This window comes from Candidatus Bathyarchaeota archaeon A05DMB-5, assembly GCA_019685655.1.
GTDB lineage: Archaea > Thermoproteota > Bathyarchaeia > Bathyarchaeales > Bathycorpusculaceae > DSLH01.
In genome coordinates this window covers 397,294-490,348 of record JABFQP010000001.1, presented here as the reverse complement: position 1 = coordinate 490,348, position 93,055 = coordinate 397,294, and the positions used below count along the sequence as shown (strand labels likewise).

107 protein-coding genes and 1 tRNA gene (1 of these 108 cut by a window edge) are annotated in these 93,055 nt (G+C 41.5%); 70 read left to right on the top strand and 38 right to left on the bottom strand.

Annotation, left to right across the window (positions count from 1 at the left end; translation table 11 throughout):
- The first annotated feature begins 7 nt into the window (after nucleotides 1–7).
- Nucleotides 8–116, top strand: a tRNA-Met gene (locus tag HM003_02810).
- A 138-nt stretch (nucleotides 117–254) separates the two neighbouring features.
- Here the strand turns inward: HM003_02810 and HM003_02805 are convergent.
- Entirely contained in the window at nucleotides 255–1,415 is a 1,161-nt protein-coding gene (locus HM003_02805) for a hypothetical protein (GenBank protein ID MBX5328273.1), read from the bottom strand.
- A gap of 101 nt (nucleotides 1,416–1,516) precedes the next feature.
- Here HM003_02805 and HM003_02800 point away from each other — a divergent pair, with 101 nt between their 5' ends.
- Nucleotides 1,517–1,783, top strand: coding sequence for a DUF131 domain-containing protein (locus tag HM003_02800; GenBank protein MBX5328272.1), 267 nt, complete (start codon nucleotides 1,517–1,519; stop codon nucleotides 1,781–1,783).
- Between the two features lie 6 nt (nucleotides 1,784–1,789).
- Complete coding sequence (locus HM003_02795; protein ID MBX5328271.1) at nucleotides 1,790–2,074, top strand: DUF131 domain-containing protein; 285 nt, start codon at nucleotides 1,790–1,792, stop codon at nucleotides 2,072–2,074.
- A gap of 165 nt (nucleotides 2,075–2,239) precedes the next feature.
- On the opposite strand, the gene HM003_02790 is transcribed toward HM003_02795, so the two are convergent.
- The 4 genes from HM003_02790 to HM003_02775 are packed head-to-tail and all read right to left on the bottom strand — an operon-like array spanning nucleotide 2,240 to nucleotide 5,009.
- On the bottom strand, nucleotides 2,240–2,650 hold the full coding sequence (locus HM003_02790) for a hypothetical protein (GenBank protein ID MBX5328270.1): 411 nt from the start codon (nucleotides 2,648–2,650) through the stop codon (nucleotides 2,240–2,242).
- Between the two features lie 22 nt (nucleotides 2,651–2,672).
- Entirely contained in the window at nucleotides 2,673–3,269 is a 597-nt protein-coding gene (locus HM003_02785; protein MBX5328269.1) for an Hsp20/alpha crystallin family protein, read from the bottom strand.
- Nucleotides 3,270–3,327: 58 nt separating this feature from the next.
- On the bottom strand, nucleotides 3,328–4,173 hold the full coding sequence (locus HM003_02780; protein MBX5328268.1) for a metallophosphoesterase: 846 nt from the start codon (nucleotides 4,171–4,173) through the stop codon (nucleotides 3,328–3,330).
- A complete protein-coding gene (locus HM003_02775) occupies nucleotides 4,170–5,009 on the bottom strand; it encodes a fructose 1,6-bisphosphatase (protein MBX5328267.1) in 840 nt (279 codons plus the stop codon). The genes HM003_02780 and HM003_02775 overlap by 4 nt, the downstream gene beginning before the upstream one ends.
- A gap of 202 nt (nucleotides 5,010–5,211) precedes the next feature.
- On the opposite strand from HM003_02775, the gene HM003_02770 reads away from it, so the two are divergent.
- Nucleotides 5,212–5,400: a hypothetical protein gene (locus HM003_02770; protein ID MBX5328266.1), complete on the top strand. Its 189-nt coding sequence runs from the start codon at nucleotides 5,212–5,214 to the stop codon at nucleotides 5,398–5,400.
- Here HM003_02770 and HM003_02765 read toward each other — a convergent pair.
- From HM003_02765 to HM003_02740, 6 genes are all read right to left on the bottom strand, one after another.
- Nucleotides 5,390–5,677, bottom strand: coding sequence for a hypothetical protein (locus HM003_02765; GenBank protein MBX5328265.1), 288 nt, complete (start codon nucleotides 5,675–5,677; stop codon nucleotides 5,390–5,392). The genes HM003_02770 and HM003_02765 overlap by 11 nt on opposite strands.
- Before the next feature lie 150 nt (nucleotides 5,678–5,827).
- Nucleotides 5,828–6,223, bottom strand: a complete 396-nt coding sequence (locus HM003_02760; GenBank protein MBX5328264.1) for a hypothetical protein — start codon at nucleotides 6,221–6,223, stop codon at nucleotides 5,828–5,830.
- 15 nt (nucleotides 6,224–6,238) lie between these two features.
- Complete coding sequence (locus HM003_02755; GenBank protein ID MBX5328263.1) at nucleotides 6,239–7,060, bottom strand: hypothetical protein; 822 nt, start codon at nucleotides 7,058–7,060, stop codon at nucleotides 6,239–6,241.
- A gap of 21 nt (nucleotides 7,061–7,081) precedes the next feature.
- Nucleotides 7,082–7,507 (bottom strand): hypothetical protein, encoded by a 426-nt coding sequence (locus HM003_02750; GenBank protein MBX5328262.1) that lies wholly within the window; start codon nucleotides 7,505–7,507, stop codon nucleotides 7,082–7,084.
- 91 nt (nucleotides 7,508–7,598) lie between these two features.
- On the bottom strand, nucleotides 7,599–8,042 hold the full coding sequence (locus HM003_02745; GenBank protein ID MBX5328261.1) for a hypothetical protein: 444 nt from the start codon (nucleotides 8,040–8,042) through the stop codon (nucleotides 7,599–7,601).
- A gap of 198 nt (nucleotides 8,043–8,240) precedes the next feature.
- Nucleotides 8,241–8,576 carry a hypothetical protein gene (locus tag HM003_02740; GenBank protein MBX5328260.1) on the bottom strand — a complete coding sequence of 112 codons (336 nt, stop codon included), beginning with the start codon at nucleotides 8,574–8,576 and terminating at the stop codon, nucleotides 8,241–8,243.
- A gap of 295 nt (nucleotides 8,577–8,871) precedes the next feature.
- On the opposite strand from HM003_02740, the gene HM003_02735 reads away from it, so the two are divergent.
- Complete coding sequence (locus HM003_02735; protein ID MBX5328259.1) at nucleotides 8,872–9,756, top strand: GNAT family N-acetyltransferase; 885 nt, start codon at nucleotides 8,872–8,874, stop codon at nucleotides 9,754–9,756.
- 8 nt (nucleotides 9,757–9,764) lie between these two features.
- On the opposite strand, the gene HM003_02730 is transcribed toward HM003_02735, so the two are convergent.
- Complete coding sequence (locus HM003_02730; GenBank protein ID MBX5328258.1) at nucleotides 9,765–10,106, bottom strand: hypothetical protein; 342 nt, start codon at nucleotides 10,104–10,106, stop codon at nucleotides 9,765–9,767.
- A 193-nt stretch (nucleotides 10,107–10,299) separates the two neighbouring features.
- Here HM003_02730 and HM003_02725 point away from each other — a divergent pair, with 193 nt between their 5' ends.
- From HM003_02725 to HM003_02645, 17 genes are all read left to right on the top strand, one after another.
- Complete coding sequence (locus HM003_02725; protein MBX5328257.1) at nucleotides 10,300–10,776, top strand: 30S ribosomal protein S13; 477 nt, start codon at nucleotides 10,300–10,302, stop codon at nucleotides 10,774–10,776.
- A gap of 1 nt (nucleotide 10,777) precedes the next feature.
- Nucleotides 10,778–11,341: a 30S ribosomal protein S4 gene (locus HM003_02720; GenBank protein MBX5328256.1), complete on the top strand. Its 564-nt coding sequence runs from the start codon at nucleotides 10,778–10,780 to the stop codon at nucleotides 11,339–11,341.
- On the top strand, nucleotides 11,338–11,742 hold the full coding sequence (locus HM003_02715) for a 30S ribosomal protein S11 (GenBank protein ID MBX5328255.1): 405 nt from the start codon (nucleotides 11,338–11,340) through the stop codon (nucleotides 11,740–11,742). The genes HM003_02720 and HM003_02715 overlap by 4 nt, the downstream gene beginning before the upstream one ends.
- Nucleotides 11,743–11,846: 104 nt before the next feature.
- Nucleotides 11,847–12,671 (top strand): DNA-directed RNA polymerase subunit D, encoded by an 825-nt coding sequence (locus HM003_02710; protein MBX5328254.1) that lies wholly within the window; start codon nucleotides 11,847–11,849, stop codon nucleotides 12,669–12,671.
- Entirely contained in the window at nucleotides 12,658–13,020 is a 363-nt protein-coding gene (locus HM003_02705) for a 50S ribosomal protein L18e (protein MBX5328253.1), read from the top strand. The genes HM003_02710 and HM003_02705 overlap by 14 nt, the downstream gene beginning before the upstream one ends.
- A gap of 4 nt (nucleotides 13,021–13,024) precedes the next feature.
- Nucleotides 13,025–13,465, top strand: a complete 441-nt coding sequence (rplM, locus tag HM003_02700; protein MBX5328252.1) for a 50S ribosomal protein L13 — start codon at nucleotides 13,025–13,027, stop codon at nucleotides 13,463–13,465.
- A 2-nt stretch (nucleotides 13,466–13,467) separates the two neighbouring features.
- Nucleotides 13,468–13,878, top strand: coding sequence for a 30S ribosomal protein S9 (locus HM003_02695; protein MBX5328251.1), 411 nt, complete (start codon nucleotides 13,468–13,470; stop codon nucleotides 13,876–13,878).
- Nucleotides 13,879–13,892: 14 nt separating this feature from the next.
- The gene (locus HM003_02690) at nucleotides 13,893–14,123 is read left to right on the top strand and encodes a DNA-directed RNA polymerase subunit N (protein ID MBX5328250.1); all 231 of its coding nucleotides are present in this window, start codon (nucleotides 13,893–13,895) and stop codon (nucleotides 14,121–14,123) included.
- Nucleotides 14,124–14,152: 29 nt separating this feature from the next.
- On the top strand, nucleotides 14,153–15,406 hold the full coding sequence (gene eno / locus HM003_02685) for a phosphopyruvate hydratase (GenBank protein MBX5328249.1): 1,254 nt from the start codon (nucleotides 14,153–14,155) through the stop codon (nucleotides 15,404–15,406).
- Nucleotides 15,407–15,418: 12 nt separating this feature from the next.
- On the top strand, nucleotides 15,419–16,111 hold the full coding sequence (locus HM003_02680) for a 30S ribosomal protein S2 (GenBank protein ID MBX5328248.1): 693 nt from the start codon (nucleotides 15,419–15,421) through the stop codon (nucleotides 16,109–16,111).
- A 5-nt stretch (nucleotides 16,112–16,116) separates the two neighbouring features.
- Nucleotides 16,117–16,968 (top strand): AmmeMemoRadiSam system protein B, encoded by an 852-nt coding sequence (gene amrB, locus HM003_02675; protein MBX5328247.1) that lies wholly within the window; start codon nucleotides 16,117–16,119, stop codon nucleotides 16,966–16,968.
- A 9-nt stretch (nucleotides 16,969–16,977) separates the two neighbouring features.
- Nucleotides 16,978–17,961, top strand: a complete 984-nt coding sequence (mvk, locus tag HM003_02670) for a mevalonate kinase (protein ID MBX5328246.1) — start codon at nucleotides 16,978–16,980, stop codon at nucleotides 17,959–17,961.
- A complete protein-coding gene (locus HM003_02665) occupies nucleotides 17,948–18,748 on the top strand; it encodes an isopentenyl phosphate kinase family protein (GenBank protein MBX5328245.1) in 801 nt (266 codons plus the stop codon). Before mvk ends, HM003_02665 begins: the two co-directional genes overlap by 14 nt.
- Before the next feature lie 2 nt (nucleotides 18,749–18,750).
- Nucleotides 18,751–19,854, top strand: coding sequence for a type 2 isopentenyl-diphosphate Delta-isomerase (locus HM003_02660; protein MBX5328244.1), 1,104 nt, complete (start codon nucleotides 18,751–18,753; stop codon nucleotides 19,852–19,854).
- A 5-nt stretch (nucleotides 19,855–19,859) separates the two neighbouring features.
- A complete protein-coding gene (locus HM003_02655; protein ID MBX5328243.1) occupies nucleotides 19,860–20,930 on the top strand; it encodes a polyprenyl synthetase family protein in 1,071 nt (356 codons plus the stop codon).
- 46 nt (nucleotides 20,931–20,976) lie between these two features.
- Nucleotides 20,977–22,707, top strand: a complete 1,731-nt coding sequence (locus tag HM003_02650; protein MBX5328242.1) for a glutamate--tRNA ligase — start codon at nucleotides 20,977–20,979, stop codon at nucleotides 22,705–22,707.
- A gap of 17 nt (nucleotides 22,708–22,724) precedes the next feature.
- Nucleotides 22,725–23,030, top strand: coding sequence for a signal recognition particle protein Srp19 (locus HM003_02645; protein MBX5328241.1), 306 nt, complete (start codon nucleotides 22,725–22,727; stop codon nucleotides 23,028–23,030).
- Nucleotides 23,031–23,039: 9 nt separating this feature from the next.
- Here the strand turns inward: HM003_02645 and HM003_02640 are convergent, their stop codons facing one another.
- The 7 genes from HM003_02640 to HM003_02610 form a co-directional block, all read right to left on the bottom strand.
- Nucleotides 23,040–23,438, bottom strand: coding sequence for a 30S ribosomal protein S8e (locus HM003_02640; GenBank protein MBX5328240.1), 399 nt, complete (start codon nucleotides 23,436–23,438; stop codon nucleotides 23,040–23,042).
- A gap of 70 nt (nucleotides 23,439–23,508) precedes the next feature.
- Nucleotides 23,509–24,108 (bottom strand): SMC-Scp complex subunit ScpB, encoded by a 600-nt coding sequence (scpB, locus tag HM003_02635; protein MBX5328239.1) that lies wholly within the window; start codon nucleotides 24,106–24,108, stop codon nucleotides 23,509–23,511.
- Nucleotides 24,080–24,781 carry a hypothetical protein gene (locus tag HM003_02630; protein ID MBX5328238.1) on the bottom strand — a complete coding sequence of 234 codons (702 nt, stop codon included), beginning with the start codon at nucleotides 24,779–24,781 and terminating at the stop codon, nucleotides 24,080–24,082. The genes scpB and HM003_02630 overlap by 29 nt, the downstream gene beginning before the upstream one ends.
- A complete protein-coding gene (smc, locus tag HM003_02625) occupies nucleotides 24,781–28,332 on the bottom strand; it encodes a chromosome segregation protein SMC (GenBank protein ID MBX5328237.1) in 3,552 nt (1,183 codons plus the stop codon). The genes HM003_02630 and smc overlap by 1 nt, the downstream gene beginning before the upstream one ends.
- 120 nt (nucleotides 28,333–28,452) lie before the next feature.
- The gene (locus tag HM003_02620) at nucleotides 28,453–28,971 is read right to left on the bottom strand and encodes a DUF2096 family protein (protein ID MBX5328236.1); all 519 of its coding nucleotides are present in this window, start codon (nucleotides 28,969–28,971) and stop codon (nucleotides 28,453–28,455) included.
- Nucleotides 28,972–29,031: 60 nt separating this feature from the next.
- On the bottom strand, nucleotides 29,032–29,904 hold the full coding sequence (locus HM003_02615) for a cation transporter (GenBank protein ID MBX5328235.1): 873 nt from the start codon (nucleotides 29,902–29,904) through the stop codon (nucleotides 29,032–29,034).
- A gap of 15 nt (nucleotides 29,905–29,919) precedes the next feature.
- Nucleotides 29,920–30,462, bottom strand: coding sequence for a hypothetical protein (locus tag HM003_02610; GenBank protein MBX5328234.1), 543 nt, complete (start codon nucleotides 30,460–30,462; stop codon nucleotides 29,920–29,922).
- 81 nt (nucleotides 30,463–30,543) lie between these two features.
- Here HM003_02610 and HM003_02605 point away from each other — a divergent pair, with 81 nt between their 5' ends.
- The gene (locus HM003_02605; GenBank protein MBX5328233.1) at nucleotides 30,544–30,891 is read left to right on the top strand and encodes a DUF488 domain-containing protein; all 348 of its coding nucleotides are present in this window, start codon (nucleotides 30,544–30,546) and stop codon (nucleotides 30,889–30,891) included.
- Between the two features lie 29 nt (nucleotides 30,892–30,920).
- On the opposite strand, the gene HM003_02600 is transcribed toward HM003_02605, so the two are convergent.
- On the bottom strand, nucleotides 30,921–31,745 hold the full coding sequence (locus HM003_02600; GenBank protein MBX5328232.1) for a ferrous iron transporter: 825 nt from the start codon (nucleotides 31,743–31,745) through the stop codon (nucleotides 30,921–30,923).
- A complete protein-coding gene (locus HM003_02595) occupies nucleotides 31,746–32,144 on the bottom strand; it encodes a helix-turn-helix domain-containing protein (GenBank protein ID MBX5328231.1) in 399 nt (132 codons plus the stop codon).
- A gap of 83 nt (nucleotides 32,145–32,227) precedes the next feature.
- On the opposite strand from HM003_02595, the gene HM003_02590 reads away from it, so the two are divergent.
- From HM003_02590 to HM003_02490, 21 genes are all read left to right on the top strand, one after another.
- Nucleotides 32,228–33,415 carry an FprA family A-type flavoprotein gene (locus tag HM003_02590; protein MBX5328230.1) on the top strand — a complete coding sequence of 396 codons (1,188 nt, stop codon included), beginning with the start codon at nucleotides 32,228–32,230 and terminating at the stop codon, nucleotides 33,413–33,415.
- Nucleotides 33,415–34,641, top strand: a complete 1,227-nt coding sequence (locus tag HM003_02585) for a DUF438 domain-containing protein (protein MBX5328229.1) — start codon at nucleotides 33,415–33,417, stop codon at nucleotides 34,639–34,641. The genes HM003_02590 and HM003_02585 overlap by 1 nt, the downstream gene beginning before the upstream one ends.
- Nucleotides 34,642–34,827: 186 nt before the next feature.
- The gene (locus HM003_02580) at nucleotides 34,828–35,556 is read left to right on the top strand and encodes an archaeal proteasome endopeptidase complex subunit alpha (protein ID MBX5328228.1); all 729 of its coding nucleotides are present in this window, start codon (nucleotides 34,828–34,830) and stop codon (nucleotides 35,554–35,556) included.
- Nucleotides 35,557–35,563: 7 nt separating this feature from the next.
- Entirely contained in the window at nucleotides 35,564–36,253 is a 690-nt protein-coding gene (locus HM003_02575) for a ribosome assembly factor SBDS (GenBank protein ID MBX5328227.1), read from the top strand.
- Between the two features lie 31 nt (nucleotides 36,254–36,284).
- Complete coding sequence (locus HM003_02570; GenBank protein ID MBX5328226.1) at nucleotides 36,285–37,004, top strand: S1 RNA-binding domain-containing protein; 720 nt, start codon at nucleotides 36,285–36,287, stop codon at nucleotides 37,002–37,004.
- Nucleotides 36,988–37,725, top strand: coding sequence for an exosome complex exonuclease Rrp41 (locus HM003_02565; protein MBX5328225.1), 738 nt, complete (start codon nucleotides 36,988–36,990; stop codon nucleotides 37,723–37,725). The genes HM003_02570 and HM003_02565 overlap by 17 nt, the downstream gene beginning before the upstream one ends.
- Nucleotides 37,725–38,516 (top strand): exosome complex protein Rrp42, encoded by a 792-nt coding sequence (locus tag HM003_02560; protein MBX5328224.1) that lies wholly within the window; start codon nucleotides 37,725–37,727, stop codon nucleotides 38,514–38,516. The genes HM003_02565 and HM003_02560 overlap by 1 nt, the downstream gene beginning before the upstream one ends.
- A gap of 5 nt (nucleotides 38,517–38,521) precedes the next feature.
- Nucleotides 38,522–38,824: a 50S ribosomal protein L37ae gene (locus HM003_02555; GenBank protein ID MBX5328223.1), complete on the top strand. Its 303-nt coding sequence runs from the start codon at nucleotides 38,522–38,524 to the stop codon at nucleotides 38,822–38,824.
- Nucleotides 38,825–38,832: 8 nt separating this feature from the next.
- Entirely contained in the window at nucleotides 38,833–39,087 is a 255-nt protein-coding gene (locus tag HM003_02550) for a hypothetical protein (GenBank protein MBX5328222.1), read from the top strand.
- A 251-nt stretch (nucleotides 39,088–39,338) separates the two neighbouring features.
- On the top strand, nucleotides 39,339–39,698 hold the full coding sequence (locus HM003_02545; GenBank protein MBX5328221.1) for a prefoldin subunit beta: 360 nt from the start codon (nucleotides 39,339–39,341) through the stop codon (nucleotides 39,696–39,698).
- Nucleotides 39,699–39,723: 25 nt separating this feature from the next.
- Nucleotides 39,724–40,026 (top strand): DUF3194 domain-containing protein, encoded by a 303-nt coding sequence (locus HM003_02540; protein MBX5328220.1) that lies wholly within the window; start codon nucleotides 39,724–39,726, stop codon nucleotides 40,024–40,026.
- Nucleotides 40,008–41,000 (top strand): hypothetical protein, encoded by a 993-nt coding sequence (locus HM003_02535; protein ID MBX5328219.1) that lies wholly within the window; start codon nucleotides 40,008–40,010, stop codon nucleotides 40,998–41,000. Before HM003_02540 ends, HM003_02535 begins: the two co-directional genes overlap by 19 nt.
- 63 nt (nucleotides 41,001–41,063) lie before the next feature.
- Entirely contained in the window at nucleotides 41,064–41,915 is an 852-nt protein-coding gene (locus tag HM003_02530) for an ATP-binding cassette domain-containing protein (GenBank protein ID MBX5328218.1), read from the top strand.
- Nucleotides 41,912–42,736 carry an ABC transporter ATP-binding protein gene (locus HM003_02525; GenBank protein MBX5328217.1) on the top strand — a complete coding sequence of 275 codons (825 nt, stop codon included), beginning with the start codon at nucleotides 41,912–41,914 and terminating at the stop codon, nucleotides 42,734–42,736. The genes HM003_02530 and HM003_02525 overlap by 4 nt, the downstream gene beginning before the upstream one ends.
- Nucleotides 42,733–43,521, top strand: a complete 789-nt coding sequence (locus HM003_02520) for an energy-coupling factor transporter transmembrane protein EcfT (protein ID MBX5328216.1) — start codon at nucleotides 42,733–42,735, stop codon at nucleotides 43,519–43,521. The genes HM003_02525 and HM003_02520 overlap by 4 nt, the downstream gene beginning before the upstream one ends.
- A gap of 125 nt (nucleotides 43,522–43,646) precedes the next feature.
- Complete coding sequence (hxlB, locus tag HM003_02515) at nucleotides 43,647–44,177, top strand: 6-phospho-3-hexuloisomerase (GenBank protein MBX5328215.1); 531 nt, start codon at nucleotides 43,647–43,649, stop codon at nucleotides 44,175–44,177.
- 270 nt (nucleotides 44,178–44,447) lie between these two features.
- Complete coding sequence (locus tag HM003_02510; GenBank protein MBX5328214.1) at nucleotides 44,448–46,010, top strand: type II/IV secretion system ATPase subunit; 1,563 nt, start codon at nucleotides 44,448–44,450, stop codon at nucleotides 46,008–46,010.
- Nucleotides 46,007–47,005 (top strand): hypothetical protein, encoded by a 999-nt coding sequence (locus HM003_02505; GenBank protein ID MBX5328213.1) that lies wholly within the window; start codon nucleotides 46,007–46,009, stop codon nucleotides 47,003–47,005. Before HM003_02510 ends, HM003_02505 begins: the two co-directional genes overlap by 4 nt.
- Before the next feature lie 26 nt (nucleotides 47,006–47,031).
- Nucleotides 47,032–47,826, top strand: coding sequence for a type II secretion system F family protein (locus HM003_02500; protein ID MBX5328212.1), 795 nt, complete (start codon nucleotides 47,032–47,034; stop codon nucleotides 47,824–47,826).
- Nucleotides 47,827–47,846: 20 nt separating this feature from the next.
- Entirely contained in the window at nucleotides 47,847–48,257 is a 411-nt protein-coding gene (locus tag HM003_02495; GenBank protein MBX5328211.1) for a hypothetical protein, read from the top strand.
- Nucleotides 48,229–50,061 (top strand): hypothetical protein, encoded by a 1,833-nt coding sequence (locus HM003_02490; GenBank protein ID MBX5328210.1) that lies wholly within the window; start codon nucleotides 48,229–48,231, stop codon nucleotides 50,059–50,061. The genes HM003_02495 and HM003_02490 overlap by 29 nt, the downstream gene beginning before the upstream one ends.
- A 4-nt stretch (nucleotides 50,062–50,065) precedes the next feature.
- On the opposite strand, the gene HM003_02485 is transcribed toward HM003_02490, so the two are convergent.
- On the bottom strand, nucleotides 50,066–51,046 hold the full coding sequence (locus tag HM003_02485) for a hypothetical protein (protein ID MBX5328209.1): 981 nt from the start codon (nucleotides 51,044–51,046) through the stop codon (nucleotides 50,066–50,068).
- A 562-nt stretch (nucleotides 51,047–51,608) separates the two neighbouring features.
- Between HM003_02485 and HM003_02480 the strand changes: the two genes are divergently transcribed.
- The 3 genes from HM003_02480 (at nucleotide 51,609) to HM003_02470 (ending at nucleotide 54,975) form a co-directional block, all read left to right on the top strand.
- Nucleotides 51,609–52,418 carry a hypothetical protein gene (locus tag HM003_02480; protein MBX5328208.1) on the top strand — a complete coding sequence of 270 codons (810 nt, stop codon included), beginning with the start codon at nucleotides 51,609–51,611 and terminating at the stop codon, nucleotides 52,416–52,418.
- Nucleotides 52,419–52,481: 63 nt separating this feature from the next.
- The gene (locus HM003_02475) at nucleotides 52,482–53,729 is read left to right on the top strand and encodes a molybdopterin molybdotransferase MoeA (protein ID MBX5328207.1); all 1,248 of its coding nucleotides are present in this window, start codon (nucleotides 52,482–52,484) and stop codon (nucleotides 53,727–53,729) included.
- A complete protein-coding gene (locus HM003_02470) occupies nucleotides 53,722–54,975 on the top strand; it encodes a hypothetical protein (protein ID MBX5328206.1) in 1,254 nt (417 codons plus the stop codon). Before HM003_02475 ends, HM003_02470 begins: the two co-directional genes overlap by 8 nt.
- On the opposite strand, the gene HM003_02465 is transcribed toward HM003_02470, so the two are convergent.
- A complete protein-coding gene (locus HM003_02465) occupies nucleotides 54,972–55,337 on the bottom strand; it encodes a hypothetical protein (GenBank protein ID MBX5328205.1) in 366 nt (121 codons plus the stop codon). The genes HM003_02470 and HM003_02465 overlap by 4 nt on opposite strands.
- Nucleotides 55,338–55,495: 158 nt before the next feature.
- On the opposite strand from HM003_02465, the gene speB reads away from it, so the two are divergent.
- Nucleotides 55,496–56,404, top strand: coding sequence for an agmatinase (gene speB / locus HM003_02460; GenBank protein ID MBX5328204.1), 909 nt, complete (start codon nucleotides 55,496–55,498; stop codon nucleotides 56,402–56,404).
- A 116-nt stretch (nucleotides 56,405–56,520) separates the two neighbouring features.
- Here the strand turns inward: speB and HM003_02455 are convergent, their stop codons facing one another.
- Nucleotides 56,521–57,867 (bottom strand): RsmB/NOP family class I SAM-dependent RNA methyltransferase, encoded by a 1,347-nt coding sequence (locus HM003_02455; GenBank protein ID MBX5328203.1) that lies wholly within the window; start codon nucleotides 57,865–57,867, stop codon nucleotides 56,521–56,523.
- Between the two features lie 400 nt (nucleotides 57,868–58,267).
- Between HM003_02455 and HM003_02450 the strand changes: the two genes are divergently transcribed.
- From HM003_02450 to HM003_02440, 3 genes are read left to right on the top strand one after another with little or no spacing between them, the layout of a single operon-like run.
- Nucleotides 58,268–58,762, top strand: a complete 495-nt coding sequence (locus HM003_02450; protein MBX5328202.1) for a hypothetical protein — start codon at nucleotides 58,268–58,270, stop codon at nucleotides 58,760–58,762.
- A complete protein-coding gene (locus HM003_02445; GenBank protein MBX5328201.1) occupies nucleotides 58,714–59,289 on the top strand; it encodes a hypothetical protein in 576 nt (191 codons plus the stop codon). The genes HM003_02450 and HM003_02445 overlap by 49 nt, the downstream gene beginning before the upstream one ends.
- A gap of 39 nt (nucleotides 59,290–59,328) precedes the next feature.
- A complete protein-coding gene (locus HM003_02440; protein MBX5328200.1) occupies nucleotides 59,329–62,010 on the top strand; it encodes a DNA-directed DNA polymerase I in 2,682 nt (893 codons plus the stop codon).
- Between the two features lie 14 nt (nucleotides 62,011–62,024).
- On the opposite strand, the gene HM003_02435 is transcribed toward HM003_02440, so the two are convergent.
- The 5 genes from HM003_02435 to gcvT all read right to left on the bottom strand — a co-directional run bounded on the left by HM003_02435 (nucleotide 62,025) and on the right by gcvT (nucleotide 67,671).
- Entirely contained in the window at nucleotides 62,025–62,579 is a 555-nt protein-coding gene (locus HM003_02435) for a QueT transporter family protein (GenBank protein MBX5328199.1), read from the bottom strand.
- A gap of 111 nt (nucleotides 62,580–62,690) precedes the next feature.
- Nucleotides 62,691–63,155, bottom strand: coding sequence for a hypothetical protein (locus HM003_02430; protein ID MBX5328198.1), 465 nt, complete (start codon nucleotides 63,153–63,155; stop codon nucleotides 62,691–62,693).
- Nucleotides 63,156–63,349: 194 nt separating this feature from the next.
- On the bottom strand, nucleotides 63,350–64,207 hold the full coding sequence (locus HM003_02425; GenBank protein ID MBX5328197.1) for a hypothetical protein: 858 nt from the start codon (nucleotides 64,205–64,207) through the stop codon (nucleotides 63,350–63,352).
- A 15-nt stretch (nucleotides 64,208–64,222) separates the two neighbouring features.
- Nucleotides 64,223–66,469, bottom strand: coding sequence for a hypothetical protein (locus HM003_02420; protein ID MBX5328196.1), 2,247 nt, complete (start codon nucleotides 66,467–66,469; stop codon nucleotides 64,223–64,225).
- Nucleotides 66,470–66,537: 68 nt separating this feature from the next.
- On the bottom strand, nucleotides 66,538–67,671 hold the full coding sequence (gene gcvT, locus HM003_02415) for a glycine cleavage system aminomethyltransferase GcvT (GenBank protein MBX5328195.1): 1,134 nt from the start codon (nucleotides 67,669–67,671) through the stop codon (nucleotides 66,538–66,540).
- Nucleotides 67,672–68,029: 358 nt separating this feature from the next.
- On the opposite strand from gcvT, the gene topA reads away from it, so the two are divergent.
- Genes topA through HM003_02400 form a run of 3 tightly spaced genes read left to right on the top strand, consistent with a single transcriptional unit; the run spans nucleotide 68,030 to nucleotide 70,746 of the window.
- The gene (topA, locus tag HM003_02410; protein ID MBX5328194.1) at nucleotides 68,030–70,126 is read left to right on the top strand and encodes a DNA topoisomerase I; all 2,097 of its coding nucleotides are present in this window, start codon (nucleotides 68,030–68,032) and stop codon (nucleotides 70,124–70,126) included.
- Nucleotides 70,107–70,340, top strand: a complete 234-nt coding sequence (locus tag HM003_02405) for a hypothetical protein (protein MBX5328193.1) — start codon at nucleotides 70,107–70,109, stop codon at nucleotides 70,338–70,340. Before topA ends, HM003_02405 begins: the two co-directional genes overlap by 20 nt.
- Nucleotides 70,324–70,746, top strand: coding sequence for a hypothetical protein (locus HM003_02400; protein MBX5328192.1), 423 nt, complete (start codon nucleotides 70,324–70,326; stop codon nucleotides 70,744–70,746). The genes HM003_02405 and HM003_02400 overlap by 17 nt, the downstream gene beginning before the upstream one ends.
- Nucleotides 70,747–70,749: 3 nt before the next feature.
- Here HM003_02400 and HM003_02395 read toward each other — a convergent pair whose 3' ends face one another.
- Both HM003_02395 and HM003_02390 read right to left on the bottom strand, forming a co-directional pair.
- Nucleotides 70,750–71,253 carry a CDP-2,3-bis-(O-geranylgeranyl)-sn-glycerol synthase gene (locus tag HM003_02395; GenBank protein ID MBX5328191.1) on the bottom strand — a complete coding sequence of 168 codons (504 nt, stop codon included), beginning with the start codon at nucleotides 71,251–71,253 and terminating at the stop codon, nucleotides 70,750–70,752.
- Between the two features lie 11 nt (nucleotides 71,254–71,264).
- Nucleotides 71,265–71,984, bottom strand: coding sequence for an AAA family ATPase (locus HM003_02390; protein ID MBX5328190.1), 720 nt, complete (start codon nucleotides 71,982–71,984; stop codon nucleotides 71,265–71,267).
- Between the two features lie 68 nt (nucleotides 71,985–72,052).
- On the opposite strand from HM003_02390, the gene HM003_02385 reads away from it, so the two are divergent.
- Nucleotides 72,053–72,706 (top strand): hypothetical protein, encoded by a 654-nt coding sequence (locus HM003_02385; protein MBX5328189.1) that lies wholly within the window; start codon nucleotides 72,053–72,055, stop codon nucleotides 72,704–72,706.
- Nucleotides 72,660–74,006, top strand: coding sequence for a hypothetical protein (locus HM003_02380; GenBank protein MBX5328188.1), 1,347 nt, complete (start codon nucleotides 72,660–72,662; stop codon nucleotides 74,004–74,006). Before HM003_02385 ends, HM003_02380 begins: the two co-directional genes overlap by 47 nt.
- A gap of 26 nt (nucleotides 74,007–74,032) precedes the next feature.
- Here HM003_02380 and HM003_02375 read toward each other — a convergent pair whose 3' ends face one another.
- Nucleotides 74,033–74,683 carry an endonuclease III gene (locus HM003_02375; GenBank protein MBX5328187.1) on the bottom strand — a complete coding sequence of 217 codons (651 nt, stop codon included), beginning with the start codon at nucleotides 74,681–74,683 and terminating at the stop codon, nucleotides 74,033–74,035.
- 71 nt (nucleotides 74,684–74,754) lie between these two features.
- On the opposite strand from HM003_02375, the gene HM003_02370 reads away from it, so the two are divergent.
- The 6 genes from HM003_02370 to HM003_02345 all read left to right on the top strand — a co-directional run bounded on the left by HM003_02370 (nucleotide 74,755) and on the right by HM003_02345 (nucleotide 80,287).
- Entirely contained in the window at nucleotides 74,755–75,126 is a 372-nt protein-coding gene (locus HM003_02370; protein ID MBX5328186.1) for a hypothetical protein, read from the top strand.
- Nucleotides 75,123–76,463: a UbiD family decarboxylase gene (locus HM003_02365; protein ID MBX5328185.1), complete on the top strand. Its 1,341-nt coding sequence runs from the start codon at nucleotides 75,123–75,125 to the stop codon at nucleotides 76,461–76,463. Before HM003_02370 ends, HM003_02365 begins: the two co-directional genes overlap by 4 nt.
- 67 nt (nucleotides 76,464–76,530) lie before the next feature.
- Entirely contained in the window at nucleotides 76,531–77,019 is a 489-nt protein-coding gene (locus HM003_02360; GenBank protein ID MBX5328184.1) for a CBS domain-containing protein, read from the top strand.
- A 70-nt stretch (nucleotides 77,020–77,089) separates the two neighbouring features.
- A complete protein-coding gene (locus tag HM003_02355; GenBank protein MBX5328183.1) occupies nucleotides 77,090–78,184 on the top strand; it encodes a threonylcarbamoyl-AMP synthase in 1,095 nt (364 codons plus the stop codon).
- Nucleotides 78,185–78,273: 89 nt separating this feature from the next.
- On the top strand, nucleotides 78,274–79,923 hold the full coding sequence (locus HM003_02350; GenBank protein MBX5328182.1) for a thermosome subunit: 1,650 nt from the start codon (nucleotides 78,274–78,276) through the stop codon (nucleotides 79,921–79,923).
- Nucleotides 79,924–80,077: 154 nt separating this feature from the next.
- Entirely contained in the window at nucleotides 80,078–80,287 is a 210-nt protein-coding gene (locus HM003_02345; protein MBX5328181.1) for a hypothetical protein, read from the top strand.
- A 4-nt stretch (nucleotides 80,288–80,291) separates the two neighbouring features.
- Here the strand turns inward: HM003_02345 and HM003_02340 are convergent, their stop codons facing one another.
- Both HM003_02340 and hutU read right to left on the bottom strand, forming a co-directional pair.
- Nucleotides 80,292–80,588, bottom strand: coding sequence for a hypothetical protein (locus HM003_02340; GenBank protein MBX5328180.1), 297 nt, complete (start codon nucleotides 80,586–80,588; stop codon nucleotides 80,292–80,294).
- 11 nt (nucleotides 80,589–80,599) lie between these two features.
- On the bottom strand, nucleotides 80,600–82,258 hold the full coding sequence (hutU, locus tag HM003_02335; GenBank protein MBX5328179.1) for a urocanate hydratase: 1,659 nt from the start codon (nucleotides 82,256–82,258) through the stop codon (nucleotides 80,600–80,602).
- Nucleotides 82,259–82,363: 105 nt separating this feature from the next.
- Between hutU and HM003_02330 the strand changes: the two genes are divergently transcribed.
- Nucleotides 82,364–82,603, top strand: a complete 240-nt coding sequence (locus HM003_02330; protein ID MBX5328178.1) for a hypothetical protein — start codon at nucleotides 82,364–82,366, stop codon at nucleotides 82,601–82,603.
- A 12-nt stretch (nucleotides 82,604–82,615) separates the two neighbouring features.
- Here HM003_02330 and HM003_02325 read toward each other — a convergent pair whose 3' ends face one another.
- From HM003_02325 to HM003_02315, 3 genes are all read right to left on the bottom strand, one after another.
- Nucleotides 82,616–83,959, bottom strand: coding sequence for an imidazolonepropionase (locus tag HM003_02325; protein MBX5328177.1), 1,344 nt, complete (start codon nucleotides 83,957–83,959; stop codon nucleotides 82,616–82,618).
- Nucleotides 83,928–84,848 (bottom strand): glutamate formimidoyltransferase, encoded by a 921-nt coding sequence (gene ftcD, locus HM003_02320; GenBank protein MBX5328176.1) that lies wholly within the window; start codon nucleotides 84,846–84,848, stop codon nucleotides 83,928–83,930. The genes HM003_02325 and ftcD overlap by 32 nt, the downstream gene beginning before the upstream one ends.
- 95 nt (nucleotides 84,849–84,943) lie before the next feature.
- Nucleotides 84,944–85,807, bottom strand: coding sequence for a hypothetical protein (locus HM003_02315; GenBank protein MBX5328175.1), 864 nt, complete (start codon nucleotides 85,805–85,807; stop codon nucleotides 84,944–84,946).
- A 153-nt stretch (nucleotides 85,808–85,960) separates the two neighbouring features.
- Here HM003_02315 and HM003_02310 point away from each other — a divergent pair, with 153 nt between their 5' ends.
- On the top strand, nucleotides 85,961–86,557 hold the full coding sequence (locus tag HM003_02310; GenBank protein ID MBX5328174.1) for a phosphoribosyltransferase: 597 nt from the start codon (nucleotides 85,961–85,963) through the stop codon (nucleotides 86,555–86,557).
- The gene (locus HM003_02305; protein ID MBX5328173.1) at nucleotides 86,551–87,117 is read left to right on the top strand and encodes a hypothetical protein; all 567 of its coding nucleotides are present in this window, start codon (nucleotides 86,551–86,553) and stop codon (nucleotides 87,115–87,117) included. The genes HM003_02310 and HM003_02305 overlap by 7 nt, the downstream gene beginning before the upstream one ends.
- Nucleotide 87,118: 1 nt before the next feature.
- On the opposite strand, the gene HM003_02300 is transcribed toward HM003_02305, so the two are convergent.
- Nucleotides 87,119–87,643, bottom strand: coding sequence for an RNA methyltransferase (locus tag HM003_02300; GenBank protein MBX5328172.1), 525 nt, complete (start codon nucleotides 87,641–87,643; stop codon nucleotides 87,119–87,121).
- A 265-nt stretch (nucleotides 87,644–87,908) separates the two neighbouring features.
- Here HM003_02300 and HM003_02295 point away from each other — a divergent pair, with 265 nt between their 5' ends.
- From HM003_02295 to HM003_02275, 5 genes are all read left to right on the top strand, one after another.
- On the top strand, nucleotides 87,909–88,847 hold the full coding sequence (locus HM003_02295) for an asparaginase (GenBank protein ID MBX5328171.1): 939 nt from the start codon (nucleotides 87,909–87,911) through the stop codon (nucleotides 88,845–88,847).
- A gap of 319 nt (nucleotides 88,848–89,166) precedes the next feature.
- The gene (locus tag HM003_02290; protein ID MBX5328170.1) at nucleotides 89,167–90,954 is read left to right on the top strand and encodes a ribosome biogenesis/translation initiation ATPase RLI; all 1,788 of its coding nucleotides are present in this window, start codon (nucleotides 89,167–89,169) and stop codon (nucleotides 90,952–90,954) included.
- Between the two features lie 35 nt (nucleotides 90,955–90,989).
- Nucleotides 90,990–91,394, top strand: a complete 405-nt coding sequence (locus HM003_02285; GenBank protein ID MBX5328169.1) for a cytidine deaminase — start codon at nucleotides 90,990–90,992, stop codon at nucleotides 91,392–91,394.
- A gap of 93 nt (nucleotides 91,395–91,487) precedes the next feature.
- The gene (locus tag HM003_02280; GenBank protein MBX5328168.1) at nucleotides 91,488–93,017 is read left to right on the top strand and encodes a DNA topoisomerase VI subunit B; all 1,530 of its coding nucleotides are present in this window, start codon (nucleotides 91,488–91,490) and stop codon (nucleotides 93,015–93,017) included.
- 7 nt (nucleotides 93,018–93,024) lie between these two features.
- Nucleotides 93,025–93,055, top strand: partial view of a DNA topoisomerase IV subunit A gene (locus HM003_02275; protein MBX5328167.1) — the 5' portion only. The gene runs 1,034 nt beyond the window's last position; only the first 31 of its 1,065 coding nucleotides appear in the window; it begins with the start codon at nucleotides 93,025–93,027; its stop codon lies off the right edge, out of view.

The window sequence follows — 93,055 nt, the reverse complement described above, 5'->3', positions numbered from 1 at the left end:
CACCAGAGCCGGGGTAGCCTAGCCTGGTTTGGGCGCCAGACTCATAATCTGGAGAACAAAAGGGGCAAACGCTCAATGTCCAGAGGTCGCGGGCTCGAATCCCGCCCCCGGCACCAAACCCTTCTTTCCTTGGTGAGACAAGATACGCCATTTTCTTTGCATAAGACAAGTTCAATTCGTATTTCAAGGTATATATAAGGGGGGCTAGACAGTTCAGGAAGCCTACACTAAGCGTCATGCCTCACCAAACAATCTCAACTTTCAATCGTTATTCTTGTGCTTTCTCTTGTTGACAACTCAAGCTGATTTCCAAAACCCTTTCTCACGTAAGCATTCCTTGCAACAATTTTACTGCCAACCTTAACATTGCTAAAGGTTTCTGCGTGAGCGCGCCATGCCGAGAACCATATTTTGCCAGTTTCATCCTTCAACTCAAAAACGGCGAGTTTGACAAGCTCTCCTTTGGATGTTTTCACTTCTCTCAGAATGGGTTTTGTAGCAACTTCTCCCTTAACATTAACATGGTTAAGCCCCTCTTTCAAAGCAACTATTTCCAAAAACTCCTCTTTCTGCTCAGATACTTCCACGTAAGTTCCCATGTTAACGTGAAGCTCCATTGCTCCATTTGTTGCCTTCTTAACCACAGCATTCACAACTTGCAATTGCGCGCCTTTCTTCAACATTTTTTCAAGAAATTCCGCTTTTTCATCCCAAGAAACAACCGAAATCTCACCCGTCTCATCAGTCAATGTGAAACGCATAATCTTTCCAGAACTCGAATCTTGCCGCTTAAACGTAGACGCTGAATATAATTCTTTAACCGTGCCAACAACGTTTACTCTCTTGTTCCTGTGCGCATATGCGAGTTCTCTAATTTTTGTTGAAAACATTCGAGCCGTCGGGTAATCCTTTGCCTCCACGTTGTTCGGATTAATTTCAACCTCGCCCCTCTCTCCAATATGCAGCTCAACTTGTCCACTATTATCTTCACGTGTGTAGCCATGAGAAAAACGGACCAATTGTCCCGCTTTCACCTTATCAGATTCTATAAGACTGGCTTTATCATTCCACATGACGACTCGCAAAACGCCACTCTTGTCAGCAACTATTAAACCTGCAAATTTTCCATTCTTATTACTCTTGAAAGTTTTAGGAGGAAAAACAGCAATAACCCGTCCTGTTACAACAACATTGTTCAAGCCAGGAACCAAATCTTTTATCAAAAGCGAAAATGACGAAACTTCACATTGCCTGATTTCCACACCAAGTTCTGCAGCAATCATCCGCAGCAGAGTCTCATCAGAGATTAATCCGCCTGCTTTCTTTTTCTCTTTCTCTAGTTTTTCCAGAATTTCTTTTTTAGAAACTTCCGGATGCCGCAAGAGTATCTGCTCAACTATTTTGTCAATCGTCATTCCAGATTCAATACCGCTAAAGATGAAAATGTTCAGGAGCTATAAAGTTTATTAAAAGGCTTTTATCGACTTTAAATTCTGTGTTGAAAGGAAGCTGAATAATGGTGAGTGCAGAGACGCTTTACAGTTTAGGCATTGCTTTAATATTTGTTGGCATGCTCATCGTTTTGGTCGCAATGGTTTTGCTTTTTGTTTCAAACATTAGAAAAAAGGGAAAAATTAGAGGGGGTGGAGCCATAATAATTGGACCTTTCCCGATAATTTTTGGAACAGATAAAGACTCAGTAAAAACTATTCTGTTGCTTTCGCTAGCGCTTACAATACTTCTTGTGGTAGCAGCGGTTATATTTTATTTTGTGTTAAGGTGAGAAGGCATGGCGACTACAAACGAATCAGCCGATAACCGCAAATTCATGCTTCTGCTTATTGCTGGGTTTTTCATAATCTTTCTAGGCATAATAATTCTGTTAGTTGCAACATTTCTTCACAGCGCCGGCGCGGCGAATTTTGGAACAATCATATTCATAGGACCATTTCCTATCGTTATAGGTGCTGGTCCAGAAGCGATATGGATGATTTTTGTTGCAATTGTTATTGCAGCCTTAAGTATCATAATGTTTTGGATAATGTGTAGGGAAATGAAGAAAACAGGCGCTTAAGTGTTTTTTAGCTTTGTTTATCTTCTTTTCCATAAAGGGCGTGCAAGAAAATTAGAATTAACGCTACAAACGTGGCAGTCATGAGCGTGTATTTGAGTATTTCAAAGTATGCTCCTATGTCCATGAAACTTCTTCCTTTACCCTTCATATTTTGAGTTTAAATATTTAAGGAGTTAGTTTTTTCCACTCATTCATTAATGAATCGTAAAGCTCGTCATGCTCCTCTATGGTTTCGTACCAATCCAAAATTTTAGCTAGCTTCTGCGCAATCAAATGGTAACACAAGTGAACCTCTCTGTCTAATACGCGAAAGTAAAAATCGTCGCACGTGCAAAAATCAGCTTCGGGCATTATTAAATAATCGCGTTCCTTTCCAACAACCACCCAAACCGTTCTGCCGCTAGGTTTGAAAATGTACTTTTTAACTCTGTTCTCTTTCAAAGCTTCAAAAGCTCTTGTAAAACGCGAACCAAAGATTTCATAGAGTTTTGTGAGGTTTTTGCCAGTTAATTTGCCTTCAGTTTTTGCTTCTTGACAGATGGCGTTTAGTATGTCAGTTTCTGAGTTTTCATCCATGCAAACACAGGCTATGTGGGTGTCAGTCGATGCTTATGGGCTCGCCTTTTGGTTTCTTTTCTTCTTTGGTTTTCGGCAGTGTGACTTCTAAAACTCCATTCTTGTATTCTGTTTTGGCTTCTTTCACTTTCACCTTTGCTGGTAACGCGACTTCTTTGTAGTATTTGCGCTGTGGAGTGTCAACGGATATCGTAAGTGTGCTTTCTGTGCCATGAAGCTTTATGTCTTTTTTCTCTACTCCGGGAAGCTCGACAACAACGTGGACTTCTCCGTTGGTTTCAATGATGTCTACAAGTGGCTCGCGCTCTTCTTTAACTTGTGGTCCCATGCGGCTTGGTTTAACGTTTCCGAATTCTCGAATTTCCGGTTTTCCATCTGGACCTATTTTCACGCTATAGCCATACACGAATGGTCCTAGTTCGCGAACTGTTGAGCCGTCTGGAAGTTTGCGTTCTCTAACGTAGTCTTTTGGGACGCGGGAAGTGAAAGTTTTGAATTCTTCTTCCATCATTTTTTCCATTTCATGAAACATTTTGTCGATGTCTTCAAAGAACCAGCCTCTGAAAAACGGTGAGCGTCTTCTTCTAAACCAATCTGGATAGTCTTCATCTGACGGCATATTTTTCACCTTGTTAGTGTGAATTATGCCGTTGGTATAAATTTTGTGCTAACCTACTTTAGCTTAGAATCTTGAGTTGGTTTAAAGTTCCGAGAAAAGTTCCATCGAGAAGATATGTTTCCGCGTTTTCCATGTCAACGGCTTCGGAACGAAGAACTGGACCAACGATTCTTTCAGATTCTGTTTTTCCGTAAAGTTTTCTCTCATTCAGCGGTTTGCCTCCTAAGAAATCATTAAATGAAGGCATTATGAAAAGCTGGACAGTTTTGGATTTGATCTTATAATGCTTCCACAATGTTTCTTCAGGGCTCTTTTCAATTTTTATTTTGCTTTTTTGCAACAAAACTTGAGCCAATTGAGTCTTATTACACTCCGCCTTTACCCAAACTTGTCTCGTGATTCTGAATCCTGCTGGGTCGCGAAGAGCTACAACTGGGTGAACATGCGCCATTACTAATGTTTTACACTTCAATAAAGCAGGTGATGGCCATCGGTGACCATGGAAAAAACCAATTTCATTCAACATTACTCCGGTGGCAGGCAATATTTTTATGTTCTCGGGCAATAATGGCTCCAAGTTTCCGTCGTGGTTACCACGGATTACCAGTATTTCTGGTATTTGCTTTTTTATTTCATTAAAAAAGTCGGGAATGTCATGCCACTCGCTCATTTCTGCAGTAGCAATAGTGTGTTTGACATCGCCCAAAACTAGTAGTTTTTTTGGTTGATATGCAGATATGAGGTTTTTCAGTTTTTGCATAAGCTTTGGCGTCTGTGTCGGGACATGTATCCCCTTTTCTGAGAGCGCCATTTCCCATCCTATATGCAGGTCAGCAATTACCATCGTTCGTGTTCTTTGCGTTTTTATTAACGCCGCTGGATGTGGCAATAATGGAGTTATCATTTTGCTTCCTTTTGAGGTTTTATTAAATCAATTATTGTTGCGTGGATTTTCGGATTTGCCGCTGCAATGAAGGCGACTTTCTGTTTGGGGTGAAGCTTGATGTTTAAAGGTTTTCCAGTGGGCGTTGTCATTTTTGCTCCTGCTTCTTCCATTATTAACCATGCTGCGGCCATGTCTGTTGCGCGGAGTTTTCCGCGTATGTCTATAAAGGCGTCTGTTGTGCCATCTGCAACGTAGCATATTTCTAAGGCGTTGGCTCCGAAGTGGCGTATGTGTTTTGTTTTGTGTATCAAGCCAGAAAGCTGTGGAGCTATCTTTGGCACTTTATAAGTGTTTAAGTCCACGCCTATAACCGCTTCTCCCAACGTGTAGTTTCTTGATGGCGTTATTCTTTTGTCATTGCGGTGAGCACCTTTTCCTCTTTGTGCAGTATACGTTATATCATGAAAAAGGTCTACTACAAGTGCCGTATGCACCGTGCGCAGAGTTGGTCGTGTGGAAACAGCAATTGAAGTTGCATAGAAAGGTATTCCGCGCATAAGGTTTGTTGTGCCGTCTATGGGGTCAGTGGTCACAAAATATTCGTTTGGTTTTTCTCCATACTTTTTTATGCCCGATTCTTCGCTGATCAGAGTGAAGGAGATTTCATATTCTTTAAACGTTGTGATTATGGCATTTTCTGCCGTAAGGTCTACCTGTTTTATAGGGTCTCCTCCGGCTCCTAGTCCCAAGTTTGGTTGCGGTTTGTTTAACATTTTAAGGAGTGGAGTTATCTGATTCTTTATGTTTTTTCGGCATTCAACAAGAATTTGTAGCCAATCTATTTGTTTCGTCATCTAATGCGTTTCTCCAATGGTTTATTGTGGCTGCTTTTGATAAAGCATTTGCCGAAATGAACGGTAGGCATCTTTGAAATATAATCTTCTAGAAAAAAATTCTGAAATAAAACCTCATAAGGCATTTAAACAAAAAATCTTAACCAAATAGTATCTGCTGGAGGACATATCAACGACATCGAAAATTTCGAGAATTCTTGAGATGCTCAGCGATGGAGAATGGCACCAACTGAAAGAGATACAACAAGAAGTGAACCTCAATAAAAAACAGCTGCACCAAGTAATCGCGTTTCTTAGAAAATACAGTTTCATAATAGCAGATGAAGAACATGGAAAGATAAAGCTTGAAAAGACTGTTCAGCAATTTTTATCACAAGCAGCTACTTCATGAGAGCTTTCAAGCCTTTGTATGCCTTCAAAAATTCTTTGCCCTTATCAGTTATTTTGAACAGGTCAGATTGAGGGTGACGACCTTCGTTAGCCGTGTAAATAAGCCCTTTCTTCAGTAGAAAACTCAAATAATATTTTAGCTGTTTAAAACTTAGATTGCAACGATACATAAAATAGGTTTTGCGAGTTCCATTTTGGGAAGCCTCTAGAATGTCTGCGATAATATCTAAGCGTCCTCGATGATTATTACTACGCTGTTTTCCATTTTGAACTAACAAGTTTCACCCACTCAGTCCTAGAAAGGCTGAGAAGGCCTCCCTTCCCCTACATATCTCTATTAAAAACGGAAATTTAAACGTTCTGAAAATAATAAAGATTGTTTGCAAGGTTTACGTAAAGAAAAAAATGAAAGAAAGATTTGACCTATTCTAAAGTGAGTATAGCTTTTTTACAATTGTCTCGTAGTCAGCGCCTTTTTCCATAAAAATGCTTATCTTGTTCTCATCAATGATTAAGGAAAGCACTTTGATGTCTTTTCCTTCGATGACTATGTTTTTGACTTCGCCTAGGTTGAAAAGTTCTGAAAGTTCTTTGCCAGCGTCGATGGCAGAAGATGAGAGAATGGCGTAGTCTATGATTTTGGTTGGGTCTTTAAGGTCTATTGCTGCTGAAGTAGAGTTTCTTAGGATGTAGCCTACAACTCCATCATAGGATTTGATTTCTTCAAGGCATGCGCGTATGCCGTGCGCTGATGTTGGTTCTTCAACAGCAACCGGCTCGGCTACTTCGGTGATTTCTTGAAAGCTTCTTTTTTTCTTGACCATGACATTTAGCCTCCATTACTCAACTATTGGTCTAGCCCTTACAAGCTCTCCTTTCTTTATTTCAAGGGCGAGCTGTATTTTTTCGGGCATTTGTATGATGCCTTTTCCTTCGTATTTTGAATCTTTTATTGGTTTGACTTTGCATCGTGTTGTTTTTCCGTCGATGGTTTCTATTTCAACTTCCTCGATTGTTTTGTTTTCATAGAGTTCTTCCCATTCTGAAAGTATTTTGTTGTCGATGCGCACGGTGTCGGATGGAACCAGTAAGCCGCCTAAATTCTCAACAATTAACTGGTTTACGGGAGCTTCTGGAAGCAAGGGTTCCGATTTGATTTCGGGTTTTACAATTTCTTCGGATTCTTCCAGAACGGTTTCTTCAACAAGCTCCTCTGATGTTTCTTCGGGTTCCGTGAGTGTTGGAGTTATAGGCGTTTTTTTAGTTAAGGGCGGATTGTTTTTGAGGGGGGCAGGGCTGATTTTGTCTAGTAACTTTAGAATTGTTGGAATTAAGACCCTTGTTACAGTGTTAACGTAGGTCATGTCGGCTTTTCTTGATGTAACCATGACGAAATAGAGGTTGTTCATGTGGAAAACATTTAATCTACCATTATCTCCTTCAAGGACTATGCCTTCAACATCGCCAATGGCTTCAGCCTTTTCTAATATGCTGTCAAAGGAGTCTACAACACGCACTATGGTTTTTTCAGGCGTGCCTTCGTCTCCTGCTATTATTTCGCCGTCTTCTTTAAACATGAAGGCGTTGGTTATTTCTGGGCATATGTTTCGGACTTCATCTAGCGTGTTTTTTAGGGCAAATGAATAGATTTCGTCATCCATGCATGTTCACTTCCATTTGTTTTAGGATATTTTGAAGAGTATGCGTTCTGGGACGCCGTCGTCTTCCACTACGAGATACTTTAAACCTTCAGTATCTCCCAGCTGGTCTAGCCATTTGAGTGCTTCGCGGGCTTTTTGCAGGACTAGTAGTCTTTCTTGGTGGCTGCGCACGACTTCTTCTATCACTGTCAGTTCATGGAATGGGTTGGCATCTAAAACGATGTTTAGGTTGCCTATTGTGATTTCGCCCAGGCTTTCTGTTGCAGCTTTTTTGCCTGCTAGTTTTAGTACGACTTCGCGGATTTTCTTTGATTTTTCAGCCAGAGCTCGTATGTCGTCTAGCCTGCGAAGGTATTCTCCTAGTGTGCTTTTGGTTTCAGTTATTTCTTTTTCGAGAGTGTCAGCTATTTCTTCTGCTGAAGCATATTCTTTTATTTTTACGACCATTCTGTTTTTGCACCTCCAAATTGGAAACAATAGAGGAAGTTAAGAGAGGTTTCTGTTACACCCTACCCCCAATCTCAACAAAGTTTGGAAGTTATGGTGCTGGCAGCGTGTAAGGACCGAATTCGTGGCCTTTCGATGTTGTCACGTAGAAGTTGTACTGTACTCCTCTTGTGAAATCCTTTATAATGGTGATCTGGACTTCAGTGCCTTTCGTTAGCGAGTACGGAAGTGTTGCAGCTGCTCCATCAAACCTAAGGTTGGCTATAGCTATTACGTCACTGTCAACTTTAACTTCTGCGATTGATAAGTCCGTGGCTCCGGTGTTCTTAACTTTGATTGTTATGTTTGCGATTGTTGTGCCTGATGGTGATGCCCATGTATATCCGGTGAAGGTTATTCCCTCCGTTGCCATTTGTCCTGTGGTGAGTGAGCCCATCCATGCGGCTACGGCGATAGAAACAGCGACGGTTACTGCGATGAGTATGATTGATGCGACTACGGGGCTTAGGGCTTTCTTGCTCTTCAATATTTTCATTTTTCTTTCTATCCCTCCTTTTGGGGTTAACGTGTATGTTAGGGGAGACAAGGAATTTAAATCTTACGACTTAATACACCATATTATTCATTTGTAAAACAAAACTACAAAAAACCAAAAGAAACAGTCAGCCTAACATTTAAAAAATCATCAATTAGAAAACTGTACAACAGCAATCGAATGTTATGCGTTAATGGCTTAAAGTTCCAGTTTGTCAAAAAATTCTAACAGTAACTTTGCAATTTTTTCGCCAAGCTCTGTTTTGACATAGTATTTCTTTAATGGGTCGATGCGTTCGCCTTTGGCTAAGCCTAAATCTTCAATTTCTATCATTCTGGCGCGGAATGTGCCGTCGCTGAGTGTTAAGCCGTTGTTGTGCATGAATTCTTTGGCTTCTTTCCATTTTCCACGGTTCATGTAGAGTAGGAATATGCAGTCGATGGCGTGGTCTTTTTCGAGCATGGCTTTGATTGCTGCGTATTTTGGGTTTGTTAGAATTTTTTTAATCTTCTCCTCTTCTCCACTCTTCACCATTTTTGTTCAGCCTTCTTATGGTTTCTGCTTTCTGATTATAGCTTATATCCTTTAAAAGATTTAACCTATATTACGATTTATGACTTATTATACAGCCTTATAGATTAATCATGGCGACTTATTTGCGGTTTCTAGCATATGCTGAGTAGTAAGGTGTTAAGATGCTTTTCTGTGTGCTCTTTTCGTGCCTAGCCCCCCTTATTTATAGGTTGAACTTTGCCTTGCGTGGAAAATGTTGCGTAATTGAGGGTAAACTTCATTAGGTCTTTTTCTAACGCATACAATGATGAAAAGAATGAGTGAAAAATCGCAGATTCGTGTCCGAAGAGCACGCGCTTCAGACCGTGCAGCGGTATTCAAAATTTGCGAAAAAACATGGAGTTGGGGAGATTACATACCAAAAGTTTGGGACCGATGGTTAAAGGACAAGAATAGCAGAGTGTTCGTCGCAACTATAAATGAAATTCCCGTTGGTATCACCCAGCTAAGCATTGACAAGCCACATGAAGTATGGCTTAGAGGCGCAAGAACAGACCCAAACTATAGACGGATGGGTGTAGCCACCGCCATAACCAAAAAGTGCCTAGAATACGCCAAGCGAAAAGGCGTGAAAGTGGCGAGACTCGTAACAGAAACAGACAACATAGCTGCACAAGCAGTACTACGAAAACTTGGGTTCCAGCCAATAGCAGAATTCGCTCAAATGACAACCGACAACATAGCTAAAGCCGAAAGCAAAGGCGCCAAATGGGCTGGAAAAGATGAAGCAGAAGCCATGTGGGCTTATTTGCAGACTTCAGAAATCTACCGAAGAGCCGCTGGTTTATACACGCTTGTTTATCAGTGGTTTTCGTTGGAAAAGCAAGACCTTGAACGTTTTATTACGCAACAGAAAGCAATCATACACAAAAACAGAGAAGGAAAAGTGGACGGTTTAATGTTAATCGACGACGACACAGCCCGAGAATGGCGTGAAAACTCGATACAAACATGCTATATAGACGGCGACCACGACACAGTGTTGGATATGGCAAAATTTCTTAAAAACCACTGCAACATGTTAGGCGTCAAAAAGATTTACGCGTTTACGCCCAACTGCAAGCCAGTAACTACAGCATTAGAGAAGCTTGGGTTCAAAATGCCAGATGCAATATCAATAGTTTACGAAAAGAAACTATAGATTAAGGACTAGGAAGAAACATGTCGTATGAAAGTTTCAGGTGTGTACTGCAATATTCCTCGAGCTTGATACGCAAATCCTTTAGCAACTAAAACTTTCAAAATTTTTTCTGGACACAAGCGTTGCTGTATCAAAAGTTCCAAGGCATGTGTATAATTGCGGTTAAGCTCCCTAACGGCTAACACTTGCTGTTTACTCGACAATGCATAGTCTTTACATTCGACAAGATAAGCCAAACTCATGTCAGGCTTAACTGCCAAAACATCACAATGATTTCTACGCGTAAAGACAATGTAACCCTTCTTCCGAAATGCTTCAGTAACCGTGTCTTCAAGAACAGTGCCGCTCATTGCAATCCACGCTCAATAAACCATTAATCATAGATTGTCCTATTCAAGCATTTTTCTACTTTTTTACTAACCGAATTACCATTCAACACAAGCACACCTTAAGAGACACAACCTTCAGAAATCACCAGTAAGGTTTAAATAAATTATGACTTATTTCCGTAGTTAGCTTCAAACGATAAACGGACGGCAATAAATGTCACAAGAATTTCGCCACATACTCAGAATTATAGACAAAGATGTAGACGGCACTCTAAAAGCGCCATACGCCGTATCAAAAGTTAAAGGAATAAGCCTAAGCCTCGCAAACGCAATCCTAAAAAAAGCAGGAATAAACCCAGAAAAAAGAGCCGGCTTCTTAACCGAAGCAGAAGTTGAAAAAATAGAAGAAATAATAAAAGAACCAACAAAATTTGGACTGCCAAACTGGCTCCTAAACAGAAGAAAAGACCAAGAAACAGGAAAAGACGTGCACCTAATTAGCGCAGACCTCGTCCTAAGAACCAAAATGGATATAGAACAAATGAAAGAGATAAAGTCATGGCGTGGATACCGCCATGCTTATGGACTGAAGGTGCGCGGGCAAAGAACAAAAACCACGGGCAGATCAGGAAAAGCCTTAGGAGTCAAGAAGAAAGCACTTGTGAGACCGCCATCTGAAGAAGGAAAGTAGCATGGGAGACCCGAAGAAACAAAAAAAGAAATACGAAACTCCTCGCTTTCCATGGAGAACTGACATTCTCCAAGAGGAACTCAAACTTTTAGGTCAATATGGTTTACGAAATAAGCATGAACTGTGGCGGCACAAAACGTCATTATCAAAGTTTAGAAGCATAGCTCGTTCTCTAATAGGCAAATCGCTTGAAGAGCGCAAAAAAATGGAAGAAGAACTTCTAACGCGTCTGAAGAAACTTGGAGTTCTCCATGAAACTGCAGTTTTAGATGACGTTTTAGACTTAACAATCGAAGATATTCTTGAACGAAGATTACAAACAATCGTTTTCCGTAAAGGCTTAGCCAAAACAACCCATCAAGCACGTCAACTAATAACTCACGGGCACATAACAGTAGGAAACCGAAGAGTCACCGTGCCAAGTTATCTGGTGACAAAAGAAGAAGAAAACCAAATTGTATACACACCAAAAAGTCCACTTGCAAATCCAAGTCATCCCATGCGGCAAACAATAGCCGTCGTAGCAACATCACAAACAAAAACAGAAACAGAGGAAGAAACATGAGCAGCACCAGCAAAAAAACCGAAAGATGGGCAGTAGTTCACATTTACAGCTCCTATAACAACACAATGGTGCACGTAACAGACATTTCAGGCGCAGAAACAATATCCAGAACATCCGGCGGAATGTTCGTAAAAGCAGACAGAATGGGCTCATCACCATACGCAGCCATGAGAGCAGCCACTGCCGCAGCAGAAATCGCCAAAGACAAAGGAATAACAGCAATACACATCAAAGTAAGAGCCCCAGGCGGGTCAGGTCCAAGAACACCTGGTCCGGGCGCGCAAGCAGCCATCAGAGCTTTAGCAAGAGCAGGTTTCCGCATAGGACGAATAGAAGAAGTCACGCCTATACCACACGATGGCACACGCAGACCCGGCGGCAGAAGAGGAAGAAGAGTCTAGCAAATTCACGTTTTCCATGTATTAATAGAAAAATTGAAATAATGCACCAGTATTCTATTGAACGGCACAGCAGTTATCATATTCATCACGGAGTGTTCAAATAAGTGGAAATAGAAGTGCTTGAAAAAGACGATAAAAACATGCGTCTACTCATTCGCGGAGCAGACGTGCCATTCATGAATGCTTTACGAAGAATAGTAATTGCAGAAGTCCCATCCATGGCTGTTGACGAAGTTGTAATCCTTGAAAATTCTTCCATATTACAAGACGAAACAATAGCCCACAGGATTGGACTCATACCGCTTAAGACCGACTTGGACAGCTACAACCTACCCGAAGAATGCCCCTGCAAAAGCGAATTTGGATGCAACCTCTGCAGAGTCACTTTCACATTAGATGCAGAAGCAAAAGAAGGAACAAGAACAGTTTATTCCGGCGAGTTAGTCTCAGAAAACCCCAACGTAACCCCAGTAAGTGGAAATATTCCAATAATAAAACTTGCAAAAGGACAGAAGCTAAGACTTGAGGCTTATGCAAGACTTGGAAAAGGAAAAAACCACGCAAAATGGCAACCAGTTTCCATGTGCGCATACAAGTATTATCCCAAAATAGAAATTTCCAGCAAAAATTGCGATGCTTGCGGAAAATGCGTGGAAATCTGCCCAAGAAAAGTCCTTGCCAAAACCGATGATAAAATAAAAATTCACGATTTAATGGCTTGCACCCTCTGCCAAGACTGTGTAGAGGCTTGCCCACAAAATCCTAAAGCGATAAAAGTTGGCTGGGAAGAAAACAACTTCATATTCAGCCTCGAATCCACCGGCGCACTTCCACCAGAGAAGATTGTAACAGAAGCAGTGAAAACATTGGATAAGCAACTAAATGAACTTGAGAACCAAATCAAGGTGAAAAAAGATGAAGAAAACTGAAATAACAAACCCCGAGCTTATAGCGCTTATTCGCTTTCTAAGAAAACAAAGCAGAGAAAAGAACGCGAACATATGGAAAGATATCGCCGAACGCCTACAAAAGCCCAAGAGAAAACGCATAAGCGTAAACCTCAGCCGCTTAAACAGATACACACAAAAGAACGAAGTAGTCGCAGTTCCAGGAAAGGTATTAGGCACAGGAGAAATAGACCACCCTCTAACCGTAGCAGCATTTTCTTTTTCTGCAAAAGCCGAAGAAAAAATCACAGCCGCAAAAGGCAAATGTTTATCGTTTCCCGAGATAATCGAGAAGAACCCAAAAGGCACAAACATCAAGATAATCGGGTGATAAAATGCAAACAACAAAACCAGTCACCATAATTAACGCTGAAGAACTTATTCTAGGCAGAATGGCAAGCATCATTGCAAAGCGCTTATTGAAAGGTGAAGAAATAGTAATCGTTAACGCTGAAAAAGCGGTGCTTTCTGGAAGAAAGAGAAGCAAAGTAGCGGAAGCCAAAGAATTCTTGAAAGTAGGAAGCCCAAAAATGGGTCCATTTCACCCACGAAGACCCGACAGAATAGTAAGAAGAACAGTGCGAGGAATGCTTCCACACAAACAGCCAAAAGGTAAACAAGCATACAAGCGACTCAAAGTATTCATCGGACTACCAGAAGAATTCAAAGACCAAAAAATAGAAACAATAGAAGCCGCCCAAGCCAAAAAACTAACTTGCCCATACTTTACAATAGGCGAATTCGCGAAAGAGTTAGGATGGAACCCAGGTGAATAAAAATGCCAACAAAAAAAGTTTTAGTTGTCAGCGGTAAAAGAAAAACGGCAGTAGCAAGAGCCGTTGTTAAACCAGGCATTGGAAGAATACGCATAAACAAAACTCCCATAGAAATATTTGAACCAAAAATTGCAAAAGAAAAAATTATGGAGCCACTTTTACAAGCAGGAGACAATGTTTGGAAACAATTAGACATCGACATAAAAGTTTCAGGAGGAGGCTACATGGGACAAGCAGAAGCCGCAAGAATGGCCATCTCCAACGCACTGCTAAAATGGACAAAAAGCACACACTTACGCTCACTATTTACTGAATACGACAGAACCATGATTGTTGGAGACGCAAGAAGAAAAGAACCTAAAAAATTCGGAGGCCCAGGAGCGCGGGCAAGAGACCAAAAAAGCTACAGATAAAGGAGTCAACATGAATGATTATACCAGTTAGATGTTTCACCTGCGGCAAATTAATCGGCGACAAATGGGAAGAGTTTGCACGAAGAGTAAAAGCTGGAGAAAGCGCAGGCGAAGTTTTAGACAGCTTAGGAGTAAAACGGTACTGCTGCAGACGCATGCTACTTTCACATGTAGAAATCATCGATGAAGTCCTACGATTCTACGAAGAAGCAGAAAAACGCAAAGAAGCAAGAAACTACTACTAAACAAAAGGCAAAAGGAAAAAGGGAAAAATATGTCAGCAATTATTGAAGACATAATTGCAAGAAAAGTTTTCAACAGTCGCGGAGAAGAAACAATAGAAGTTGACGTAATAACAGCCTCTGGCTTCGGAAGAGCCGCAGCACCAGCAGGAGAAAGCCGCGGAAAAGCTGAAGTAGTTTATTACCCGCAAGGCGGAGTAGACCAAGCAATAAAAAAAGTTGAAGAACTCATAGCTCCCGAACTTGTCGGGTTAAATGCAGCTTTCCAGGAAGAAATCGATAAAACACTGCATGAAATAGACAGTTCCAGAGATTTCAGAGCAATAGGCGGAAACACCGCCTTCGCAATTTCCCTCGCCAACGCTGAAGCGGCAGCAAACTCTAACGGCGCACTTCTTTTCCAATATTTAGGAGGACACATCGCTAACGAGCTGCCCTATCCGCTTGGAAACACAATAAGCGGCGGAAAACACACAAAAGGAAAAAGCCCAGACATACAAGAATTCCTAGCTCTGCCATTCGGAGCAGAAACCTTTTTCGAAGCTGCCTCGGCTAACGCTCAAATCCACAGAAGAATCGGCGCTATTTTGAAGAAGAAAGATAAACTTTTCAGCGGCGGAAGAAGCGACGAAGGCGCATGGGTTGCAAACATTGAAAATTCAGACGCATTTGAAATTTTGGCTAGAGCGTGCGAAGAAGTTGGCGAGGAAGTAGGTTTTGAATGCGGCTTTGGCGTTGATGTTGCAGCTTCCTCATTATGGAACAGTAAAGAAAAAGTTTACGTTTACGAAAGAGAAAAGAAAAAAAGAAACACGGGCGAACAACTAGAATATATTCTAGAACTAATCAGAAAGTATCATTTGGTTTATGTTGAAGACCCCTTTCACGAAGAGGACTATGAAAGTTTTACAGAGCTTACGAAGAAAGCGAAAAACTGTTTAATTTGCGGTGATGATCTTTTCGTCACAAACACTGAGAGACTAGCACGTGGAATAAAAGTACATGCTGCAAACGCAGTTATAATTAAGGTGAATCAGGTTGGCACACTCACTGACGCTTGGGAAACCGTTGAAATTGCAAAAAGAAACGGATATACCCCTGTAATGTCGCATCGTTCAGGCGACACTTGCGATTGGCACATTGCCCATTTAGCGGTGGCTTTTAAGTGTCCAGTGATAAAGACTGGAATTGTTGAAGGGGCAAGGATTGCAAAAATCAATGAGTTAATAAGGATAGAAGAGTTTTTAGGAGACAGAGCCAGGATGGCTAGTCTCCAGATACTTTGAGAGGGACACGCGTTGCCAGAAGATGAAGAAATTAAAGAAGCTGAAGAAAAAGAAAAATCGGAGGAAGAAACTGCAGCGGCGGTTCCGGAAGAGGAGCTTTTGTTACCACGAGACACATTGCTTTCTGCGGGAATTCACATTGGCACGAGAATGAAAACCGGCGACATGGAACAGTTCATTTACCGCGTTAGACCAGACGGCTTATTCGTTTTAGATGTCAAGAAAACAGACGACCGCATAAGAGTCGCTGCCAAGTTCCTAGCAAGGTTTGAACCGTCAAAAATTGCGGCTGCCGCAGCTAGGCTATATGCGCAAGAGCCTGTTAAGAAATTCTGTGAAGTAATCAAAGCCACGCCGGTGATTGGGCGTTTCATTCCGGGATTGTTGTCAAATCCATTGTATCCGAATCGTATTGAACCTGAAGTGCTTGTTGTTTCTGACCCTCGAGCTGATTTTCAAGCTGTTCGTGAGGCGTCTTCCGTTGGTATTCCCGTAGTGGCTTTATGCAGCACAGACAATGAATTTGCGGATGTGGACTTTGTTATTCCAACAAACAATAAAGGTAGAAGAGCATTAGCAGTCATTTATTGGCTTTTGGCGAGGCAAATATTACGTGAAAGAGGAGAATTGCCTCCAGACAAAGATTTACCTGTAACAATTGACGATTTTGAAGCTAAGATTTTGAAGGAAGAGGAGGAAACTTAGCAGAGATGGTGAAGATTCGGCGTCCAACTCAAGCTGGAGCCTTCTATGAAGGGAACGCCGAATCCTTGAGAAAACAAATAGAACAGTGTTTTTTGCATAAATATGGACCCGGAAAACTTCCTAAAGTGGATGGAGCTGGTCCGAGACAAATTGTTGGTTTGGTTTGTCCTCATGCAGGTTACATGTTTTCTGGTCCGGTAGCAGCTCACGCCTATTATAAGCTGGCTTTGGATGGTAAACCAGACATCGTTGTTCTTTTTGGTCCGAATCATACTGGTTATGGTAGTGCCTTAGCCGTTATGAATGATGGTGTTTGGCGCACGCCTTTAGGTGATGTTGGAGTAGATGGTGAAACAGCCAACAGTATTGTGCATGAGTCACGCATAATTGATGTCGATGATTCCGCTCACCAGTTTGAACATTCAATTGAGGTTCAGCTTCCATTTCTCCAATATCTTTATGGCTCAAACTTCAAAATTGTGCCCGTCTGCTTTTTGATGCAAGATTTGTCTTCAGCGAGAGAAGTTGGACAAGCTGTGGCTAAGGTTTTAGCTGAGAAAAACGCTGTGGTAATTGCGTCTTCAGACATGACTCATTATGAGCAGCAGGAAAAGGCGGCTAAAAATGATAGGTTGGCTCTTGAAGCCGTTGAAGCAATGGACGAAACAAAATTTTATTCAATTATAGAAGCCCACAATATTAGCGCGTGTGGATACGGTCCAATATCAGCTTTAATTACAGCAGCGAAAACTTTGGGAGCGAAAGAGGCAAAATTATTATGCTATAAGACTAGTGGAGATATAATTGGCGACTACTCAAGCGTCGTTGGGTATGCTGCCGTCTCCTTCACAAAATAGTGGTGTAGAATGGGGGTTGTTGCCTCTGCTCCCGCGAAGATAATACTCTTCGGAGAGCACTTTGTCGTCTACGGCGAGCCAGCAATAGTTTTAGCCATCGATAAAAGAGCTTACGCCGAAGCAGAACAACGTGACGACAAACGCCTTTGCCTGCATTCCGTAAACTTAAATTTAGCTGGTTATTTAGAGAATGGAAACTTCAAGATTGAGCAAGGCGACGCAAAAGAGGCAAAGTCAAAGTTTGAGCCGATTAGGTTGGCTGTGGCTAAAGTTTTAGAAAAATATGGAGAAAATGTTGGGCTAAACATCAAAATTAACTCGACGGTGCCTGTTGCTGCTGGGTTAGGTTCTTCAGCAGCCGTAGTTGCAGCTGTCACAGCTGCGGTAGGCGCCCTTTTGAATGTTAAAATGTCTAAGGAAGATGTTTTCCGAACCACTTTTGCATCTGAAAAAATTGTGCATGGCACACCATCCGGAATAGACCCGGCAATCTCAACTTTCGGCGGAACACTTCTCTTTCAAATGGACACCGGCTTTAAACCATTAGAAGTTAAAGCGGATATTCCGCTTGTTATTGGAGATACTGGAGTTGAAAGGTCTACGCGCGCTCAAGTGGAAAAAGTGCGGAGCATAAAAGAGAAGTATCCACAAATTGTAGAACCAATAATGTTGGCAGCACGTGAAATTGTCTTGAGAGCCATAGACGCCTTAAAAGAAAACGACTTAGAAACTCTTGGAGAAATGATGAACATTAACCACGCGTTGCTTTACGGCGTCGGAGTCTCAGACGAATCATTAGAATGGCTCGTGAATGCGGCACGAAAAGCCGGAGCTTTAGGTGCAAAGTTGACCGGTGCAGGTGGCGGAGGATGCATGATAGCACTAACAAAAAATGAAAATCTTGAACGTGTTTTTGAGGCTATTCAAAGGGTTGGGGGAAGACCTTTCATGGCAAGAAAAACTGACGAAGGGGTGAAGATTGAGCGAACCTAAACCGACAATTTTGAAGATAGGCGGCTCAGTAATAACCGACAAAAATGGAGAACTAGCAGCACGAACACAAGACATAGCACGTCTAACAGAGGAAATACAGAACGCGAATGTTAAAAATTTGATAATTGTTCACGGCGGCGGAAGCTTTGGACACCCAGTAGCGCAAAAATACTCCATAAACATGGGGTTCAAGGAAGAGAACCAGAAGGTTGGCTTTGCAGAAACGCATCACATGATGACTGTGCTTAACGGTTTGCTGATGGACGCATTAATCTGGCGTGGCATCCCAGCAGTAAGCATCACACCATCCTCATGCATAATCACCAAAAAGGGTAGAATCCAATGTTTCGAAAAAGCACCACTAACATCATTATTGAAAATGGGCTTTTTGCCCGTCATGTATGGCGACGCAGTTCTCGACACAGAAATGGGCTTCGCAATATTATCAGGCGACCAACTTATCTCCTATATTGCTGCAAATTTTAACGCAGAAAGAATCATAGTTGGAGTTGACGTTGACGGTTTATACGACAACGACCCCAAAATCGACAAAAACGCCAAAATTTTCACACACCTAACATTGAACGAACTTAAAAAACTTCAAGACAAACTAGGCAAATCCACAAGTTGCGACGTCACAGGAGGCATGTTCGGCAAAATAGTTGAGCTTATACCCGCCATCGAAAAAGGAATACCAATAACAATTGTAAATGCCACAAAACCAAATTATGTTTACAAAGCTCTAAAAAAAGAAAAGGTACAAGGCACACTAATAGAGAAGGAATAAATTTGACTAAGGAAACGAGAAAACGCAAAGCAGAACACATCAAAATCGCCTTAAACGAAAACGTTCAAGCCAAAAGAGCCACAACAGGCTTCGAAGATGTCTTCCTTATCCATAGGGCTCTACCAGAAATTGACAAACAAAAAATAAACTTGTCAACAACCGTTTTTGGTCACAAGTTTGCCGCGCCAATCATCGTAGGAGCCATAACAGGCGGGACCTCAGAAGCAACCAAAATCAACGCAGTTTTAGCCCAAGCCGTCGAAGAGTTAGGCTTAGGAATGGGCGTCGGAAGCCAACGTGCAGCCATAGAAGACAAAAAACTTGAACAAACATTCAAAATAACAAGAAAAAAAGCCTCAACAGCTTTTCTAATAGCAAATATAGGCGGAGTACAACTCACCCACGGATACAGCCTAAAAGAAGCCAAAAAAGCTATTGAAATGATTGATGCAGACGCCCTAGCCATACACTTAAACCCATTACAAGAAGCGGTCCAGCCAGAAGGACAAACCAATTTCAGAGGCGTAATCGAAAAAATAGGCGAAATCGCAAAAGAACTAGACAAACCGGTCATTGTTAAAGAAACGGGCGCTGGCATAGCCGCAGAAGAAGCGAAAAGGCTGGAAGCGCTAAGCGTTAAAGGTATAGACGTGAGCGGTGCTGGAGGCACAAGCTTCGCGGCAGTTGAATATTACCGAGCAAAAGGACGAAAAAACAGTTTCCAACGTAGACTAGGCGATGTTTTCTGGGATTGGGGCATCCCAACAGCCGTAAGTATTGTTGAAGTTTCCCAGTCTGTTCACATTCCAGTTATTGCTTCTGGAGGAATACGGGAAGGGTTAGATGTTGCGAAGTCATTGGCTTTAGGCGCAAGCCTTACAAGCCTCTCGCAGCCGATTCTTGAAACAGCAGTTAAGGGCTTGAAGGAAACAAAAGATGCACTTACGCTTTTGATGGAAGAATTGAGAAATTGCATGTTCCTCGTAGGTGCAGACTCCATTCATTCTCTGCAAGAAAAACCACTGATTATTGTGGGTAAAACGGCTGAATGGTTAAAACTGAGAGGATTTAATATAGAAAGTTACGCGCGGAGAGGAAGGAGCTAAAAAAATTGGACATTGAAAAGTTCCTCGAAGAAAAAGCCGCGTTGATAGACAAGGCTATTGAAAAGTATATTCCAAGAAAACTCTCTAAGGACTCGGCTGTTTTTAGGCTTAATCCGCCAAACTACGCGTACAATTTAGATGCTTTAAACAAGGCAATAGCTGAGCCCATCTGGGAGTTTCTCGACAGAGGCGGAAAACGATGGCGTCCAGCCTTGTTCTTGTTAATATGCGAAGCCTTAGGCAAAAAAACAGAAGACTTCGTTGATTTCGCCATAATCCCCGAAGTAATTCACAACGGAACATTAATGGTAGACGACATAGAAGACGCATCCGAACTCCGAAGAGGAAAACCATGCACATACAAAATCTACGGATTAGACATCGCCATAAACGCTGGAAACTCCATGTATTATCTGCCGCTTCTGCCACTAATAGAGAAAAAAACAAAAGTGCCTCCTCAAAAACTTTGCAAAGTTTACCAAATCTACGTGCAAGAAATGATAAGCCTCAGCCTCGGTCAAGCAATGGACATAGCGTGGCATAAAGGCTTAGCAAATGCCGATAAAATAGACGAGAAAGACTACTTGCAAATGTGCGCTTATAAAACCGGAACATTGGCGAGGATGGCTGCAAAAATAGCTGCTGTGTTGGCGGATGCAAACGAGGAGCTTGTTGAAAAACTTGGTTTTTTTGCTGAAAGCATAGGCATAGCATTCCAAATACAGGATGACATTTTAGACTTGACAAGCAGAGAATTTGCAAAAAAGAAAGGCGGACGCGGACAAGACATAACAGAGGGAAAAAGGTCGCTCATAGTGATTCACACATTAAAAGTCGCCAACATCAAAGACAGAAACAGACTCATCGAAATCCTCAACATGCACACTTCCAACCAGAAACTCAGAGACGAAGCTATCTCAATAATGGAAAAATACGACTCAATAAACTACGCAAAAAACCTCGCAAAAGAAATGGTTAGGAAAAGCTGGAAAAAAGTTGACAAACTCCTACCTGCTTCCGACGCAAAGGAAAAACTGAATTCCTTTGCAAAATTCTTAATTGAAAGGAAACTCTAGTTCTAAAAGAGCGTTAAAATCTTTGACACTTAAAGAGAACACTGAATTGAGGGAGACAATTCGAAAGGCTGCTTTACTAAATGCCATTAAACATGATGGCAAAGCACAAGCAGGACCAGTTATTGGAAAAATTCTAGGCGAAAAACCAGAATTGAGAGACAAAATTAAGGAATTGTCCACCGATATCAATGAAGTTATCCAAGAAGTTAACAATTTATCCTTTGCTGAGCAGAAGCGCATCGTTGAAGAGAAATGGCCGGAAGCTCTCGTGAAAGAGAAGGTAGAAGAGGAAAAGCGTCTTCCACCATTACCAAACGTTGACAAGTACGCAATGGTTGTAACGCGTTTTTCGCCGAACCCCGACTGTGTTATACATTTGGGTTCAGCAAGAGCAATAATACTATGCCACGAGTACGCACGCATGTATAAAGGCAAATTTATTCTACGCTTCGAGGATACAGACCCAAAACTGAAGCGCCCCGTTTTAGAGTTTTATGAGCGCATCAGAGAAGATTTAGTTTGGCTTGAATGCAAACCAGACGAAGAGTACATCCAAAGCGATAGGATACCCATTTACTATGAGTATGCAGAAAAACTGCTGAGAGAAGGCAACGCTTACGTCTGCACATGCCAGCCAGAAACATTTCGAAAAAAAAACTTAGCCAACCAGCCTTGTGAATGTCGCAATCTGCCGCCAGAAGAACACCTAACAAGATGGCAACACATGCTCAGAGGCGATTATGGCGAAGGCGAGGCTGTACTTCGAGTGAAAACCGATTTGAACCATCCAAACCCAGCAGTTAGAGACTGGCCCGCAGCCCGTGTTATAGACACAGAAAAGTATCCGCATCCGCGCGTTGGAAGCAAATATCGCGTTTGGCCCCTATACAATCTAGCTTGTGGTGTAGATGACCACTTAATGGGCGTAACCCACATAATCCGCGGAAAAGAACACCTAACAAACCAAGCTCGACAAGAATATCTCTACAAACATTTAGGGTGGAGATATCCAGAAGCCATACACTATGGTAGGTTAAAGATAACTGGAGCTTCACTAAGCAAGTCAAAAATTGTTCAGGGAATGCGGGAAGGCGTATACAAAAGCTGGGATGACCCGCGACTTGCAACTTTTGCAGCGCTAAGAAGACGTGGAATAATGCCGGATGCCATCAAGAAAATGATAATTGATGTTGGACCTAAAACTTCTGATGTGATTCTGAGTTGGGAGAACCTCTATGCATATAACCGCAAAATTTTAGACCCAACAGTTAACCGCTACTTCTTTGTGCACAACCCAATAGAGTTAACTGTGAAGCATATCCCAAAAACTTTCAAAGCAAAGCTTCATTTGCATCCTGACAAGCCGGAAAAGGGAAGCCGAGAATATGTGGTAAAGCCGGAAGGAGAAGCAGATTCTACAAGATTCTGGGTTTCAAAGAAAGATATGGAAGCCTCAAGTGTGGGGAGCCTCATTCGCCTCATGGAGCTTTTTAACATAGAAATTGAGAAGATGAACGCATATTCTGTTGATGCATCGTTTGTCAGCGAATCCTACGAAGAAGCCAGAAAAGCCAAAGCGCCACTCATTCACTGGATACTTGTTGGAGAAGACATGCCCTGCCAAGTAGTAATGCCAGATGCTTCACTTGCCGAAGGAATCGCTGAGGGCATTTGCAAACAGCTAACGCCAAACACTATAATACAATTTGAAAGATTTGGCTTCGTCAGAATCGACAAAGTTAACACGAAGTTAACAGCATACTACGCCCACAAGTAGTGAAAGGAGAAGAAGACATGCGTAAACAAGACAAAGCAATAATCTGGCCAGTCTATTTCGATTCAACAAAGACAAGAAAGGAAGGAAGACGAGTCCCTAAAAGCTTAGCTGTGCCGTCTCCCAAAATCTTGGAGATAAAAGATGCTGCAGAAAAAATTGGCTTAGAACACGAGCTTGTTTTGGATGCTGGGTATCCTAAAACACCATTTTTACCAAAATCGGGCATGTTACTTGTCAAGAAAAATGAGGCAAAACAGAAAGTAATTGTGAAAATTGCGAAACAGCTTTTAAAAATTCGAAGCTCGGCTTCTACGGCAAAATAGGCGTGTGTGTTAGCTTTTTTCTTCTTCGCCGATTAATATGGCATTAACTACGCCATTTTGCCCAGGACGAGAAGTGACACGTGCTAAGCCAAGCGAAGTTTCTACAACGGCGCTTTTGGTTATTACGCCTCTGCGGTCGTAATCTATGTTTGTTGGGTTTTTGACGACTCGTATAATCTCGACTTTTGCTGTTTTTCCACTTTTAGGGTCGGTTACGCAAGCATACTTGTCGCTTAAAATTTTAACTTTTAAGTTTCCGCCTCTTCCTCTGGAGATTTTGCGTTTAGGTTCGCCTACGAGTGTTTCTACTGGAAATGAGCCTTGTTCAAACTTTCGTTTTCCTCTGTAGGCTCTTTTTCTGCCTCCAGATGGTTTTTTCTTGTGGAGGTCACCGTGCCAAACTGACATGCTTATTTCCCTATTCTTTTAATTTAAGTGTTCACTATCAACCTTTATTTTGCATATAAACCTATCCATTTCAGGTTTGGGGAGTTTCTTGTTTTGAAAAATCTTCAAAGACATGTTTTAACTCTTTTTTCATAGTTGCAGTGTCGTGGCTCAATCCAAAATAGTCCGCAAAGTATTCTGTGGTTTTCAGAACCCATGAACGTCCGCTCCTTTCGCTGGCAATTAAGCCCATCTCTTTCAACAGTTTAATGTGGCCGTAGGCGTGGTGACCGCGGACGTCGACGACTCGTTTTTGTGAGACAGGTTGCCGATAGGCTATGTACGAGAGTGTTTTTAATGGACCAGTTGAAAGCAAGGGTCTGTTAACAAGTCTCCTAACGAGAGGTGTGAATTCTGCTTTTAACTGCAACACGTATCGTTCGTCTTTTAACTCTAAAATTTCCAGAGCGGTGTTTCTGCTCGCATAATCTTGCATAATATTCTTCACTAGTTTCCTAACCTTATTTTTTGAGCGAGTTTTCAAAACTGAACACAATTCGTTTAGGTCTAAGGGGCGACCTGCGACGTATAAGGCGGCTTCTACCAAGGCCAAGTCACGCTGTATTTTTTCTGCAGTTTGCTGTTGAAGATTCATATCTAAATTAAGTGCTTGTTTCTCTGTTTTCTGCAATGTTCAAATCTCCAACAGTTATGTATATCTCTTCAGTTTGTTCATCCTGCCATAATTTTATTTTTCCTTCCTGCGCTAAAAACAGCAAAAGTATGAATGTGCGAATGGCTTCTAACCGTCCGATACCTTTGATTAGGGTTGAAAATTCTATTATGCCCGTGCCTTTGACTCTTTCAGAAAGCGAAGTGTAGAGTTTTTCCATTTGCAATTCGATTTCCATTAGGTAAATGTCTAGTTGTGGAAGAATTTCTGAAGGTGTTGGAAGAATTGGTTCTGCAACTGCCTTTTCAAGATGGATTAGTTTTTCGCCTTTTAAGACATCATCCAGAACTTCAAGCAGATGACTAATGGTTGTTGATGTTAACTCGTGTCTAAGCGGCAAAAACAATGGTGGAGGCAGAAAGTCTTGGGGGGGCTTAGGCGGCGGTGGTGGTTCCTCAAGTTTTAGCAGAAGCTTTGACTTCATCAAATATATAAGGGCTGAAGAATCGAGAGCCACGCCTGAAGCTCTAAAGTCTACTTGCCCAACTCTTTCCATTTCCTCAAGAAACGTTGTAAGCAGATAGGAAATGTTGATGTTCCAAGGTGTTAACTTTTCGAGTTTGTGAAATTCGAATAGAATGTTCCATGGGGGACGCATGTAAAAGGGCTTTTTGAGCGTTGTAGAAGCCATTAGCTTGGCACCTCTAAGAATTTGGCTGAAATTACATTTGAGACTCCATTGCGTCCGTAAACGCCGTAAACCTTCTGTGCTTTGTTTACCATTTCGGGCTTTAGAGTGATGACTATGAATTGGGTTTTTTCAGATTCTTCCAATAGAACGTCAGCGAGTTTTGAGACATGAAAAGCGTCGAGATGTGCATCTATTTCGTCGAGTATGTAGAAGGCTGCAGGAGTAAACTCTTTCAAAGCGAATATAAATGCGACTGCTGCTACCGAACGTTCGCCACCACTGGCTCCGCTTACAACTATGGAAGGTTTGTTGGGAAACTGAACAATCATGTCGATGCCGCCAGAGAAAGGCTCGTCTGGATTCTCGAGTTTTAATGTGGCGTTTCCGCCTCCAGTTAGTTTTGCGAAGTACTTTCCAAGGTTATTATTGATTTTTTCGAAAGCTTCTGTGAATACCTTGCGTTTTTTGCGTTCTATCTCATCCATAAACTGTACTATGGCTTGTTTTTCTCTTTCCAGCTCGTTTAATCTCATTGAAAGTTCCTTGTAACGTGAAATTTGTTCTGCGTAATGCGAAAGGGCGAGCTGGTTTACTGCGCCTATTCGTTCGAGTTCAAGCTGCATCATTCTTATCGATGTTTCAGCTTCTGCGACTTGCGAGGGCGTCACTGTTAATGGTTGCTCATAACCTAACTGTCTAAGCTGGCTTCTGTATTGTTCAAGCTGTAACAATGATGTTTGAATGTTCAGCTGAAGCTGATTCAACAAGCGGTCAGCTTGCTCATACTCTGAATCAAGCTTACGCAGTTCTTTATCTATATCGTCAATTTGAGCGGTAAAATTCTTGGCTTCTTCTCTTGCTGACAAAACACTTTTTGAGAGTTCAACGCGATTCTTTTCCAGTTCCGTCAACTCATGCTTGAGTGATTCCCGCTCTTGCAACGCGCTTTCTACTTCTTTTTCAACTCTTCTAAACTGCTGTTCAACCTTTGCAAGTTGGATTTTTGCGTTTTGATATCCAACCCTTAAAACGTTATCAAATTGTGACTGCAGAGTTGAAGTTTCTGTTTGGATTGTGCCTAGTTTCTGTCTCAAAGTGATTATTTCTTCTGCGAGTTTTTCTCTTTTAACTTCCATTTCTTGAATTTGCGACGGGTCCGTCTTCCGTTTTAGGGAAGCCAATTCCTTCTGAAGCTTTCTCATTTCTTTCTGAATAGAGCTTTGTTCAGCCTTGTGCAGCCACATCTGTGTTTTCTCATTCTCAACCTCTTTATCAAGCCGCCCAATGATGTGTTCTACTCGCTTAACATTTGATTTTGTTCTTCTTGTGCTTCTTTTAACCCTGACTATTTCCCTGTCGAGCGTTGTGATAGCCTCTGATAAGCGAGTAATTTCAACGCGTGTTCTATCGATTTCATCCTCGAGAGTCGTTATGTCGCTGCCTCTTCTCGAGAGATGCTGTTGGAGTGCACTCACGGCTTCTTCAAGGCTTTTGATTGCAGATTCGCTTGGGATAATCGTGGAAAAATCAATAGGTGCACGATAATAACCACTTTCGAAGGCACCGCCCACCTCATAAAGGTCTCCGTTAACTGTCACTACGCGGTAGCCTTCATTGGATAAGGCAAAGGCGGTTTTGTCATCTGAAGCTATGAGCGTGTCGCCTAAAACAAAGTTAACTGCTGGTTCATAGTGCTTCTCACATTTCACAAAAAATGGAGCCGCGCCGTTCACACCTTCTCTTTCCGGAATTTTTGAAACCTTAGGTTTCAACGCGCCTTCAAGTGGAATTATTTTTATTCGCCCCAACTTCATTCTCCTTAAAGTTTCCGTGCACGTAAACGCAGCATCAAAATCCTTCACGACTATTGCGTCAAGCCATCCAGCCGCTGCCGCTTCAATCGCTTGTTTATAGGCTTTGTCAATCTTGATTAGGTTACGTAATCTGCCATACACGCCAGAAATTACGCCAAGATCGCCCAGTTCTTCTATGCTTTTGAGAGCTTTTTCTTCAGAAGCCACCGTTTCCGCGAGCTCTTTTTGCGTTACAAACTCTATAACTGCTTCGCGTGCTGAGTCAGCTATCTTTCCAGCTTCGGCAATTTCTCGTTCCACAGCTTCTTTTTGAGCTATTCGCCGCTCAAGTGTACGTTCGAGATTTTTTAGTTGAGTTTTCTGTTCCTTTTGCACTTTTTCAAGTTCAGCCAATGATTTTTCAAGTTCGCTAAGCGTTGCGGCAAATCTTTCTCTGCGTTCCTTCAGGTCTTTGAGTCGTCTTGCGCGTAGTTTGATGGCTGTGTGGCTTTTCACCTGTTCAGACCGTAGATAGGTTAGTCTTTTGTAGTTGCTTTCGAGTTTCTGTTCTATTTCATGGATTCTTTTGCTGTTTTCTCCAAGATTTTCCCATAGTTGAGCGGTTTCCTTTGCTAACATGTCATGTTCCGCTTGTTTCGCGTTTATTTGGTTCAGAATTTCTTCATATTCGGTTTTGAGTCGTTTTATTTTTAAGCGGTTTTCGCGGATTTCGTCTCGGATGGTTTGGTATTGTTTAAGATTGTTTTCTCTTATCCGTTTTAGACCTTCCAAACTTGTTTTTCCAGAACTTATCTTAGTTGTTAACTCCGTTAATTTTGATTTTAATTCGCCAATTTTTATCTGAACCCTTAAAACTTGGGAGCCGCCTTCCTCGACAAGTTCTGAACTTAGCTTACGCCATTCTCCTTCAATTTCTCTTCTTTTCGACCTACGCTCTTCACGTAACTGTCTTAATTTTTCAACCATGCCTCGAAGCTTGTCTGCTTGTGAAGAGGTTTCCTTTGTTTTTTCCTGTATCTGCGCCATATCATGTGAAAGTTCAACAGCTTCAAACTTTTTTATTTCATTTTGAATAAAACTGAACCGTAATAACTCGTTGCGTTCCCTTTCTAGGTCATCTACGCGCTTTTGCACCTCGTCTATTCTACCCATGGCTGTGCGAATGGAGATGTCAGCCGCGCGCAGTTTTTCTTCCGCCTCAGCCTTCTCAGCGTCGTACTGGGCAATTCCGACTAAATCCTCAATTATTTTTCTACGCTCGGGTGGAGAGATGTCTGTTAAGCGAGTTATAGTGCCTTGCAAGATTATGTTTTGGCTGGTTGAGCTTATTCCAGCCATTAGGAGGATTTCCAGAATCTGCGCACGGGAGATTCTTCTTCCATTAAGTCTGTAAACGCTTTGTCCATTTCTGTAAACTTCCCGTGAGACAGTGACTGTTGTTGTATCAACTGGCATGCGCCCGTCCGAGTTGTCAAACTGAATTATTACTTTAGCCATCTTCGCCTTTTCTAATCCAGCCTTTTCAGAACCATGGAAAATTAGTTTAGCCGCGGTTTCCGCGCGGAGTCGTCTAGTGCTTAACTCGCCTAAAGCGAATAGAACTGCGTCAACAATGTTTGTTTTTCCGCTTCCGTTGGGTCCCGTGATTGCCGTGAAGCCTCTATCTAGAGTTACTTTAACGGTTTGCGGACCGAACGATTTGAAACCTTTAACTTCGATTTTTTTAATGTAGGGCATCCTAGTTTGCGCCCTCGCCCTCACGGGGAGATAGAGCTATCTTATTATAGAGACTTCTGTAAGATTTTTCTATAAAAAGATTACATTTCAATGCTTTAACGGTTATGCACGGTTTAAAGGCTATTTTTCAGTCTTCACTCCATACTTTGTAGCCATTTTCTTTACAAACTCTTTTAAGCGTTCGTCTTCGCCATATACAAGCAGGTAACCATCATTTTGAAGTTTGCAGGATAAGTTTGATTCTTGAGCTAACGTTTTCAATTTTTCAATGGATAACTCGGCTGAAGGTTTAACTCGAATCCACCTTTGTTCTCTCGGCAACCCGGGAACGAATCTTGTTTCTTCATCTTCCACGTCAGGCATGCGCGCACTGGCTTCGTCTAAACGTTTAAGCCATTCATCCGCGTGTTCCACTCCAAATTTTTTCTGTCCTTCAGAGATAAGGTAAGATTCAACATTACCGAGGTACTCTTCAATTTTCTGCATGGTCTCTCCACGGTATGGGTCTGCCTTCAAAATTTTAATCATGGTCCTAGCAGATTTCAAATTATCCATGACATCCGCTGGAATTGAGATGCCTTTTTTCCGGAATTCCATAATCATTTCTTCCAGAACTTTCCAGACAGCCAAATATCCCATATTATCAATTCACCATTCTTTGAATTAGCATCGAAACTATAAAGGGTTATCACAAGGCAGTTAGTTTTCGGCTGGGTCCACGTGGATTACGCAGTGTTGGCATCCTGTCTCGCGGCTGATTTTTTCTTTAACCTCTTCTGCAATGCGGTCTGCTTCTTCTATTGATGTGCCCCTTGCAACTTCTATGTGAAAGCCCGTGTGAATAATGTTAGGTCCAACGTATTCAGCCTTCAAATCATGAACATCCAACACGCCTTTTACGGATTTGGCTGTGGATTCTATTTTCTCCAAAAACTGTCTGCCAAGTGCTTTGCCTACTAAATAGTGAACATTGTCTTTAAAGAGGTATATGCCGCTTAATGCGATTACGGTGGCTACAATAATAGAGGCTGCTGGGTCAGCTAAGTGATACCCTTGTCCCACGAGAATTACCGCAATCAACGCAGCCATGTAAGAAAATTCGTCTTTAAGAAGTGCAATCAGTTGCGCTTTCATCGAAGCCCCTTTTGCCTTAGTCCTCAAAATGTCGACTGTTGGAATTGCGATTATAAACATGCCAACTACGATAACTGTTAATGCAAGAGTTAGGTTTTGAAATTCGCTATATTCAGAAGTTTGGAAGAATTTTGGAATGGCTTCTCGATATGTTTCGAGACTCATGAAAGAAATTAGGATTGTGGCTGAGACTAGAGCCGCTACGTTTTGTCCTCGTCCGTGACCGAACATGTGAAACTCGTCTGCAGGCTTATGTGACCAATAGGTGGATATTAAAAGAAAAGTGGAGACTAAGACGTCGCTTAGCATTTCTAAGGCTTGCGCCAGCAGTACTAGAACGTTCGTGAAGAGATAAGCGGTTAATTGTATAATGACCAGTATCAAGTAGCTTGCTAAGGCTATTTTTATTCCACGCGTCTCTGTGGCGTACTCAGTCATTCAAGTGCCCTACGTTTAATGTTCGTGCCCGCCCATTCCTTCTTCGCCGTGCTCTCCATCACCCTTTATGTTAGTGTACAAATGATGCGAGTAGAGAACAAAGCCTAGCATTGCATGCACGTATTCTCTTGCAGCGTCCACATCATCCACATCGTATTTCTTTTTCTCCATGGCATGTTTGAATCTTCTTTGTAATTCTTCTTCCACACTATACACTATGAAATCTATCACTTCTTTCGGGTTTCCTTTCTCAATAGCTTTTTCTGCACGCGGCACAACGGGACCCCAATCAAGCCCCGCTGGTTTAAGCCCAGTGTAAGGTGCTCCTTCACCTTCTCTATGCAAGCGCACCGCAGTTTCAAAGAACCAGTAATCAGCAACTTCAGCCGCTTCTTTACCCAATTTTCTTGCATGAAGAGTTTTCTCAAACGCTTTCTTCAACTCAGCCTCAGCTTTCTTCGGCACCCAAGGCAGAATGAGGTTAACATTTCCAGTTTCTAAAGCCATTTTTGCAGCCTTTACAACAGGACCATCCATAGTGTCACAATGAGGAGGCATTCCATCACCCCAAAATGTTCTTTTCGTCGTGTCTGCTTAAAAGATTTAATACTTAAGAACAAAGTGTAGTGTGTGATTTAGATGATAAAGATAAAAAGAGTTTATGATGCACCTTCAAAAGAAGACGGTTACAGAATCCTTGTAGATAGATTATGGCCGAGAGGATTATCGAAAGAAAAGGCCAATGTTGACTTGTGGTTGAGAGAAATTGCACCTAGTGACGAGTTAAGAAAAAGGTTTTGCCATGACCCAGTGAAATGGGAAGAATTTAAAGAAAAATACGCTGAAGAGCTGGAAAGAAAGAGGGATTTGCTTCGTAAAATTAAACAGATTGAGGAAGAGCAAGGAACTGTTACGCTTCTTTATGCTGCTAAGGACAAAGAACATAACAATGCGGTCGCTTTGAGTAATGTATTGAAAAGTGCATGAACTCTAAGCTTTCGCCATATTTTCCTTACTTATTTTTTATAAACCCATATCAAAAGTGGAAGCGCTATTGCCAGATAGGAAATGTGAACTATCATTCTCGCCCATTCTGCACTTACCGTGTAGCCGAACATTACCGCAAATATGGAGCCTATTATGCCTTTATGGTGAAATGGGCTGTCTGCTGGAATGTTCAAAACATACGCTGATTCGCTTAGCCAGCCTATTTTATAGCCAGTTTCTTCGTAGTATTCCAGAAGTTCATGTGTGCCGTAACCAGCTAAGCCGCCAGCGAGCAGAATTAACATTATGCTTGTAAAATAAAAGAATCTTTGCAGATTGATTTTCATGCCAACCACAAAAATGCCATAAGCCAACAGGACCGCAGTAAAGATTCCCAAAAACATTCCGGTTAGCGTCGCTATTGTATCGCTTAACAAAAATGGCGCGAGAAAAAGGACAGTTTCGAAACCTTCCCTGAAAACTACGATGAATCCAAGCAAAGACAATCCGATTATGGCGCTTCGTGATGCCGCGCGCTCAACATGTTTCTCCATTTCTTCACGAATATGTCTTCCTTTAACAGCCATCCAATAAATCATGAAGGACAAAACTGCAACGGCAACGAACGCCGCCAATGCTTCAAACAGTAGCTTTGAAGTTTCTGAAAGAATGCCATATGTAAACCAAACAATCACACCTAAACTAAGGCTGGCGACTACGGCTAGAGATATTCCATACCATACGTAACGTGCCAAACCATATCTGCCGCTTCTGACTAGGTAAGACAGTATTATTGCGGCTATCAGCGCCGCTTCGAGAGTCTCTCTAAACGTTATTAAATATTGCCCAAACATTTACACACACTTCAGCGCATCTGTGAGCAAGCATAATCCACATTTTTCTACATCGATTGCAGGGTCAAGGGTTTTGTGCATTTGGCATAGCAAGCTTTTGGAACGTATTGTTTTGCAGATTTCGCAGAATGCTTGAATGAAGCTTTTACGGGATAAATCACCTTCTGCTAAGGCTTCCGCCAGATTCTCTATTAGCTTTGTTATTTCTGGGTCGTTCTCTAGGTTTATGGCTTTACCGCGCATTTTTCTTTCGTATAGGCTTATGGCGGGTTGGCTTATTCCTAATCGTTTAGCTGCTTCTGTCTGTGTTAGATTATACTTTGTTGTGAGTGTTTTGGCTATCATAGCGCGGACTGGCGGTAGTAGGCATTTTACTGCGACTTCGCAGGGAAGCGACATTTATGTTGTCTCCGGGTAGTATTGTGTAGAAAGGCATAAATATACTTTATTACAATTGTAATATTAAAATGAGGGAACCCAACATGAAATGGAGAAACACAACCAAACTTTCAGAAAACGTTTACTGGGTCGGCATTAGAGACTGGAACCGCAGACTTTTCGACGCATTAATTCCACTACCAAAAGGAACAAGCTACAACGCCTACCTAGTAATCGGCAAAAACAAAACAGCATTAATAGACACAGTAAACCCAGGCTTCGAGAAAGAACTAAAAGAAAAAATACACACGCTTGTGGACCCAAGCGAAATTGACTACGTAATAATGAACCATGCAGAACCAGACCACGCAGGCGCAATACCATACATAATGAGACTTAGCCCTAAAGCTAAACTAGTGACAACAACTAAAGGCGCAAAAATGGCCCAAATATTCTACAACGTCCCAGAAGAAAGAATAATCGCAGTGAAAGACCAAGAAACCATTGATTTAGGAGGCAAAACCTTACGTTTTATAGAAGCGCCGATGCTTCACTGGCCAGAAACAATGTTCACGTATCTGCAAGAGGATAAAATTCTGTTTCCATGCGACTTTTTCGGTTCACACTTGGCAAAGGGACAATATGACGATGAAGTGGAAGACTTGCTTGTTCACGCTCAAAGATACTGGGGTGAAATAATGATGCCTTTTGCTGTCATGGCTAAAAGAGCGCTGGAAAAGATAAAGGATTTAGAAATCAAGATGATTGCGCCAAGCCACGGACCAATCCATAGAAATCCCGAACGCATACGAAATGCCTATTATAAGTGGGCAAACGGAGAAACCAAACAAAAAGCAATCATAGTTTACGTAACAATGTGGAACAGCACAGAAAAAATGATACAAGCAATCGCGGACACATTAGCGTCTGAAGGCATCCAAATTGTAGTACATAATTTAGCATTAAGCGATATTAGAGACGTAGCCAAAGATTTGGTAGATTCAAAAGCCATAGTGTTAGGCGCACCAACAGTCTTAGGCGGTGCACACCCATTAGCTGTTTACGCCTCTTATTTAGTGAAAGCTTTGAAACCGCCACTCAAATTCGCCGTCGTTCTAAGCTCTTATGGGTGGGGCGGAGGCACAATAAAGCAAGTTCAAGAAGTTCTCGGTCCATCAAAAATAGAAGTTGTCGGCGCATTAGAAGTTAACGGTCCACCAACAGAGAATGATATCAGTAAAATAGTTGAACTGGGCAAAACTCTTGCTGGAAAGATTAAGGAGACGCCGTGATGAGCGAAATAGCCGAGAACAAAAAGAAAATACTGAAAGAAATAATCACGCAGTTACATGCGGGCGTTCCGCCTCAACAAGTAAAAGAGAGATTTAAACAATTTTTGGGAAGTATAAGCTCTGAGGAAATTGCTAAAATTGAGAATGAACTCGTAAAGGAAGGCATGCCGAGAGAGGAAATTCAACGCCTATGCGATGTTCACCTTGCAGTTTTTAGGGAACAATTAGAAAAACAGAAGCCAGAGATTCCTCCGGAACATCCCATTGGAATTCTATTAGAAGAACATAAGATTATGTTACAACTCGCAGAAAAACTCGCTTCTGTTACAAACAAAATTAAGCAGATAAACGACAAAAACTACATTGGAGACGCAATCCACCAACTGCAACACATAGCAAGAGATTTCACAGACTCAGAAAAACATTACTTACGCGAAGAAAACGTGCTCTTCCCAGTCATAGAAAAACATGGAATCACCGAGCCACCAGCAATAATGTGGATGGAACACAACCAGATAAGAGAGAAAAAGAAACAACTCAGCAACCTAATCGGAAAATACGACAACATAGATTTTCAAGATTTTAAGAAACAGCTTGCAGAAGCCTCTGCTGCATTAAACGAAATTCTCCCCAGCCACTTTTTCAAAGAAAACAACATACTATTTCCAACAGCATTGAAAGTTGTTACAAAGGAAGAATGGACAGATATTAGGCGAGAGTTTGATGAAATTGGATACTGCTGTTTCACGCCGCCACACATTATAGTAGCACCAAAATCTGAAGAAACAAAAAAAGAAGAAGCATTAACACAAGAGGGTATAGTACAATTTGAAACTGGTTCTCTCTCAAAAGACGAAATTGAAGCCATTTTGAACACACTTCCAATTGATATATCATTCGTCGACGCAAATGACGCCGTGAAATACTTCAACAAAGCAGAAAAAAGAATATTTGTCCGCACAAAAGCCGTCATAGGCCGAAAAGTTCAGCTCTGCCACCCACAAAAAAGCGTTCACATAGTAAACAAGATTTTAGAAGCCTTCAAAACAGGCAAAAGAGATGTGGCGGAATTCTGGATTACAATGAACAACCGCCTAATACACATAAGATACTTCGCTGTGAGAGACCAAAACGGAAAATACCTTGGAACAATGGAAGTAACACAAGACTTGACAGAGTTAAAGAAAATTGAAGGAGAAAAAAGACTCCTAGACTGGAAAGAATAAGCCACGCTCCCAAAACCAGCCTACCAGAAGTTCAACCTATATATAAGGGAGGGTCTATCAAAAGAGACAACTGAAAGAAACCAACCATTCTGCAAAAAGCAAGAATATTTTAGGAAAAGGTTTTTAGTCAAGATGTCATATGAAAGTCTGCAAATGTACTAGGTAATAGTGAGAGGTAGATATGTTATGTCCGTATTTGCAGCGCCAGGAGCATATGACCGTGCCATAACTGTTTTCTCACCAGACGGCAGACTGTTCCAAGTAGAATACGCAATGGAATTAGTTAACCGTGGAGCAACAATTTTGGGAATACGTTGCTCCGAAGGAATAGTTTTGGGTGCGGAAGAAACCGTCGAGCCCCTCGAGGACGCAGAATACTCCTGGAAAATTTTCAAAGTAGACGAGCATGTCGGCGCAGCAATAGTTGGTTTAAGCTCTGACGCGCGCATTCTTATAGACCAAGCAAGAGTGTACGCTCAAAGTAACAGACTAACTTATGACGAGCCCATAGACGTGGAAGTTGTAACCAAAAGAATCTGCGACATAAAACAACTATACACACAACACGCAGGCGTTAGACCTTTCGGAGTTTCAATGATTTTCGGCGGAGTTGATAAGGCAGGAAACAGACTGTTAGGAACGCATCCAAGCGGAACATACAGAGGCTACAAGGCTACTGCTTTAGGCGCTGGAAGAGAAACCGTGCTATCAATATTGAAGGAAGAATACCGCGAAGACATGGTGCTAGAAGACGCCACAAAACTTGCAGTAAAATGTTTAGTAAAAGCCCTAGAAGCCAGACAACTGCCGCCAAGAATAAAAATAGCTGTCATTCCTTCAGCAACAAAGAAGATGGAAATGTTAGGCGACGACAGAATTGAAAGTTACATGAAAGAGTTGGGACTGGGCAAGTGAAACGCTGATGAGCGAAAAGTACACCGTCGCACGCATAATAAAGGATAACGAACACTTTGAAGTGCTCGTAAAGCCTCAAAAAGCATTAGATTATCGAATGGGAAAAATCACCGCAATAACCGAAGTGTTAGTAACTGAAACCATATTTTCAGATGCAAACAAAGGCACAAAAGTCTCAGAAGAAAACCTCCGCAAAGCCTTCGGAACAACAGAACCACTAAAAATAGCAGAAATAATACTGAAAAAAGGAACACTGCAACTAACAACTGAACAAAGAAGAAAAATGATTGAGGACAAAAGAAAACAAATAGTAGACTTCATATCAAGACAATGCGTCGACCCCAAAACAAACCTTCCACATCCACCATTACGCATAGAAAACGCCCTAGAACAAATCCACTACTCAATAGACCCCTTCAAGCCCGTAGAAGAACAAGCGCGAGAAATAATCAAGCTGCTCAGACCAATTCTGCCACTAAAAATGGAACAAGTATCCGTAGGCGTCCACATACCAACAGAATACGCGGCTAGAGCATACGGAACAATAAAGACGTTTGGAACAATAAAACGAGAAGAATGGCGTGGCGACGGGTCATGGTATGGCGTCTTAGAAATGCCAGCAGGATTATACGGTCCTTTTCTAGAAAAGCTTGGAGAAATAACCAAAGGAAATGGAGAAGCGAAAATAATCGCTTAAAAATTGTTATGAATGAAAAAGGTGTGAATTTATGCCAACATTTTTTGAAAGAAGACAGCTTGTAACGCCTGGAGATTTGATTGCAGAAGACGATTACATGGCTGGCGAAAACACTTACCGAGAAAATAACAAAATCTACGCTTCACGAATCGGCATAGTGGAATACGAAAACAAAAAAGTCAACGTTGTAGCTCTACGAGCATTTTACATTCCAAGAATTGGAGACATAGTCATAGGAACTGTCACCGAAGTGGGATTCAACGGGTGGACAGTGGACATTAACGCGCCATACGAAGCCCTTTTAAGAGCATCAGACGTTTTAAGCAGACCGTTCAAACCACAAAAAGACGAATTATCTCAAGTTCTCGATGTAGGAGACTTGATAGTCGCAAAAATAATCGCCTATGACAGAGCTCACAACCCGCAACTAACGGTTGGTGAGCCAGGACTTGGAAAAGTAACTCGCGGACAAATCGTGAAGATTACACCGACAAAAATTCCACGCGCCATAGGCAGAAAAGGCTCCATGATATCAATGATAAAACAAGAAACGGGCTGTCAAATAATTCTCGGACTCAACGGAGTCGTATTAATTACGGGGAAAACCCTTGAAGATGAACAGTTAGCGGTGATGGCGCTACGCAAGATTGAGGAAGAATCTCACACGAGCGGTTTGACAGACCGCATAACCCAAATGATTAAACAAGAAAAAACAAAACGGGGGAAAGTTAAAAATGAGTCAGAAAACTGAAAAGTTAATTGATAAAAAAGGTTTAAGACTGGACGGAAGAAAACCAGACGAGTTAAGACCGATAAAAATTGAAGTAGGAATTTTGTCAAACGCTGACGGTTCAGCATACATTGAACAAGGAAAAAATAAAATTTTAGCCGCAGTGTTCGGTCCGAAAGAATTACACCCGAAACATTTGGCACTTCAAGACCGAATGGTTTTAAGATGCCGCTACCACATGGCACCCTTCTCAGTTCAAGAACGCAAATCACCTGCACCATCAAGAAGAGAAATTGAACTTTCAAAAGTCATAAGAGAATCACTGGAACCAGCAATTTTTCTCGAATACTACCCAAGAACAGGCATAGACATCTTCGTGGAAGTTTTGCAAGCAGATGGCGGCACAAGATGTGCAAGCATAACCGCTGCATCTTTAGCTTTAGCAGATGCAGGCATTCCAATGCGCGATTTGGTCGCTGCATGCGCTGCTGGAAAGGCTGATGATACCATAGTATTGGATTTGATGGATACAGAAGATAAAATAGGGACAGCAGATGTGCCAGTCGCTTTAATGCCAAATTTAAACGCTATAACGCTTCTGCAGATGGATGGAATACTAACCTTGGAAGAGTTCGAGAAAGCTGTGAATATGGCAATTGAAGGGTGCAAAAAAATCTACACGTTACAAAAAGAAGCTTTGAAACTTAAATATGTAAGCGTCAAAGAGGAGGCTGAAGAGTAATGTCGTCAATAATCACACGAGTAAAACAGAAACAGATTGCGCAGTTAATCGCTAAAGGAAAACGCTTGGATGGTAGAGAATTAACAGACTACCGCGAAATAAAGTTAGAGCAAGGATTAATAGAACGTGCAGAAGGCTCGGCAAGGGTGTTGCTTGGAAAAACAGAAGTGATGGTGGGAACAAAAATTGAAACGGGTGAACCGTTTCCAGACACGCCGAACGAAGGAGTTTTAACAGTAAACGCTGAACTTGTGCCTTTAGCTTCATCAACTTTTGAACCCGGGCCACCAGACGAAAACTCCATTGAACTTGCAAGAATTGTCGACAGAGGAATAAGAGAATCAAAAGCTATTGACACAGAAAAACTTTGCATCGAACCCGGCGAAAAAGTGTTTGTCGTTTTCGTTGATGTTTATGTGCTTAATCACGATGGAAACTTGATAGATGCTTCAGCATTAGCTGCAATGGCTGCTTTGCTCAACACGAAAATGCCCAACTATGAAGTCGAAGAAGGCGAAGTGAAATTAAAGTCGGGATACACTCCACTTCCATTGAAAAAGCGCCCCATAACCGTCACGTTCGCTAAGATAAACGACAAACTAATCGTTGACCCTTGCCTCGAAGAAGAACAAGTAATGGATTCTAGGCTTTCAATAGCAATCGACGACGACGGAAACATCTGCGCATTACAGAAAGGCGGCAGTGGATATTTCACACAAGAACAAGTTTTCGAAGCCGCCAAAATAGCTAAAGAAAAAGCTGAAGAAATGCGTAAAAAACTGAAATGGTGAGAAAAATGGGAAAAAGAACTAAAAAGGTTGGGCCAACACGAGGACTTGGACCACGTTACGGCGCCACTGTTAGAAAGCGCTACATCAAGGTAATTACAGAAATGAAAAAGCCACACGTGTGCCCACGATGTGGATTTTCACGCGTCAAAAGAGAAAGCGTTGGCGTTTGGAAATGCAAAAAATGCGGATTCACTTTCACTGGTGGAGCATACACACCAACCACAAAACTTGGAATCGTAGCGAAACGCGTGGCTAAAGGGGCACCATTAGAGGAAGTTGTGAAAGCGACGGAAGAAGAAGCAGAGTAACAGGAAGCATGAAGACAAAGGCTACTATCCGTTTGAAATTTCCTTCAGAAAAATACTTAGAAATAGTCTTAAAGGCTTTGGAGCCAGAAATTAGAAAATCGCCTACAACGCGTTCACAAGCGACCTTTACGCGGAAAAAGAACTTGATAATTTTGAATGTTGCTGCTAAAGATACAGTTGCTTTGCGAGCTGCAGTAAACGCTTATTTAAGATGGATAAACTCGACAACAAATGTTTTAGAAATTCTGGAAAGCATATCTTAGATTGCGATTCTGCAATGGATAAGACAATCTATAATTGAAATAACTCGTTCTATACTTATCACAAAAACAACCATTTTGGACTTATTCTCTAAATTTTGGCTTACCACTATAGATTTGTTAAAGCGCAGAAATTTTTGTTAAACAATATTGCAGCGACCCTTCTATGGAATTTGTCTATATTTCGGGAAATGTTTTATTAATGACTGTGCTTATTGCTGTGCAGAATGGAAGGATAAGAAGTGAGTGATGAAATTTCGAAACTTCCTCCTCAAGTTCAAGAGCGTTTATTGCGGCTTAATCAGCTTCAGCAGACGCTTCAGTCGATTCTAGCGCAGAAGCAACAGGTAGAAATGGAACTTACAGAAATTGAACAAGCCTTAAATGAGTTGCAGAAATTGGCTGACGATGCGGTAATCTACAAGGCTATTGGTTCGCTTCTGGTGAAATCGGAGAAAGCCAAAATATCCGCGGATTTAAACGAGCGGAAAGAGTTGCTGAACACCAGAGCGACGGTGTTGGGGAAGCAGGAAGAACGATTGCGTAGTCAATTGAAAGATTTGCAGACTAAGCTTCAACAAGATTTGAGTCCAGTTTCTCCGTCCCAGTCATAGCCTAGTTTGCGTCTAGGTGACGATTGTGGAAGAAGTGGACATACCAGAGTTAACTACTGAACAAGTTGAAGAATTGTGTTCTATCGCAGAGTATGCCGCTAGAAAATATGTCTTATCAAAGGTTCCTCAGAAAAAGATAGAGAAAATGGACATCAGCGCCGAGGCAGATGGCACAAAACCGGTAACGCTCACGGTTGACGTAGACATTGCTTTATCACCTTCGATAGAAAATCTTGACGTGCAGAAACTTGTTGATGAAGCAGTTAAGGAAGCTTTTGCTTCGGCGGAAAAATATTTGAGGAAATTAAAGTGTCATTCGCCAAAATAGATAAAATTTTAGAGGAGACAAACGCCAAACTTGCCGTTTTGCTATGCCATCATAATGCAGATCCGGACGCAGTCTGTTCAGCTTATGCACTAGCAAGTTTGATACGGCGATTGAAGCCGGAATGCGCTGTGGAAATTGGAGCAACTCAAGGAATAAGTCGACTTTCAAAGCATCTTATCAGATTTTTGCCTATAGAAGTGAAAACTCAACCGAGCGTGGAAAAGGCAGACGTACTAATGCTGCTTGACACTAACACAATACAGCAACTGAATAATTGGGCTGAAAAAGTAAAGGCTTCAAAAGCGCCTATAATTGTTGTTGACCATCATGCGGCGCATCCGGAAACTGAACGATTAGCTAAAGTATGCATAACTAATGAAGAAGCATCCTCGACATGCGAGATTGTCTATGGTTTCTTTAAAGAAAAAAACATTAAACCGAACGAAACAGAAGCTAAAGCATTGTTTTTGGGCATAGCCTTCGACACACGCCATTTTGTTCTAGCTAACTCGTCCACGCTGAAGACAATAGCAGAACTCGTCGACGCAGGCGCAAACGCCCAAGAAACCTTGTCGTTGCTTTCTTTGCCTATGGACTTTTCAGAGCGCGTCGCAAGGTTAAAGGCATGTAAAAGAGCTAAACTTTTCAAGATTGGCGAATGGATTGTTGCCTTTTCTCATGTCAGCGCTTTTCAAGCTTCAGCGGCAAGAGCTATCATTGATTTAGGTGCGCATGTTGCCGTTGTTGCAGGACAAAAGAACGAAAACTTGGAAATTAGTCTACGCTGCACACGCGAGTTTCAAGAGAAAACAGGGATACACATGGGCAAGGACATTGCTAAACCTCTAGGCGAGTATCTTCAAGGAATGGGCGGTGGACATGCGTCTGCTGCGGGGGTTAATGGTGTAGGCGACATTGATAGCGGTCTTAAGCGTTGCTTGCGGCTTTTGAAGGAAAAGTTATCTAATCAATAATAAGTAGCTACTCTTAAATGAGCCAAAACAATCGCTAAAAAAGCTGGCAGGCGCCCGAAAAGAATGGCAATAATTGAAACAAAAAATCTTACATACACATATCCAAGCGGAACAAAGCCTTCCATTAGAGAAGTCTCTATAAAAATAGAGAAAGGTGAATTCACCCTTATAACAGGTCCGAGCGGTTGTGGAAAAACAACCCTCTGCAGATGCTTTAATGGGCTGATTCCACATTTCTACCATGGCGAATTAAAGGGAGAAATAACCATTGCTGGATTAAATGTTATTGAACATCCAATTCACGAATTAGCAAGGCATGTGGGGCTTGTCTTCCAAAATCCAGAAAACCAATTGTTTGCGTTATCTGTTGAGAAAGATGTTGCTTTTGGATTAGAAAACCTTGGAGTCCCAAGGGAAGAGATGCGCAAGAGAGTTGACTGGGCTTTAAATCTCACGGGTATATATGATTTGAGGGAAAGGGCTCCTCACGAACTTTCTGGTGGACAGCAGCAGCGTGTCGCCATAGCATCTATTTTGGCAATGCAACCCGAGGTGATAGTATTAGATGAGCCAACATCCTTCCTTGACCCATTAAGCGCGAAGAAAATATTCGCAGTAATTTACGAGTTGAACAAAACGCTTGGAATAACTGTTGTGTTAGTTGAGCATAGACTTGATTTAACTGCCAGATACGCAGACCACATAATTATAATGGATGAAGGAAAAGTAGTTTTAGACGGAAAACCGCGCGAAATATTAAGCTCTGAAGAAACACGCTTGATAGGAGTTGGCATTCCAAAAGCAACACGCCTTTACCAAATTCTCAAAAAAGACGGAGTGAAACTCAGCAACACAATTCCGCTTTCCTCAGATGAAATGGCTAGTCTATTGAAGGAGGCTTTTAAAGCGCAATGATTGAAGCTAAGGATGTTTACTTCTCTTATCCGAATGGAGTAGAAGCTCTAAAAGGCGTGTCGGTAACAATTGAAAACGGCGAGTTTATAGCCATAATGGGACAAAACGGTGCTGGAAAAACCACTCTTGTCAAACATTTTAATGGACTCCTCAAACCAACCAAAGGAAACGTGTTTGTGGATGGCATGGATACAACAAAAGTCAGCGTAGCAACACTAGCAAGAAACGTGGGGTTTGTTTTCCAAAATCCAGACCACCAGCTTTTCAGCGAAACAGTTGAAGAGGAAATAGCTTTCGCACTGAGAAATTTCGGCTTTAAGGAGAGTATTCTAAAGAGAAGGGTTACGTGGGCTTTGAATCTTCTAGGCTTGACACAGTATCGAAAAACATCGCCCTTCATGCTCAGCGGAGGAGAAAGAAAACGCGTAGCCTTGGCGTCTGTTTTGGCATGGAACCCGAAAGTGCTAATATTGGACGAGCCAACCATAGGACAAGACTATCAACAAAAAGAGAAACTAAGACAGTTCATTTTGCAAATGAAGGCTCAGAGAAAAACCATAATCATTGTCACGCATGATGTCGAATTTGTAGCAGAATGCAACCCGCGAGTTCTGTTGATGAGAGAAGGAGAAATAGTCGCCGATGGAGAAGCAAGAAAAATACTTACAAACCTTGATGTTTTAACTCAAGCATCCATTGTTCCGCCTCAAATAGCGCAGATTTTTCTGCAGTTATCTGATTTAGGTTTGCCCAGCAACATCATTGATGTTTACGAGGCACGAGAAATATTACTTAAGGCTCTGGAGAAAAAGCAAAAATGAGTGTTTTTGAAGGACTTAAATTCCGAAAAGTCTATTCGCCCATTCACAACTTAGACCCAAGAATAAAGTTTGTGTATGTTTGCGCGATTTTCGCAATCGCGATACTCTACGGCGAACTTATTCCCTTAATAGTGCTTTTCGTAATGCAGATTCCATTTGTTATCTTAGCTGGTGTCAAACGCGAATGGCTCCGTTCAATGCGAGGAGCAATCTTCCTAGCATCAATCATCTTTTTAACAAACTTCATTTTCGCCTACTTCGGAGGACGAAAACTCTCAGAAAGTCTTGAAGGCGCATCCGCTATGACTCTGCGCTTTATTGTGCTTGTTGAGTCGTTCTCAATCTTTTTCTTAACAACGTCGCCAGACCACTTAGGCTTAGCATTAGAACAAGCACATGTGCCTTACGAATTCTGTTTTGCTTTCACCACAGCTGTGCGTTTCGTTCCAGTCTTAGCTGAAGAAGCTCAAACAATAATGGACGCTCAAAAAGCACGAGGATTAGAACTTGAACGTGGCAATTTTCTGAAAAGAATCAGAAACTACATTCCAATTCTAATACCTCTAATTGTAAGCGCAATCCGCAGAAGCCTCGAATTAGCAGAAGCAATGGAATCACGAGCATGGGGAGCCACGAAAAAACGCACAAACCTATACGTGCTTAAGATGCACAGAGGCGATATGATACTGATAGCACTAACCATTCTTATTTTAGCAACCGCAATCTATGTTCGCCTATTTTTCAAAATCCCATCATTAAATCAACTTTTAGGAAGTTTACTTTAAACCGCAAGACTTTTAATGTAGGCGCAAATGTAAAGGGTTTTCGGAGTTAAAAGAAGTTGAAGTTGCTGAAAGCGGCAGCAGAAGAAATTCTCGAAGGCATAAAACGCTCTATTGAAGAATTAAACATGAAAGAAGTGGAGCGACTAATCGAACTTCTACTTCAAGCAAAAGACAGAAAAATCTTCATAGTAGGCATGGGAAGAAGCGGATTCGTCGCCAGAGCCTTTGCATTACGCTTAATGAACCTAGGCTTCCACGTCTATTTCCTAGGTGAAACAATCACACCAGCCGCAGAAAAAGGAGACATACTAATCGCAATTTCAGGAACAGGCACAACAAAAATGGTTCTAACTGCAAGCTCAGCCGCAAAAGAAATCGGCGCTACAGTCATAGCAATCACATCCTTCCCTGAATCGCAGCTGGGACAAATTGCAGACCACGTCGTAACAATTAAGGGAAGAACAAAGACCGGTTGGCCAAAAGAAGAAGACTATCTTGCTAGACAAATTATTGGTGAACGCGAGCCATTAACTCCTCTGGGAAGTGTGTTCGAGAACAATTGCATGGTTTTCCTTGACAGTCTAGTCGTAGAGTTGATGCATCGGTTAGGAACAACTGAAGAGGATTTAAAGCGAAGACATGCAACATTGGAATGATTGTTGGGAGTGTGCATAACATCCGCGCTAAATGGAAAAAGAAAAGGATGCGTAAACAGAAGAAGAAACGACAGAAGAGACGGGCAAGATACAAGTAGCTTAAGCTTTGGTGTTTTTTTCTTTCGTGTGCGAGAGATAGCAGTGGATGTATTTTGGTAGGAGTGTTAAGCATGCTCAAGATTGAACATGCATATACCTTATTAAGACTTACTACACACTATATTCATGAAAAACTACTCAATACTCTAAGCGAAGGAGACAACGCCAACTTTGAAACAAGAAACACCACAAACTCCGAAAACACTAGAAGAGACAGAAGTAGCTGTAATACTAAAAGAAGAAAAGAAGAAACCCACAGTTTTTCGAGAAGCTTATCCCATACAAGAACCCTATGTTTACGCTGCCATAGTAAAAGATCCAGAAACTCAAAAAACACTCTATGAAGTCGTAGAGCCAACGCTTCAAAAAGAAGAAGAAAAACGTCTAAAAGAGCTGAAAACCTTCTTAATGGAAGAAATAGACGTAAATCTAAAAGATATTGAAACTAAAGAAAAAGCAGAGAACTACTTGAGGCAGAAGACGAAGGAGATAATCAAAAAATATCGAATGAAAATACCGTCAGAAGCCGTCGACAAACTCACATATTACATGATACGAGACTTCATAGGCTACGGAAAAATAGACCCATTAATGAAGGACCACTTAATCGAAGACATCTCAGCAGACGGAGTAAACATACCAATCTACGTTTGGCACAGGCTTTACGAATCGTTGCCTACTAACATAATATTCAAGGACGAAGCAGAATTAAACTCCTTCATAATTCGCTTGGCATATTTATCTGGAAAAAACATTTCAATCGCATCTCCAATTTTGGATGCCTCACTTCCAGACGGAAGCCGCATACAACTAACTTACGGGAACGAAGTGACACGAAGAGGTTCAACGTTTACCATTAGGCGTTTCAGAGTTGACCCTCTTACGGTTTCAGACTTAATTGCATTTAACACGATTTCCTCGGAAATGGCTGCCTATTTGTGGTATATCATAGAAAACAGAGCTTCAGTCATTGTCGCCGGTGGTGTAGCATCCGGAAAAACAACCATGCTAAACTGTTTATCCATGTTCATTAAGCCCGAAATGAAAATAGTAAGCGTAGAAGACACGCAAGAACTCAATCTTCCTCATGAAAACTGGATACCTTCCGTTGTAAGATTAGGCTTTGGGCATGAAGATAAAAAAAGTGGCACAATAACCTTGTTTGACTTGTTGAAAGCTGCCGTCAGACAAAGACCAGATTATATTATTGTGGGCGAAGTGCGAGGAGAAGAAGCCTACACGCTGTTTCAAGCAATGGCGACAGGCCATCTGGGAATGAGCACGATACACGCTGAATCAGTTGAAGCAGTAATAAATCGTTTAGAATCTGAGCCAATGAACATTCCAAAATCGCTCATAAAAATGGCTGATGTCATAATGGTCATGACGAGAACAGAGATTCAAGAAAAACCAGCAAGAAGAGCCAGCACAACGGCGGAAGTTGTGGAACTTGACCGAAAAACAAAGAACATACTGACTCAAGAAGTGTTTCACTGGAACCAAAAAGAAGACAAGTTCATCTTTTCCGGCAACAGCACCATTTTAGACAGGCACATGAAAAAAACAGGGATAAATGAAGAAGACATTAAACGCGAACTGCACCGTAGAAAAATTGTTTTGGAATGGATGGTTAAGGCCGGAATTCGCCGTCACTCCGACGTTGCAAACGTGATTCGAGAATATTACGCAAACCCAAACCGTGTTTTCCAAAAAGCGAGAGTGGGACTGAAATGAGCAACAAAGCTTACGAGAATGTCAAGAAACTCTGGAACCGCTTCAAAGCAATGTGCAAATTGCCAACAGCAACTTCAGCGCAGAAAAAAGAGTTGCAAACGAAGAAGAAATTTACGTTAAGAGAACCGCATTTTGTAGCTTACCAGCTTATTGGCGGAAAGACAGAGCGTATTTTGCCACTCTTCAGAGATTTAGATTCAAGTTTGCAAAGTGCTGGACTGAAGATTTCATTTAAGGCATACGTTAGCTTAACAATCTTAACAGCAATGTTGATTTCTGTAGCCATGCTAATTTTTGTCCCGTTTTTGTTCATTCTTCTTTTTAACATGCCTTTTTTACCAGCGCTGCTGTTTGGCGTCGGAAGCGGCTTGTTTGCCGATGCCTTTTCAGTTATCGGATTCTACTTTTACCCTATTTACCGTGCAGATAAACTTAAGAGAGAATTGGAAGACGAGTTGCCTTTTACGGCTGGTTACATGGCAATTCTCGCCAGTGCCGGAGTTTCTCCAGAAAGAACCTTCTATTCATTATCAAATCTAAGCGTTCCATTAGCCGTTTCTACAGAAGCCAAAGACATCGTTAGAAATGTGAACCTCTTCGGTTTAGACATCATTTCAGCCTTACAAGAAGCATCAAAACGCACGCCATCTAAAAGATTTCATGAAATGTTAGAAGGATTCATTTCAACAATACACTCTGGCAGTAACTTGGCTGCGTATCTTCGAGAGAAATCTGGACAATATATGAAGCTAAAGCGAATAAGTTTGCGCAAGTTTTCAGACACTTTGTCTACTTTGGCTGAGTTTTACGTGGCTTTGCTTGTGACGGCCCCCTTGCTTCTTGTCATTATGCTTGCAGTTATGGCAATGCTTGGAGGAGGCAACTTAGGAATACTAAGTCCGGATCTCATACTACAAATACTCACTTACATTGGGATTCCGCTTGGCTCTATAATGTTCCTGATAATCTTAGATGCGGTTTCGCCTAAGTGGTGATGAAAACGCCAAAGATATCGGATAAAATGAAAAAAATCGTTTGGATTGCATCTGCACTGTCAGCCATCGCCATAGTTTTATTCGCTTACGTCATGTTTTGGGGAACCGCGACATTTGATGAATTCGTGTTTTTTGCAGTTATTACGGGAATTTTTCCCTCAACAGTGCTAAATTATATTGACTATAGATGGAGAAAAGCCATAGACGAAAACCTACCAAACCTTTTCAGAAGCATAGTCCAAGCTCAAGAAACCGGTATGACTCTTCCTCAAGCATTGGAAGAAGCATCCAAAAGAAGTTATGGTCCCCTAACAGCTGAATTGAAGAAAATGAATGCGCAAATATCTTGGGGCATGACATTCGAAGAGGCACTTTTAGCTTTGGGAAAACGTGTAAACACTGTGCTTGTACAAAGAACAGTGCCGCTAATCATAGAAGCAAGTCATTCCGGAGGGCATGTAGAAAAGGTTTTTGACCCGATGGGCAAGTTTATACAGACAACACTTTTGTTAGATAAGGAAAGACGAAACCAAACGAGACCCTACGTTGCCATAATTTATGTAGCCTTTTTCGTGTTTCTTTTCACAATCATATTGCTTTTTAGGTCATTCTTCGTTAGCATAGAAGGCTTGCCTGTGATTGGGACAGGAGTGATGTCGCCACACGAAATGCAACGTATATTTTTCCACATGACAATAATCCAGGCCTTCTTTGGCGGATTGGTTGCTGGAAAAATGGGAGAAGGAACGGTAAACGCTGGGCTAAAACACAGTCTTATAATGATGATTTGTGGCTATGTAATCCTTAAACTGTTTTTGTGAGAGGGAAAAAAATGAGGCGAATGTTAAGGAGATTTTTATGTGATAAGCAGGCTATAACGCCGGTTTTGAGCAATATTCTGCTTATGGTTGTAGCTGTAGGCGTCATGGCAATTGCCACAACAGCAACATATGTCATAACTACTAACTTACGGGAAAACATGAGCGAGCGCGTGGTCATCGAAGATGTATGGTTTAACAATTCAACGGACAACATACGCGTATACCTTCGCAATGTCGGAAAAATTTCTATTCATGTTTCCGCAGTGTATGTTAACCATACTTCACAAGCGTTCACGAATCCTTTCAATTTAGAAATCGAGAAGCACGGCTGGCTCGACATCTCGTACAGCTGGGTTTCTGGCAACCTATACCACATTGATATCGTCACTAATAGGGGGGCTCATGTTGGAGGCTACTATACGGCGCCTTAAACAGAACAGACGCGGCGTAAGCAACGTGATAGTGGTCATGCTGAGCTTAGTGCTAATAGTGATTATAGTTGGCAATGTAGTGCTTTGGAGTTACCAAATGAACCAACTAGACCTAGAAAGGATGCAGGAAACAGTAAACATTACTAGCGTTGCGCGCATCACACAGTCTTCATGGTTTACCACACAAGAAGAATTTTCAATTAATTTAGGCACTAGATTAAATGGCACATACACAGATACGAAAGTCATAGACAATTCTCCAGAAACTTTTAGAGAGGAAATCCCAACCATCCAGTATAATCCATCAAGCTATTCTCTATTGAATTCTACAACTTTTGTTTCTGGCTCTTTAACTGATCTACAAACGAATAATGGCGCGTATATGCAGTTTCGCAGTTACCCTTCAGTATTTTCAGATACCACGGAAACCTTTGGAAATACGGTGGCTGGAACAAGCTCTCGTAATACAGAAAACACTATTGTTGGTTCTATTTTCACTCCCACAAAAGATGGAGAAGCACAAAGCATCACTGCGTATATTCGCATGACATCTAGTTCCAAAAACATGAAATGCGCAATTTATTTACATAGCAACTTGAGCCTTGTAGCGCAAACAGAAGAAAAGGCTGTTCCAGTTAATCCTGCCACTTGGGTCACGTTCAATTTTCTCGCACCTAAACCAATACTTAAGGCAAATACAGAATACTTGCTCGTGGCGTGGTCCTCTTCTGGAAGCGGGTTTTCCTATCTCTACTATTCTTCAGGAGCAACAAATCAAGGGCATTATTTGGGCTCAACTTTTGAAGCAAACTTTCCAAATCCCCTGCCTAATCCCACTCATGAAGCAAGAGCGTACAGCATTTACTGTACTTTCAAACAAGCAACTGAAGAAACCGCTGAGGTCGAGTTCGCCGGCACATCCAACATTGAATCTTGGACAAACTTGACATGGACAATGGATGGTTCCTTCACGACAGACGGAGTAGCCACGACATTTCAACTTTACAATTACCAAACAGGAGAGTATCCAACAAGCGGAGATGGATATATGACAGACATCATAGGCGTAACAGATGTCACCAAAAACCAGACAATAACTACTAACCCAACAAACTTCAGAGATGCCAATGGGAACTGGAAAATAAAAATCAAAGGAGTTAAAGCCGCTTCTACACAGTTTGAACTCAACGTTGATTGGATTGAGTTTAAAACGACAATGTCAGACATTTACAAGTTGTCAATTCGCAATAATTTCACAATAGACTTGTCAACTTACCCGTTAAATTACATTCACGGCATTAAGATAGTGGTTAGATATAACGTTACAGAAAACACGGAAAAATGGTTCTTGAAAGCATACAACTGGAGTTCATCAAACTTCAGCGACAGCTGTTTCAACAACACAGAAGGAAGCCAACCTACGCAAAATGAATGGAACGAATACGCAATTAACATAACTGATAATTGGACAAGCTACATTAGAGATGACGGAACGCTACTTGTCGAATTCACAGATGAAGGCTTAAGCACGCCCCAAACTATAATGGAAGTGGACTTTTTTGCTGTAAGTGCAATAATCAACGGCGCACGTTTAGATTTAAAGAATACAAGTCCACTAACAGCACACATTATCGCCATATGGGTAACCAATTCAACCCTTCATCAACGCCACACTGCAAACTTATTCATAAACGCTGGAGAAGAAAAAACATACACTCGCACTGACATAACCTTGCCAGAAGAAAAATGCATAGTTAAAATTGTAACAGAAAGAGGTAATATCGCAGTTTTTCCGGTTGATTAGCTGCTTATCTCTCCATTTTCTCTTTTAACGTTTTTATAACTTCTTTTTGATTTTTTGCTTCAATTATTTGAATATTATATAATTCCGCCATTTTCTTTCCATTTTCGCTTATTTTCGGGATAGCAATTAAATAGGCATTTTCTGGGGAGACATCAAAAATCTTAGCGAACAACGCGATTACTGGTTGCTCAGAAACAGAATTTTCAGAACTTGTCGCAACATCAATCACTGTTACTTTTCCCTTAGCAGACCCTTCATAAACGACTATGTCAAACATGTGGTTTGCGCCAGACTTACCCTTAAGGAAAGCGGGACTCTCAACTTTAAAGCCACTTTCTGTAAGAAAGTCTCTAATTGGAGCAATTATAACCCAACCAGAAGAAGCTTCTTCTTTCGCTTCTTCTCGCAGGCTGTATGTGTAAATGTCTTTAATTACAGCATCCTCAAATGTGAAGTGCACGTGACAATCTCGACAAAAATGCCCTGCCACCGGAATGTCAAAACTTTTACTACAGTCTTTACAGTTACACCATACTCCAGCCTTTCGATAGTCAACATCCGGTTTTTTTAGTTCCTCATGGCATTTTGGACAAACAAATTTGTTTCCCCTATGGAAATTTTCCTCAATATCCATGTAACCACACTTGACATGCTCAATCAGAGCACTTCTTTGTATGTCAAACGATTTGCAGTACGGACAGCAATAGCGGATGGAAATGTTTACAGAACCACATTTTGGGCAGTAAATGATTTTATCGTAAAGTTTTCTGTCCAAAACCTTGGCTTCGTAGAGTCTATTCAGAAAAGACTCCACGCTTGCTGTATCGCCAACAATTGCCTCAACTATAGGGTAATGGTAACCCAGTTTAGGGTCATAAACGGGTTCAAGCTCGCTTACTTCGCCACTTAAAAATTTGCTTAAGAAAACTTGCGTATTACGGTCCTTGTAGATTTTTAATCTTTCAGCTTTTTCCGTTTTCTGCATTCTCTTCCCAGACTAATTCGTTCTATACCAACAGTTCTTCATATGAAATGGCTTACGATATTTATTAATTGTTTTAGTATTGTTAGAATTTTTGCATAAAAATGTTTGGAATTTTTTAGAAAAGTTTTTAAAATTTTTCTTGAGTGTTGATTTGGGATAAGCGATTTAGAATGGGCGTGCAATCGAAACGTGTAGTTAAATGTCCAAAATGTGGTTTCGCCTTTGATATATCGTATGGTCGAGCATTTGCATGTTGTGGTTGTCCGTCTTCTGTGCAGTGTGGAATGGCCAAGTGCCCTAAATGTGGGCATGAATTTCCATTGTGATAAAGATGGAAATAGACATGCTATGCGTTGAATAATTCCTTGCCTGACAGAATGCTTCATAACTCTATTACCATCCGTAATCAAACATTCACTTTATTCAAAAATAAGAAAATTTAGGCTGTAATAATTCAGAGTTGAAATCGCTAGACAATATGCACAGTCACATTTTTTAATGAGAACTTGCATATTCCAAGAGCACACATAAACATGTTAAGACGAAGCTGATGGTGAGCTAAGTGTCAAGTCAGAAACCTCCAAAACGACTAGTGATTCGTTGGGCAACACTGAAAGGACTAATAGCAATAATTCTATTCCTAATTATAGCTGTCTTAATCGAGTATTTGGTTGTACTTTATGGCATGCGTTTGGGCGTTGAAGAAAAACCGGAAAGCAAGATGTTTGGTTTGATTAGTCCACTCTTCCATTTAGTCCCTGCAGCAGTCGTAATTGCGCTAATGTCAAGTTGGATATACTTGACAAGGCATGCAGCCGTAAAACATCCGGAAATACAGAAAGGAAAAGGCGACTTTAAACACGATAAAAAGCAGAGACTGAGAGGAGTGAGGAAGTTCTTTGGAAGAATAAAATCGGGGTTGCTGAAGGTTAAGGGTATCACGTATGTTTGGCAGAAAATACACTTTGCTCGAGCCACAATAAAAAGTGCCTTAACGATAATTCTGGTTTTTTCCGCATTAATACTACTGGTCTCAGTTTTGGCATATCCGCAACTTATTTACCAGACCATAGTTAGCGTCTACAAAGCAAATCTTGCTCTATTGAACTTTGTGAAAGGCACATCACAAGCTCTGGCGCCACTCGGTGAGTTTTTCGCTGGAGTAAATAATGCTTTATTAGCTGTGGCACCGGGTTTCAGAAATTTTGTCTTGGCTCTGGGTTCTATTTTTGAGCCTTTGGTTCGTTTAGATAGTGTTGGAAAATATTTGGTTTTCCAGAATGTTGCGGCTTGGATAGCTGCTTTGGTAGCGTTGGTTTATGGGCAATATCTGCGGAAAAGTTACCGTTATAGAAAGAGTAGAAGAAGCTAAAGCGTTTTCTTGTTGCGATACATTTTTTATTATTGCTTACAATGCTGTCTTGAGGCATGCGTTTTGGTGCGACTGAAGGGATTCCAAAAGCTGACATCAGTAGATGAGGCATTACAAAATTTCCTTGACACGGTTCAAATCAGGAAACCAAAAACGGTTATTATTTCTTTAGATTTAGCCTTGAATCGCGTCTTAGCAGAAGACATTGTGGCAGAGGAAGACTTGCCAAGATTCGACAGATCAGCGGTTGATGGTTATGCGGTTAAGGCTAAGGATACTTTTGGAGCGTCTCAGTTTAAACCTAAGGTTTTTCAGGTCACTGAAGAAAGGGAAGTGGATGAGGGAGAGGCTAAGCAAGTGTGGACTGGAAATCCTATTCCAAAGGGCGCAGATGCGGTTGTCATGTTGGAAAATACTAAACTAATTGGCGATAAAATAGAAGTTTGGACACCAGTTACACCAGCAGAAAATGTTTCAAAAAAAGGCGAAGATATTGCGAAAGGAGAAATAGCAGTGAAAGCTGGGACTCGATTAAAACCTCAACATTTAGGATTAATTGCTGCTTTAGGATTTTCTAAAGTTAAGGTTTTTGAATCGCCTAAAGTTGCCTTATTAGCCACTGGAAACGAGTTAGTTAGCGTAGGTGAAGAGTTGGGAGAAGGACAAGTTTTTGAGGTTAATAGGCTTGTTCTTTCAGCAATGTGCCGCGAATTAGGCGCGGAACCTATTGATTTGGGAATAGCGAAGGATAACGTTGCTGAGATTGTCTCGAAGTTGAAGGCTGGATTTGCGGCTGATGTGATAATAACTACTGGCGGGACTAGTGTTGGCCTTTCAGACCTTGTTCCAGAAGCGGTAAACAAGCTTGGAAAACCAGGGGTAATCGTTCATGGTGTTGCCATGCGCCCTGCAATGCCAACTGCTCTTGCTGTTGTGGCTGAAAAGCCTATAATCATCTTGTCGGGCAATCCTGTTGCTGCGATGATTGGGTTTGAAGTTTTTGCTAGACCGTTAATCAGTAGAATGCTTGGAATGAAGCAGCAGGAGTTCGGACCAGTCGTGACTGCTAGGGTGACGAGAAAAGTGGCTACGACGTTGGGAAGAAAAACTTTTGTCCGCGTTCGCGTTTTTCAGAAAAATGGAGAGTTTTTTGCCGAGCCAGTGAGTGCAAAGGGGTCTGGAATGATTTCAACTGTGGCCAAAGCGAATGGTTATGTGATTGTCCCAGAGAACCGAGAAGGGCTTACAGAAGGAGAAACTGTCACGGTTTACTTGTTCGGTTATGTAGAGATGGGCGAGACAGATGTTTAGAAAGCTCCTTACGCTGGATGAAGCAAAACAGACTATACTGGAATATTTTAGACCAAAGCCTCTGGGCGTTGAAGAGATTCAATTGTTAGAAGCTTATAATCGTGTTCTCGCAGAAAATGTAATCGCTGATTTGGATATTCCACCTTTTGATAGGTCAACTGTTGATGGTTATGCAGTGAAAGCTGAAGACACGTTTGGTGCGGAAGAGAACAAGCCTGTAAGGCTTAAAGTTTCTGGTGTGGTGAATGTTGGAGAACCGCCAAAAATAGCTGTTGTTTCAGGCGAAGCTGTTGAGATTGTAACTGGAGCGCCTATGCCTAATGGGGCTGATGCTGTTGTGATGGTTGAACACACAGAGCGGAAGAACAGTGAAGTTTGGATTTACAATGCTGTTGTGAAGGATGAAAATGTAATGAAAGCTGGTGCAGATATTAGGGAGGGGGAAACTGTCTTAGAGAATGGACAGGTGCTTGGGTCAAGAGAAATAGGTGTCTTAGCGGCAATTGGAAAAACTAAGGCTAGGGTTTACAAGATTCCACTAGTTGCGGTTCTTTCAACAGGCGCTGAAATTACGGAGCCAGGAAAAGTATTGTCTTTTGGTAAAATCTATGACATAAACGCTTACAGTCTGAGCACTGCAGTGTTGGAAAGTGGCGGAAAACCAGTTTATTTGGGTGTTTTTCCAGATGATAAGGATGAGATACAGAAAGCGTTAAAACATGCTTTGGCATCTGCAGATATGGTCGTAACTTCAGGCGGAGTTTCGGTTGGTCCGAAAGATGTTATGCCACAAACGTTGAATTCGCTTGGAAAACCAGGAGTGATTGTTTGTGGAATCGCGACTAAACCGGGAAAACCTACAACGGTTGCTTTGGTTGATGGAAAACTGGTTTTTTCGTTGCCGGGACATCCAACTTCGGCATTGCTAATTTTTCATTTGCTTGTTCGCCCAATTATTCAGCAATTGGCGGGACGAAAAACAGAAGAACTGTCGACTGTTAAGGCTTTGGCGGCTACAAGAATGTTTCCAGCGAAGGGTAGACGAACGTTTGTTATGGTTAAGTTGAAACGTGACAAGTCAAAGCGGTTGCTTGCAGAACCAGTCCCATCTGGGCTTTCGGGAGCTATTACTACGCTTGCAAAAGCTGATGGTTTCGTGGAGATAGCTGAAAACCAGCAGTTTGTTGATGCTGACGAGGAGGTTTTGGTTCGCCTTTTTAAAGGCTTAGAAGAAAGGTGGTTTTAGCTTTCTAAGGTTTTTCTTTTAGTTGCTATGTATGCTGTGAAAATCCATGTTAGGATTAGGTAAGCAATTGTGCTTATGTCATAGATTAGGTTCTTTCCTAGTGAGGAAATGGACGTGAATATTGTGTAGGCTGAGAAGGTTGTGGCTGTGAAGAAGAGTATAATGACTAGCCATATTGTCCAGAATCGTTTTCTAATTAATCCATACGCTGTTACTATGCTTAGTATGCCGATTATGCTGATGTGTAGTGGGAAATTGGCGAATGGTAGTATGGTGAGGAGTATTATTCCGGCAATTATGTAAAATGCGGATGCGGCGTACATTCCCATGTTTTCCGTGGTAAATTTTGATTTGATGGACATTCAATCACAGCTCTTTTTAAAGATGCATTGACACTAACATTAATAAATTTAATGTTTTCTTGGCAAGCTATTAAAGAAGTGGATTAGCTTTAGTTGGTGCTTAACGAAAAAGTTTAGAACACCAATGTGAAATAGAGAAGAGAAAAAGAGGAAAATGTATGAGTCATCATGAGTTTTTTGTTTCTCAATCGAACGTTTTCAGCGGTTTTCAGAAGCCTTTCGAAAAAGCGAAGTATGTGATTTTTGGCGTTCCCTTTGATGTTACAAGTACTTATCGTACTGGGGCAAGGTTTGGTCCAAATGCGGTTCGTGAAGCGTCGCTTAATATAGAAACTTACAGTTTTCGCACGGATGTGGATGTTGAGGATTTGCAATTGCATGATTTGGGTGATTTGCATGTGCTTGCAGACACGGAAAAGACTTTGAAAAGAATTAGGTTGGTGGTTGCGGATATTTTGGAAGCTGGAAAAATTCCAGTAACCATTGGTGGAGAACATACTATTACGTTGGGTGTTGCGAAGGGGTTGGGGAAAAGGGCGTCTAAAACGGCGATTGTGAGTTTTGATGCACATTTGGATTTGCGTAGTGAGTTTATGGGGTTAACGCTTTCTCACACGACTTTTATGCGTAGGATAAATGAAAAGGTTAAGCCTGCGAAAATTGTTGAGGTTGGCACGAGAGCTGTTTGCAAGGAAGAGTTAGCTTACGCAAAGAAAAGTGGGATAGAATTTTTCACGGCGCAACAGATTAGAAAGGATGGAGTTAAGCGTGTTATAAAGCAGTTGCATGAGAAACTTGCAGGATGCGAGAGCATTTACTTGTCTGTGGACATGGATGTGCTTGACCCTGCATTCGCGCCTGCAGTGCAGAATCCGGAACCGGAAGGGTTAGAACCGCACGTTTTGCTGGATATTCTATGCGATTTATGTGATAAGCGGGTTGTGGGCTTTGATGTTTTGGAAGTGGCGCCAAATTATGACCAAGGAGTTTCGGCTGTTCAAGCGGCTAAAGTGATTTTTGAGGCCTTGTGCTGTTTGGAAAAGTCTAGCAAGAGTGGACGAAAATAGAAGAAGTTAAGTCGTACTATTATTGAAAAAGCCAAAAAAACTGTGTGTTTGCGTGTGTATAGCCCTCCCTTATATATAGATTCAATTTTATGGAGAAAGAGGAATTCACCTGGGTCTTATTCTTTTGATAGTTTGGCGATGAAGAATCCATTGCATTGGTGAATATGCGGGTATAGTCTTTGGCATTTTTCCAGTCCTCTCAGTGCGGGTAAGCCTATTTTCGGAGTTATTTCAGCCAAAGCGAATTCTGGATGCCATTTTAGAAATCGTTCAATGATTATTTCGTTTTCTTCTAATGTTATGCTGCATGTGGAGTAAACCAGAGTGCCTCCGGACTTCACGTGCGCCGCGCAATTGTTTATCATCCGCCATTGAATCTCAGCCATCCTATCAATAGAACGCCTTGTAAGCCTCCATTTTGCAGAAGGCAATTTTCCAAATGCGCCAGTGCTTGTGCAAGGCGGGTCTAAAACTACAATGTCGGCTTCAAGATTGAAAGGCAGCTGGCTGCATGCATCAGCGATGATTGGCACTGTATTCGCAACGCCCATGCGTGCAACTTCGTTCTTCCACACGTTCATTCTTCGCTTCGAATAATCCACAGAAAATATATCGCCTTGATTCTGCATGAGTTGAGCCAAATATGTGGTTTTAGCTCCAGGCGCAGCACAAGCGTCTAAAACAGTCATTCCGGGTTTGGGATTTGCTGTTTCTGCCGCGAAGCAGCTTGCTTTGTCTTGGATGTAGAATAAGCCTTCGCGAAAACTTGTGGTTTGGGTTAAGGGTTTCTTTGCGCTAAGAAACTTGTATGCGTGTCTTAGCTGCTCAACTTTCTCAATTTTAATGCCTTCTTCAACAAGTTTTTTTAAAATCTCGTTTTCGCCAGCCTTAAGCGTATTCACTCTTATGTATGTCAGCGGCGACTGCATATTTGCCTCTAAAAGAGTTATGGTTTCTTGTCTTCCGAACGTCTTTAAGCAGTATTTCACGAACCATGTTGGATGAAACGTTAAAAGTCCAATTCTTTCTTCGTCGCTTACGCCTTCAAGAATCAGCTTTGGCTTTTGCGTTAACAACTCACCAAGGATACGTTCAACTTTTCTGAGAGTTTTCCAGCCGAGAATAGAACGGGCAAGCTTGGCTATATTCTCAGCTTCTTTAATGTCGATTTTAGACCAGTTCTTGGCTATTCGCGTTTGGTAAACATAAAGCCGCAAAAAAGCTTGAACGCCGAGGTCAAACTCGTCTATTGTTTCTGGTTCTAATGTTTTGTTTATGAATGTGTCTATGAAGTTTCGTCGCCTTACTGTTTCGCACACAAGCATGTGAGCCAATCGTACTGCATCCGCATCGCTTATGCCTAATTGCTGGACAGTTTTCGCTAAAGCTAACCGCTCGCTTAATCTTCGCATTTCCATCCAGCTTAAAGCTTCAATAGCAAGCGTCCAAGCTTCCTTGAGCAATTTTGTATTCCCACACTTGAATATTGTTAAACAACAAAAGATAAATAGGCTTATGCATTATTGGCTTGAGGTTTTACAAATGGGGTATTTAGAAACACAATCCTAAACGATTTCTAAAAAGTAGAAGCACCCCTAAAAACCCCGTGAACCCAAGAGTTTTAGAAAATAAAAATAAGGAAAGAGAGTTATCCGATGCAGACCACAGGCTCCTCGGTCAACAACTGGATTTATTCTCCATAGATGAAGAAGTGGGCATAGGCTTAGTTCTTTGGCATCCTAAAGGTGCGATGGTTCGCAGGTAATCAGAGATTTCTGGGAAAAAGAACATTTGAAAAATGGGTATCAACTAGTTTGCACGCCGCACATAGCTCGAGGAGAGCTCTGGAAGGTTTCCGGACACATGGACTATTACAAGGAAAACATGTACGTCTTCGAGAAAGAAGGAGAATTTTACGTTGTGAAACCAATGAACTGCCCATTTCACATCCAAATCTTCAAGTCTCAGCCTAGAAGCTACAGAGACCTTCCCATAAGATACGCAGAATGGGGAACAGTTTACAGGTATGAACGCTCAGGCACGTTGCATGGATTACTACGAGCAAGAGGGTTCACTCAAGACGACGCACACATCTTCTGCACAAAAGAACAAGTCTACAGCGAAATACTGAAGCTTATAGACTTTGCAGAACGTATGCTGCAGAAATTTGGATTCAACAAATACAAAGTATATCTTTCTACAAAAGACCCAAACCAACCAGAAAAATACATGGGTTCAGAAAGAAAATGGCAACTAGCACAGAACTCTCTGGCAAAAGCACTCAAAGAAAAAGAAATAAACTATCATAAATGCAAGGCGAAGCAGTGTTTTACGGCCCAAAAATTGACGTCAACGTAATTGATGCCTCTGGCAGAGAATGGCAATGTACAACCATTCAATTCGACTTCAACTTGCCAAAACGCTTTCGCATAAATTATATTGGACAAGACGGAAGAAAATGCGAAGCCATAATGATTCACCGAGCCCTTCTAGGAGCCATTGAACGATTCTTTGCCATCCTGATAGAACACCACAAAGGCAATCTTCCAGCATGGTTGGCACCTATACAAGTGAGGATACTACCAATCAGTGATTATTATATGGAATATGCTGAAAGGGTTCATAGAAAACTGTTGAGTCGAGGTGTAAGAGCAGAAATTGACAACAGTTCCTCAACCATGAGCTACAAAATCAGACAAGCAGAACTTCAGAAAATTCCATACATGATAATCTGCGGCAAACATGAAGCAGAAACAAAAAAGATAGCGGTTAGAAAACATGGGCATGGAAACATAGGCTTGCTAAAAATAGAAGAACTAATCAAAGACATTCAAAAAGACGAAATGCGGCCAATAACTCAAATTAGCATTAGTAAGAGATTTTAGTCTATACCTCTCATAGAATTAAACGGGTACAGGACTAGAATGGCACAGAGGCGTCTAGAGGATTTCTCTAAAGTTGAAGCTAAACCTTTAAAGGAAAACGAAGCGGAAGCCTTACCCTTCACGGAAACCATAATAAAAGAAAAGAAAGAATATGCTTTTCCACCGTTGGCACCCGATAACTTGCCACCGTCCTATTTTGTTTCAGCCACCTACGACGGAAAAACTGGAAAAGCCCTAATCAAACTTTACGAGCCACACGCCGGCAAAATCTACTTCTGGTACGACAACACTGGGCATAAGCCCTATTGCCTAACCAACCTTTCACAATACGAACTGGAAAAAATCACTCGCTTAACACAGCATGAAGGATTCGACCATTTCGAAATTGTTGAAAAATTTGACCCATTATCAGAACGAAATGTAAAAGTAACGAAAATTGTTGCAAAAGACCCACTTGCAGTGGGCGGACGCCCAACTGGGTGCATAAGAGACATAATTCCAGAAGATTTCCCAAAAGTTTCAGAAACTCCCATTGAGCCGGAGAAAATTAAGGTTTGGGAATCAAAAATAAAGTATTACCAATCATACATTTACGATAGGAACCTTCAGCCCGGAATGCTTTATGAAGTAAAAAATGGTGATTTGGTTCCGAAAAGCCTTGAAGATGCCGAAAGAATGGTTCACAGCATACGTGAAATTTTCAAAGAAGCCACGGATGAGGAACTTCAATATATTGAGCAATGGGCTAGGCTGTTAGAGTATTCAGCTCCAAAATTCCACCGCGTAGCCCTAGACATCGAAGTTTATACACCAGTCCCAACAAGAATGCCCGACCCCAGAGAAGCAGCTTACCCAATCGTGTGCGTTTCACTTTACGGTTCAGACGGACAAAAGAAAGTCTTACTCTTAAAACGCGAAGGAATTCGCGAAGGAACCGAATGCTTACCAGCCGACGTAACCCTAGAATATTTTGACTCAGAAGAAAAACTCATCAGAGCCGTGTTTGACGCTTTATGGAATTATCCTTTCGCATTGACATTCAATGGTGACGACTTCGATTTACGGTATTTAGCGCATAGAGCATTAAATTTTGGCTTTAAAAGAAGTGAAATTCCAATAGAGGTTGGCAGGCGCGTTTGCCTATTAAAGTATGGCGTGCACATTGACTTGTACAAGTTTTTCTTCAACCGTTCAATCCAAATCTACGCTTTCAACAACCGATACCGCGACGTAACTCTAGACGACGTAGGCAAAGCCCTAATCGGAATGGAAAAAATCAAACTGGAAAAAAGTTTAGGCGAACTATCCTACACGGAACTCGCCCAATACTGCTTCAGAGACGCAGAAATCACCTTTAAACTAACAAGCTTCGAAGACGAACTAGTCATGAAACTAATTCTAGTTTTAGCCAGAATCAGCAGCATGCCAATGGAAGACGTAAGCCGCCAAGGCGTTTCACGTTGGATAAGAAACTTCATGCACCACGAACACCGCAGAAAAAACATGCTCATTCCAAACATGGAAGACATCCTCGCAGTAAAAGGAAAAACAGTAACCAAAGCCATAATCAAAGGCAAAAAATACAAAGGCGCAATAGTTGTTGAACCCACACCCGGCGTCCACTTCAACGTTGCAGTCATGGACTTTCCAAGCCTGTACCCATCAATAATAAAAGTTTGGAACCTCGGCTACCAATCCATACTCTGCCAACACCAAGAATGTCGCAGCAATCTAATCCCAGACACGCCACATTGGGTCTGCACCAAAAAACGCGCATTAGAAAGCCTCTTAATCGGCTCACTCAGAGACTTGCGAGTGCAATGGTACAAGCCGAAAACAAAAGACAAAACGTTACCAAATGAACTTCGAAGCTGGTACAATCTAATTCAAGGAGCGCTCAAAGTAATCTTGAACGCCAGTTACGGAGTCTTCGGAGCAGAAACCTTCGACCTCTATTGCCCACCTGTGGCTGAAGCAACCGCAGCAATCGCAAGACATTCGCTAACACAAATACTAAACAAGGCAGAGCAGCTTGGCATTCAAGTTCTTTACGGCGACACAGACAGCATATTCCTAAAAAACCCCTCAAAAGAACAAATCGAAAAACTCGCCCACTGGACAGAACACGAATTAAAAATGAGCTTAGACGTAGACAAAGTTTACAGATACTCCGTTTTCAGCTCCCGCAAAAAGAACTATCTCGGAGTTTTTGAAGACGGAAGCGTAGACGTGAAAGGATTAACAGGCAAGAAGAAGCACATTCCACCATTCATCAAAAAAGCCTTTGACCGAATGAAAGAACGCTTAGCAACGGTTAAGACACCAGCAGATTTCGAAAACGCCAAAAAAGACATAAGCCAAATAATCCGCGACTGCTACATGCGACTAAAACGGAGAGAATGGGAAAGCCTAAACGATTTAGCATTCAACGTGGTCTTAGGCGAAGAACTGGAACGTTACACAAAAACAACACCACAACATGTCAAAGCCGCAAAAATACTGAAAGAAAACGGAGTAGAACTGAGAGCAGGCGACTTGATAAGCTTTGTAAAAGTTGCCAAGGAGCCTCACGTCAAACCCGTTGAATTAGCAACAAACAATGAAATTGATGTAGATAAGTACATAGCCTACTTGCATTCAACATTCGACCAAGTACTAGACGCGTTAGGCTTAGACTTTGACGAAATAATAGGATTAACAAAACTGGAAAGGTTCATGTGATTTTCGTAACATTATTAGTCGTCTGTCAGCACCTTTAAACCACGTGATTTCAACGGTTCAATGATTGTCGGTCTGCTGAATATTTGGAGGACTATGTAGCCAATAACTGCAATGGCTATCAAACTGCTAACTAAAATGCTGATTAGCGTTGTAATCCAAGCTGGCATAAAAGCAAGCTCTGTAGGTTGATAAGGATAGAACATCCACAGATATCCTCCACCAACGATTATTCCTATCGGTAAAGAGCCTACAATGCACGCTAATAGCTTATGTTTTCTCAGCAACATTACAAAGCCTGCTGCTATCAGATTTGCAAGAGAGCCAAAGATTACATCGATAGGTCCTATTGGTCCAATCATGTTGACGACAACACATCCAGCTGTAACTCCGATGACAACGGGCATTCCAAGCAAAGCGGCTAACGCAATCAAAAAGTCTGAAATACGCAATTGAACGGGTCCGTAAATTGAAGGATTTCCAAAGGGAGAAAACGATTGAGCAATGTTGATTAGGGCGTACAATGCTGTAAAAACAACCGTTAAGGCTACGTCTCTAGTGTCAAATTTCACTTTTTCACCTCCTACTCCCGGGGTTTATTAGTGGCGGAACGGGTGGAGGCCCACTCACCCGCCAATAATCCTTATGCACAGAGTTTTAGACTATTAAACGTTTACTGCAAATCATTTTGCAGAAGCACTGACCTCGCTTGTCTCTTCTTCCGCCGCCGTTGCAGCTTGAACACTCACAGCCTCAACCGCTTCTGTTCCAACTTCAACGCTTACGTCCTCAACTGGAACTCCTTGTTTCGGCGGGACAAGCAAATTGTTAGGAGGGGGAGGTGCGTTCAAAATTGTCGACATCAAATACATGGCAGTAAAGGCATGCTGGTAAATGCTTTGGAAAACATACGGCACTTTAGTTTCCGGGTCAACTTCTAACATTTTTTTGATTTCCGCATCCTTACCCATTATGGTTGCTGTGCCCTCAATCTCAAATTTCACAACATTCGGCTTGGTATTCAAAAGCAAACCAAAACCCACAACAACCATTTGGCTTTTGCGTTCTTTTTCTTCCAGCTTTGCTTTAACATCAAAATTAATATTTTCAACTCCACCGCCCTTTGCACCCAGACGAACACCTACCAAATTAGTGATTTCCACTTTAACCGAAACGTTTGGAACATACAAAGCTGGGCAAATAATTGATTCCTCACATTAGCCAATTACATGGTGAGCTAGTCCTCTAACCTCTTGCAATTAAGCCTCGCTTAAAACTGATTTTTGCCTTTTGTGTGTAACACCATAATACATACAGCTAAGAAAAGACATCAACTTGAACGCTAGTAAATTAGTAAAGCAAGTGTGGTTGAAGCTGCAAAAAGAAGCGAAATTATAACAACTACTTGCCGTTCAGTCAAAGGACGATAATAAGTAATCAAAGTAACCAAACTGCGTCTATGGTCTGAAGACAACTTTTTACCATCAAACATAACTTGCGCCTTAGACTTATAAAAGAAATAAGCGAACAGAATAAGCACTGAATTTAAAACATACGGCAATATGGAAATAATCAAAAAAGATTTTACATCCGAAATAATAGCGAAAGCAGCTAACGTTATTCCAATCGCAAAAGACCCCGTGTTCCCAACAAAAATTTTCCCTTGAAAATTAAGAATGGCAAGAAAAAGCCACGTAACTAATGGAGCATACAGCATAACGGCATGTTCTCCAGAAACAACCATCAACCCAACCAAAACAATCGCGGGGCAAGCTGTTTCTAAGCCGTTCAGTCCTCCAAGCTGATTCACGGTATTAGTAGTTATAGTCACAATTAACGGAATAATCACAAAATAATAGAGAAGACCAAAATCTAAAGGCTCAAAAAACGGAATCGCCAAAGAGGTACGCAGTCCAAGCTTTATTGCTAAAGAAACGAGTGGTATAGAGGCTATAAGAGGGAAGAAAGCCTTGTAACGCCACCGCAGATCCATCCAATCATCAAGCAAACCCATAAAGCCTCCAAACAAAATGCAAACTGCCAATGTCAAAGCAGAAGAAACATTGTTAGACGCTGGCGGTTGGTTAAAATAATACAAGGCGAAGAGGTAGGTTACGCTTACTAGAACATAGATTACGCCTAAACCGTTTGGAATTAAAGGCTTATTTGGTTTATGGTAGTCCGGAACCTTAGGAAACAAGCTATCTCTCCTTTGCTAGTTTGGATACTTAATCTCGTAAAGGCACACTAATGGAACAAGATTGCCATATTTGCTTTGGGCATCGCTTGGAGACAAATTCAATCCAGCAATGTAAGCTTCTTTAAAGTACAATAGTTCTATAGAAGGTTCCTGTTGTCCTTGCTCATTGACAGCCATAGCATTATTGACCCCGCACCATCTCTGTTTCCCGTAAAGCATGAATTTATATATTGTGGAGTTTTTTCCTACATCATTCCAAGTCCATCTATTCTCTGTGTAATTCCCGAAAGTTGCTTCGTCAGTCCACGCAGAGCTTTCATCAAGAATACCTTCCTGTATAAATCGATCTTTTGCCTTGCCAGAGATGCGCGCCATCCACATCCATTTTCCTTCGTCGCCGTAACCAGCCCAGCTTGCATAGTATTGATTATTCTGCTGTCCCACCGAGAGCGTTGTGAATACTAAAACGTATTTTGCGTTGTAACGTTTCAACATGTCCACTGCTTGGGTTTCGTTAGCCATGAATGTGAAACCTATATTCTCTATTTGGGTACCATTTATTGTAGCGTTGTCTGCAAGGGATGTTACGTTTCCAAGTATGGTTAGCCAGTATCCATAGTCCCACCAGCTGCAAACAACTTTTTCTTCTATTGGTAGATATCCCACGTTGCTTTTCAGCCAGTCTAGCATGTCTAGCCATTCTTGCACTGGTTGATTAGGAACTATGGGAAGGCTTCCAGCAGTAATAGTTACTGGAGCATAGGCTTGACTGTAGACTTTCGGTATTCCGCCAGATTGCGGTGAAAAAGCAAAGTTAGTCATTAAAATAATGAATATGAGAAGAATAGCAACTCCGCTGAATTCTTTTCCAACATGTTCCAAACCGAACTTCTTTTTAGTAATAATCTTTGGAGGCTCTTTTAATAAGGCGATAAAGGGTTTCAAAACACCCGTTATGCCAATGGAAGCTAAAATGGCGAAAGCAGGAGCCAAAAGGACAAGCAGACGCACCATGGAACTGGCGAAGTAAAGCGACGTGATACCAAACAGCAACATGAACAAGTTTCTATTGTTAAGATTTTTAAGAAGGAAGTAGAAGCCAACAATGAAGAAAATTATTCCTATGCCTAATTCATAATAAATGGAACCCCACGCTGAAATTCTGTGCTCAGCAACAGACTCCACAAGAGGAGATTCTGCCCGTGCAAGAGGGTTAATAACGGAAAAGAACTTCCCAGCTATAGTCCGCATGTAGCCTAGCTGCCAAAGCACAGCAAAACCGCCAACTAGTAGTGCCAAAAGTAACGCAACGAAAAGCACTTTTGATTTTGTTGACGACAAAACGCGAAGTATCTCGCAAGTACATAATAGAACGAAAACTCCGGCAACAGGCAAAATAACGGAAGCAGTGAGATAAGTTGGTGAAATATAAGGGACGTTTATAGCTATAAATAATCCTAAACCAAAGGTCAGACTATACGATAATAAGAGCCGCGAAGTGTACCTTTTTAACAGAATTAACAAGAAAACGAAGAGTGCAGTGAGAGCAATCGGATAGAACGCGGCGCCCCATCCAGAAATAAAATATGCCAACGCTAAGCCTGAACCAACTGAATATTTCACACTCGAACCTACAGGTCTTTCTGTTTCAATCGCTCTTAAAAATAGAAACGCGAACAGCAAAAGGGCAAATATGCCTATTGTTTCATCGTCAAAAAATCCTAGGGAAGTTCTTTGAATATAAGAAGGGCTCAGAGCTAGAAAGAGGGATGCCAACAATCCCACAGATGTTCCACCAATGTCTTTGCCAAGGAAAAAAATCACAAAACAGGCTAGTGTGCCCATTATTGCAGGAAACAACGCACAGAAACTCATCAAATCAATGTTTACGCCTAGCGCTGTAACTACCATGTAAAACGAAGCAGCAGTCATCGGCAATGCTGGATAGGACATGCCCATATTTATTCCACCAGGGTACCAACGTTGTGTGTCAACCCATTGAGTTGGCCAATAAGGTGAAAGCAAGCCATTTTTAACCATATAGCTTGTTAAACTATACTGGTAGTAAGGGTCAAATTCGGAAAGATGTAGTGCGCCTGTTTGGATTTCCCAGCGCAATGGAAAGATGCGAATGGTAAACGCTACTAAAAGGATGAGCAACAAAGCCGAAGAAGCCATTATTGCGCCATGACTTACTTTAATTCGCAATTTTCCAAGACTTTTCAAAGCATTGACAATGCGCTCTCTTGCTGGAAACTTCATTTTGAATTCATCTCTCCTACAGAGATTAATGAGGTGTTTTATTTCCTTTGCGGTTATCTAATGATTTTTCACATTGTGATTTTCCGTTTATACCCATATTTTTCAGCATCATAAAATGGAAAGGACACTATCTTTGCATGCGCCAGTTTGCCACGTATTTTCACGTTTACGATGTTTCCCTCCAAGGCTTTGGACACTTCCACGTAACCCATCCCTATGCCATACCGCAATAATGGAGAAAACGTTCCACTTGTCACGTATCCAATCTTTGCGCCATCAGCACCATAAATTTCGAAGCCCAGTCTAGGTATTCCTTGGTCTATCATTTGTATTCCCACCCTTTTGCGTCTAATCCCTTCAGTTTTCTGTTTCAGCAAAGCATCCTTTCCTATGAAGTTGTCTTTTTGAAGTTTCACCACAAATCCTAATGCCGCTTCTAAAGGCGTTATGTTCTCGTCTATATCATTTCCATAAAGACACATTCCAGCTTCCAGCCTCAACGTATCTCTGGCTCCTAAGCCACATGGTTTTATTTCAAAGGTTTTTCCAGCCTCGAGAATGGCATTCCATAATTTCACCGCGTTATCTGGTTTAGCGAGTGAGGCATTCCACACGAAAACTTCAAATCCATCTTCGCCTGTGTAACCAGTTCTGGAAATAAAAACTTCCACTTCTGATAAACGCGTGTGTCCGCATTTGAATCTTTCAATTTTGCTCAAATCTTCAGAGGAAATTTTCGCTAAGGTTTTTTCAGCGTTTGGACCTTGAACCGCAAACATCGCTACGCTATCCGAAACTTCTTCAATTTTCACGTTAAACTCCTTAGAGTTTTTGACCAGCCAGTTATAGTCTTTTTCTCGATTGCTTGCATTGAAAACTACCAAAAATTTCTCCATTTCTAATCGATAAACAACGAAATCATCGATTATACCGCCTTTCTCGTTGCACATGACTGAATATTGAGCACTGTTTGGTAGCAGCTTTGAAACATCATTTGTTATGACATAATTCAAAAAGCGCTCCGCGTCTGGACCACTGACTATTACTCGTCCCATGTGTGAAATATCAAAAATGCCAACATTGTTTCGCACGGCTAAATGTTCAGGTGTCACATTTGTGTACCATAGGGGCATTTCAAAGCCTGCAAAAACAGTCATTTTTGCCGTTCGCTTGTGTATTTCGTAGAGCTGTGTCCTGCGGATTTTTTCAGTCAAGAATTATCCCAGCAGTTTTTATTTTACCGGTTTAACTTCCACATTAATGGGAATTAGCGAAAGTTTCTTTCCACATCCCGGACATTTTCCATTATGTTGATGTAAAATTTCATCAGGAGGTTTGATTTCAGCGCCTTCATACAAAACACAACCACACTGTTGACATACAACCCGCTGAGGCAACGCAACCCACTCCTTTCACGACAAAGCAATAAAGTTCTCTCGCATATTTATCAATTGCTGGTCAAGGCATACAACCTCATTTGTCCGGCACAGAAACTTTTAATTTCAGATAACACTTAATTCTGGGAAACCATTTCCAATAGGCTACGTGGTTTGTGCTACCATGGGAAAATACACATTAATTGTGACCGAGAAGCCGGACGCTGCACAAAGAATAGCTTTAGCCCTTGACGCAAAGGGAAAAGCCAAAAAAATGGAGGAAAAGGGGGTCCCATATTATGTGGCTAAACGGGACAAGGAAATAGTTGTCGTTCCTGCTCTTGGACATTTATACACAGTTGCAGAAGAAAGAAGAGGAAGAAATTACTATCCCGTTTTTGGTTTCAAATGGGTACCCAGATACATCGCCGAGAGAGGCGTAAAGCAAATTCGCACTTGGTTAGAGACCATATCAAAGTTGGCAAACGAGGCTGACTTGTTCATTGACGCTTGCGACTACGACATTGAAGGAAGCATCATTGGATATTGCATACTAAAATATGCATGCGGTGACAAGGAAAACGTTGCAAAACGAATGAAATACTCCACTCTAACTAAAGAAGAATTAGAAGAATCGTACACGAAGCCGTTACCAAAATTAGATTTTGCACTGATAGAAGCTGGACGCGCAAGACATGAAGTTGACTGGCTTTACGGCGTGAACCTTTCCCGCGCCTTAACCATAGCAGCAAGAGACTGGAGCGGGAAATACGCCACATTAAGCACGGGAAGAGTGCAAGGACCAACCTTAAAGTTTCTTGCTGCCAGAGAAAAATCCATCAGAAGCTACGTGCCAACACCGTACTGGGAAATCAAGGCTGAAGGGGAAATAGATGGAAAACCCTTCGAGGCAGAGTATGAAAAGGAAACAATTGAGACAAAGAAAGAAGCAGAAGCCATCCTAAGAGCGTGCAAAGAAAAAAATGGAACAGTTGAAAAAATCGACGTTAAACAATTCCAACAATCACCGCCGCTACCCTTTGATTTAGGCGCTCTACAAAGCGAAGCCTACGGCTTATTCGGATACACGCCAAGACGAACATCAAACATCGCTCAACGCCTATACCTAGACGCCTTAATATCTTATCCGCGAACAAGCAGCCAAAAACTTCCACCAGCAATAGGCTACGAGGCAATTCTGAAAAATCTAAACAAGCTTCCACAATACAGCAAACTCACAGCAGAATTGCTAGCAAAGCCGGAACTAAAACCGAAAGAAGGAAAAAAGGAAGACCCCGCACACCCAGCCATCTATCCAACTGGAAAACTGCCAGAAAGAGAACTTGACGACTCTGAAAGAAACATCTGGGACCTCGTAGTAAGAAGATTCATGGCAGTTTTTGATGAACCAGCCATAAGACAAAGCATGAGAATTAACATCAACGTCAACGGACATCACTTCTACCTAAGAGGAAGACAAACCCTAAAAGAAGGTTGGCTACGTTTCTATGGACCCTATGTAAGATCAGAAGAAGTCCTATTACCGCCAATAAAAGAGAAACAAACAATCAAAATCAAAAAAGTAATCGCAGAAGACAAATTCACAAAACCACCACCAAGATACAACCCTGGCAGTCTGCTTAAAAAAATGGAAGAAGCAGAAATCGGAACAAAAGCAACGAGAGCAGATATTATACAAACACTTTATGATAGAAGATACGTTCGAGACGAAAGAATCGTTGTAACAGACTTGGGCTTCGATGTTCTGGAAGTTCTGGAAAAATATTGCCCAACAGTTGTTTCAATAAAACTAACGAAGGAACTTGAGGAACGAATGAATAAAATACAATTGAACGAAGAAAAGAGAGAAAATGTTCTTGTAGACGCTGTGGAAATTCTCAAACCAGTAGTGACTGAACTTAAAACAAAAGAAAAAATAATAGGCGAACAACTAAGCAACGCAATAAAAAAATCAAGAATTGAAGAACGAACAATAGGCACATGCCCAATATGTAACACCGGAAAACTAATGATATTATACTCAAGAAAAACAGGCAAACGCTTCATTGGCTGCACTAACTACTTCAAAGGATTATGCAAAACATCATTTCCACTACCGCAAAGAGGAACAATAAAGCCTCTTGGAAGAAACTGCCGCGGATGCGGTTGGCCTACCGTCCAGGTTAAAATTAAAGGAAGACGCCCGTGGACGTTATGTTTTAATCCGCAATGTCCTTTAATAGAGGAGAGGAAAAAAAGAATTGAAATGCGCAATATGTAGTAGAGAAGCAGTCGAGAACCATTATTGCGAGTTACATTTCAAGGCTTATGAAAGCATACTGAAAAAATATGAACAGTGGAAGAAAGCTCTAGAAATTTCTTGGAAAGAGTATTTAAGTGAGATTGCTAAGAATCCGTTAACAGGAGAATGGGCTAAAGAAGTGTCAGAATACCTAAGCAAAAGCGGAGAAAAAGAAAATGTCAAAACCAGTTAAGAAAAAAATTTCCTCTATGTCGTTCTCCCTGAACAGATTATACAAAAAATTATCAGCAACAAAACCATCAACCCTTATCATATCAGTACTCATCATGGGTTTTGCAGTGTTTTTGTTTGGAGGCGGTATATACAACATTGTAATGAGACCACTTCCATCGTATTACGGAGGCAGCGGGGTAGGTTTCATCTTACTCTATCCACGGTTGTCAGAACAATTCATATACGACAGCGTCATTGCAATTGCTCTTTATTCTTTAGGGGCAGCAGGGTTGATAGTAATGTATCAAAGTACAAAGTACGCTTATAAGCCAAGGCAAGCTTACATGATGTTTCTGGCGGGAATAATCTTGTTATTGATAACTTACATATTCTTAGAAAGTGTTATTCGCCTAAAACTTGGCTAGAATTTACCAAGGATTAGTTTTTAACCCTAGCTTATATGCCACAAAATTTGTTAGCAGATGTATAGGTGGCGTTACGATTAACACCACAATAATAAGCTCTAAAGACATCGAAGGCATAGGAAGAAGAAGCGAAAACAGAATTGCTCCAAACACGAAGTCAACCTGGTCAACTACAGGCAACAACTCTCCTGGCGCAAGCCCAAGCCTTCTTTTTAGGAAAGCTCCAGCTAAATCTCCAAGTAACGCTCCCAAAGCTAATGTGAAACCAAACAATGCAGGATATTCTGGGAAAAGCGCAGTTTCAACTAAACCGACGGCTGTTCCGACAGCAAGACCAGCGAAAAATCCTAGAAAAGTTTTGTTTTTTCCGAAAATTGGTTTTCCATCAAAAAACTTCTTTCCAAAATCTATAGGGTAGCCTCCACCAACAATTACTGGTATCGCATTTGCGCAATATGCTGGAAATATGAATTTTAACGCTTCGATAAGTAGTTGTGCTATGTTCATTTTAATAACCATCAATGTGGCAGATACTCATGTATCCCTGTTTTTCCTATTTTTAAGTGGCAAGTTACTAGTTGAGGCTTTTTATCTTTTATTGGGTTTTTTTCTAAAATTGCCCTAATTTCTTGGGGTATTTCGGTTGGTTTCATTTCAATTATTGTTTCTGCCCAGAATTTCAAAACTCTTGTGGCAACGGGTTCAACTCTGACGTAAGTATCATTAAAGACGCTTCGCACTTGGCTGGTTACTAATACTGCGACTTTCTGAGTTTTAGCGTTCTGCGCTAATAGTGCCATTTGCCTGTTTAATTCGCGGTTTAGGTCAAATGCCTTTTCTGGAGATTCCGCGATTTTGGCGCGATAAAGTGATGTAATTGTGTCTATGACAACCAGTCCGAAATTTTTTGCTATGAGGTTTGTTAGCTGGTCTATTAGTGTGGCTTGCTCTCGAAAATTATTAGGTTTTGCTAGAATGACAAGGTCAGCAATTTCTTTGAAGCTTTCAGAAGCAATTTGAGACAATCGCAGTGCTGAAAAAGTGCCATCACAATCTACAAACAATGTCTTGTATCCTTTCTTTGCGCAGTTTACGGCGCATTGCATTGCTAGGGTGGTTTTTCCGGTTTCTGCTTCGCCATAGATTAAACTAATTGTTTTGGAGTGGATTCCTCCTTCCAGAATTTTGTCAATTGTTCTGCAACCTGTTGGAATTTTCTGTAGCACTTTAATGCACATCAACGAATATAAACCGCCAAACTAATAATTTGCTTTGCGCTTGTATAACGCAAGAAATGGAAAGCTGTATGAAAGCAAATATCGCGGTTGTAACCGTTTCAGGGAAAGCCTACTACTTAATTGTTAATGAACTGAAGAGAAAGAACATACCCTTTGTAAGTTTGACACCAAATGAACCCATTCCAATAGACATTAAGGCAGTCATAACCACAGAAAAAGAGCAACACTTGATAAACCACGAAAAAGTCTTGGTGTATCATGAAGAAGGAGAAGTGGAAGCGTTAATAAACGAGGCATTGCAGATCATTCGAGGAAAAGAATTCTACGAAAAAATCGTCATAGGCGTGGATCCCGGTGAAGTGTTTGGGTTGGCAGTTCTGGCGAATGGAAAAGTCATCGAGACAGAAAACTGTTTTAGCGTTGCCGAAACTTTAGAAAAAATAAAAAGTATTATAAGAAACCTTGAGACTGCTCCAGTGACATCAATCTCGGTCAAAATTGGTGACGGAGTTCCAACATATAGAGAACGATTACTGCATGATTTAGATAATGCGTTACCTTCAAATGTAAGTTTAGAAAGTGTAAGTGAAGCAGGAACAAACCGTAACTTAAATGAAACCAAGCATAGACGAGGCTTAAGAGATATCGTTTCAGCCATAAGGATAGCTGGAAGGAATGGACATAAATTTCCACGGAGGAAGACGAGTGAATCGCACAATTGAAAAAGGTAAGACTCTTTTAGTGGACGGCCCAGCTTCTGTCACAGTCATTTCCGGTAAGACGGAAGTGTTTGGTTCCTCTTTGAGTAGCGTAAAGAAGGTTGTGATACGTGAAGGGAAACGGTTGCCTTTTGTAGTTGAGGAAACAACAACGTTCGAAATTTCGTTAGGAGAAGGCGCAACTATTGAGGAAGTTGAAGGAAGCACTATTCCGTCTTCTTGGATTAAGGCAAGCGAGGAACTTTCGAATCTCCAAGCAAAGCCTTCCACGGCCGTAGTGTTAGGTGCTGTTGATTCTGGAAAGTCGAGTTTTTGCACTTACCTAATAAACAGGATTATGCAAGAAAAAAGAAAATGCGTGATTTTGGATGGAGATTTGGGTCAGTCTGATGTGGGTCCTCCATGCACTCTTGCTTATGCAATAGTCACTAAACCGATTACTGATTTGTTTAGTCTAGAGGCAAAAAACGCCTTTTTTGTAGGCGTAACTTCTCCAAGCAGAGCCATCAACAAGGTAATAGAAGGGTTAAGTTTACTAAAAACGGAAGTTCTGAATGAAAACCCAGACTTCATCATTGTAAACACTGATGGGTGGGTTGAAGGAGAAGACGCGGTCAACTATAAAATGCAGCTTGTCAGCAAACTCAATCCAGACTTGATTTTCTGCATTCAGCAAAAAGATGAGACAAATCGACTTGTGGACGTCTTTGAAAAATTTAGAACAATAGTCGTCGATTCTCCAATTGCTATAAAGCAAAGAGATAGAGAAAAACGCAAAAACCTGCGGGAACTGGGATATATGAAATACCTTAAAAATATGAAAGTGCAGTTGCTTCCGCTTAACTGGTTAAAAATTGAAGGAAATGAACTGTTTAATTTGGATAAGACTGTTAGGAATACAAGGAAGGCAGAGAGGATATACGAAATTTTAGGAATGAAACCGTTGAATATTGCAGAATTCGAAGATAAAATTCTGATACTCATAGGAAGAAAACGCTGGGTTGACGCAGAAAAACTACTCAAAGCTGAAGAATTCGCAAAAAAGAAAGTCATGATAGCACGCAAAGGCGACGAGGAAGGATTACTCACAGCTTTGTACGATGCAAATAGAAAATTTCTAGGAATAGGCATCTTACAAGAACTCGACTACACCAGAAAAACTTTGAAAATTCTAACTCCAATCAAAGAGGAAATTTCAACCGTTGCCATAGGAAAAGTCAAACTCGACAAGAACCTGAAAGAAATTCCATTTTTGGAAGAAGAAAACCAATCTGAATTTTTCACGGTCAGAGAACTGTTTTAAAAGTCTATTTCACTTTCTGTTTATTGTTATTTAGAGGGACAAAGCAAGTTTAGTGGGCATTGCTTGCATAATGGGTTTCTGGCTTTACAATATTTTCTACCAAGCGCAATCAGCAATACATGGACGGCTAAATAGTTCTCTGGTTTGTAAAGGGACTGCAGAGATTCACGAACGCCTTCATAGTTTCCATTGTTAGGCGCAAGACCGAGCCGTTTTGAAACGCGGTTGACATGGGTGTCCACGGGAATTGTTGGCTTTTCTGAACAAAATAATAATACTACATCAGCTGTTTTGGGTCCAACTCCGGGGAGTTGCAGTAGTGTTTTTCTTGCTTCTTCGAAGGGCATTGATAAAATTGGTTTCAGAGTTCCGTGGAATTTTTCAAGAATTATTCGAGAAACTTGCTTTATTGTTTTGGCTTTGTTTTTGTATAAACCTGCCACTTTCAAGCATTCTTCAATTTGGCTTATTTTGGCATTTGCTAACATTTCGGGTGTTATTTCGAACTGCTTCAAGAGGTTTTCGAAGGCTTTTGCAGTATTTTTGCCAGTAGTGTTTTGTGAAATTATTGTCACTATTAATGTTTCGAAGGGTTCTTTCTTGGCAGTCGCCCATTTTGGCATTGCAAATGTTTTTTGGAGTAATTTCAAGATTTTTTCGGCGTTAGTTTTGGTCATTTATTGAATCGCCCTTGAAAATAATAAATAGTGAATGTGTGAAGCTATAAATAAGCAATGGAGATTTGTTAATGGAACGTGCAAAAATTGTTAAAGACGAAATAATCGAGCAAAACATGCACTTTCTGGCAGTTTATTTGGAAACAAAAAATGCATGCCTAATTCTTCTAAGCGAAAAAGAAGACAAACTTGGAACACTTGCCATTGCGGTTCCGAAACCAAAAGATTTTCTTGGACCACCCTCATCATCAGTACTTTTAGGCGATAAAAACGCGATTTCCGCTCGTATGTTCGCTGAATACGTATCCTCCATCAAAAAGAAGATTGCACTGGTTTCTATCTATCTAGAGACAATCAACGAAATACAAGCGCAATCAATCTTCAAAAGGTTAATTGAAAAGGTTGTTCGCACAGAAACTGAAAAGGAAGGCGCAGTTGCATGAGTCTAAGGGAATTTCTTAAGCAGATGGAACTGGAAAAACAAGTCTTACACATCAAAGATGGGGTGTCTACCAAGTTTGAAATCTCCCATATAATGAAAAGTTTTGACCGCCAAGGCGCGATGCTATTGTTTGAGAAAGTGAAGGGTTATAATACGAAAGTTGTTGCTAATGTTTGCGGAAACAGAGAAAGAATCTACACTGCACTCGCTACAAGCCAAAGTGAATTTTACAAAAGATTGACAGAGGCTTGGCATTTTCCGAGAAAACCCAAAATTGTTAGAAACGGCGTAGTGAAGGAAGTTTTTGAGAATGACGTGTCTAAAATTCCTGTTCTAACACATTTCGAAAGAGATGCTGGACCATATATTACTTCAGCAGTTGTACATGCAAGAAGTTTGGATGGAAATGTTGAGAATGTATCAGTTCATCGCCTTCAAGTTTTAGACAAAAATCATTTAGCAATTCGTTTGGTTCCTCGACATCTGTTCAAACTGTGGCAAGAAGCAAAAAAAGCTAGTAAAGATTTGGATGTTTCAATTTCTATTGGTGTTCATCCTGCAGTTATGCTTGCAGCATCTTCGCCCATTCCGTTTGGAGTTAGCGAGTTTGACGTTGCGAACGCGTTGATGAATGAGAAACTTCAATTAATTGAATGCGAACATGTAAACGCTTTCGCTCCAGCCGAAGCAGAGCTAGTTTTGGAGGGCAAGATTTCTGCAGAGAAGGAAGTCGATGAAGGACCATTTGTGGATATAACTGGCACGTATGACATCGTTAGGAAACAGCCAGTTGTTGAAATCGTTGGCGTCATGCATCGTAAGGACTATGTTTACCAAGCACTTTTGCCTTCTGGAACAGAGCACAAGCTTTTGATGGGTTTGCCGCATGAAGTTTTGATTTGGGAGGCTGTTTCGAAGGTTGTTCCAAAAGTGCACGAGGTTAACCTTTCAATTGGCGGAAGCGGATGGCTCCATGCAGTAATAGCTATTGAAAAGCAACTTGACGGAGACGGAAAAAACGCTTTGCTCGCTGCGTTCGCCGCGCATCCAAGCTTGAAGCATGCAGTGGTTGTGGATTCCGACATTGACGTGTTTGACGCTTCCGATGTGGAGTGGGCTGTAGCAACGCGTTTCCAAGCCAACGAAGACCTCATCATCATAAACAATGTGCGCGGTTCAACGTTGGATTCTTCTGCTGACCAAGAAACTGGCTTGACAACTAAAATGGGTTTAGATGCTACTAGACCTTTCGCTAAGCCTAAAGAAAAGTTTGAGCGGGCAAAAATTCCGACAAATAAGCATGTAGAAGCACTAGTTGATAAGTTGCGTAGTTTGTGACGTTAAATTTCTGCACACCTATTTATATAGGGGATATGGAGAGAAAATACAGAAGTTGGTGATTTTATTGTCTGAAGAGAAAAAAGAAGAAAGTGGCGTGTCATTGAAAGTTGAGGATGTTATGGTTAAAGAAGTAATAACTATAGATGAGAACGCGACTGTTAAAGAAGCAGCAGAAGTTATGAACAAGTTTGAGATAGGCTGCTTGATTGCTATTAGAAAAGGAAAAGCGATGGGGATAATAACTGAAAGAGACCTTTTGAAAAGAGTCGTTGCGGATGCAAAAGATGCTAATAAAACTAAAGTGAAGGATGTCATGTCAAGTCCGCTTGTTGTTGTTGAACCCAGTATGGATTTGGAAGAAGCTGTTAAGTTGATGTTTCAGATGAAAATCAAAAAGTTGCCTGTCGTCGATGGAAAACGCCTTGTGGGCTTGATCTCCCTGACAGACATAGCTCGTTTTCAACCTCAAATGATAAGAATATTGAAGCAACTTGCTATGAGACAAGCAACGCCGAAGAGCATGAAGAAAGTAATAGATTACTACGTTGTTTAAAGAAACAGAAACTTTTGCTTAGTCACTCTTTTTAAAAAGAAGTTTAATTTCTAGGTTTTACTCTAATCAGATGAGCAATAAAGGAACTTGGTATTCCTTGAAAGAGACTTTAGTGTTAAAAGTAGATTCGAAGAAGCCAGAAATCGAGAAAATTCGAATGGCAGCAGACTTCATCAAGAAAGGCGGTTTAGTAGCATTTCCCACAGAAACCGTGTACGGCTTAGGCGCAGATGCATTGAACAAAAATGCCGTTTTGGCTCTTTTCGAAGCCAAAAAAAGACCCTTGGACAATCCTCCAATAATTCACGTGGAAAACATTAGAGACGTTTACAGATTAACAAAAAAGGTGCCCTACAAAGCTGAGCGGCTTATGAGTGAGTTTTGGCCTGGACCTTTAACTTTGATTTTTAAGCGTTCAGAGATAGTTCCAGATGTGGCTGTTGCGGGTTTGAGCACGATAGCTATTCGTATGCCTAATCATAATGTGGCTTTAGCGTTGATTAAAGAAAGCGAATGTCCAATTGCTGCTCCAAGCGCGAATCTTGCTGGGAAGCCAAGTCCAACAACTGCGAAGCATGTTTTGGATGACCTTGAGGGAAGTATAGATGCGATTTTGGATGCTGGATCAACTTGTATTGGAGTTGAATCAACTGTTCTGGACATGACGGTTGACCCTCCACAAATTCTGCGTCCTGGGGGAACACCTTATGAGGTGTTGAAGAAAATTCTGGGGGAGGTTAGACTTCATCCGATTGCGGTTGCTGAGAAACAGCTTTCGATTGATCAAGCGCGTTCTCCTGGGTTAAGGCATAGGCATTATGCTCCGAAAGCGGAGATGTTTGTTGTTGAGGGTGAATTGTCAGCTGTTGTTGCTAGAATTAAGGAGTTGGCGGAAGTGTTTATGCGTGAAGGTAAGAAAGTTGGCGTTCTTGCTACTGATGAATCTGTTGCGTTTTATAGGGTTGATGTTGTGAAGTCGCTTGGAAGTAGGAATGATTTTGTAACTATTGCGAGAAACTTGTTTAGGTTTTTGAGAGAGTTTGATTCTGAAGGAGTTGACGTTATAATTGCTGAAGGTGTGCCTTTAGAAGGGTTAGGTTTGGCTGTTATGAATAGGTTGAGGAAGGCTTCTGGATACAAGATTTTTAGGGTTGGTGATTGTTAGAAAAATTTATATTTAAGCGCTTTTTCCTTTGATTTTTGCCAAGTTTCAGTTTCACTTCATACATGAAAACGTGTAGGAGGTGATGTTTGATGGCTGCTGCACCATCTGGTACAGTGCCAGTGTTAGTTTTGAAAGAGGGAACGGGTAGAACTACAGGAAGAGAAGCGCAGAGAAATAACATTATGGCTGCAAAGATAATAGCGGAGACTGTAAAGACCACTTTGGGTCCGAGGGGCATGGACAAGATGTTGGTCAGCAGTTTCGGCGATGTTGCCATAACTAATGACGGCGCTACAATTTTGAAGGAGCTTGATGTTCAGCATCCGGCAGCGAAGATGCTTGTTGAAGTTGCAAAGGCGCAGGATAATGAGGTGGGTGATGGAACGACTACTGCAGCGGTTTTAACTGGAGAGTTGCTTTCTAAGGCTGAAAATTTGCTTGACCAGAACATTCATCCAACAGTGATTATTGAAGGGTTCAAGAAAGCTAGCGAAAAGGCTCAGGAAATTTTGGAGAAAATGGCGATTCCGGTGAGCATGAATGATGAAGAGAAACTTATTGATGTGGCAGTAACATCCATGGGTAGCAAAGGCATCGCTGGCTCCAAAGAGCATTTTGCCAAGCTAGCTGTGGACGCAATTAAACATGTTGCAGAGAAAAAAGATGGAAAAATCAAGGCTGATGTGGACTTGATTAAGGTTCTGAAAAAGCATGGAAAAAGCTTGGAGGAAACAGAGCTTGTCAAAGGCATGGTCATTGACAAGGAAGTTGCGCATCCGCAAATGCCGAAGATTGTCAAAAATGCGAAGATAGCGTTGCTGAATGCGAAGTTGGAGATTGAAAAGACGGAGTTTGACGCTAAAATTAACATTGAAAGTCCAGAGCAGATGAAGCTTTTCTTGGATGAAGAGGAGCGAATGCTTCGTGAAATGGTTGAAAAAATAGCGGAAGCCGGTGCAAATGTAGTCTTTTGTGAGAAGGGCATTGATGATTTGGCTTTGCATTTCTTGGCAAAGAAGAGCATCTTGGCAGTGAAAAACGTAAGCAGTAGTGACATGGAGAAACTTGCGAGAGCTACTGGCGGCAAAATTATGGCTAGCTTTAAAGACTTGTCACGTGATGTTTTGGGAGAAGCAAAGGTTGTTGAAGAGGTCAAGATTGGCGAGGACAAGCTTGTTTATGTTAAGGAGTGCAAGAATCCGAAGGCTGTCACAATTGTTGTCAGAGGCGGAACAGAGCATGTTATTGATGAGGCTGAACGTTCACTGCATGATGCATTGTGTGTTGTTAGAAATGCGGTTGAAGATGGAAAGATTGTTCCTGGTGGTGGTGCACCTGAAGCGGAGGTTGCAAGGCAACTTAGAGAGTATGCAGTGAAGGTTGGCGGTCGAGAGCAGTTGGCAATTGAGGCTTTTGCTGATGCTGTGGAGTCTATTCCTTTGATTTTGGCTGAAAATGCTGGTTTGGACCCTATTGATATTATGGTGGCTTTGCGTGCTAAACATGAAAGCGCTGCTTCACCTTCTTATGGTGTCGATGTGTTTTCTGGTAAGGTCATGGATATGCTGGAGTTGAAAATTGTTGAGCCATTGCGTGTGAAACAGCAAGTGGTGAAGTCCGCGACTGAAGCAGCGAACATGATACTGAAAATTGACGATTTAATCGCAGCGAAGGGCATGGAAAAAGAGAAAGAGAAGAAACCGCCTAAAGAGCCATCAGAGTTCGGCGAAGAATACTAGAAGACGGCAAATATCCAAATTTCTTTTTTCTTTTTTGGTTGTAAAGTTTCAGACTATGATAAGTGTGTTTGTTAGGCTTGGGAGAGCTATAGCCCCCCTTATAAATAGGTTCAATTTGTAATATTCTAGTTGCTACGAAAGGAAGGTCTAAGAGATGATTGAGCGGAAGTCTTGTCCAAATGTGCAGATTAATCTGCAGGATTGCACGTGCAGTTATGGTAGTTGCGAAAAGCGTGGAAAATGTTGTGAATGCATAAGTTATCATAGGGAAAGGGGAGAGTTGCCGGGTTGCTTGTTTCCGTCTGATGTTGAGAAGACGTATGACCGAACTATTGAGAGGTTCGTTAAGGTTCACAGTCGCTGATTTACTATTCACTTTTCTGTTTCGGATTTCTTTTCATGTGCATTTCTAAGTAGTCTTTTCCATAAGGAAAGCACCATTCAAAATATTTTTGGCATGGAAATTCTTCGCAATCACGCATACAATAAGCAACGCCGCGTTTCACTGCACAATCTAGAACTAAACATAAAACGCCCTTACCGCCCCATTGAGTTTTAACCTTCTCTTTCGCTATTTCCTCAACGCCTGAACTGCAAACACAACCCAGTTTAGTGTGAAGAGCACAAACATCACAGCAAATGCCGCAAGCAGCAACAAACTTCAAAGTGCACCAGCCTACTTTAGCATTGGCATTTTGACGCCCTTTTCTTTTGCTATTTTTTGTGCCTTTTCATAGCCTGCGTCCGCGTGTCTAACTATTGCTGTTCCCGGGTCTGTTGTCAACACAGTAACTATGCGCTTTTCTGCTTCTTTCGTGCCGTCCGCTACGAGACACATGCCAGCGTGTATGCTGTAACCTATGCCCACGCCTCCGCCATGATGCACACTAACCCATGTCGCGCCGCCAACAGCGTTGATTAAAGCGTTGAGTATAGGCCAATCAGCCACTGCGTCGCTTCCGTCTTTCATGGCTTCTGTTTCGCGGTTAGGTGAAGCCACGCTTCCGCCGTCCAAGTGGTCTCGTCCAATCCAAACTGGTCCAGAAAGCTCTTTTTTAGCTACCATCTCATTGATTATTTTGCCAAATCTTGCTCTTTCGCCGAAGCCAAGCCAGCAAACCCGTGCAGGTAAGCCTTGAAACTTCACCTGTTCTTTTGCTTTTTTTATCCAGCGGCACAGTTCTTTGTCGTAGGCGAATTCTCGCAGAATCACGTTATCCAACGTGTAAATGTCTTCTTTGTTACCAACAAGCGAAGTCCAACGGAACGGCCCGCGTCCTTCGCAAAACATGGGTCGAATGTAGCGCTGAACAAAGCCTGGATAAGCAAAGGCGTCTTTGAATCCGGCGTTGTAGGCTTGTTGTCGTAGGTTGTTTCCATAATCAAAAGTAACAGCTCCTTTCCGCATCATCTTAACCATAGTTTCAACTTGCACGCGCATGCTTTCGTTTGCCCTTCGTAGATATTCCTTCGGGTCATTCTTTCGAAGCTCATCAGCTTCCTTTTTAGATAATCCAGCAGGATAATAACCGTTCAGCGGGTCGTGTGCTGAAGTCTGGTCGGTTAGAACATCTGGAATTATTCCACGCTTTAGCAGTTCTGGATGAACTTCTGCTGCGTTACCAAGCAAGCCTACACTGCGTGGAACACCATCACGTTTTGCTTCCATAACCAGTTTTACAGCTTCATCTAAATCGTCAGTCCACATTTCTAAATACTTATGCTTGAGCCTACGTTCAATAGCCCACTTATCAATCTCAACAACAAGCGCAACACCATCATTCATAGTAACCGCTAAAGGCTGAGCGCCACCCATCTCGCCCAAACCAGCAGTTAAAACAAACCGTCCACGCAACGACCCGCCGAAGTGCTCTTTTGCAACAGCCGCAAGAGTCTCGTAAGTGCCTTGCAAAATTCCTTGCGTTCCTATGTAAGCCCACGAGCCAGCCGTCATCTGCCCAAACATGATTAAGCCCTTCTGCTCCAACTCGTAAAAGTAATCCCAAGTAGCCCACTTCGGCACAAGCATCGCGTTAACAATTAAAGCCCGAGGAGCCCACTCATGAGTTTTAAAAACAGCAACTGGCTTGCCGCTTTGGATAAGCATAGTCTCGTCAGGTTCAAGCTCCGTTAACGTCTCAACAATCTTTTCGAAACATTCCCAGTTTCGCGCAGCCTTGCCCGTGCCGCCATAAACAATGAGCTTTTCTGGGTCTTTAGCCACTTCTGGGTCAACAACATTAAAAAGCATGCGTAGGATGCCTTCAATCTGCCAGTTCTTGCAATGCAGTTCTGGACCCGTCAAACACTTAACGGGTCTCTTAATCTTAACCATTCAGTTCACCGTGAACCACAATGACAGAAGCACATTATAATTTTTGCTCACACCCGTCACGTTTATTAAGGAACACACTCACGTAAATCGAAAGGAGAAAGGAGCATGAAAGGAGTATTAGTGTTCCTTGCAATCTTCTTCATCTTCTTAGCTACAACTCTGTATTATGCTGAACTACCACCGGGCAACACAATCAGCGAAAACATGAACGTAGACCCAACAATAGAATATGGAGGGTTCAAAGTGAAAACAATAACTTCAGCAATATTCAACGCAGTAATCTATGGCGTAATAGTTTGGATAATCTTCACAATAATAGACAAAGTAAGAAAACGCAAAAAATAAAATATCACTTGCCTATTCGGTCTCGCGAATAAGCACCAGCTCACCTTGCTTTTCTCTATCAACAACCACTCTACCATTTTTGATAACTTTGTCCACGAGATTTACGCCAAAATGGTAACCGAGAAACTTATGATTCGGAACATCCAAAATAACGACATCAGCTTTTTTGCCAACCTCTAAACTACCAACCTCGCCAGCTCTGCAAACTGCATGAGCCGCATTTATCGTTGCAGCTGTAATGGCTTCAGCAGAAGTTAACCTCATAAAATGACAGGCAAACGCTATAACCAACTGCATATTCTCGACCAAACAGTTAGGATTAAAATCGGTTGCCAAAGCCACTGGAACGCCAGAATCAATCATTAACCTAGCGTCTGCATAACGCCCCATCATAAGGCTAAAGGCGGCGGCGGGAAGCAAAATTGCAATCACTCCCTTTTCAGCCATGGCTTTTATTCCCTCAACTGAAGAAAAAAGCAGATGCTCAGCGGAAACAGCGCCCACATCAGCCGCAAGTTCCGCACCACCAAGCATGCTCATCTCATCAGCATGAACCTTAGGCTTTAACCCATAATTTTTGCCAGCAACTAAAATGCGTCTAGTCTGTTCAAGAGTGAAAACGCCCCTTTCACAGAAAACATCGCAGAATTCTGCCAAGCTCTTCTCAGCCACTTTCGGAATCATATCCTCAACTACAAGATTAACGTAGCCATTCGGGTTATCCCTAAATTCTGGCGGAATAGCGTGAGCGCCTAGAAAAGTTGAAACCACATTCACGCAATGCAGTTGATTTATGCGTTTTGCAGCCTCCAAAATCTTTAATTCATCTTTAGTTGTTAAGCCATAACCGCTTTTGGCTTCAACAGTGGTTGTTCCATGCTCTAACATAATATCAAGCGTTTTTATGCCTAAATCAGCAAGCTTTTCCACATTCGCCTTTCTTGTCTCTTTAACAGTCTTGAGTATGCCGCCGCCCGCGCTGAGAATTTCCATGTAAGAAGCGCCTTCAACTCGCATTTGAAATTCTTCTTCACGTGAACCAGCAAAAACCAAATGCGTGTGAGGGTCAACAAAACCGGGTAAAACGGTTTTTCCATTAGCGCTCAGTATGGTTTCTGCTCTGTAAACCTTTGTAACATCAGGCGTTTTTCCAACGGCAACAACAACGCCGTCTTTAATCGCTAAACTACCATTGCGTATTATTCCAAGCTCACGCATCTGCTTGCCAACGCGAGGTTTCTGGTTGCCACCGCCAAGAGTGACAAGTTCATCAGCGTTCACAATGAGCAAGTCTACTTTTTCTCTGGCTCGTGGTTTGACGGGTTTATTCAAAGGCACCGCCTTTCTCCATGACATTGTGTATGGCTATTTCTAAAACGCGGTCTTCTGTTAAATTGTCAACCTTCAAGTAATATGCAGCCACATCAATAAGAGCTTTTAAAGGAGCCATACCGCAGAACTCTGAGCCTACTATCGGCACGTTATACCGTGCACACTCAACCTTCAACAGTTCAAACACTCGATAAAGCGGTGTCTTTTCAAAATCGTGTATACTCATGCCTATCTGCGTGATGTTCTTTTCAGGAATAAAGGCAGCCATAGCCTTAACATTTGAAAAGCCGCCTTTTTTCGCGTGCAAAGCCTTCGCAATTTTCTTCGCAACCACCAAATCTGCAGTGCCCAAATTAACGTTAAAACCAGCCATAAGTCTACGAGCACCAGTTATTGTCGCGCCAGCTTTGGGATTAAACTTGGCTGGACCAAAATCGGGTTTACGCTCTGGCTTAATGATGTTTTCAGCAAGCTTTTCGTATTCGCCTTCACGAATCCAATCTAAATCTTTGCGTTCAGGCTTCGGCTGCGCCTCTCCATAAAGATAAACGGGAACGTTACATTTTTCTGCTAATGTTTTGCCAAATTTTTTCGCAAGCTCAATGCAGTCTTCTAACGTTACGTTTTTGATGGGAATAAACGGGACAACGTCAACAGCGCCCAAGCGTGGATGCTGACCCTTATGCTTGCGCATGTCAATAAGCTCAACAGCCTTAAAAGACGCGCCTAAAACCGCGCCAAGAACAGATTTCTTGTTACCGACAACTGAAACTACAAGCCGATTGTAATAACCATCAAAAGTATAATCAAGCAGGAACGCGTTTCGCGTTTTTCGAACCTCGTTAAGAATTAATTCAACAACTTTCGGGTCTGAAGTGCTAAAGTTAGGCACGCATTCCACTATTTCAGCCATCTCCAGTCCTCCACGCCCTTTATGAGAAGCATGTTTATTAGATAAGTATTTTTGAAGAAAGATAAAAAAAGAATGGGGTTTCAGCTTACTTAAGATTAAGAGGCTGCCTTTGGCTTTCTGACCGCGTAGATTATTATGCCTATGCCAATGAAAACCCAACCAAGCCCGAAGACAATGTAGCCTAATCCAACCATGGTAATTGCGCTTGAACCATTAGATAAAATGTCCTTAAACGCCTTTTCGAATCCCAGGAGCGACTCGGTTTCGCTATTCCATGCGTCTTGGTATAGGCTTAAAGCATCTTGATAATTGCTTACTGCGTCGCTAAATCTACCTTTTTTATAATCGTCGTCAGCCATGTCTTCCGTAGCTTCAGCCCTACGAAATAGTTCTCTTGCCTTTGCAGTAAGGGACATATAACCGTATGAGTATTTGTCAATTTCTCGTCTCAGTTCTATAGCTTCTGCTTGTTCGTCGGATAAAACTGCAAAATTGCTTCCGCTTTGCGGAGTGTTTGACCATAAGTTTGTTCCAACAGCATTAACGTCTTCTACATAAATCTTGTAGCTATGTTTTACAATGTTTGAAGCCACTGTTGTGTCTGGAACGGTAAACGTAATAGTGAATACATGCGACATTCCGGGTGGTAATCGGTAAATGAGCAACTCAGTTATGTTGACTTCAGTTGAAGAGTAGTTGATTCCCCAGTCAAAACCTACGTAAACAGCAGTTATGTTCATAGTGTCAGAAAGATGGTTGTAAACGTTGACTTTCAGAATTGCTGTGGACCCAGTTTTGTATCCAGCGGAAACAGTTCCTAGAAAATCGTCAGTTTCGTCTTTTAATAAAGCGTCAATCCAATTGTGCGATGATATAGTCGCTTTAGCCGGTCTAGCAATTGCAGACAGTGCGAAAATCGCTAGCATTGAAACTAAAAGCAACATATTTAGCTTTTTCATTTTTGAACCCAGATGATAAATCATATCGTACCATTTTTAACATTTTCTATATAACTGCCAACTCAAATGCAATGGTAAGAGGCAACTGCATTCTAAAACTTAATAATTGCTCCAACAAAAATACTTGTCAAAGAAATTAAGGATTGAGTGCACATGGAACTTGAGTTTGAAAGTCCTCAATGGAATCAAATATACACAATGCTTTTGAATTTGGCAGAAAAAATACGCAAAAACAAGTTCAAGCCAGACGTAATTGTGGGCGTTTCCAGAGGTGGTTGGCCACCTGCAAGAGTGCTCTCCGATTTGCTGAACAATCCTAACCTTGCTAATGTCAGAGCAGAATTTTATATTGGAGTTGCAGAAACAAAAGGTGAACCATGTTTAACGCAGCCAGTTTCTATGTCAGTCGAAAATAAGCGAGTACTTGTTGTGGACGAAATTGCGGACACAGGCAACAGTCTAAAGCTAGTTAAAGAGCACTTGCTTGAAAAAGGCGCAAAAGAAGTCAAAATAGCCACAATCTACTACAAGCCGTGGAGCATCATAAAACCAGACTACTACGAAAAGGAAACAAGCCGCTGGATAGTTTTTCCATGGGAAATAAAAGAAACTGTTAGAAAAATAGTCAAAAAATGCAGAGAAAAAGGAACGCCGGTGGAAAAAGAAATCGAGAAACTGATAAAGTCTGGAATTCCAGCAGAAATCGCCGAGAGGTTTTTAAAGGAAATTTTTGAGGAAGAAAATTGCTGAAACGCATAGAAGAATTTAGAAAGTATGTGGCAATAGAAGGCTTCAAAAACGCAAAAATCGGAGATGTAAAAAAATTTTTAGAGGAAATTAGGAAGGAAAAGCCTTCAAATGTGGAGATTCAATTTTTCGATGCAGAACTTATAGCTACCTGGCGACACTTGTATTTTGCAGTTTTAAACGCACTAACCGCCTTCAAAAACGAATGCAACATTTCAAAAAGTTTTGAAATGGAAACAATGCTCTATGCTTCAGCGCAACGTCAAATCCGAAAGGCTATGGAGCTTCTTGGAATCAAGCCCAAAACAGCGAACATAGCAGTGCTCGTGGTTGGAGACGAAAAAGAAAAGGTGAAGGCAACATTATCAGCTATTTCAAAGCGAATGGATGCGCAGACTGACGATAAAATTTTGGAAATGTCCGAACAAAAGATGGCGACTATCCGAAAAACTTTCAAAATATCAGACAAGGAGCTTGAAGCCGTAACGAAAGAAGATAATATAGAAGACGCTTTAACCGACCTTGTTATTGAACGGATGGCGCTGTTAGTTACTCAACGTTAGTTTATAGCACTTTTTCTTTTATGACCGCTAAGATTTCGTCAGGTTTTATGACGGAGATACCGGTCAATCCGCCGACAACTTCGATTAGGAGAATTTTGTCGGGTTTGTTTAAATCAACTTTTCTTTCTATGTTTGCTGCTGCATTCTCAATTATGTCTCTTGTTGATGTCTCTGTAAAGCGTTTCTCAACCGTCACGCGGAACGTTTCATTTTTCATTATTTTAGTGCTTAACTCAGTAGCAACCTTCTGAATAGCGCCTAAATCTGTGCGGACAACCTTCTCTATCGGAATTATCCTAAGAGTATAGCGAAATTCGTAGGGACGCTCATGCAAGATTTTGTGAAGCTTCTCTATAACTTCAAACGGGTTAAACGCGGTTTTTGCAACAATCAAACCTGCAACACCAGTTTTATCAACAGTCGCCGCTGAATCTCCCACTTCTCCAAGCAAATACCACAATTCAGAGCAAGCTTCATCCTCATTTCCCCGAGAAGTTGTAGCTAAAAGATTAAAATCTCTAAGCACAACCTCACCCTCACTATTAATTAAGTTAACAATCAAATTTAACATTTAATTGCTATAGAACAATTTTAGGGTCAGTGCAGGTTAGTGGCTATCTCATAGCTTTTGGCTCTCAGCCGTCGCCTCACATCATCCCACATTCAACATGCAATCACAAAGATTTATCCATTTTGATGCATGCACGTAAACATTAGGCTTAAATTTCTCTACAAATGACTTCTATAACTCTAAAGAGAAGGAATCAACATTGACAGAAATAAAGCCTGTAATCGTAGTTCACGGTGGAGCCGGCACGTGGCAACCAGAACGTAGCCAACCAGGGTTGGAAGGAGTTAAAAGAGCGGCAAGAACTGGTTTTGAAATTTTGAATAATGGCGGTAGCGCGGTTGACAGCGTGATGGAAGCTGTTGCAGTCATGGAAGATGACGGCGCGTTTAACGCAGGTTATGGGTCGACCTTAAACATTGAAAAGCAAGCGGAAATGGAAGCGTCAATTATGGATGGGAAAACGTTGCAAGCCGGCGCTGCAAGTCTTTTAAAAGACATTAAAAACCCTGTCCGTTTGGCAAGAATAGTTATGGAAAAAACAGACCATGTTTTCGTGGCTGGTGAAGGCGCAGAAAAACTCGCCGAGATTTTCAACCTTGAGAGAAGAAGCCCAATAACGGAGCTCAGACTCAAATATCATGAGCAACAGAAGAAAATCCTTCTTGAAGGCAAGTTTGAACTGCCAAAACTGTATGGGCTAGTTAAAAATCACCCAGAATTTTTCGAGCTTGAAACCGTAGGCGCCGTTGCACTAGACAAAGACGGAAATGTCGCAGCGGCAACTTCAACCGGCGGATTTCCATTAAAACTTCCAGGAAGAATAGGCGATTCACCGTTAATAGGATGCGGCACATACGCGGACAATCAAGCAGGAGCATGCTCAGCCACAGGTGTTGGCGAAATAGCCATACGGCTTGTTCTGGCAAAAACAGTTTGCAATTACATTGAAATGGGAAAAAACGCACAAGAAGCTGTCGAGTCAGCCATAAGTCTCGTAAACAAGAGAATGACAGCCACTTACAATTCCATGGGATTAATCGCGGTTGACACCAAAGGAAGATTTGGCGCAGCCCACAACTCACCAAACATGTGCTGGGCATACCAAACGCCAGAAACAAAAGAGACCGTTGCTTCTTTAACGGCTAAAATCGTGAAATAAAACATCTAAAAATACGTAGACAAACACGCCTTTTGGTTGCTATTCTCGACAAGTGACGTATAAAAATGCTTAAAGCAACGGTAGGTTTCTCTTGCATCCCTAAACACAAAGCAGATGGAGGTGAAAAAATGCGAGAGGAAGAGGAATGGGAAGAAGAGGAATGGGAAGAAGAAGAGTGGGAAGAGGAAGAATGGTAAATATTTAGTATCACGTAGAACTTTTTTTGTATCTTTCTTTATGAAAATATTCAAACGGTTTTTATATAATTTTGATGTTTATGTTTAGACTATACTAGCTAACATGCGATATGGGACGAGACATGACGAGAGTTGCAGTGATAGACTTTGACAAGTGCAAGCCAAAACGTTGCAATAGACTATGCCATCACTTTTGCCCTATAGTGCGCACACGCATAGAAGCCATACGATTTGAAGATGACAAAGCCGTAATTGTTGAATCTCTCTGCACTGGATGCGGAATATGCGTAAAAAAATGCCCGTTCAAAGCCATCTCAATAGTCAACCTTCCAGATGAGTTAGAAAAAGATTGTAGCCATCGCTTTGGAGAAAACACATTCAAACTCTACAGGCTGCCAACACCTGCCCCCAGCATGGTTTTAGGTTTGCTTGGGCAAAACGGAATAGGCAAAACAACAGCGCTTAAAATACTCTCTGGAGAAATCAAACTAAACCTTGGAAATTACGAAACGCCGCCAGAATGGAACGGAATAATCACACATTATAGAGGTTCAACGCTCCAAGGATATTTCCAAAAGATGAGCGAAAATAAACTCAAGATTTCGCATAAGCCACAATATGTAGACAAAATTCCAAAGGCTGTGTCTGGAAAAGTTGGAGAACTACTCGAGAAAGTAAACGAAAGAAAGAAACTTGAAGAAATCTCTGAACAACTTGAACTGAAACAGCTATGGAACCGCCCATTAGACGTTTTAAGCGGAGGCGAACTGCAACGTGTAGCCGTCGCTGCGGCAATTTGCCGCGAAGCTGACGTGTATCTTTTCGACGAACCATCAAGCTATTTAGACGTGAAACAAAGGTTGGAAGTAGCTAAAGCAATAAGAAGTTTAAAGGATGAAGAAAAAACAGTTATCGTAGCAGAACATGACCTAGCAATAATAGACTACTTATCAGACCAAATCTGCATTTTTTACGGAGAGCCAGGTGTCTACGGCGTAGTTTCTAACGTTCACGGCGTAAGAACTGGAATAAACATTTACTTGGAAGGATATATCCCAGACGAAAACGTCAGATTCAGAAAAGAAGCCATAATATTTCATGAGAAACCTCCACGCACAAGCTTTGATGTCGGCGAAACACAACTGAAATGGGGACAAATCGAAAAAACCTATGAAGGTTTCAAGTTTGTTGCAAGCCCTGGAGAAATAAAGAGAGGCGAAATCATCGGCATTCTTGGACCAAACGGTATTGGAAAAACAACCTTTGTGAAAATTCTTGCTGGAATCGAAGAAGCAGATGGTGGGGTCAAATTTGGAGAATTAGAAGTAAGCTACAAACCTCAATACATCTCCGCAGAATCCGAAAGTACAGTTCAAGAACTCCTTAAAAACGTCGCAAAAGAAAACTTCACCTCAAGCTGGTACAAAACAGAAATCATTCAACCCCTAAATGTAGAACCTCTTCTGGATAGAAATCTAACCGAACTCAGCGGTGGCGAACTACAAAAAGTCGCCATTGCCGCTTGTCTATCACGCAAAGCTCAACTATACCTACTTGACGAACCAAGCGCTTACTTAGACGTTGAAGAACGGTTGAGCATGGCACGAACAATCAGAAGAATCGTAGAAGCACATAACGTGACAGCCTTCGTCGTCGAACATGATGTGGTTGCCCAAGACTTTATAGCAGACCGCCTAATGGTTTTTACGGGAGAGCCCGGAGTGAAAGGAACCGCAAACCCACCCGTGAGCCTGAGAGACGGAATGAACATGTTTTTGAAGGACATGGAAGTCACTTTCCGAAGAGACCCAACTACAAAAAGACCAAGAGTCAACAAGGAAAACTCAAAGCTGGACAAGTTTCAAAAACAAATCGGAGAGTACTATTACGTACGTGAGTTGCGAAAATGAAGCAAAAGGTGAATGCCATGGTTAAGTTGAATAAAATAGAAAACGAATTGCTAAATACCGCTTTAAAAGCCATGGATAACGCATATGTTCTTTGGGGTTTCAAAGCTGGCGCCGCTGTTCTCGCTGAAGACGGAAAAATCTATGGCGGCTGTAACGTGGAAAGCTGGGTTTCTGGGCTCGGCATATGCGCAGAAAGATGCGCAATAAACCACGCGGTCTCGCATGGAAATCGCAAAATCAAAACAGTAGCCCTCGTTATGAATGCAGATGCAAATAAAGAACCCAGACCATGCGGAGCATGCTTACAGTACATTTATGACTTTGCAGAAAATCCCAAAATTAAAATCCTCATGGCAAAAGCAAAAAATGACAGAATACTGTTTGAAACCATTGAAGTAAAGAGTACTAAGGAGTTGTTGCCATTTCCTTTTCGAAAATGAATTATCTACACTGAAAAGTGTAGTTAAATTAAAGAATGAGCAAAGCATATCGTAGGGTGTTACCTTTCAGGGAGAGGCTGGTGGAAGCTTAAAGTGGCTCAGATAACCTTCGAAGAAATAAGCGCTTCAGACTTTTTCTACCGCAACCGCGACATTGCAGGCTTCACAAATCCATCAAGAGCCATCTTCGCAGCAATAAGAGAACTTGTTGAAAACTCTTTAGATGCCGCAGAAAGCCTAAAAATTCCACCAGACATCTACGTTCGACTCTCATATGAAGGAGAAGCCAGCAAAGAAACCCAAATTTACAAGCTAAGAGTGGAAGACAATGGCATAGGCGTTCCGCCGAGGCATATACCATCAGCCTTCGGGCAAGTGCTTTTCGGCTCAAAATACAAACTAAAACAACAGAGAGGAACATTCGGTCTCGGCGGAAAAATGGCAATCTTATACGGGCAAATCACCACGCACCAGCCAGCCACAATAATCTCCAGCACTGGTGGAATGTCAAAAATTTACAGTTATAAACTTATGATTGACATCCAACGAAACCGCCCCATAATACTTGACAGAAAAGTGCTCATAAACAAAGAACAATGGAGAGGAACAATAGTCGAATTCTGCTTGGAAGGCGACTATTTGAGGGCTATGCCAAAAATTTTGGATTACTTCAAACAAACAGCAATGGTTAATCCATATGCAAACTTAACATTCGTTGACCCAAAAGGAAGGCTATACAGATTCACCAGAGTAACCAAAGAAATGCCCGAACCACCAAAAGAAACATTACCACACCCTTACGGCGTAGACGTGGAGCTTCTTCAACGGCTAATCCAAGTCACACCATATAAAAACATGCTGGAATTTCTAAAAAACCACTTCCACAGAGTCGGAGAAATCACAGCACAAAAGTTCCTAGAATTCAGCAACATAAGCCCATCAAAAAATCCGAAGAAACTTTCACATGAAGAAATCGTCAGGCTAATGCACATGCTTAAAAAATTCAGGGAGTTCTTGCCGCCTGACGCTAGTTGCTTGTCTCCCTTAGGCGAAGAACTATTGAAAGCAGGAATCATGAAAGAACTAAAACCAGAGTTTGTAGCTGTCCACCAACGTAAACCCTCCACATACGCAGGCCACCCATTCATAATTGAAGTCGGCATCGCCTATGGCGGAGAAATCCCAAAGAAAGGAACCTTCATAATCTACCGATTTGCAAACAGAATCCCACTGCTTTACGACGAAGCAAGCGACGTCTCAGTTAAAGTCATAAACGCAATGAACTGGAGAAGATACAAAGTCACACCAGAAATGCCAATCGCGATTTTAGTACACATCTGCAGCACAAAAGTTCCATACAAAACTGTTGGAAAAGAATTCATCGCTGACCGACCAGAAGTCAGAAGAGAAATTGCTAATGGACTCAGAGAAGTTGCTCGTCAAATTCAACATTTCTTAACAAGAATAGAGCATGTGGATAGAGAAAAGAAACGACTGGGCGTCTTCAGCAAGTACCTGCCAAAAATAGCCCAATTCTCAGCAAAACTTGCTGGAAAAGAAAAACTCCCAGACATAGAAAAACTTTTGAAGAGCGTGAAAAGGTTTGGAACAGAAGAAACATAAAGTTAGCATGATAGAAAAAAGAAAAGAAGTCCTAGCAA

What these genes read in the sequence shown, in the direction of transcription:
- HM003_02805 (MBX5328273.1), bottom strand. Translation starts at nt 1,415, where the DNA reads ATGACGATTGACAAAATAGTTGAGCAGATACTCTTGCGGCATCCGGAA.
- HM003_02800 (MBX5328272.1), top strand. Translation starts at nt 1,517, where the DNA reads ATGGTGAGTGCAGAGACGCTTTACAGTTTAGGCATTGCTTTAATATTT.
- HM003_02795 (MBX5328271.1), top strand. Translation starts at nt 1,790, where the DNA reads ATGGCGACTACAAACGAATCAGCCGATAACCGCAAATTCATGCTTCTG.
- HM003_02790 (MBX5328270.1), bottom strand. Translation starts at nt 2,650, where the DNA reads ATGGATGAAAACTCAGAAACTGACATACTAAACGCCATCTGTCAAGAA.
- HM003_02785 (MBX5328269.1), bottom strand. Translation starts at nt 3,269, where the DNA reads ATGCCGTCAGATGAAGACTATCCAGATTGGTTTAGAAGAAGACGCTCA.
- HM003_02780 (MBX5328268.1), bottom strand. Translation starts at nt 4,173, where the DNA reads ATGATAACTCCATTATTGCCACATCCAGCGGCGTTAATAAAAACGCAA.
- HM003_02775 (MBX5328267.1), bottom strand. Translation starts at nt 5,009, where the DNA reads ATGACGAAACAAATAGATTGGCTACAAATTCTTGTTGAATGCCGAAAA.
- HM003_02770 (MBX5328266.1), top strand. Translation starts at nt 5,212, where the DNA reads ATGCTCAGCGATGGAGAATGGCACCAACTGAAAGAGATACAACAAGAA.
- HM003_02760 (MBX5328264.1), bottom strand. Translation starts at nt 6,223, where the DNA reads ATGGTCAAGAAAAAAAGAAGCTTTCAAGAAATCACCGAAGTAGCCGAG.
- HM003_02755 (MBX5328263.1), bottom strand. Translation starts at nt 7,060, where the DNA reads ATGGATGACGAAATCTATTCATTTGCCCTAAAAAACACGCTAGATGAA.
- HM003_02750 (MBX5328262.1), bottom strand. Translation starts at nt 7,507, where the DNA reads ATGGTCGTAAAAATAAAAGAATATGCTTCAGCAGAAGAAATAGCTGAC.
- HM003_02745 (MBX5328261.1), bottom strand. Translation starts at nt 8,042, where the DNA reads ATGAAAATATTGAAGAGCAAGAAAGCCCTAAGCCCCGTAGTCGCATCA.
- HM003_02740 (MBX5328260.1), bottom strand. Translation starts at nt 8,576, where the DNA reads ATGGTGAAGAGTGGAGAAGAGGAGAAGATTAAAAAAATTCTAACAAAC.
- HM003_02735 (MBX5328259.1), top strand. Translation starts at nt 8,872, where the DNA reads ATGAGTGAAAAATCGCAGATTCGTGTCCGAAGAGCACGCGCTTCAGAC.
- HM003_02730 (MBX5328258.1), bottom strand. Translation starts at nt 10,106, where the DNA reads ATGAGCGGCACTGTTCTTGAAGACACGGTTACTGAAGCATTTCGGAAG.
- HM003_02725 (MBX5328257.1), top strand. Translation starts at nt 10,300, where the DNA reads ATGTCACAAGAATTTCGCCACATACTCAGAATTATAGACAAAGATGTA.
- HM003_02720 (MBX5328256.1), top strand. Translation starts at nt 10,778, where the DNA reads ATGGGAGACCCGAAGAAACAAAAAAAGAAATACGAAACTCCTCGCTTT.
- HM003_02715 (MBX5328255.1), top strand. Translation starts at nt 11,338, where the DNA reads ATGAGCAGCACCAGCAAAAAAACCGAAAGATGGGCAGTAGTTCACATT.
- HM003_02705 (MBX5328253.1), top strand. Translation starts at nt 12,658, where the DNA reads ATGAAGAAAACTGAAATAACAAACCCCGAGCTTATAGCGCTTATTCGC.
- rplM (MBX5328252.1), top strand. Translation starts at nt 13,025, where the DNA reads ATGCAAACAACAAAACCAGTCACCATAATTAACGCTGAAGAACTTATT.
- HM003_02695 (MBX5328251.1), top strand. Translation starts at nt 13,468, where the DNA reads ATGCCAACAAAAAAAGTTTTAGTTGTCAGCGGTAAAAGAAAAACGGCA.
- HM003_02690 (MBX5328250.1), top strand. Translation starts at nt 13,893, where the DNA reads ATGATTATACCAGTTAGATGTTTCACCTGCGGCAAATTAATCGGCGAC.
- eno (MBX5328249.1), top strand. Translation starts at nt 14,153, where the DNA reads ATGTCAGCAATTATTGAAGACATAATTGCAAGAAAAGTTTTCAACAGT.
- amrB (MBX5328247.1), top strand. Translation starts at nt 16,117, where the DNA reads ATGGTGAAGATTCGGCGTCCAACTCAAGCTGGAGCCTTCTATGAAGGG.
- mvk (MBX5328246.1), top strand. Translation starts at nt 16,978, where the DNA reads ATGGGGGTTGTTGCCTCTGCTCCCGCGAAGATAATACTCTTCGGAGAG.
- HM003_02645 (MBX5328241.1), top strand. Translation starts at nt 22,725, where the DNA reads ATGCGTAAACAAGACAAAGCAATAATCTGGCCAGTCTATTTCGATTCA.
- HM003_02640 (MBX5328240.1), bottom strand. Translation starts at nt 23,438, where the DNA reads ATGTCAGTTTGGCACGGTGACCTCCACAAGAAAAAACCATCTGGAGGC.
- HM003_02630 (MBX5328238.1), bottom strand. Translation starts at nt 24,781, where the DNA reads ATGGCTTCTACAACGCTCAAAAAGCCCTTTTACATGCGTCCCCCATGG.
- smc (MBX5328237.1), bottom strand. Translation starts at nt 28,332, where the DNA reads ATGCCCTACATTAAAAAAATCGAAGTTAAAGGTTTCAAATCGTTCGGT.
- HM003_02620 (MBX5328236.1), bottom strand. Translation starts at nt 28,971, where the DNA reads ATGGGATATTTGGCTGTCTGGAAAGTTCTGGAAGAAATGATTATGGAA.
- HM003_02615 (MBX5328235.1), bottom strand. Translation starts at nt 29,904, where the DNA reads ATGACTGAGTACGCCACAGAGACGCGTGGAATAAAAATAGCCTTAGCA.
- HM003_02610 (MBX5328234.1), bottom strand. Translation starts at nt 30,462, where the DNA reads ATGCCTCCTCATTGTGACACTATGGATGGTCCTGTTGTAAAGGCTGCA.
- HM003_02605 (MBX5328233.1), top strand. Translation starts at nt 30,544, where the DNA reads ATGATAAAGATAAAAAGAGTTTATGATGCACCTTCAAAAGAAGACGGT.
- HM003_02600 (MBX5328232.1), bottom strand. Translation starts at nt 31,745, where the DNA reads ATGTTTGGGCAATATTTAATAACGTTTAGAGAGACTCTCGAAGCGGCG.
- HM003_02595 (MBX5328231.1), bottom strand. Translation starts at nt 32,144, where the DNA reads ATGTCGCTTCCCTGCGAAGTCGCAGTAAAATGCCTACTACCGCCAGTC.
- HM003_02590 (MBX5328230.1), top strand. Translation starts at nt 32,228, where the DNA reads ATGAAATGGAGAAACACAACCAAACTTTCAGAAAACGTTTACTGGGTC.
- HM003_02585 (MBX5328229.1), top strand. Translation starts at nt 33,415, where the DNA reads ATGAGCGAAATAGCCGAGAACAAAAAGAAAATACTGAAAGAAATAATC.
- HM003_02580 (MBX5328228.1), top strand. Translation starts at nt 34,828, where the DNA reads ATGTCCGTATTTGCAGCGCCAGGAGCATATGACCGTGCCATAACTGTT.
- HM003_02575 (MBX5328227.1), top strand. Translation starts at nt 35,564, where the DNA reads ATGAGCGAAAAGTACACCGTCGCACGCATAATAAAGGATAACGAACAC.
- HM003_02570 (MBX5328226.1), top strand. Translation starts at nt 36,285, where the DNA reads ATGCCAACATTTTTTGAAAGAAGACAGCTTGTAACGCCTGGAGATTTG.
- HM003_02565 (MBX5328225.1), top strand. Translation starts at nt 36,988, where the DNA reads ATGAGTCAGAAAACTGAAAAGTTAATTGATAAAAAAGGTTTAAGACTG.
- HM003_02560 (MBX5328224.1), top strand. Translation starts at nt 37,725, where the DNA reads ATGTCGTCAATAATCACACGAGTAAAACAGAAACAGATTGCGCAGTTA.
- HM003_02555 (MBX5328223.1), top strand. Translation starts at nt 38,522, where the DNA reads ATGGGAAAAAGAACTAAAAAGGTTGGGCCAACACGAGGACTTGGACCA.
- HM003_02550 (MBX5328222.1), top strand. Translation starts at nt 38,833, where the DNA reads ATGAAGACAAAGGCTACTATCCGTTTGAAATTTCCTTCAGAAAAATAC.
- HM003_02530 (MBX5328218.1), top strand. Translation starts at nt 41,064, where the DNA reads ATGGCAATAATTGAAACAAAAAATCTTACATACACATATCCAAGCGGA.
- HM003_02525 (MBX5328217.1), top strand. Translation starts at nt 41,912, where the DNA reads ATGATTGAAGCTAAGGATGTTTACTTCTCTTATCCGAATGGAGTAGAA.
- HM003_02520 (MBX5328216.1), top strand. Translation starts at nt 42,733, where the DNA reads ATGAGTGTTTTTGAAGGACTTAAATTCCGAAAAGTCTATTCGCCCATT.
- hxlB (MBX5328215.1), top strand. Translation starts at nt 43,647, where the DNA reads ATGAAAGAAGTGGAGCGACTAATCGAACTTCTACTTCAAGCAAAAGAC.
- HM003_02505 (MBX5328213.1), top strand. Translation starts at nt 46,007, where the DNA reads ATGAGCAACAAAGCTTACGAGAATGTCAAGAAACTCTGGAACCGCTTC.
- HM003_02500 (MBX5328212.1), top strand. Translation starts at nt 47,032, where the DNA reads ATGAAAAAAATCGTTTGGATTGCATCTGCACTGTCAGCCATCGCCATA.
- HM003_02495 (MBX5328211.1), top strand. Translation starts at nt 47,847, where the DNA reads ATGTTAAGGAGATTTTTATGTGATAAGCAGGCTATAACGCCGGTTTTG.
- HM003_02490 (MBX5328210.1), top strand. Translation starts at nt 48,229, where the DNA reads ATGTTGGAGGCTACTATACGGCGCCTTAAACAGAACAGACGCGGCGTA.
- HM003_02485 (MBX5328209.1), bottom strand. Translation starts at nt 51,046, where the DNA reads ATGCAGAAAACGGAAAAAGCTGAAAGATTAAAAATCTACAAGGACCGT.
- HM003_02470 (MBX5328206.1), top strand. Translation starts at nt 53,722, where the DNA reads ATGTTTAGAAAGCTCCTTACGCTGGATGAAGCAAAACAGACTATACTG.
- HM003_02465 (MBX5328205.1), bottom strand. Translation starts at nt 55,337, where the DNA reads ATGTCCATCAAATCAAAATTTACCACGGAAAACATGGGAATGTACGCC.
- speB (MBX5328204.1), top strand. Translation starts at nt 55,496, where the DNA reads ATGAGTCATCATGAGTTTTTTGTTTCTCAATCGAACGTTTTCAGCGGT.
- HM003_02450 (MBX5328202.1), top strand. Translation starts at nt 58,268, where the DNA reads ATGGACTATTACAAGGAAAACATGTACGTCTTCGAGAAAGAAGGAGAA.
- HM003_02445 (MBX5328201.1), top strand. Translation starts at nt 58,714, where the DNA reads ATGCAAGGCGAAGCAGTGTTTTACGGCCCAAAAATTGACGTCAACGTA.
- HM003_02440 (MBX5328200.1), top strand. Translation starts at nt 59,329, where the DNA reads ATGGCACAGAGGCGTCTAGAGGATTTCTCTAAAGTTGAAGCTAAACCT.
- HM003_02420 (MBX5328196.1), bottom strand. Translation starts at nt 66,469, where the DNA reads ATGAAGTTTCCAGCAAGAGAGCGCATTGTCAATGCTTTGAAAAGTCTT.
- topA (MBX5328194.1), top strand. Translation starts at nt 68,030, where the DNA reads ATGGGAAAATACACATTAATTGTGACCGAGAAGCCGGACGCTGCACAA.
- HM003_02400 (MBX5328192.1), top strand. Translation starts at nt 70,324, where the DNA reads ATGTCAAAACCAGTTAAGAAAAAAATTTCCTCTATGTCGTTCTCCCTG.
- HM003_02395 (MBX5328191.1), bottom strand. Translation starts at nt 71,253, where the DNA reads ATGAACATAGCACAACTACTTATCGAAGCGTTAAAATTCATATTTCCA.
- HM003_02390 (MBX5328190.1), bottom strand. Translation starts at nt 71,984, where the DNA reads ATGTGCATTAAAGTGCTACAGAAAATTCCAACAGGTTGCAGAACAATT.
- HM003_02385 (MBX5328189.1), top strand. Translation starts at nt 72,053, where the DNA reads ATGAAAGCAAATATCGCGGTTGTAACCGTTTCAGGGAAAGCCTACTAC.
- HM003_02380 (MBX5328188.1), top strand. Translation starts at nt 72,660, where the DNA reads ATGGACATAAATTTCCACGGAGGAAGACGAGTGAATCGCACAATTGAA.
- HM003_02375 (MBX5328187.1), bottom strand. Translation starts at nt 74,683, where the DNA reads ATGACCAAAACTAACGCCGAAAAAATCTTGAAATTACTCCAAAAAACA.
- HM003_02370 (MBX5328186.1), top strand. Translation starts at nt 74,755, where the DNA reads ATGGAACGTGCAAAAATTGTTAAAGACGAAATAATCGAGCAAAACATG.
- HM003_02365 (MBX5328185.1), top strand. Translation starts at nt 75,123, where the DNA reads ATGAGTCTAAGGGAATTTCTTAAGCAGATGGAACTGGAAAAACAAGTC.
- HM003_02355 (MBX5328183.1), top strand. Translation starts at nt 77,090, where the DNA reads ATGAGCAATAAAGGAACTTGGTATTCCTTGAAAGAGACTTTAGTGTTA.
- HM003_02350 (MBX5328182.1), top strand. Translation starts at nt 78,274, where the DNA reads ATGGCTGCTGCACCATCTGGTACAGTGCCAGTGTTAGTTTTGAAAGAG.
- HM003_02345 (MBX5328181.1), top strand. Translation starts at nt 80,078, where the DNA reads ATGATTGAGCGGAAGTCTTGTCCAAATGTGCAGATTAATCTGCAGGAT.
- hutU (MBX5328179.1), bottom strand. Translation starts at nt 82,258, where the DNA reads ATGGTTAAGATTAAGAGACCCGTTAAGTGTTTGACGGGTCCAGAACTG.
- HM003_02330 (MBX5328178.1), top strand. Translation starts at nt 82,364, where the DNA reads ATGAAAGGAGTATTAGTGTTCCTTGCAATCTTCTTCATCTTCTTAGCT.
- HM003_02325 (MBX5328177.1), bottom strand. Translation starts at nt 83,959, where the DNA reads ATGTCATGGAGAAAGGCGGTGCCTTTGAATAAACCCGTCAAACCACGA.
- ftcD (MBX5328176.1), bottom strand. Translation starts at nt 84,848, where the DNA reads ATGGCTGAAATAGTGGAATGCGTGCCTAACTTTAGCACTTCAGACCCG.
- HM003_02315 (MBX5328175.1), bottom strand. Translation starts at nt 85,807, where the DNA reads ATGAAAAAGCTAAATATGTTGCTTTTAGTTTCAATGCTAGCGATTTTC.
- HM003_02310 (MBX5328174.1), top strand. Translation starts at nt 85,961, where the DNA reads ATGGAACTTGAGTTTGAAAGTCCTCAATGGAATCAAATATACACAATG.
- HM003_02290 (MBX5328170.1), top strand. Translation starts at nt 89,167, where the DNA reads ATGACGAGAGTTGCAGTGATAGACTTTGACAAGTGCAAGCCAAAACGT.